General features: G+C 35.7%; 100 protein-coding genes, 4 pseudogenes, 3 riboswitches and 1 other annotated feature. Of the genes and pseudogenes, 25 read left to right on the plus strand and 79 right to left on the minus strand.

Annotated elements, in window-relative coordinates; genetic code table 11:
- From B5D12_RS10150 to B5D12_RS00680, 11 genes are all read right to left on the minus strand, one after another.
- Positions 1–228, minus strand: a 228-nt coding sequence (locus tag B5D12_RS10150) for a hypothetical protein (RefSeq protein WP_159443815.1), incomplete at its 3' end; no start/stop codon positions are given.
- Between the two features lie 179 nt (positions 229–407).
- Positions 408–1,253 (minus strand): patatin-like phospholipase family protein, encoded by an 846-nt coding sequence (locus tag B5D12_RS00635; protein ID WP_078755007.1) that lies wholly within the window; start codon positions 1,251–1,253, stop codon positions 408–410.
- Positions 1,254–1,437: 184 nt separating this feature from the next.
- Complete coding sequence (yghU, locus tag B5D12_RS00640; RefSeq protein WP_078755008.1) at positions 1,438–2,220, minus strand: glutathione-dependent disulfide-bond oxidoreductase; 783 nt, start codon at positions 2,218–2,220, stop codon at positions 1,438–1,440.
- Between the two features lie 87 nt (positions 2,221–2,307).
- A complete protein-coding gene (locus B5D12_RS00645) occupies positions 2,308–2,814 on the minus strand; it encodes a phosphatase PAP2 family protein (protein WP_078755009.1) in 507 nt (168 codons plus the stop codon).
- Between the two features lie 346 nt (positions 2,815–3,160).
- Positions 3,161–3,937 carry a hypothetical protein gene (locus B5D12_RS00650; RefSeq protein ID WP_078755010.1) on the minus strand — a complete coding sequence of 259 codons (777 nt, stop codon included), beginning with the start codon at positions 3,935–3,937 and terminating at the stop codon, positions 3,161–3,163.
- 401 nt (positions 3,938–4,338) lie between these two features.
- Positions 4,339–5,298 carry an aldo/keto reductase gene (locus B5D12_RS00655; protein WP_078755011.1) on the minus strand — a complete coding sequence of 320 codons (960 nt, stop codon included), beginning with the start codon at positions 5,296–5,298 and terminating at the stop codon, positions 4,339–4,341.
- 87 nt (positions 5,299–5,385) lie between these two features.
- Complete coding sequence (locus B5D12_RS00660; protein WP_143412006.1) at positions 5,386–6,186, minus strand: ABC transporter permease; 801 nt, start codon at positions 6,184–6,186, stop codon at positions 5,386–5,388.
- A complete protein-coding gene (locus tag B5D12_RS00665) occupies positions 6,176–6,994 on the minus strand; it encodes an ABC transporter ATP-binding protein (protein WP_078755013.1) in 819 nt (272 codons plus the stop codon). Before B5D12_RS00665 ends, B5D12_RS00660 begins: the two co-directional genes overlap by 11 nt.
- Positions 6,995–7,288: 294 nt before the next feature.
- The gene (locus tag B5D12_RS00670; protein WP_078755014.1) at positions 7,289–7,855 is read right to left on the minus strand and encodes an HD domain-containing protein; all 567 of its coding nucleotides are present in this window, start codon (positions 7,853–7,855) and stop codon (positions 7,289–7,291) included.
- A 181-nt stretch (positions 7,856–8,036) separates the two neighbouring features.
- The gene (locus B5D12_RS00675) at positions 8,037–8,783 is read right to left on the minus strand and encodes a DUF6198 family protein (RefSeq protein ID WP_234982875.1); all 747 of its coding nucleotides are present in this window, start codon (positions 8,781–8,783) and stop codon (positions 8,037–8,039) included.
- 458 nt (positions 8,784–9,241) lie between these two features.
- Positions 9,242–10,591, minus strand: coding sequence for a GntP family permease (locus B5D12_RS00680; protein WP_078755015.1), 1,350 nt, complete (start codon positions 10,589–10,591; stop codon positions 9,242–9,244).
- Between the two features lie 184 nt (positions 10,592–10,775).
- Here B5D12_RS00680 and B5D12_RS00685 point away from each other — a divergent pair, with 184 nt between their 5' ends.
- Positions 10,776–11,714 carry a LysR family transcriptional regulator gene (locus tag B5D12_RS00685; RefSeq protein WP_078755016.1) on the plus strand — a complete coding sequence of 313 codons (939 nt, stop codon included), beginning with the start codon at positions 10,776–10,778 and terminating at the stop codon, positions 11,712–11,714.
- A 460-nt stretch (positions 11,715–12,174) separates the two neighbouring features.
- Here B5D12_RS00685 and B5D12_RS00690 read toward each other — a convergent pair whose 3' ends face one another.
- Both B5D12_RS00690 and tpx read right to left on the minus strand, forming a co-directional pair.
- Positions 12,175–13,074: an alpha/beta hydrolase gene (locus B5D12_RS00690; RefSeq protein ID WP_078755017.1), complete on the minus strand. Its 900-nt coding sequence runs from the start codon at positions 13,072–13,074 to the stop codon at positions 12,175–12,177.
- A 10-nt stretch (positions 13,075–13,084) separates the two neighbouring features.
- A complete protein-coding gene (gene tpx / locus B5D12_RS00695) occupies positions 13,085–13,579 on the minus strand; it encodes a thiol peroxidase (protein ID WP_078755018.1) in 495 nt (164 codons plus the stop codon).
- A 203-nt stretch (positions 13,580–13,782) separates the two neighbouring features.
- Here tpx and B5D12_RS00700 point away from each other — a divergent pair, with 203 nt between their 5' ends.
- Positions 13,783–15,123 (plus strand): MATE family efflux transporter, encoded by a 1,341-nt coding sequence (locus B5D12_RS00700; RefSeq protein ID WP_200802968.1) that lies wholly within the window; start codon positions 13,783–13,785, stop codon positions 15,121–15,123.
- Between the two features lie 115 nt (positions 15,124–15,238).
- Here B5D12_RS00700 and B5D12_RS00705 read toward each other — a convergent pair whose 3' ends face one another.
- The 8 genes from B5D12_RS00705 to B5D12_RS00740 form a co-directional block, all read right to left on the minus strand.
- Complete coding sequence (locus B5D12_RS00705) at positions 15,239–15,994, minus strand: thermonuclease family protein (RefSeq protein ID WP_078755020.1); 756 nt, start codon at positions 15,992–15,994, stop codon at positions 15,239–15,241.
- A gap of 167 nt (positions 15,995–16,161) precedes the next feature.
- On the minus strand, positions 16,162–16,359 hold the full coding sequence (locus tag B5D12_RS00710) for a type II toxin-antitoxin system antitoxin (protein WP_078755021.1): 198 nt from the start codon (positions 16,357–16,359) through the stop codon (positions 16,162–16,164).
- Positions 16,359–17,390, minus strand: a complete 1,032-nt coding sequence (locus B5D12_RS00715; protein WP_446497130.1) for an SPFH domain-containing protein — start codon at positions 17,388–17,390, stop codon at positions 16,359–16,361. The genes B5D12_RS00710 and B5D12_RS00715 overlap by 1 nt, the downstream gene beginning before the upstream one ends.
- Positions 17,391–17,693: 303 nt before the next feature.
- A complete protein-coding gene (locus tag B5D12_RS00720; RefSeq protein WP_078755023.1) occupies positions 17,694–18,413 on the minus strand; it encodes a TMEM164-related integral membrane acyltransferase in 720 nt (239 codons plus the stop codon).
- Positions 18,414–18,594: 181 nt separating this feature from the next.
- Positions 18,595–19,446, minus strand: a complete 852-nt coding sequence (locus B5D12_RS00725) for an aminoglycoside 6-adenylyltransferase (protein ID WP_078755024.1) — start codon at positions 19,444–19,446, stop codon at positions 18,595–18,597.
- Positions 19,447–19,796: 350 nt separating this feature from the next.
- Positions 19,797–20,429: a GyrI-like domain-containing protein gene (locus B5D12_RS00730; RefSeq protein ID WP_078755025.1), complete on the minus strand. Its 633-nt coding sequence runs from the start codon at positions 20,427–20,429 to the stop codon at positions 19,797–19,799.
- Between the two features lie 109 nt (positions 20,430–20,538).
- Complete coding sequence (locus tag B5D12_RS00735) at positions 20,539–21,645, minus strand: lactate oxidase (RefSeq protein WP_078755026.1); 1,107 nt, start codon at positions 21,643–21,645, stop codon at positions 20,539–20,541.
- 199 nt (positions 21,646–21,844) lie between these two features.
- Positions 21,845–22,243 (minus strand): PaaI family thioesterase, encoded by a 399-nt coding sequence (locus B5D12_RS00740; RefSeq protein ID WP_078755027.1) that lies wholly within the window; start codon positions 22,241–22,243, stop codon positions 21,845–21,847.
- Between the two features lie 146 nt (positions 22,244–22,389).
- Between B5D12_RS00740 and B5D12_RS00745 the strand changes: the two genes are divergently transcribed.
- Together B5D12_RS00745 and B5D12_RS00750 are read left to right on the plus strand one after the other, a co-directional pair.
- Entirely contained in the window at positions 22,390–22,974 is a 585-nt protein-coding gene (locus B5D12_RS00745) for an EndoU domain-containing protein (protein WP_078755028.1), read from the plus strand.
- Positions 22,975–22,982: 8 nt separating this feature from the next.
- Entirely contained in the window at positions 22,983–23,291 is a 309-nt protein-coding gene (locus B5D12_RS00750; RefSeq protein WP_078755029.1) for a hypothetical protein, read from the plus strand.
- 55 nt (positions 23,292–23,346) lie between these two features.
- Here the strand turns inward: B5D12_RS00750 and B5D12_RS00755 are convergent, their stop codons facing one another.
- Genes B5D12_RS00755 through B5D12_RS10585 form a run of 3 tightly spaced genes read right to left on the minus strand, consistent with a single transcriptional unit; the run spans position 23,347 to position 24,048 of the window.
- Positions 23,347–23,748 carry an MFS transporter gene (locus B5D12_RS00755; protein ID WP_200802969.1) on the minus strand — a complete coding sequence of 134 codons (402 nt, stop codon included), beginning with the start codon at positions 23,746–23,748 and terminating at the stop codon, positions 23,347–23,349.
- Between the two features lie 4 nt (positions 23,749–23,752).
- Positions 23,753–23,941 (minus strand): MFS transporter, encoded by a 189-nt coding sequence (locus tag B5D12_RS10580; RefSeq protein ID WP_159443816.1) that lies wholly within the window; start codon positions 23,939–23,941, stop codon positions 23,753–23,755.
- A gap of 14 nt (positions 23,942–23,955) precedes the next feature.
- Positions 23,956–24,048: a TetR family transcriptional regulator gene (locus B5D12_RS10585; protein WP_078755032.1), complete on the minus strand. Its 93-nt coding sequence runs from the start codon at positions 24,046–24,048 to the stop codon at positions 23,956–23,958.
- A gap of 338 nt (positions 24,049–24,386) precedes the next feature.
- On the opposite strand from B5D12_RS10585, the gene B5D12_RS00770 reads away from it, so the two are divergent.
- On the plus strand, positions 24,387–24,962 hold the full coding sequence (locus tag B5D12_RS00770) for a chromate transporter (RefSeq protein ID WP_200802970.1): 576 nt from the start codon (positions 24,387–24,389) through the stop codon (positions 24,960–24,962).
- Positions 24,962–25,525, plus strand: a complete 564-nt coding sequence (locus B5D12_RS00775) for a chromate transporter (RefSeq protein WP_078755034.1) — start codon at positions 24,962–24,964, stop codon at positions 25,523–25,525. The genes B5D12_RS00770 and B5D12_RS00775 overlap by 1 nt, the downstream gene beginning before the upstream one ends.
- Positions 25,526–25,766: 241 nt before the next feature.
- On the opposite strand, the gene B5D12_RS10340 is transcribed toward B5D12_RS00775, so the two are convergent.
- The 22 genes and pseudogenes from B5D12_RS10340 to B5D12_RS00880 form a co-directional block, all read right to left on the minus strand.
- Positions 25,767–26,660, minus strand: coding sequence for an IS3 family transposase (locus B5D12_RS10340; protein WP_078755035.1), 894 nt, complete (start codon positions 26,658–26,660; stop codon positions 25,767–25,769).
- Complete coding sequence (locus tag B5D12_RS10345; protein ID WP_078755036.1) at positions 26,657–27,202, minus strand: helix-turn-helix domain-containing protein; 546 nt, start codon at positions 27,200–27,202, stop codon at positions 26,657–26,659. Before B5D12_RS10345 ends, B5D12_RS10340 begins: the two co-directional genes overlap by 4 nt.
- A gap of 128 nt (positions 27,203–27,330) precedes the next feature.
- Positions 27,331–27,915: a DJ-1 family glyoxalase III gene (locus tag B5D12_RS00790; protein WP_078755037.1), complete on the minus strand. Its 585-nt coding sequence runs from the start codon at positions 27,913–27,915 to the stop codon at positions 27,331–27,333.
- A 263-nt stretch (positions 27,916–28,178) separates the two neighbouring features.
- Positions 28,179–28,504, minus strand: a pseudogene (locus tag B5D12_RS00795) (putative quinol monooxygenase).
- Positions 28,505–28,566: 62 nt separating this feature from the next.
- Complete coding sequence (locus B5D12_RS00800) at positions 28,567–29,238, minus strand: SGNH/GDSL hydrolase family protein (protein ID WP_200802971.1); 672 nt, start codon at positions 29,236–29,238, stop codon at positions 28,567–28,569.
- 94 nt (positions 29,239–29,332) lie between these two features.
- On the minus strand, positions 29,333–29,992 hold the full coding sequence (locus tag B5D12_RS00805; protein WP_078755038.1) for an ABC-2 transporter permease: 660 nt from the start codon (positions 29,990–29,992) through the stop codon (positions 29,333–29,335).
- Complete coding sequence (locus B5D12_RS00810; protein ID WP_200802972.1) at positions 29,989–30,837, minus strand: ABC transporter ATP-binding protein; 849 nt, start codon at positions 30,835–30,837, stop codon at positions 29,989–29,991. The genes B5D12_RS00805 and B5D12_RS00810 overlap by 4 nt, the downstream gene beginning before the upstream one ends.
- A gap of 1 nt (position 30,838) precedes the next feature.
- The gene (locus B5D12_RS00815; RefSeq protein ID WP_078755040.1) at positions 30,839–31,213 is read right to left on the minus strand and encodes a GntR family transcriptional regulator; all 375 of its coding nucleotides are present in this window, start codon (positions 31,211–31,213) and stop codon (positions 30,839–30,841) included.
- 103 nt (positions 31,214–31,316) lie between these two features.
- Positions 31,317–31,712: an arsenate reductase/protein-tyrosine-phosphatase family protein gene (locus tag B5D12_RS00820; protein WP_078755041.1), complete on the minus strand. Its 396-nt coding sequence runs from the start codon at positions 31,710–31,712 to the stop codon at positions 31,317–31,319.
- 436 nt (positions 31,713–32,148) lie between these two features.
- Positions 32,149–33,474, minus strand: a complete 1,326-nt coding sequence (mgtE, locus tag B5D12_RS00825; protein WP_078755042.1) for a magnesium transporter — start codon at positions 33,472–33,474, stop codon at positions 32,149–32,151.
- 172 nt (positions 33,475–33,646) lie between these two features.
- Positions 33,647–33,803: riboswitch (M-box (ykoK) riboswitch) on the minus strand.
- Between the two features lie 379 nt (positions 33,804–34,182).
- Positions 34,183–35,529 carry a branched-chain amino acid transport system II carrier protein gene (gene brnQ / locus B5D12_RS00830; RefSeq protein WP_078755043.1) on the minus strand — a complete coding sequence of 449 codons (1,347 nt, stop codon included), beginning with the start codon at positions 35,527–35,529 and terminating at the stop codon, positions 34,183–34,185.
- 56 nt (positions 35,530–35,585) lie between these two features.
- Positions 35,586–35,810 (minus strand) — a binding site (T-box leader).
- A gap of 446 nt (positions 35,811–36,256) precedes the next feature.
- Positions 36,257–38,143 carry a PTS fructose transporter subunit IIABC gene (locus tag B5D12_RS00835; RefSeq protein WP_078755044.1) on the minus strand — a complete coding sequence of 629 codons (1,887 nt, stop codon included), beginning with the start codon at positions 38,141–38,143 and terminating at the stop codon, positions 36,257–36,259.
- Positions 38,144–38,156: 13 nt separating this feature from the next.
- A complete protein-coding gene (pfkB, locus tag B5D12_RS00840; protein WP_078755045.1) occupies positions 38,157–39,062 on the minus strand; it encodes a 1-phosphofructokinase in 906 nt (301 codons plus the stop codon).
- Positions 39,059–39,811 (minus strand): DeoR/GlpR family DNA-binding transcription regulator, encoded by a 753-nt coding sequence (locus B5D12_RS00845; RefSeq protein ID WP_078755046.1) that lies wholly within the window; start codon positions 39,809–39,811, stop codon positions 39,059–39,061. Before B5D12_RS00845 ends, pfkB begins: the two co-directional genes overlap by 4 nt.
- Before the next feature lie 572 nt (positions 39,812–40,383).
- A complete protein-coding gene (locus B5D12_RS00850) occupies positions 40,384–41,604 on the minus strand; it encodes an ATP-binding protein (RefSeq protein WP_078755047.1) in 1,221 nt (406 codons plus the stop codon).
- 153 nt (positions 41,605–41,757) lie between these two features.
- Positions 41,758–42,612 (minus strand): alpha/beta hydrolase family protein, encoded by an 855-nt coding sequence (locus tag B5D12_RS00855; protein ID WP_200802973.1) that lies wholly within the window; start codon positions 42,610–42,612, stop codon positions 41,758–41,760.
- Positions 42,612–42,848, minus strand: coding sequence for a hypothetical protein (locus tag B5D12_RS10225; RefSeq protein WP_200802974.1), 237 nt, complete (start codon positions 42,846–42,848; stop codon positions 42,612–42,614). The genes B5D12_RS00855 and B5D12_RS10225 overlap by 1 nt, the downstream gene beginning before the upstream one ends.
- A gap of 250 nt (positions 42,849–43,098) precedes the next feature.
- On the minus strand, positions 43,099–43,329 hold the full coding sequence (gene mazE, locus B5D12_RS00860; RefSeq protein ID WP_078755048.1) for a type II toxin-antitoxin system PemI/MazE family antitoxin: 231 nt from the start codon (positions 43,327–43,329) through the stop codon (positions 43,099–43,101).
- A 268-nt stretch (positions 43,330–43,597) separates the two neighbouring features.
- Positions 43,598–44,467: a carbohydrate ABC transporter permease gene (locus tag B5D12_RS00865; protein WP_078755049.1), complete on the minus strand. Its 870-nt coding sequence runs from the start codon at positions 44,465–44,467 to the stop codon at positions 43,598–43,600.
- Positions 44,467–45,393, minus strand: a complete 927-nt coding sequence (locus B5D12_RS00870) for a carbohydrate ABC transporter permease (protein WP_078755050.1) — start codon at positions 45,391–45,393, stop codon at positions 44,467–44,469. The genes B5D12_RS00865 and B5D12_RS00870 overlap by 1 nt, the downstream gene beginning before the upstream one ends.
- Before the next feature lie 215 nt (positions 45,394–45,608).
- A complete protein-coding gene (locus B5D12_RS00875; protein ID WP_078755051.1) occupies positions 45,609–46,892 on the minus strand; it encodes an ABC transporter substrate-binding protein in 1,284 nt (427 codons plus the stop codon).
- Positions 46,893–47,720: 828 nt separating this feature from the next.
- Positions 47,721–48,248, minus strand: coding sequence for a GNAT family N-acetyltransferase (locus B5D12_RS00880; RefSeq protein ID WP_078755052.1), 528 nt, complete (start codon positions 48,246–48,248; stop codon positions 47,721–47,723).
- A 244-nt stretch (positions 48,249–48,492) separates the two neighbouring features.
- On the opposite strand from B5D12_RS00880, the gene B5D12_RS00885 reads away from it, so the two are divergent.
- The gene (locus B5D12_RS00885; RefSeq protein ID WP_078755053.1) at positions 48,493–49,779 is read left to right on the plus strand and encodes a DUF4026 domain-containing protein; all 1,287 of its coding nucleotides are present in this window, start codon (positions 48,493–48,495) and stop codon (positions 49,777–49,779) included.
- Positions 49,780–50,209: 430 nt separating this feature from the next.
- On the opposite strand, the gene B5D12_RS00890 is transcribed toward B5D12_RS00885, so the two are convergent.
- From B5D12_RS00890 to B5D12_RS00920, 7 genes are all read right to left on the minus strand, one after another.
- On the minus strand, positions 50,210–51,853 hold the full coding sequence (locus B5D12_RS00890; RefSeq protein WP_078755054.1) for a phosphoenolpyruvate carboxykinase (ATP): 1,644 nt from the start codon (positions 51,851–51,853) through the stop codon (positions 50,210–50,212).
- A gap of 353 nt (positions 51,854–52,206) precedes the next feature.
- Positions 52,207–53,001, minus strand: coding sequence for a nitrilase-related carbon-nitrogen hydrolase (locus B5D12_RS00895; RefSeq protein ID WP_078755055.1), 795 nt, complete (start codon positions 52,999–53,001; stop codon positions 52,207–52,209).
- An 11-nt stretch (positions 53,002–53,012) separates the two neighbouring features.
- A complete protein-coding gene (locus B5D12_RS00900; protein ID WP_327077576.1) occupies positions 53,013–53,918 on the minus strand; it encodes an alpha/beta hydrolase in 906 nt (301 codons plus the stop codon).
- Positions 53,919–53,984: 66 nt separating this feature from the next.
- Positions 53,985–54,572, minus strand: a complete 588-nt coding sequence (locus B5D12_RS00905; protein WP_078755057.1) for a rhomboid family intramembrane serine protease — start codon at positions 54,570–54,572, stop codon at positions 53,985–53,987.
- Between the two features lie 31 nt (positions 54,573–54,603).
- On the minus strand, positions 54,604–54,903 hold the full coding sequence (locus B5D12_RS00910) for a DUF503 family protein (RefSeq protein WP_078755058.1): 300 nt from the start codon (positions 54,901–54,903) through the stop codon (positions 54,604–54,606).
- Between the two features lie 131 nt (positions 54,904–55,034).
- Positions 55,035–55,658, minus strand: coding sequence for a plasmid pRiA4b ORF-3 family protein (locus B5D12_RS00915; protein WP_078755059.1), 624 nt, complete (start codon positions 55,656–55,658; stop codon positions 55,035–55,037).
- Positions 55,659–56,314: 656 nt separating this feature from the next.
- Entirely contained in the window at positions 56,315–57,679 is a 1,365-nt protein-coding gene (locus B5D12_RS00920) for an FAD-dependent oxidoreductase (RefSeq protein ID WP_078755060.1), read from the minus strand.
- Between the two features lie 1,103 nt (positions 57,680–58,782).
- On the opposite strand from B5D12_RS00920, the gene ndk reads away from it, so the two are divergent.
- Together ndk and B5D12_RS00930 are read left to right on the plus strand one after the other, a co-directional pair.
- Entirely contained in the window at positions 58,783–59,184 is a 402-nt protein-coding gene (gene ndk / locus B5D12_RS00925) for a nucleoside-diphosphate kinase (protein WP_078755061.1), read from the plus strand.
- A gap of 169 nt (positions 59,185–59,353) precedes the next feature.
- Positions 59,354–59,451, plus strand: a riboswitch (SAM riboswitch).
- A gap of 71 nt (positions 59,452–59,522) precedes the next feature.
- The gene (locus B5D12_RS00930; protein WP_078755062.1) at positions 59,523–59,840 is read left to right on the plus strand and encodes a hypothetical protein; all 318 of its coding nucleotides are present in this window, start codon (positions 59,523–59,525) and stop codon (positions 59,838–59,840) included.
- Between the two features lie 279 nt (positions 59,841–60,119).
- Here B5D12_RS00930 and B5D12_RS00935 read toward each other — a convergent pair whose 3' ends face one another.
- The 6 genes from B5D12_RS00935 to B5D12_RS00955 form a co-directional block, all read right to left on the minus strand.
- A complete protein-coding gene (locus tag B5D12_RS00935; protein WP_327077574.1) occupies positions 60,120–60,545 on the minus strand; it encodes a GNAT family N-acetyltransferase in 426 nt (141 codons plus the stop codon).
- A 613-nt stretch (positions 60,546–61,158) separates the two neighbouring features.
- Positions 61,159–62,346 carry an ATP-binding protein gene (locus tag B5D12_RS00940; protein WP_078755064.1) on the minus strand — a complete coding sequence of 396 codons (1,188 nt, stop codon included), beginning with the start codon at positions 62,344–62,346 and terminating at the stop codon, positions 61,159–61,161.
- A gap of 530 nt (positions 62,347–62,876) precedes the next feature.
- Positions 62,877–63,050, minus strand: coding sequence for an HIT domain-containing protein (locus B5D12_RS10590; RefSeq protein ID WP_407645200.1), 174 nt, complete (start codon positions 63,048–63,050; stop codon positions 62,877–62,879).
- An 87-nt stretch (positions 63,051–63,137) separates the two neighbouring features.
- On the minus strand, positions 63,138–63,896 hold the full coding sequence (locus tag B5D12_RS00945; RefSeq protein WP_143412007.1) for an ATP-binding cassette domain-containing protein: 759 nt from the start codon (positions 63,894–63,896) through the stop codon (positions 63,138–63,140).
- A gap of 226 nt (positions 63,897–64,122) precedes the next feature.
- Positions 64,123–65,046, minus strand: coding sequence for a cation diffusion facilitator family transporter (locus B5D12_RS00950; RefSeq protein ID WP_078755066.1), 924 nt, complete (start codon positions 65,044–65,046; stop codon positions 64,123–64,125).
- Between the two features lie 23 nt (positions 65,047–65,069).
- Positions 65,070–65,384 (minus strand): ArsR/SmtB family transcription factor, encoded by a 315-nt coding sequence (locus B5D12_RS00955; RefSeq protein ID WP_048728532.1) that lies wholly within the window; start codon positions 65,382–65,384, stop codon positions 65,070–65,072.
- A 358-nt stretch (positions 65,385–65,742) separates the two neighbouring features.
- Between B5D12_RS00955 and B5D12_RS00960 the strand changes: the two genes are divergently transcribed.
- From B5D12_RS00960 to B5D12_RS00975, 6 genes and pseudogenes are all read left to right on the plus strand, one after another.
- Positions 65,743–67,686 (plus strand): heavy metal translocating P-type ATPase, encoded by a 1,944-nt coding sequence (locus B5D12_RS00960; RefSeq protein ID WP_078755067.1) that lies wholly within the window; start codon positions 65,743–65,745, stop codon positions 67,684–67,686.
- Between the two features lie 245 nt (positions 67,687–67,931).
- On the plus strand, positions 67,932–68,486 hold the full coding sequence (locus tag B5D12_RS00965) for a recombinase family protein (protein ID WP_078755068.1): 555 nt from the start codon (positions 67,932–67,934) through the stop codon (positions 68,484–68,486).
- Between the two features lie 45 nt (positions 68,487–68,531).
- Entirely contained in the window at positions 68,532–69,107 is a 576-nt protein-coding gene (locus tag B5D12_RS10350; protein WP_234982876.1) for a helix-turn-helix domain containing protein, read from the plus strand.
- Positions 69,097–69,279, plus strand: a pseudogene (locus tag B5D12_RS10355) (Mu transposase C-terminal domain-containing protein); the annotation flags it as partial. The gene B5D12_RS10350 and the pseudogene B5D12_RS10355, both read left to right, overlap by 11 nt.
- Entirely contained in the window at positions 69,280–69,981 is a 702-nt protein-coding gene (locus tag B5D12_RS10360) for a Mu transposase C-terminal domain-containing protein (protein WP_234982877.1), read from the plus strand.
- Entirely contained in the window at positions 69,974–70,786 is an 813-nt protein-coding gene (locus B5D12_RS00975; RefSeq protein WP_002316690.1) for an AAA family ATPase, read from the plus strand. The genes B5D12_RS10360 and B5D12_RS00975 overlap by 8 nt, the downstream gene beginning before the upstream one ends.
- Before the next feature lie 95 nt (positions 70,787–70,881).
- Here B5D12_RS00975 and B5D12_RS00980 read toward each other — a convergent pair whose 3' ends face one another.
- Entirely contained in the window at positions 70,882–71,166 is a 285-nt protein-coding gene (locus B5D12_RS00980; protein ID WP_143412009.1) for an ABC transporter ATP-binding protein, read from the minus strand.
- Positions 71,167–71,270: 104 nt separating this feature from the next.
- A riboswitch (TPP riboswitch) is annotated at positions 71,271–71,359 on the plus strand.
- Positions 71,360–71,386: 27 nt separating this feature from the next.
- On the opposite strand from B5D12_RS00980, the gene thiT reads away from it, so the two are divergent.
- Positions 71,387–71,965, plus strand: coding sequence for an energy-coupled thiamine transporter ThiT (gene thiT / locus B5D12_RS00985; RefSeq protein ID WP_078755070.1), 579 nt, complete (start codon positions 71,387–71,389; stop codon positions 71,963–71,965).
- Positions 71,966–72,778: 813 nt separating this feature from the next.
- Here thiT and B5D12_RS00990 read toward each other — a convergent pair.
- Positions 72,779–73,711: a dihydroorotate dehydrogenase gene (locus tag B5D12_RS00990; RefSeq protein ID WP_078755071.1), complete on the minus strand. Its 933-nt coding sequence runs from the start codon at positions 73,709–73,711 to the stop codon at positions 72,779–72,781.
- Between the two features lie 1,179 nt (positions 73,712–74,890).
- Here B5D12_RS00990 and B5D12_RS00995 point away from each other — a divergent pair.
- The 4 genes from B5D12_RS00995 to B5D12_RS01015 all read left to right on the plus strand — a co-directional run bounded on the left by B5D12_RS00995 (position 74,891) and on the right by B5D12_RS01015 (position 80,001).
- Entirely contained in the window at positions 74,891–75,367 is a 477-nt protein-coding gene (locus B5D12_RS00995) for a nucleoside deaminase (RefSeq protein ID WP_078755072.1), read from the plus strand.
- Positions 75,368–75,966: 599 nt separating this feature from the next.
- On the plus strand, positions 75,967–77,058 hold the full coding sequence (locus B5D12_RS01005) for a hypothetical protein (RefSeq protein ID WP_078755074.1): 1,092 nt from the start codon (positions 75,967–75,969) through the stop codon (positions 77,056–77,058).
- A 647-nt stretch (positions 77,059–77,705) separates the two neighbouring features.
- On the plus strand, positions 77,706–79,295 hold the full coding sequence (locus tag B5D12_RS01010; protein WP_143412010.1) for a hypothetical protein: 1,590 nt from the start codon (positions 77,706–77,708) through the stop codon (positions 79,293–79,295).
- Entirely contained in the window at positions 79,288–80,001 is a 714-nt protein-coding gene (locus B5D12_RS01015) for a hypothetical protein (protein WP_078755076.1), read from the plus strand. The genes B5D12_RS01010 and B5D12_RS01015 overlap by 8 nt, the downstream gene beginning before the upstream one ends.
- A gap of 64 nt (positions 80,002–80,065) precedes the next feature.
- On the opposite strand, the gene B5D12_RS01020 is transcribed toward B5D12_RS01015, so the two are convergent.
- The 6 genes from B5D12_RS01020 to B5D12_RS01040 form a co-directional block, all read right to left on the minus strand.
- On the minus strand, positions 80,066–80,377 hold the full coding sequence (locus B5D12_RS01020) for a DsrE family protein (RefSeq protein ID WP_078755077.1): 312 nt from the start codon (positions 80,375–80,377) through the stop codon (positions 80,066–80,068).
- Between the two features lie 392 nt (positions 80,378–80,769).
- On the minus strand, positions 80,770–81,450 hold the full coding sequence (locus tag B5D12_RS01025; protein WP_078755078.1) for an RluA family pseudouridine synthase: 681 nt from the start codon (positions 81,448–81,450) through the stop codon (positions 80,770–80,772).
- A 179-nt stretch (positions 81,451–81,629) separates the two neighbouring features.
- Positions 81,630–82,601 (minus strand): ATP-binding protein, encoded by a 972-nt coding sequence (locus tag B5D12_RS01030; RefSeq protein ID WP_234982883.1) that lies wholly within the window; start codon positions 82,599–82,601, stop codon positions 81,630–81,632.
- A gap of 41 nt (positions 82,602–82,642) precedes the next feature.
- A complete protein-coding gene (locus B5D12_RS10365) occupies positions 82,643–83,056 on the minus strand; it encodes an AlbA family DNA-binding domain-containing protein (protein WP_234982878.1) in 414 nt (137 codons plus the stop codon).
- A gap of 447 nt (positions 83,057–83,503) precedes the next feature.
- Positions 83,504–83,953 carry a GNAT family N-acetyltransferase gene (locus B5D12_RS01035; RefSeq protein WP_078755079.1) on the minus strand — a complete coding sequence of 150 codons (450 nt, stop codon included), beginning with the start codon at positions 83,951–83,953 and terminating at the stop codon, positions 83,504–83,506.
- A gap of 167 nt (positions 83,954–84,120) precedes the next feature.
- A complete protein-coding gene (locus B5D12_RS01040) occupies positions 84,121–85,077 on the minus strand; it encodes a glutathione S-transferase family protein (RefSeq protein ID WP_078755080.1) in 957 nt (318 codons plus the stop codon).
- 253 nt (positions 85,078–85,330) lie between these two features.
- On the opposite strand from B5D12_RS01040, the gene B5D12_RS01045 reads away from it, so the two are divergent.
- On the plus strand, positions 85,331–85,663 hold the full coding sequence (locus tag B5D12_RS01045; protein WP_078755081.1) for a hypothetical protein: 333 nt from the start codon (positions 85,331–85,333) through the stop codon (positions 85,661–85,663).
- A 132-nt stretch (positions 85,664–85,795) separates the two neighbouring features.
- On the opposite strand, the gene B5D12_RS01050 is transcribed toward B5D12_RS01045, so the two are convergent.
- The 5 genes from B5D12_RS01050 to B5D12_RS01075 form a co-directional block, all read right to left on the minus strand.
- Positions 85,796–86,674, minus strand: a complete 879-nt coding sequence (locus B5D12_RS01050) for an AraC family transcriptional regulator (protein ID WP_078755082.1) — start codon at positions 86,672–86,674, stop codon at positions 85,796–85,798.
- 539 nt (positions 86,675–87,213) lie between these two features.
- Complete coding sequence (locus B5D12_RS01060) at positions 87,214–87,708, minus strand: phosphoribosylanthranilate isomerase (protein WP_078755084.1); 495 nt, start codon at positions 87,706–87,708, stop codon at positions 87,214–87,216.
- Between the two features lie 307 nt (positions 87,709–88,015).
- Positions 88,016–88,249, minus strand: a complete 234-nt coding sequence (locus B5D12_RS01065) for a heavy-metal-associated domain-containing protein (protein WP_078755085.1) — start codon at positions 88,247–88,249, stop codon at positions 88,016–88,018.
- Positions 88,250–88,338: 89 nt separating this feature from the next.
- On the minus strand, positions 88,339–90,192 hold the full coding sequence (locus tag B5D12_RS01070; protein ID WP_078755086.1) for a heavy metal translocating P-type ATPase: 1,854 nt from the start codon (positions 90,190–90,192) through the stop codon (positions 88,339–88,341).
- 58 nt (positions 90,193–90,250) lie between these two features.
- Complete coding sequence (locus B5D12_RS01075; protein WP_047001639.1) at positions 90,251–90,553, minus strand: hypothetical protein; 303 nt, start codon at positions 90,551–90,553, stop codon at positions 90,251–90,253.
- A 672-nt stretch (positions 90,554–91,225) separates the two neighbouring features.
- Here B5D12_RS01075 and B5D12_RS10595 point away from each other — a divergent pair.
- From B5D12_RS10595 to istB, 3 genes are all read left to right on the plus strand, one after another.
- The gene (locus B5D12_RS10595) at positions 91,226–91,399 is read left to right on the plus strand and encodes a hypothetical protein (protein ID WP_159443817.1); all 174 of its coding nucleotides are present in this window, start codon (positions 91,226–91,228) and stop codon (positions 91,397–91,399) included.
- 209 nt (positions 91,400–91,608) lie between these two features.
- A complete protein-coding gene (locus tag B5D12_RS10600; protein ID WP_143412011.1) occupies positions 91,609–92,070 on the plus strand; it encodes a Mu transposase domain-containing protein in 462 nt (153 codons plus the stop codon).
- Entirely contained in the window at positions 92,063–92,833 is a 771-nt protein-coding gene (gene istB, locus B5D12_RS01085) for an IS21-like element helper ATPase IstB (RefSeq protein ID WP_078755088.1), read from the plus strand. Before B5D12_RS10600 ends, istB begins: the two co-directional genes overlap by 8 nt.
- Before the next feature lie 31 nt (positions 92,834–92,864).
- On the opposite strand, the pseudogene B5D12_RS01090 reads toward istB, so the two are convergent.
- Positions 92,865–93,396: pseudogene (locus tag B5D12_RS01090) on the minus strand (transposase); the annotation flags it as partial.
- Positions 93,397–93,679: 283 nt separating this feature from the next.
- Between B5D12_RS01090 and B5D12_RS01095 the strand changes: the two are divergent.
- A complete protein-coding gene (locus B5D12_RS01095; protein WP_078755089.1) occupies positions 93,680–94,651 on the plus strand; it encodes an NAD-dependent epimerase/dehydratase family protein in 972 nt (323 codons plus the stop codon).
- Positions 94,652–94,944: 293 nt separating this feature from the next.
- Here B5D12_RS01095 and B5D12_RS01100 read toward each other — a convergent pair.
- From B5D12_RS01100 to B5D12_RS01125, 6 genes and pseudogenes are all read right to left on the minus strand, one after another.
- Positions 94,945–95,346, minus strand: a pseudogene (locus tag B5D12_RS01100) (transposase); the annotation flags it as partial.
- 19 nt (positions 95,347–95,365) lie between these two features.
- The gene (locus tag B5D12_RS01105) at positions 95,366–96,343 is read right to left on the minus strand and encodes an IS30 family transposase (RefSeq protein WP_078755091.1); all 978 of its coding nucleotides are present in this window, start codon (positions 96,341–96,343) and stop codon (positions 95,366–95,368) included.
- A 1,012-nt stretch (positions 96,344–97,355) separates the two neighbouring features.
- The gene (locus B5D12_RS01110; RefSeq protein ID WP_078755092.1) at positions 97,356–99,107 is read right to left on the minus strand and encodes a Na/Pi cotransporter family protein; all 1,752 of its coding nucleotides are present in this window, start codon (positions 99,105–99,107) and stop codon (positions 97,356–97,358) included.
- A gap of 37 nt (positions 99,108–99,144) precedes the next feature.
- Positions 99,145–99,855 carry a hypothetical protein gene (locus B5D12_RS01115; protein WP_078755093.1) on the minus strand — a complete coding sequence of 237 codons (711 nt, stop codon included), beginning with the start codon at positions 99,853–99,855 and terminating at the stop codon, positions 99,145–99,147.
- A 4-nt stretch (positions 99,856–99,859) separates the two neighbouring features.
- Positions 99,860–100,504: a HamA C-terminal domain-containing protein gene (locus B5D12_RS01120; protein ID WP_078755094.1), complete on the minus strand. Its 645-nt coding sequence runs from the start codon at positions 100,502–100,504 to the stop codon at positions 99,860–99,862.
- Between the two features lie 802 nt (positions 100,505–101,306).
- Positions 101,307–101,804: UPF0236 family transposase-like protein (locus B5D12_RS01125; protein ID WP_200802976.1), on the minus strand; the 498-nt coding region annotated here is incomplete at its 5' end.

Here is a 101,804-nt window from a genome sequence, read left to right on the forward strand (position 1 = left end):
CACAGCTTCAACAGTTGTATCATTGTCTTCAACGACTTCAGCCTGATTGACTACAGTATCTCCAACTGCTTCAACGACAGTCTCTTCACTGACGGCCTCAACAACGACTTCATCATAATTAGTCGCTTCCTCTGCTTGTACTTGAGCACTTAATGCCATCGTTGCCAAAACAGATGCTGAAACGGCAATCCATTTACCTTTACTTTTCTTTAAAATTTTATTTCCCATTTTATTATTCGTCCCCCAAAATAAACACTAGCAACAAAACGATATACCCCATCATTTTAGCATATTCAAAATATTTATGGTCTTTTACAATGTTACAGTTTCGTGACAAAAGGCAGTGAGCTGTATAAAAAAACAAAGGACTTAGCAACTTTCTCGTCTAAGTCCTTTTGGGTTATAAATTAATTTTTAAATAAATATTGTTTCAACGATTCGCTTTTGGTGGTAGCATCGTTGACTCCTAATTGGTACATCGCTGTTAATGCTTGAGCATTTTTCTCTAACCGTCCAATCCGCATCTTTTTAGAAGGCTGGATTACAAAAACTTTGCCTTCTTCTTCTAAATTATTTACTAACTCTAAACTCTGATTGTAATTCCTTGAGCGTTGTTTCCAAGTGGCCACAAAATTGGGATACCCGCGATAAATCATTTCATATAATCGTGATGAAGTGGTTTCTTTGCGATAGCCCTTTGGTTGCGTTAAAACTACAATCACTTTGTCATATCCCATCGACAAAATCTTCTTAATGGGAATAGAATCAGCAATACCCCCGTCTAAATAAGGCATACCATTAAGTTCAACGATTTGTGAGACTAATGGCATGGCAGATGAGGCACGCAGCACTTCCATTTGGTTTAAAGGATGCGTTATTTTAATATACTCCGCTTTACCAGAATAGAGATTAGTCACTGTCGCATAAAAATCAACACCGGATTGATAGAACGCTTTTTGATCAAAAGGATCCAAACGAAAGGGCACTTCATAATAGGCAAAATCTTTATTCACAATATTGCCAGTCTTTAATAAATTAGACAGCCCCATATATTGAGGGTGATTTAAATATTTTAAATTATAACGAAGAATGCGTCCAATCTGATGAGATGGATAATTAACTCCAAACAAGGCGCCGGCTGAAACAGCCACTATACCATTGACTTTAATCTTTTGGCGCATCATCACATCTAAAACGCCAGCCGTATAGATGCCACGCATCGCACCACCTTCTAATAGTAATCCGACTTTCAATAAATTCTCCCCTCAACCTTTTGGTTATACCTTATTATCTCTATCCATACAATATTTTTTTCTGTCTTAATTCGTCATTTACCAGCACTCACTTTATGTGAAACTGGTATTTAACAGGCGCAATACGTTTATTGGCATTAATCTGCAATATTCTTTGAATCACAGTTCCAGTATTACAATTCGCTTAAATATCCTTATACTCTACTGATAATGCTTTTTGTACGGCAGGTCTAGCTGCTATTCTTTCAGTCCAGTCTTTAACATTTTGATAGCTTTCCATATCTAAAAACTCATACGAACCATCATATAATTTATCTTGTGCTAAGCGTCCATACCATGACCAAATTATCATATCGGCTATGGTATATTCGTCACCGACCATATAAGCTTGTTGTGATAAATGTTGATCTAAGACATCCAATTGACGTTTAGTTTCCATCGTATAACGATTGATTGGATATTCTTGTGCAGTTGGTGCATAGTTATAAAAATGTCCGAAACCGCCACCTACAAAGGGTGCTGCTCCTGTTTGCCAAAATACCCAGTTCAAACATTCGGTTTTTTCCGCACGATTTTTAGGTAAGAAATGCCCGAATTTCTCAGCTAAGTATAATAAAATCGACCCAGATTCAAAAACACGAAGCGGTGTTGGTTCAGAATAATCTACCATGGCAGGAATTTTAGAATTAGGATTAATCTTGACAAAATCACTGCCAAATTGATCGCCTTTTCCAATATCAATTTTGAACAAATCATAATTAGCTTCCTCAATACCTAATGCTTTTAATTCTTCTAGCATAATCGCCACTTTAATTCCATTGGGTGTCCCTAATGAATAGACTTGTAAAGGAGCATCACCTTTAGGAAGTGTTTGTTCAAAACGAGCGCCAGCTGTTGGACGATTACCTGAACGATTGTCATTTTCATCTTCCCATTGCCATACTTTCGGTTTAATATAGTCCGTCATTTTGTTACCTCCATTATTAATTGTTATCTACAGTATAAGTCTTTTAACTTTTCACAACAAATAGAATGCTTTAAGCGCTATGGATTGTTAACCCAAAATAAACATCAAACTACCACATAATACGCCAATTAAGATGCCGACAATGACATCTTTAGGATAATGAACCCCAACTGCCACCCGACAAAAGGCTAATAAAAGGGTTAAAATTAAACAAACCAACCCCAATGATAGTTGCCATTTTAAAATACACATACTGATCATCGTGGCTGAAAATACATGACGACTGGGGAATGACTCTCCAGTCTTGTCTCGCTTAAGTAAAGGTTGAATGGGCCACTCCTCATACGGTCTAGGGGCATTGATTACTTTTCTAAATAGGGACAACAAGACAAAACTAATGCCCGGCACAATCACCATCAGGCCCCACTCACTGATTGGTCTTTTGGTTAAATAAAAATACAATAATAAAGCTGGATAAAGAATATACATAAAGGTCGTAATGGATTGATTTAAAAATAAAACCACTTGTTTTAATAGTGGATGAGTATTAAAAAAGCTGGCTATTCGCTGATAAAATATCAAATAATTATTCATGATGCGCTCCTTATTAAGGTTATTTGCTTCTATTATAACTAATTCTAAACAAGATACGAATAATTTCTAATGTGTAATTAACAAAAATCAATCATCGTCTCCTTATTTAAAACAAATAGTAACGAGTTGTAAATCAATAGAGACTACGATTGACTATGATAATCCCAACCTTTTTTTATATTTACAATAAAAAAGAATGAACAAGAAGTAGAAAATTGAATGATTTCCACTTTTTTTGCCCACCTTCTCTAAGACGTCACTCAACTCATGCACTGACAATAAACGATCAATCAATTGATTGCAGTTATCAACTCTCGGTTGAGCCTTCACAATTTACAGTTTATAATTATTTGGTTATTCTACGAAATGCGCCAATTCTTGGCATTTTAATATCATAATTGAGCCCCATTATCAGATTGGTCGCCCAGATTCCAAAAAAGAATACTAAGATTGGTCCCACACAAGTCGTAATAATTAATACAGCGGTAGAGTCAATCATATTGCCAAGACTTCGTTCAAATTTAGCCATTAAATCGGTCGCTGCGGTAGTCATTTGTTCAAATAGATTTTTATCTTGAGTGGCTTCTTTATTTACCGACTCAGCTTGTTCAAATGTTTGTTCAATTGATGATTGATAATTTTCTTCTATTTTATTTGAAATCCCCACACTAGCTGGGATAATGGTAAAAATCATAATCCCCATTAAGAAAACTCGCATACCTAAGCGTTTCAAACGGTCGCTTTTTATGGCGAGATTGAGAAGCAATGCACCACAAGCTAAGGGGATTAACCATTGCAACGCCACTAAAGGTGTCACCGATAAGAAATATTTTTGCAGCCAAATCCCCGCAAAAACAATTAATAAATAATCGGCAATATCGGCAATGTTTTGTGCGACTGGTCCACCAACATCACCAGGGATTAGCGTAATCGCAGTGGAGGTCGTACCCGCTAAAGCAGTTAGAGCTACTACTGTTTCTTTCTTTTCATCTAAGGTCTCAATCGTCTGTATATTAACATTGGTTACCCAATCGGTATCGGCTGAAAAATAACTGGTAGTACCAATGGCAATGAATAAAATAGCTAATAACAAATTTTTAACATTAAAAATTGATTGATTCATTTTCTCACCTCTTAAATTAGATAATAAGGGGTGGGTAAGAAGTAGAAAATCGGTTGATTTTCGCTTCGTCTGTCCCCCGTACCATTGGGAGTAAACCGATGTATAAATTCGATTGCTTTCCGCTTCATCTGTCCACTCTCCGAAACAATAAAGTAGTCTCACACTAGATATTAAAACGGTGTTTGAGACCACTCAACTTACGTGCTATAAAATAATAAGATGAGAACAAACTCAATTTATCAAGTTTTGCCCACTCTCACTAAGCCCATTTTATCGAACAAAAAAACTCAATACATCAGACTTACGACCTAATTTGCTTGTCTGAAATATTGAGCTTGTTTTTTGATAGTGCAAGCTTTTGACAGTTGCTCATAAAGCACTTCTCTTCCAACAGCAAGTAACTAACGTGCGCCCATAATTTTATGAGGAATATAAGGTTCTTCTAAATATAATAAATCTTCTTCGCTTAATGTTACTTTTAAAGCCCCGACCGCATCGTCAATATGGCTCGTTTTGGTAGTTCCAATAACCGGCGATAACACCCCTCTAGCCCATTGCCAAGCTAAAGCAATCTGTTGCATTTTGACGCCATATTTTTCCGCAATCTCATGAACTCTTTTTACAATTTCATAATCTTGTGCTTCAGTCGAATCATATTTACGAACTGCAGTCGTATCCGTTTTACTTCTTAAAGTATCTGTATGCCAATCTAAACGCGTTAAACGTCCCGCCGCTAAGGGACTATATGGTGTTAATGATACATTAAATTGCTGACAAACCGGAATTAGCTCGCGTTCATCTTCACGATAGATTAAATTATAATGATTTTGCATCGATTGAAAGGGTGCCCAACCATTATCTTTCGCAATGTTTTGTAAATTATGAAATTGATAACCATACATCGCTGACGCACCCAGTGCACGCACTTTACCGTCTACTACTAATTGATTCAAAGCTTCCATCGTTTCTTCCATGGGCGTCTCATAATCGAATCGGTGAATAATATACAAATCTAAGTAGTCCGTGCCTAATCGTTTTAACGTTCCTTCAATTTCACGATTGATGGCTGCTCGTGATAATTTACCTGGATTAAAATAAACTTTAGATGCCAGAATCACGTCATCACGTTTTAAATTACGTTTTACAATATTCCCAACATATTCTTCACTCGTACCCTGGGAGTATCGATTAGCGGTGTCAAAAAAATTAATTCCTTGTTCAAAAGCATGTAACATAATCTTTTCGCTTTCAGGCTCTTCTAACGTCCATTCATGCATCGTACCTGGCTTACCAAAACTCATACAACCTAAACAAATCTTTGAAACTTCAATATCGGTATTGCCTAATTTTCCGTATTCCATATTCACCCTCCATTTTAATCAAATTCTCATAATGATATTATAAAGGATAGTAGAATGTTTCTCCATTAATTTGCGTCAACCTATGGATTAGATATATAAATTCTTCTCTTTAAAAATTTTTACAGCTAGAGTAAATAATAGAAATGCGATAACCAAAGCCACTAACACTAAGATATACGCCATCGGCTCGCCAGCTAATAGTCCTTCACCGTTAAATAAACTAAACACTGTAAAATATTTTAAAAAAACAACTTTGTCGTCAATATTAGAAATCATTTTAAAAACAAACATGACGATAGGAATGGCCATACCAACTGCCAAACTTAAGCGGGCATCGGAAAAATAAGTGGAGGCTAAAAAGCTAATGCTCGCAATTAATACCCACAAGCAATAAAGTCCAAAATTTAGTTTTAATAAGGAAACTAAATCGGCTTCGGTTGGAAACATCACCCGAATTGTTAAATATTGAATCATTGTCACATAAACAAATAATCCAAACAATGAACTTAACAAGACTGTAATTTGTGTCAGTATAACTTTTGTTCGTTTATTATGTCCGGTTAACAACACTACCATTGATCCACGATCAACATAACGTGCCACCAAGACATGAGCGCGATTCAGTATGAAAATCATCGGAAAAATCATTAAAATAAAACCGTACAAATATGAAACTAAAAAGCCTAACAAGCTAGTGCTACCTGCTTTAAATCCGACCGCCGCCATTAAGCCTGGCATTGTTTTAAAAAATTGATCCATCATTTTCATCATGGTCGGATTATACATTCCGATAATAATGGTGACATACATGGTTAAAATTAAGCAAATTCCAATAAATAACCACCGACTAGACTTTAATTCTTTAACAAATAATGTACTATTCATCATCGCCACCTCCATAATAATGTAAGAAGATAGACTCAAGGCTAGCTGTCTTAGACACTTTCACTTGATTCCCTATTTGTTCGCCATGATAGTCCTTTGCAAAAGCTAATGCTTCCGCTTCTGTTGGTAAAGTGACTTGATAAGTACGCATATGCTGCGCTCTTAGGTTTTCAATATTGTCTTTAGCGACAATATGACCGGCACGAATAATCGCAACTTGATGACAAGTTCTTTCTACTTCTTCAAATAAATGACTTGAAATGAGTAGCGTCTTGCCTTTCTTTTGTTCTTGTTGAACTAAGTCGACAAAGCGATTTTGCATCAAGGGATCTAACCCACTGGTTGGTTCATCTAAAATCAATACTTGTGGATCATGCATAAACGCCGATACTAATCCTAGCTTTTGCTTAGTCCCTTTACTCATCTTTTTGATAACTGTTTTAGTATCTAATTCAAAACGATCGATTAATTCTTTTTGTAAGGTCACATTTTTAAGGCCACGATATTTTTGAATGAATTTTAAAAATTCAGTGCCTGTCATTTCATCAAAAAAGGCTATTTCACCTGGAACATATCCTAGATAATCCTGAATCTCATCCGCTTGATACCAGGTATCTTTGCCTAAAATCTGTGTCGTACCACTGTGTGGACGAATATAGCCCAATAAATGACGGATGGTGGTCGTTTTTCCGGCGCCATTTGGTCCTAAAAATCCAAAACTTTCTCCTTCTTTTACCTGAATATCAATATCAAAAATGCCACTTGTCTCACTGAATTTGTGAGTCAAATGATCGATGTCAATCACTTTCATAACAACCCCTCCAATATTGAGTATAAGATAACTCTATTATATAGTGAAAACGGATAACTTTATAGCATAATTTTGCAAGAATATTGATTTACACAAAAAAATTTCAGCAAGCAAAATGCAAAAAATCGGAGGAAATTCTATTCGTTTATACGCCCCCAAGGGTTAATTGAGAACCCACTAAAACAATTAAATAAAATCATAAATAGCACCATGCGCTTGAATAGTTTTTCAATGAAAATTATTGTAATGGGATAGTATCCTATATAATATTCGAATGGCACTTTTCAATGATGCCTATTCTGAACTTTCCTTCAGTTTCTCAACCGTATCCTGATGAATCAGCTCCCTTAAGTGTGTTAAGTATGACGAAAAACTCACTCGGTCATTGGCATAAACCAAATTAAATTCCTTTTCATGTTCAGTCCAAGTAGTTAAATCAGACAAATTATGTTGAATCAAAGCTTCTAAACTATCAATAGCTTTATAAACCTTGGCTTCCAATGTCTCTTTCGCTTCCATTTCATTATAAAGTGCCAACATTTCCGTTTGATACGGTTCCGGAATTGTTGCAATCCATTGATTCAACAACTCTTCTTCAGTTTTGCGATCTTGATCTTTCTTTTCAAATGCCGGAATATCTCCTGTAAAACATTCGCCTAAATCATGAATAATGATCATTACCATCACTTTTTGAAAGTCTACTTCAGGAAACTCATCTCTTAAAAAGAAAGCCATTAACGACATCATCCAAGTATGTTCGGCCACGCTCTCATGTCGTCCCTTAGAGGTATAACAATGGCGCGTCGTATCTTTCAAATGCTCAGCAACTGATAAAATTTCTAAAAACTTTCTTGCATCCATTCTCTCAACTCCTTATGAATTACTTTTATTCTAACATAAAGACGTAATAAAACAGGACACAAATTTGATTCTGTCCAAATGACATACACAGATTACATAAACACGCCACAAAAATTTAGAGCCTTTTTCAAAAAATAAAAAAAGCGTAAAACCACCACAAAGTGATTTTACGCTATACTTTTTATGCTTGTTTAACACGACTTACTTCTACTTTCACCGTTGGAATTTCTACTTCAAATTGACCGATGATAAATGATGAAATAAAGGTCGTTAATAGTGAAATTAAACCATTGACCAGCGGCATATATAAGATAACGGATAAAGTTAACACTAGAATATCTGCTAAAAAGTAGGCTTTTCCTAATGAAATTGAGGTGCGATTGGCCACGATTAAGGCATAACAATCATCGCCACCGGCTACACACCCGCGTGATACTACCAGTCCACAACCAATTCCCAATAATAAACCGCCTAAAATGGCCGCTACCACTGGTAGATGTTCTAATGAAGGTAATACCGGACCGACTGCTTCCACTAAGGAATACATTAGGACATAGATCAATGTTGAAAAAATGGCTTTTTTAAAGAATCCTTCTTTTAACAATAAAATTCCCAAGCCATATAATAAAATATCAATTGGCAAATTAATAATGCCGGGACTCAAATGAGTTAATTTTGATAGGACAATTGATAAGCCAATAACGCCACCTTCGGTAATTTTGGCTGGAATATGAATATTGACAATCGCAAAACACATAATCAAGTTTCCTAGCAAAATCATCCCAATATCACCCCAGGATAATTCTAACCATGCTACTAATCGCTTCAAAGTAAAAGAATATCCACGATGAGCCAGCTTTAAGCTTTGATTTGACAACGCTTGGATCTTGGTAAACAACGACTTATTTTTTCTTACTACTATTTTCATCTTTCCCTCTTTTTGTCTTATGACACAGAGGTTTGCATTTTTGGCCACAAAAAAAGACTGCCCTGGCCGGAATACAAACTCCGTGCTGTACAATCTGATGGTTGTTGATGCTTCTTTTTGTTTGAAAATTCTTTCTTGTAAGAACTCTGATTCATACAATTTCTTCGAATAGATCCCACATCAGGCACCCTTCTACTTCGAAACTGCTGCTATCAGATAAAAACTACCATAACGTACAAGACTCTTTTTTATAGTGAGAATTATGGTAACCACCTGAGAATAGTTTCTCATCGTGATTCTATCATAGCACAATTTTAGCCTAATTGACAAGTTATTTACAAAACATTTACAATACTCGCTTATGGTTTTCATGAAAAAATTGGAAAGGAGGCGAAGTCAAAATCACCAGACCTAGACTGCTATCGTCCTTTCCAATGTAAGAAAAATAAGACCCCCAACTAATATAAGATATTACTTGCTAAAATCATGACGATTAAAGCAACTAAGTGACAGCCCCCTACAATAAATACTTGATGGATAAAACCATCCTTAATGGTGGTACCGGCTAAGTTATTATAAGTGATATTAACCCCTGAATGTGGCATTGAAGTCGTAACAGCAGCCGCTACAACAGCAATTCGGTGTACTAATTCTGGATTTAAACCATTCGCAATATAATCTCCGGCAATACTATTCATGACAATCCCCAATGAACCTGAAGCCGAACCGGTTACCGCACTTAATAATGCCGCTGCCACCGATAGTCCAATTAAGGGACTTCCAGGTATACTAGTAATCGCATGTTGAATAATCGCAAAGGCAGGTGAAGCGGTCAAGACCGATCCAAAGGCAACAGATGATGAAGTCGCAAACGCTGACCCAATAGAACCATTGGCTCCCGCATTTAATAATGACATTTGTTCTTTAATATAAGGTCTAAAAATAATCGATGACATCACAATTGCCACTGTTAAAGCAATTAAAATAATATGGTCTACTTTCGAAAACAACATAATGATAATAATTAAGGTCACTAAGGGTAAAACTGATAATAAAATCGACGGTAATTTCGTTTCATCAATTTGAACTTCTTGCTTACTAGTTAATTCGTCGGCTTGGCGTTCGGCTTCGCCCGCTGAATAGCTATAAAAACCTTCGCCTTTGGCTTTAGATGCTTTTAATTGAAGATATAAGTATAAAACGCCATAAGCTAGGGCTGCCGCTGCCCCAATTAAAGATAAAAGAGGTGCTGCCGTTAAAGTCGTGCCAATAACAGAAGTCGGCACCGCATTTTGCACTGAGGGCGCTCCCGGTAACATCGACATCGTGACGGTCGCCATCCCTAAAAATAGCGGAATCGGCAATAATTTCCAACTCACATCTAATTCTTTAAAAATCGGTTTAGCTAATGGAATTAAAGCAAACATGACGACGTATAAGCTTACCCCTCCATAAGTTAAAATTGCCGCAATTAAAGCAAAGGCCAACATAACATAAAACGAATTATCACGCCCTACCAGTTTCAACACAAAGTTGGCAATAGATAAAGTTGCATTACTCTTTTCAATATATTGAGCTAATACCGCTCCCAATAGGAAGATGGCGAAGTTATTAATTAAAAATCCAGCCAATCCTGTCATATAAGAATGCTCTTTACCAACCATGAATTCGAAAATATTCATTCGACTCGTTAAAATGACAATCAATGTCGCTAAAGGCGCTGCTACTGCGATGTGCATTCCCTTAACCGACATCCAAATAATCGCGATAATTGCAATAAAAATTCCAATAATACCTAATATTTCCATATGCACTTTTCCTCTACTGTTTATTTGTTATCTTTATCATATCAAGTTTTATAACATAAATTAAATAACAGATTGTATACGCTTCCCATAACTAAAATGATATAGTACAATAGATTTGAAGAATATTTCAAATGTTAATATCGTTTTAAAATAACTTATAAGTTATAATAGAGGAGTAGAACCGATGAGTAGTATTACGGATAAAGAATTAATTCAAACCATTATGGAAGCAGGCAATATGACGGCTGCTGCCGATAAATTATTTGTCACCCAACCTTATTTGTCAAAATTATTAAAAGAATCCGAAGATAAAATTGGCACAGCTTTATTTAAACGCAATTATCGGTCGATGAGTATTACTTATGCTGGGCAAGTTTATTTAAATTACTTGAATCAAATCGAACAAATAGAAAAGAAAATGATAGCCGATTTATCATTAGTAGCCCAAGAAAAACATGGCTTAATTCGTGTAGGTGTTAATCACACCTTAGCTTCAGCCCTATTACCAACGGTTTATCAAATTTTTAATCAGTATTTTCCTCATATCAAATTTGAATTTTATGAATTTTCAACTACGCGTCTTAATCAAATGCTTAAAAATCAAACACTTGATATCGTCATTGGTCTAAGCGTTCAAGATGAAAATGACTTTGTCCAGGAAATTTTGTATACGGATCAATTATATTTAGTGGTTTCCAAAAATAGTCCACTCTATGACCCACAATATGATAATCAATTAGTCGAAGAGCCTTTTCCTACTTGTGAGCTAAATAATCTACCGCTGATTTTATTGCCGGAAAAGTTCAGTTTGCGCCGTCAAATTAATGATGTGTACTTTAAAGAGGATATTAATTTAAACCTAATGTACGAAACCAGTAACTTATATACAGCTATTGGCTTAGTGAGAAAAGGCTACGGCAATACTTTAGTCCCTATTACTGGTATGAATACCGTAAGTTTTAATAATTGTAATATCTTTTCTCTGGAGGGCGATTATTTTAAAGTCCAGTTTGTACTTTATTATTTGAGAGACAAACCTATCCCCTCATATACTGAACAATTTATAGAACACTCAAAAGAGATTTTCCGAAAGAAGAGTCAAGAATTCCATTTTCGTGTATAAATTTCAACATAAAAAAGGGAGTGGGCCAGAAGTCGAAAACCGACTGGTTTTCGCTTCGTCTGCCTACTCCACATAGTTGGTAGTCTTTATAATGCCACTTAATCACTACGCTTATAATTACGAGCGCTAACTTAATTGAGCTTTTTTCAAGTTTAGGCCTAACCTTTGAAGACGCAGGTTGGCGCTTATAATTAACATATCATAAGCTAACTGAATTTATCGAGTTAATGCCTACTCTCTCAAACTTAATATTCGTTGCATTTAAGAGAAATCCTGTTCTTATTTTTTCAAGACAGCGGGTCTTATCGCCCTTTGAAGCGACTCGCTCATTTTTTAGCACAGTGAATGATTACGAGCCGAAATAGGCAATATTATTGATACATCCTGCTCTTGCCAATCATCACCTGGAAACCCAGACGCGGTATCCATATCACATACTACTGTTTATCTACCGCACTTTTTAGATTGTTTGTAAAAAGTCCTCGATTAATTTCGTATAGGCTTTGATGCCAATCGTTTGTCTGGAACCGGCATGAGTTGCACGGTCAATGAGGTGAACCACACTTTTGCCATGATTAGCCGCAGCTAAATGCTCACTATGTTCTGGCAAGATAAAAGTATCATTTTTACCGTGAATAAACATGATTGGTACTTCATTTTCTCTTAAAGCATCTACTGCACTGGTAGCTTTCATATCGAAACCTTGTGTTAATTTCATCATAAAATTGACTCCATAAATTAACGGCCCCACTTTATATTGACGGTATAAACTCGCAATCAACTCATATAAATTAGTAAACCCACAATCGGCCACCACAAATTGAATTTTAGGTCGATACGCTAACACATTTAAAGAAATCGAGCTGCCCATCGATTCACCATGTAAGCCTAAATAAATATTATCGCCATAGCGCTGATAGGTATCTTCAATCAATGTCAGTAAATCTTTAGCCTCAAAATTCCCTAACGAAACAGGTGTTTTTTCATTTTCACCATGTCCACGCACATCATAAATAATGACATTAAACCCTTGTGAACGGTATGCATCTAAATACTTTACCGCACCGTAGCGATTCGCTGTATAACCATGAGAAATAATCACATATTTATCCGATGGCACTGCCGCTTTCACTAAGACGACATGTAATGGATAATCTTGATACCCGTTAACCGTATAGGCCGTTTTATCATAATTATCGAAATTCCCCCACAAATGATGTTCCTTTTCCCAAGCCATTTCTTTTTCTAATGATGAGATTTTAGGTTGTGCAATATTTTTTGAAAAATGGAGCGAAATGATGCCATAGGCTATAATGAATAATACTAAAAAGACAATCACAATCCAAAAAAGCCACTCCATAAAATCCTCCTTAAGCTAATTCTTTAGCAGCGTTGATAGCTGCCTCGTAATCAGGATGGCTATTAACATTATCTAAATACTCAACATAAGTAATTTCATTCTGTTCATTAGCTACAATAACCGCACGTGCTAATAAATGCCACTCTTCCATCAAAACACCATACGCATTTCCGAATGATTGATCATAATAATCAGATAATAACAAAGCATTCTCAATGCCTGAAGCACCACACCAACGTTTTTGAGCAAAAGGTAAATCACAAGAAACCGTTAGCACCACTGTATTTTCCATATCAGATAAGGATTGGATAAACTGTCTAGTTTGGGCATCACAAATCCCCGTATCGACCGAAGGCACAATACTTAAAACTTTTTTCTTACCTTCAAAGTCAGCTAGAGATTGCTTTACTAGATCAGGATTTACAAGTGTAAAATCGGGTAACTGTTCTCCTACCTTTAATTGTTTACCGATGATGGTGACGAATTCACCTTTAAATGTTGTCATGTTAAGACCCCTACCTTTATTTCATTTTTCAGTAGCCTTATCATATCACAAAATAAGCTGATTCAATAACGATGTGTTTTGAAAGAAAATAACAAAATTAATTAATCATGTTAAGTTTATAGGCTAAAAGACTAGATAATTATTGCGTAAAGTACTATCATATTACTAGTAGTTTAATAACTGAAAAAAATAGAAAGGATATTATGAAAGATAAAGCCTATTATAAAACAGCCATTTCAATGGCCTGGCCTTCTGTGTTAGAAAGCTTCTTTATTTCATTGGCAGCGATGATCGATACGATGATGGTCGGTGGATTAGGAAGTTTTGCGATTGCAGCAGTCGGCTTAACAACACAACCAAAACTAATTGGATTAACCGTCTTTTTTGCTATAAACATCGCCGTATCATCATTAGTTGCAAGGAGACGCGGACAAGAAGATAAACGCGGGGCCAATGAAGTTTTCTTAACAGCATTATTTTTAACAGTAGTGGCTAGTTTAATCATTACCGCTATTTTCTTATATTTTGCTGATGATATTATGTATTTAACTGGAAGCAATCATGAAACCCACCAACCCTCTGTCAATTATTTACGGATCATTATGGGGGGGATGATCTTTAATGTCATCGCCATGGTGATTAACGCCGCTCAACGCGGAAGTGGCAATACCCGAATTGCCTTCTTTACCAATGTCACCTCATCCATCGTTAATATTATTTTCAACTATTTACTAATTAATGGTAAATTGGGATTCCCCGCTTTAGGGATTGAAGGGGCTGCCATCGCCACCGTATTAGGAACCTTTGTGGCCATGTTGATGAGCATTCGCTCACTCTATAGTCCCGATAGTTTAATCCAAATTAAATATATTTTAAAATATAAAGTCAAAATGCAAATGAAGACTGTTAAAATGATTTTTGGCTTAGGCTCTAATATGGCAGTTGAAAATCTGATGATGCGTATTGGGTTTGTAGCTACTGCGGTCACAGCCGCAAAACTTGGCACAAATGCCTTTGCCATTCACAATGCCGGTATGAATTTACTGAGTCTTGGCTTTTCATTCGGAGATGGGATGCAAGTAGCTGCCGTTGCCTTAGCCGGTAGAGCTTTAGGTCGTCAAGACCATGATGAAGCCATTAAATTCGGTCAAATTTGTCAACGGATTGGTTTAGTCATGTCACTGGTACTATCATTATTTTTATTTACTTTTGGTAAAAATTTAATGGGTCTCTATTTTAATGAAGCCACCCTCATTGATGAAGGGGCTATTATCACCCGCTTTGTCATGATTATTGTGCTATTACAAATCTCCCAACTTGTTTATGGCGGATGCTTAAGGGCAGGAGGCGACGTTCGCTATACCCTTATTGCCGGCATTATATCGGTTACCATTATCCGTACAAGCGTTACACTAATATTAGTTAATATCTTCAATTTGGGTCTTTACGGTATTTGGATTGGGATTTTATCCGATCAATTCTCGCGTTTTATTTTATTACGTCATCGCTTCAAACAAGGTAATTGGACTCGGATTGAAATCTAGTCTATTTATATAACAAAATAAGTATCCTCAAACGTTGAGTCACACCAGATTACAGCTTCGTATTATCTTGGTATAGCTCAAACGAGAGGATACTTTTTATTTAAATACACGATGATTACTGAGGAACCTCGCAACCAACCCCGTCTTTATCACCATCAAATTGGGGACGAAATCCAGGATCGCCCTCCCTAATCGGTGCCTTACCGGCTTGCCAAACTTCCTTACAGTTTCGATAATAAACTTCTTCCGCTTCATTGACAGAATCAGCTGAATGGTTGGCTTGAAGTTCATATTCAGCTTTGTTAATAAACTCTAAATCTCCATCCACCCACACCCTTAAGCCTTCATATTTGGCTTTTTCTTGCGCTTCATAAATGGCTTTGACATATTGACTATTAGGTAAATATTGATGGATGTATCGTGCAATAGCATAACCTTCTCTAATTAGAATTTCTGATAAGAGATGCCCATCAACCCAAACATGCACTAAATCACGTTGATATTTATCCTTTTTGGGACCTTCATATTCAATTTGAATTAATTCAGCTTCTTCAAATATTTGATTGACTCGCTTACGCGCCGCCTTACTATATGGTACGCCTCCTCTAATTTCAGGAGCATCCATTAATAAAAATCTTGCTTTAATACTTGGCTCCGTCGCACGATCCAAAATAAAATCTGCAGTATCCCCATCGTAAACGTTAAAAGATTTAACAGTAAATAATTGATCCGGGCTAGCAGTCGTTTCCGCTAAAGTGTTATAGCCTAAAGCGGCCTCAGTGACTTCTGCTTTAATTACTGGAGGATGAAACATTAGTAGCAGTAACAGTCCTAATAAACAACCGATATAACGATGTTTATCTTGTCTCATATGTCTCTCCTCCAATCCTTCTATTCATCCTATTATAACAAATTTTGCGTCCTTTAACTGATTTATTTTTTGGCTATTATTAAATAAAAAACAATGCACATAAAATATATAAAAATCCTTGAACAACAGACTTGCGTCCATTATTCAAGGATATCCTTTTAAACAGATTACTCGATATCAAGTTCAATGCCTTCATCTAAAGTTTCTGAGACATACTTGCCATCTTTTTTCCGTTGCTTTACACACTCCGTTAGGAGGTATTCAATTTGTCCATTAATTGAACGGAAATCATCTTCCGCCCAAGCCGCTATCTGTTCATAGAGCTTTGCAGAAACTCTAAGCGGGATTTGTTTTTTGGCACCCACTAATAAAGACTACCTGAGTTAACAATTGGTGAAACTTCACTGTTGCCGCATAAGACTACTAGTAAGTTTGACACCATTGCTGCTTTTCTTTCTTCATCCAATTCGACGACATTGTTTTCTTGAAGTTTATCTAAAGCCATTTCGACCATTCCTACCGCACCATCTACAATCATCGCTCGTGCATCAATTAAGGCAGAAGCTTGTTGTCTTTGTAACATCGCGGCTGCGATCTCAGGCGCATAAGATAGATGGGTAATTCGCGCTTCAATAATTTCAAGACCTGCAAATTCAACGCGTCTTTGGATTTCATCTTTAATACGACTTGCTACAACTTCACTTGAGCCACGTAATGAACCATCATCCGGTTCACCGTCTCCAGTCGTATCGATTTCAAAGTTTGGATTCACATCATAAGGGTATTGACGAATAATGTTTCGTAAGGCTGAGTCTGTTTGAAGTGATAAATATTCTTTAAAGTTATCAACATTAAAGACCGCTTTGGCTGTGTCATTCACTTTCCACATGACCGCAATCCCAATTTCCACTGGATTCCCTAAATAATCATTAATTTTTTGCTTGCTATTGTTCAAAGTCATGACTTTTAAGGAAATCTTTTTGTTTCCTAAGTCAACACTAACCCCTTCACTACCCGTCTTCAAAATGGAGCGATTTTCTTCTTTAACGTCGCCACTTTGACTTAATTTGGTATTGGCTGCGGGGTTGAACGATTGAGAGAATGGATTAACAAAGTAAAATCCTTCGCCTTTAAGTGTCCCAATATATTTACCAAATAATGTCAGCACTAATGATTCTTGAGGTTTCAATACTTTTAGCCCCAATAGCATAATCCATCCAAGCGCCCAGTATAAGATACTGATCACTAATAAAGCGATATTCAGCGCATTGCCATCTCCTTTATCAAGAACATTAACATTCACGATAAATAAAACAATCGAAACTAGTAGTAAAGCAAAATACAACCCTAGCACTAAGAAACCTTTATTTTTGCCTTTTAATTGAATTTCTTCAATGTTATCGCTCTGGCTGAGCTTTTTCTCAACTGTATTCATACGCTTTCCTCCCAAATCTATTTGATATCATTATGATATCAATAAAAATCTTCTTTGACAATCCCTAGAAGTTAATATTTGATTAAGAATCTGCCAATTAAGATGAAAGTTTTAAGCTCTTTAAAATCCGAAATGGTATACATGGAATACAAAGAGAGCGATTAGACTGGCACCATGCTTACCTTGGAATTAAGCAAAAAACACCCTGCCGATTATACTCGATAAGGTGTAAGAACAGGAAGTGGATTTTCAAACAGAAATTACTTAAGGTTGATTGATTGACTGATATTGCTTAGAGGTAAACTCACGCTCTGTTAAATATTCACTCAAACTATAATAACAAACCTCCGCCACTGAGAATAATGCAAAAGTCACAATCGCACAAATGGCTAAATACAAACTATCTGGCAATCCATTTAAAAAAGCAAATGGTCGCATCACTAAATAAAAATAATTGCCATTAACCAATGGATTAATAAAATAAACAGTCATCATATAAACCATCATAAAAATAAAAGGTAATTGCTTATCCGATTTTTGAATCCTAAAATCATAGGCTATCATCGCAAAGAATGGCAATAGCAGTGTAATGGTATGATTCACCAAAAAACTCACGCCTAATGGATGAGTAATCCCTTGAACACGGCTCGGATAGAGAAAACTTAATAAAGCAAAAAAACCAGTAAAAGATAAAATCTTAATGACCTGCTTATTTTTAGTCGCTAAATAAATAATCCCTAAAATACTATTGATCCGGCTGATATGTAATGGCATTGACTCCGATAAATCAAATTTAAAGAAAAGTAAGTAAGAACCATATAATATACATTGTTGTATTAAACTAATAATTAAAACAATCAAACTAATTTGATCACGGTATTTGCGCACAAATTTAATATTTGAAAACAGTAAAATCCCTATCACGATGACAATGCCAATATATAATAAGTGGTTTGGACCAAACGGTTGGATAAACTCGGTCATCTTATCCTCCTCTAATCATTCTAGTATAATTTTTCAACTTTATTATAGCAAAAAGGTTGTAACCGCTGCTACAACCTTCTCTCTGATTTACTTAATATTAACATGATTATTACAATCGCAATTGGAAAAACTACGATTTGACTGGTTAATGATGTACTCTGCAGTGAAAAAATTTCGTTATTTAAACGACCGTTTCCAATGTTTGATGATACAGTTTAATCGTTTCATAAAAATTGGGAGCCGGATAATCCATTAATTGGCAGACTTCCTGTAATACCTCTTCAAAAAACACCATCATTTCATTTAAAACGATTTGCGTTTGTTCTAAGCTTTCTAAGCGATAGGTTTGATAAAGCCGTTGTGTTTCATCTGCTGACAATAACTGAGGCAGTCGCTTCATTTGTTTATTTAAATTAATTGGAAAGCCTGCTCTTGCCCCTACTAAATAGCCTAACATTCGCAGTAACTCAGGTCTCAAAATTTGTTCTAATAACCCGTTCGCATATAATAATTCTTTTCTTAGTAGACCTTTTTTAACATAAGTACTGACAAAATAAAATTCATTGGCACAATCCTCAACATGTTGGGCAGAGGGTGCTTGTACCCAAAACATTTCATCAGTTGGTTCTAATGGGGTCTGAAACTGTCCATCTTTGTCAATCAAAATTTGAATTAAGGGATCTTGTTCAAAATAGAGTTGACTATCCGCAATCGGAACTAAAGTCAAATCTATTTTGATACCATCTGGAAATAACATTAAATAAGAAAACCAGCCATTGGGAAAGTCGGGAGGATACAAACTCATCCCTTCAGGTTTTTGCACAAAAATTCTTTCTCCAAATTTTTCTAACCATTTATCAGATGTCAAATAACTCTCAACATCTGTAACTAAAAATGTAATATCATAATCTTGCCATGGGTCTTGTTTTACATTAGGATTCACACGACTACCTTCCAGTGTCATTACTCTAATTCGTTCATCGGCAGTTACAATTTTAGTTAATAGGTCAAAAACTTGGTTTGAATTTCGCATTATATCATGGCTCCTTTATTTTTTGATTTGGTTCATAAAGATAACGACTGATTGGCGATTAAATTTTTATTCAAAAACGAGTATCGATTTTCTTGATGCTGTACAACTAAATTTGTTTAATCAGTTAACTTATTAAATGTCCTTCCAGTAACAACTCCCTTCTCTTATTGAAAGAGTAGACAAAAGCCTAAGACTCCTTCCTTACTTCCATTATACGACTCAAATCCAGTTAGTGTCAAATAAAAGCTCCTTAATATTCAATTCTTTACTCAATATTTACGTGATTTCAATATTCATTCAAGACTTCATTTGTGTGGAATATTAAATTTCATGATGAAAGTTAAAAAATGCTACACTTTACGAATCGGATGTCTAACTAAGGTTTTTAATTTTTCTGGAGCGGTACGTCTGGGGTCACTATAATAGATTTCATGATGGTGACGTTGCTCGCTTAAGTCGAGGACATAACCTTCCGCTTCAGCATACTGATGCATTTTTTCGGCGGTTTCAGGTTCGGTATCATACGGTCCTATGTGAACTGCTTGTACGCACACGCCTTCTTCATAGGTTAATAATTCCACTTTCGAATAATCTTTTTGCTTCTTACTCGTTGCTTCTGTTTTAGCCCAATTCACAATTTCTTCCGTAACAAAATCGGGCATTCGGATTAAGGCATACCATTCAAATAATTCTTTTTTGGTTGCATCATAACCCTTTATATCCGTTTGCCACCAAAATCCCTCTAAAGGTGGCACCACAAAATCCTCATAATTCGGTAGGTCAACACTGCCTTTTTTACTCATTTTGATGGTATAAGCAATGCCATATAATTGCTCAATTGCTTTAGGATATTCGCCTTCCGGATCATTTGGATTACCACTACCCCTTACTGCTAAATATTGCATCTTTGGAATCGTAACAATGGTCGGTTGCTGGTTCGTTTGATAATATGCTTTTTCTACTTTTTTAAAATCAAAAACCATTTGAGCCCCTCCTTTATTAACTCTATTATATAACGCAGCAGAGGGACTTGAGAAGATAAAAAAATCCAGTTTAGAGCCGCACTGAGCTTTTCTAAACTGAATTAAATGATTATCTTAAATCAATTAATTGAGTATTTTTAATATCTTCAATTGTTTGTGTTCCAGCTAATTGCATCACACGTTTTAAATCTCTTTCAAAATATTCAAAAACAGATTGTACCCCTTGCCAACCGCCAAGTGCTAATCCAAATAACACTGGACGACCAATCGCAACGATATCTGCTCCACTAGCTAAGGCTTTAAAGATATGTTCACCACGACGGATACCTGAGTCAAACACAATCGGAACTCGTTTATCGACAACTTTAGCAATCGCTGGTAGCATTTCAAATGATCCAGGTGCACCATCTAATTGACGCCCACCATGAGTAGATACCCAAATACCGTCAGCCCCCGCTTGAATGGCAGCTTCTGCATCTTCAGGTGCTTGAACACCTTTTAAGAAAACAGGTAATCCTGAATATTCTTTGATAAAACGAATGTCATCCATCGTAATTTTTTGTTTAGATTGTCCATAAATATTATTTAATGACATATCTTTCCCTGTACCTGTAAGGTAACGGGCAACAATCGGCATACTAAATGGATAGACGAAATGATTTTTCTCATCACGATGACGATTGCCCCCAACCGTCGCATCAGCCGTTAAAATAATAGCTGTCGCACCGTCTGCTTTCGCTTCATCTAAAATGCTTTTATTTAATTGATCATCTTTAGACATATAAATTTGGAACCAACGAGGTGTGTCTTGTAATCCTTCATCGATTTCCTCAAAAGTTGCTCCTGAATATGCAGAAATCGACATTAAAGAGCCACCAAATTCACGGATCCCTCTTGCAGTACCCGCTTCTTTGGATTGATGTGCTAACCCATGAGCCGCGATTGGTGCCATTATATATGGTACTTTTAATTCATGTTCAAAGATTTTAGTATTAGTCTCTGGAAACTCAACGTTCGCAGCTACTCGTGGTACAATCCCTTTAAAATTAAAAGATTCCACATTACGTCTCAAGGTAAACTCATCACCAGATCCTCCTGCTAGGTAGTCAAAACCACCATGAGGTATGACTTCTTTGGCTAAATCTTCTAGCTCAATAGTGTTAAAAATTCCTAATTTTTTTACATGATCAGGTGCCCCATATTGTCCTTCTGTCATTTTACAAACTTCCTTCCAACTTACATTAAAATATTAACGGCATACCTTATGCCAATAGTAATATTATAACTCTCTTTGAGTAGTAATGTAAGGCTTTTCTAATCTTATAATAAAACTATATAAAAACGCATCAAAACAAAAAAAGCAACGATTTTTCACAATATAATTACGAATCGCCAATCATTGCTTGTTTAAAATATTAATCAATATGGAACATCGTCGCCATCATATCTACCAGTAAGACATCGTCTTGATTACGCACTTCCACTAAATAGATAGAAGTATTGCGCCCTTCTCTACGAGGAATTACTTTAGCTGTTAAAGTATCTCCCACTTTACCCGGCTTATAATAATTTATATTACTATCTAAAGTCACTGAATTTTGTTTAATATAAGCCATTCTAGCACCCGCTGCGACATCACATAATGTAAATAGAAAGCCTCCATGAGCAATTCCTATGGGATTTGTATGTTTTTCTTCCATTTTAACTTGGACATAGACAAAATCATCCTCATCGACTAAGACTTGAGTTACACCAATTAATTTATGAAACTGACCTGAAATTTCAGTCATATCAAATGTTTGTTTAATATTCATTTTTTCACCTATCAATAATATTCGTTTTAGTAATAAATCTATTCTACCTAAATCTTATCAAATAGTAAATAAATTAACGTTTATTATGAGTTATTTGATTTAAAGCTATATACTAAGTATAATAAACTCATTCAAGGAGGATATCTATGAAAAAAATCTTCAAATACTGGCTAATAACCCTAACAACTTTATTACTCGTCGCTTGTGGTAATGACCCTAATATCACAGCGCCAGACAATGATCTTAATCATAACCCTGTTACTACTGAAGAAAGTCAAAAAAATAAACAGACGTCAACACAAACCCAGATAGAATTCACCCCAGAAGAGTTTGATACCGACAATTTAAAAGGGACCAACATTTTCGTAAAAAATGGGCTGGCACATATCTTCTTTGGTTCCATTAATCGTGATGGTAAAGCCACCGGCTATCATTACGAAGGCTTAGCTCCCGATGTTACAATTATAGAAAGCACACGCTCTAAAACAGACCGTCATGGTGTCTACCGTGCTAAAATAACAATTGATGGCGAACCGAAAAAAGCCTATTCTTCATTCTTTCCACAAAAGTGGACGCCACAAGAAGTCGTTGATGCAATCAATGAAGCCTATGAAAATAGTGAACATATAAGTGGTAATATTTTCGAAGGTGAGAGCCAAGGCATCAAGATTCAAATGTATCTCACTGATGATGACAAAATCATTTCCGCATTCCCGATATATGAAAGGTAGGATAAATTATGTACCATTTTGAAAAAAGAAAAGAGAGATACCATGTCGTCTTTGAAGATGATCCTCACTATTCATTAGTTGATCCCTTCCTTCAAGTTGAAGGTGCGAGTTTTGATGATATGATTACGCATACTATCATTGAGTTTCTCGATAACATTCATGATGAAAAAAGCTTTGCAGGTAATGTCTATCAAATAACGCTAAACCAAGACCACACGATTATTGAGGATACACTTGGCGAAATCGAAGAAACCATTCCAACCTCTTTATTTATCCAAATCTATATTCAATGGCTTGAGTACATTTACCCAGAATAAACGATAAACTCCTCACACAAATTGTGCGAGGAGTTTTTTTAATAGTATTAGCTTTCTATCCCTCTAAAATCTGACTCATTTCGAGTGCTTTTTCATCTGTTAAATTGAATTTTCTTACAAACACTCGGTAAGCGGTCAACAAACCAATCATTGGCAATATTGTCATCATTAATCTCAAGCCATTTAAGGTTGAAGTACTTTGTTTAATCATTTCACCAGTTTCACCACTATTTCCCTCTAGTCCAATTAAATCCAAACCGATCCCCGTTAAAAAGACCGCTAAACCACTCGCCGCTTTCACAACAAATGTCTGCATACTAAAAATGACCGACTCATCCCGATGCCCTGTTTTAATCTCTCCATAATCCACCGATAAAGATAAGAAAATAGTGGTTAAAACAGTCAAAATACCATTGCCACTAAAAATCAGAACACCTGGGATTAATAAAATCGGCAATGAGTTATTGTGTCCTAGGAAGCCAGCCATCAGTCAAATAATAATAATCCCCCGATAAGCCATATAAGATGAACGCACTTAACAGGGGCCGGGTTAATAACCAGGGTCTATATTTATCCCATTTGGTATTGGTTTTAGCCACAACTACTCCCATAAATGAATCATTGGCCGCATCAAAAATTCTACCAATCACTAAAATCAGTTCGATTAATTAGGCCAAAAACCATCGTCTACCACTTCATTAAGAATGGCTTTTTTAGAAGGAAAATACTGATAAATCGTCTTTTTAGAAATACGCAATTCACTCTATAATTCATCTAAAGTAAATTTTAAATTTTTCGCTTGAACCAATTGGATTCTATGACGGATAATTTTTTCGACCAACATAAGGACACTCCTTTAATCTTACAATTCGATATGCATAGCGAGCTGTTATTATTAATGTCAATGGAAACTCAAATGGTTTTACTAGTTTGCATTACATCGTTTGGTAGACGTTTACGTTAACCTATAATTCATTCATCTATAAGTAGGTTTTATTTGTTTGTCTGATTAAATAGGATTTCCCTTAATAATTAGTTCCATTTATGATATTTTAGAAGAGTGAACATCATTTGCATAAGAAATGAGGAATTAACTTGAAACCTTTTACTAAACGAGACTATTTTCACTTATTTACCTCTACCTTTAAATTATCAGCCTTTACCTTTGGCGGAGGTTTTGTCATAATCCCTTTGATGCGCAAACGATTCGTTGAAGAATTACACTGGATTGAAGAAGAGGAAATGGTCGACTTAACGGTGATTGCACAATCTTCTCCGGGAGCCATTGCGGTTAATGCTGCTATCTTAGTTGGCTATCGTGTCGGTGGCCTTTTAGGAGCCTTGGTGTCCGTGATTGGAACCGTCCTTCCCCCTTTAATCATTATTTCGATTATTTCAATGTTTTACCAAGCTTTTCGTGATAACCTTTATGTAGGAATTATTATGAGAGGGATGCTAGCAGGAGTAGCCGCCGTCATTATTGACGTGGTTTGGCGCATGGGGCAACAGTTGATGAAAGAAAAACGTTTGTTACCTCTGATTGTGATGGTCTTAACCTTTATCGCTTCAAGATATTTAGGACTCAATATTCTGTTAATCATTGTGATGTGTGCCTTAATCGGAGCAATTGATAGTTGGTATCGTATGCGCAGACAGGATGGTGATATTTGATGATTTTTTTAGAACTTTTTTGGTCATTTTTTCAAATTGGCTTATTTAGTATTGGCGGTGGCTATGCTGCGATGCCACTAATCCAAGATCAGACCGTTGAACTGAATCAATGGCTAACGATGACGCAATTTGCTGATATTATGACGATTGCTGAAATGACACCTGGACCGATTGCGATTAATTCTGCCACCTTTGTCGGTATTCAAGTTGCAGGAATCCCAGGTGCACTTGTGGCCACCTTTGGATGTGTCTTGCCGTCCAGTATCATCGTGATGAGTTTAGCCTATTTATATTATCGCTATCGAGGGTTTTCTTTAGTCAATGGCGCCCTGGCAGGTTTACGACCAGCAGTGATTGCGATGATTGCCTCAGCAGGATTATCATTATTTAACATGGCCATCTTTGGTCAACAACGACTACCAAAAGATAGTTTCAATCTCGATTGGATAGGCTTATTTCTATTTATCACAGCACTGGCACTCTTACGCAAGTACAAAGCGAATCCAATCCATGTAATGATTATGGCTGGAGTGGTGCGTTTAGTGCTCTATTTGATAATGTGATTGTTTAACGCATAAAATCTATGAATTGAAAATAAAAAAAGCCTTAAAGATATAGGTTGGATATAGTGACCCCAAAAAGTTAGACTAAATTTTTATGAAGAGTTACTCCTGTTGGGTAGCTCTTTTTCATTGTGCTTAATTTGTTGCTTCCGACCTTAAGCCACCATCCTCATCAGACATTGAAGCGTGTCAAGAGGAAGAGCGAAGCGGCTCTTGATTCGCTTCGATGGCTGTGAGACACTTAGGCGCTTAAGGAAGTATAATGCTTCTTATATTCCACAGGACTCAGGTACCCAAGCTTTTCCTTAATTCGATCTTCATTGTAGTATCTTATATAGTTGTGGATTGCTTGTTCTAACGCTTCATAACTATGATACACATTCCCGTAATACATTTCTTGCTTCATGATGCCAAAGAAGTTTTCTGCCGGTGCATTATCTAGGCAGTTCCCCTTGCGTGACATACTCTGAAAGATTTTATTATCTTTCAATAATTCCTGATATTCATTCATTTGATAGGCCCAACCTTGATCTGAGTGAAAAGTACGTCGATATTCACAGTTACTTGTTGCCTCGACGGCTTCTTTAAGTGCTGCCTTCATAGATGTTTTGTTTGGTTGAGCTGAAATTTTATAGCTCACAACTTCCATATTGAATAAATCAATAAATGGATCCAAATATAACTTTCTCAGTTGAAGTTGTCCTGAATCATCCGCGTCATAATATCTAAATTCAGTCGTATCGGTGACAATCTTCTGATGAGGAATTGTGCTGGTAAATCTGCGTTTTAAGCGATTAGGTGCGGTTTTTCCAATATCTCCTTTATAGGAGTTGTATTTGCGTGATTTACGAGTAAAGGATGTTACTTGTAACTTCAAGCTCTTCATCAGTCGCTGTACTTTATTTTTGCCGATTTGATGACCACGTCGCCATAATTCAGCACAAACACGACGATAACCATAGTCTTTATGTATCTTGCGAATATCAAGTATTTCATTTTTTAAATCTTTATCTTTGTCCGGCCGATTCACTCTTTTGAGATGATAATGATAAGTAGCCTTAGGGAAATCAAGCACCTTTAAAATAATAGCCAATGTATACGTTGTTTGTTCATGGAGATTACGGATGGCAATCACTGTTTGTTGTCTGGTTGCCGCTTGTCTGCTTCCCGCAATCTCCTCAATTCTTTTAAAAATTTGTTCTCAATATCTAGCTGTGTGATGCGTGCCTCTTGTTCTTCAATAATTTTCTTTAACGCGTCATTTTCGTTCTCCAGAGATACTGAATTTTGTTTAGGTTGATATTTCTTTTGTTTTGACATGGTTGGTGGCCTCCCTAGTGATTTAGATAAGCCATCGATACCCTCTCTCTTGAATGTCCGTAACCAATTGGCGATCAAACTTGGATTATTTATACCAAATTGTTTCCCGACTTCGCGATAGCTTAACGTTGTATTCAAGTATAATTCTATCGCATTTAACTTCATTTCGACAGTATAATGACGCTTAGTCGTTTTTACGTGAAGTCCATTTATGCCAAAATCCTGGTAGTTGTGGATCCATCGTTTAATATCAGATTTGCCTATTTGATATTTCTCTGCAAGTTGTTTGTAGCTTCTAGCTCCTGCTTCATATTCTGCAACAACTTGAAGCTTAATCTCTAAATTATATTTGCTCATAAATTAACCCCCCAAAAGTTAGATTTTTGGTCTAACTTTTGGGGGGCAGCTCAGGATTAGCCAACTTATCTTTAAGGCTTTTATACTGTATCAATGGTTAAAACTATGTTAAACTATTTTACTAGTAATTAAGCTTTAAACCCGTAAAACTCTTCCACTTTATGCTGTTGAATACCTTCTTTTAACTTTTCTACCGCTTCACGGCCTAATAAGGTTTCTACAATTTTAAAAGATTGATAGATGGCGATAGCAGCACCACGACCGGTAATAATATTACCATCTTCTACAACAATGTCATCCTCAACATATGCTTTAGCTGTCGTCAATTCCTCTTTAAAACTAGGGAAACTGGTCACATTTTTACCTTCAATAACCCCAGCTTTTTCTAAAACAATCGGAGCTGCACAAATTGCTGTAACCAATTTTTCTTCTTGATTAAATTGCTGTACAAGCTTAACGACCGCTTCATTATCTCGTAAATTAGTCGCTCCTGGCAATCCTCCTGGTAAATATAAACCTACATAGTCATCTGGATTAATATCAGTTAACAATTTGTCGGCTAAAACAGGAATCTTATGGGAACCCGTTACCTTGAGGTCATCGGTAATCGAGACGGTATCTACTTCAATACCAGCTCTTCTTAAATAGTCAACGGGAGTCAATGCTTCAATTTCTTCAAATCCATCGGCTAAAAACACTAAAAATCTTTTCATTTTGTCCTCCTTATGTTGCCTTATATTGTATTACAGTTTTAATATAACATAATGATAACGCATTATAAAACAATCCGACTATCTGTGGGAGTGGACCAGAAGTAGAAAATTAAATAATTTTCGCTTCGTCTGCCTACCCCCGCACAGTTGGGAGTAGACCTCAAACAAGTCGTTAAGACGCGGTTTGAGACCACTCAACCACTGCACTATTCATTAACGAACAATAATCTCAACTATATTTATCAAGTTTATGCCCAGCCTCACTATTCTCGAATAAATTGACGATCGGCTTCGTTTTCCTCAAGACTGGTAAAACGCTCGACTTTCATTGTTATATCATATTTCTCGCGTAACGCAATAATTTGATTCATCATTGGTGTTGCATGATGAATATCTAGCGCTTCCTGGCTTTCCCATTGATCGACTAATAAGACCGTCTCTGGTTCAGCAACCGAATAAAAATAGTCATACTTAAGATTACCGGCTTCTGCTCTTATCTTTTGTGCAATGCCACTTTGCTCCATCTCTTCGACAAATTTTTTGCATTGTCATTTTTACCTGTGTAATATATATTGATTGTGATAGTCATATATAAACCTCCTATTTTACGACTGGTTCATTCATTATCAAACGATTGATTAGCTAACAACTTTACAGACTTCTTTGTAAATACGGTAATAAATTGCGATAAACAACATCATAAGCCTCTGCATATAAATGAATACCATCTTTTGTGAAATGACGATATAAATTGCCGGTCTCATCAGCCAGTCCAGCGTTAACATTCATAAAGTGGTACCCAAACTCATGAGCTAAATTCTCTGCTATTTGATTGGCTTCAGCAATTTTAGCATTCGTACGCGAGAATCCCTGCCAATACTTCAAGATAGGATGCGTTTCGTCCATTGGATAATAAGCCATAACATAAACTTTCGTTGTCGGGAGTGCCGCTTTAATCTGTCGCAAAATTTCACGATAATTACTTTCCAATGTTACTTGCCACGACAATTGTCCCGCTTGATCTTGGATATCATTGGTTCCAATATTAATGAAGAGTGTTGTTGGTTCTAAGTCTAATGCCATTGTTTCAATATTTTCTAAAAATTGGCTCGTTGTAAAGCCACCAACTCCTCGATTATGGACTTTGATATTTAAACCGTAAATCATTGCTAACTCAACGATTGGAAATTGTTCCATTAAAGAAGAACCTGTAAACAACACCTGCCCTTTGGTTGCTATTTTATTTAAGTACTGATAATTTTTTAGTAAATCTTGTTGGTATTTTACAAACTCATCTAATTGTGTCATGTTTTCTTCAACCATCACTATGCCCCTCTCCCACTAACTCTATTATAATCCTTTTGAAAGCGTGAGCAAACCGAAAAGCCGTCCTAACTAAAGTCAGAACGACTATTATTTAGACTAAATCCTTCTCTTTATACCATTTTATTGCGGTTGTAATGGATACCAGATAGATTGCTAATAACATTGCGATTAGTAACAATATCATTAACATTTTATGATTCATTCCCCAGGTGATTAATTGAAATGTTTGTTCTTTAAAATAACTCGCTAAAAAACCAACTACACCAAACAAAACAAAGGTTAAAGACATCATTAGTTTAGCTTTGGTATAGCCATATTTAAAATAAAACGGATATTGGATACAAACGATTAATTGGCTGATAATTAAATAGATTGGAATCACCACGACGACCATCGACCAGATATTTTCGGTCTGGATAAATTGAGCGAGAACGAACGCTAGAAGGATTGTAGCCAACTGAATAATAATTGCCAGTACTAAATTGGAAACATATCTGCCAATCACAATCTCTTTTTCTTTAAAACCAAATACGCGGTATAAACTATCAATTCCTGTTTTATCACCAACTAAAAACGGGTACGTAGATAGAAGGCTTACAAATAATAAAGCGACACCAAAAATAATCATTAGATTACTCGTTACCATCGAATAAAATACGCCTAACCCAATGAATATTAGCGCATTTTTTAGCGTTAAATAGGGTTTAATCGATAACATGTCAATTTTGATAAATCTTATAATCTTACTCATTTTATCCTCCCATATAACATCATCACACGATCAATGGATGGTATTTGCACGTCAAATAATGAGGCATCCATTTGTTCAAGCCATTCGCTTTCAATCAAGACTTCGGTATTGACAAGGGAATTCTTGCGACCTAAAATGGCTTCACCATTAATTCTCTCAATGTCTCCACTTGAACCTACCAATACACGATATTGTTCCACAAAGTCGTCCTTACTACACGCTTTTAATAACTGACCTTGATCAATATACACAATATAATCGGCAATCATCTCCAAGTCTTGAGTGATATGTGTTGAAAATAAAACCGTATGATTTTCCTCACTCATAAAATCTTGAATTAGCGTAACAAATTCATCACGCATTTGCGGGTCCAAACCACTCGTTGGCTCATCTAAAATTAGAATATCTGCATTATGGGATAAAGCAATGGCTAACATTAACTTGATTTTCATCCCTTTTGATAACTCTTTAACTTTTAAATTTTCATGAATATCAAATTGCTTTAAATAGTTATAATATTTATCCATATCCCATTGCTGGAACCCTAAAGACATCACCTGATTAACCAGCTGCATATCCCAATCCTGTCCTAATAGAGGTTCATCCATTACGATGCCCACATTTTGTAAATAGTCATAATTTTGTGATATCGGTTGACCATTTTCCAAAATTTGACCTTCAAAATGGATTAATGACAACATCGATCGTATTGCGGTTGTTTTACCTGATCCATTACGGCCAATAAAGCCCGTCACATAGCCTTTAGGCACCTCAAAAGATAATTGATTCAACTTAAAATTTTTGAAACTTTTCGTTAAGTCGACTAACCCTATTCTATTGTCCATTTTATTCACCCTCATACATAAATTCGACTAATTCTAAAAATGTTTGTTTTTCAATAGCTAACGATTTTGCTAAAATAATAGCTTCTGATATGTTGTTCTCCATCTCTTTTTGTTTTTCTTCAACTTTTAACTCTTGATTATTTTCAGCAACAAATGTTCCTAGCCCTTGTCTTACCTCAATAAAGCCTTCTTTAGCTAATTCATCGTAAGCCTTTTTTACGGTTAAAATACTGACTTTCAATTCCTTGGATAAGACTCTCACCGATGGTAATTGCTCGCCATCATCCAATTGACCGGTCATGATATTCTCTTTGATAGCATTTTTAATTTGTTCAAATAACGGAATACTACTTCCATTTGAAAGAACGATTTTCAATGATTACCACCTCTTTGTATAACAGTATATAACACCCATTAACAGTTGTCAAATAAATAAAAAAGAGCAGCATCCCTTCAAGAAACACTACCCTTATTTTAAATTAACTCAATTCTTCTTTTAATGCTAATATATTTTTCTCAATTTTAGCGATAATCTCTTTGAAAAATGCATCATCATGGCCTGTTGGGTCTGCTAAATCCCAATCACCATCATATGATTTTCCGATAAAAGGACAACCTACTTCACACCCCATCGAAAATGCTATATCTGGCATTGGTATTTCATCGACAAGCTTAGAATGCTGGGTGGCTTCCATGTCAATATTGTATAATTCTTTCATAATTCTGACAGCATCTTGATTAATTTGCGGTTTGGTTTCAGTCCCTGCTGAATAACTATCGAAAACTTCACTTGCGAAATGCTTTCCTAATGCTTCTGCTATTTGACTGCGACATGAATTATGAACACATATAAACGCTACTTTTTTCTTTTCCATTTTACACCCCTTTATGCCTGTTCACGGTTCATTATATACGCTCGCGAATTGTCTCTGCAAGTAAATCACCTTCGGGTTCAACTAATTATTAGTGAATGGTCTTTAACACGCGTTTACCATTTCTATTTGTTGGAATGCCTTGTTCAATTATAGTTGAATGACTCATAGTTCTAAATAAGATTTCGATTAACGTCGAAACATTCCTCATCAGTTAACCTATAGAAATCATAGTCAAAACGATTTTTTGACGCCTCCTAGATTAGCTAATAAAATTGTTGCAATTTCACATAGCACTCATTTCCATTTAATTCACAGCATCGAAGTTGCCACCCTGTCTTTTAAACAAATTTGCCATAGACCCATTCACTGCTAATCTAATGCTTAATGGCCCTTTAAACACATAAAAAATCGGACTCCTAAAGGAATCCGAGAATTGTTAAATACCTAATAAAAGGCTGGCAATTTCAAAATAAATAATTAAAGCGAAAGTATCAACAACCGTTGTAATCAATGGACCGGCCATGACTACTGGGTCTTGTTTAAAGAATAACCCAATAAATGGCAATACAGCCCCAACCAGTTTAGCCATTACGATAGTACACATTAAGCTAAGTGATACAGTTAAATTAACCATTAAACTAACATGATCCATCATTCCAATTCGAATAATGTTGATGATAGCTAAGCTTAGCCCGACCATCAAGGCAATTCTTAATTCTTTCCAAACAATTTTTAAAATATCGCCACTATCCAATTCACCTAAAGTAAGCGAACGAATAATAACCGTTGTGGCTTGGCCACCAGCATTACCACCACTATCCATTAACATTGGAATATAAGCCGCCAGCACGACACTGGTTGAAATAATATCATCATATCTTTGAATAATGTAACCGGTCATTGTTGCGGTAATCATTAATATGAGTAACCATTTAATCCGTTTTAAAAAATGTGAATAGGCTGACTCTTCTAAATAGCCCTCATCGATATTAGCTACCCCTTGCATTTGGGCGATATCTTCAGAGAATTCTTCTTCAATAACCTCTAAAACGGTCTCAGTTGAAATAACCCCTACTAAGCAACCTTCTTCATCAATAACGGGTAAAACAGACAAGTGATACTTATTCATTAATTTTGCCGCTTCTTCTTGGTCAGCTAATGTATTAATGGAGATGACATCGTGTTTGATTAATTCTGATAATGGTTGATCTTGATATCTTAAGAGATCCGCTACGTTAATAAAGCCCTGTAATTGTTGACTATGATTAACCACCCAAATAACTTGTAAAAATTCTGCATCAAATTGAGCGGTCTTTACTTTTTCAATAATTGTCTCTAACGTATCATTTTCATAACATTTAACTAACTCTACCCCCATAATAGAGCCAACACTTTCTTCTGGATAACCTAACACCTGATTAATTAATGGGCGTCTAGTACCATCTATATGGCGAATTAATCGTTTAACGATATTCGCAGGTACTTCACGCATGGTTTCAGCTAATTCAAATGAATCCAGATGTTGAATGACAGTCTCAAGCTCAGAATCACTTAAATGTTCAATCATTGCTTGTTTATAGTCAGTGCCCAACTCAGCAAAAGCTTCTGATAATTGTTCTTTTTTAATAAGACGACTGATAAATAAAATTTCTTCTGTATCAAGCTCTTCCATATAATGAGCCAAATCTACTTCATGCATTCTATTTAATTTTTCTGTTAGATCAAATAATTCTTTTTTGTTAAGTTCTAAAATTCCTTTCATACCAATACCTCAATTCATCATAAATTCGAGGTTTAGGTGAAGCTATTGATATGATACTATACCTTTGTCCCTGGGGATAATCATCACTCTTCAAATAAACCACTCCTCTATAATAAATTTTGGCGAAAAAAATAGTCTACCTCTATAAAGGCAGACCAAAAAAATACTTAAACAATAAAAAAACTAGTTCAAGCTTTAGCTCTGATAGGCGGTGAAATTACACTAGTCGTAACCTTAGCGATTACAACTGCTAACCAGCGAATAATGTCTCCATTTTTTTGCGGCGGTAACCCATATCCTATCAGTAGCCTCACCTACCTCTACCAAAGTATAACATAGCTAGATATTGTTTTCAACTAAATCTTTCACATAATCTAACACCGTTAAAGCTTATGATTTAAAGGTTTCTCTGAAAACGGTAAGTCGTTTTCAATATCATAAGAACTTTTATAAAGTGTATCACTTTTTCAAACACAAAAGAACCTCTCATTATCATTTGCGAAAAAATCTCTGTCGATTTCATCACGTCAAATAACCGTAGTTCTAAAATAACTCCTGTTCCATTTTTTATATTTAAGAACCATATACAACCAAACAATTTTTCGCATTCAAGCGTGATTTTCAAACCAATTATTGTTCGCATTCACGTGCATTGTTTATAAAAAAATCTAGCCTCAAATACATGAGACTAGATGATAAATAGTATTGTTATTTTTCGGTTAAACCAAAACTTACACGCGCACTAGCAGTTGCAAATAATTTTTCAAGAAGCGTTAACACAACAACCGCTACAGCTGTTGGCACTAACCAAGAAAGTCCATATTCTGCCATTGGGAATGACTCTGATAAATCGGCCAAGTAAGGCAACTTCAAGCCAAATGAAACAAATAATAAATCAACCAGTGGTAAACCAACAGATAAAAATGCTGCTACAACATAGGTTAAACGTGAGTAATGCACCCAATCATGGGTAGCCCCTAATACAATCAATACAAGAGCAACTGGATAGATGACTGTTAATACTGGCACTGAGTAGGCTAATAAGTTATTTAATCCAAAGTTCGCCATGACAAATGAGAAAACGGTCCAAACCACTACCCAAGCATGATAAGATAATTTCTTACCGAACAGAGTATGGAAATATTCACTACCACTCGTAATTAAACCAACACAGGTTGTTAAGCAAGCTAAAGTAAAGATAAAAGCTAATAACACAGCTCCAAACTCACCAAAAACTAATCGCGTTGATTCAGATAAGATAGATGCGCCATTTTCAGCACCGGCAAATTGTGTAGAAGTTACCATTCCAATTGTACTTAACATCGCATAAACTAAAAATAATACACACCCCGCGATAATACCAGCTTTTAAAGTATAGCGTGTGACTTGACTTTTATCGGTAATACCGAAATTTTTAATAGCTAAACTCACCACGAAACCAAAGTTCAACGCAGCCACTGCATCCATGGTGTTATAGCCTTCTAAAAATCCTTGAACGACCGGTGCTTGTTGATAATTACCTACTGGAGCAGCCACTTCCTTCGGTAAGAAAATTACACGTAAAAACATGAGTAAGATTAAACTTAGTAAAGTAGGTGTTAAATACTTTCCTACTCTTTCAACTAATTTAGTTGGTTTTAAACAAATCCACATCGCGACACCAAAGAAGACTGCCGTATACAACAAACGGGCGACTAGCGGATTAAAATCACTAGGTAAATAAGGAGCAATTGCCATTTCAAATGGTACACTCCCCGCTCTAGGAATTCCAAGTCCTGGTCCAATCGATACGTAAATAGCGGTGGTAAAAACTAACGAAAACAATGGACCTACACGATTGGCTAAATTCGATAACCCGTCGGTCTTACCAACAACAATAGCTCCTACTACCGGAAACACCACGGCTGTAATAGCAAAACTTAATAATGCGACTAGTGTCGTCGATCCTGCTTGATTTCCCAATAGTGGTGGGAAAATTAAATTGCCTGCACCAAAAAACAATCCAAATAGCATAATGCTAACTTGTAAAAACTGACTACGGGTTAATTTTTTCATTCTATTTCCTCCTAATTTTTCTTCCTAAAAAATGAAAAAATCCTTTGTCACGAATGACAAAGGACGAAATTATCGCGGTACCACCTTTTTTTCTTAACTAAATAAGCGCTCGAACATCAATCAATGTTGGGTAATGATAACGCCTACCACTGCGTCAACTCTTACTAAGTTTCAGAGTTGCAAAAGAAAAAGGATTTTCAACTCACTTCGATATAAGCTCACACCCACCGCTTACTCTCTGAAATACTCCACAAGTTTACTCGTTTTTTCATGTTTTTAAGATTAAAATTATTTTAATACAATTATAATAGCACTCATTTTAGACAGTGTCAAGTATCGTTTTTTTACTTTCAGGAGAAAACTTTAACAAATCTTTGAATTTGAGTAGTTGCTTGGTTGAAATGATTGATTTTGATTGGTTTTGGAAACTATTCTACCTTCTCCCCTACTTTAATACACTTTTATTTGTGCTCTTGCTACAAATTTTCAGAGACCTAATCAAGACACTGCTTATTTTTTTGGGACCTTTGAGATAGAAACAATCTCTATCATCTACTCCGCTATTAACTAAAAACGCTCGTTAACTTCTAGGGATTGCAACAATGAGAAATTAGCTCATATATGGTATCAACTCTTCTCTTAGTCAAAAAAAACAGAAGCAAAATCATTGCTTCTGTCTTCATTTAGGAGTTGGTATTAATTGAAAACACTAAATTAATTTAACGAATTATTCGTTAATGTTTTTCTTTAAGGTTCCTAAGATAAAGGCACTTGCGACTGCCCCTGCGATGACTGCTACTAAGTACATCACTGGATTTTCAACAACACCAATAACCCAGATACCACCATGTGGCGCACGTAAAGAACAGCCAAATAACATTGATAATAATCCAGCTAAGCCTGAACCGACAGCCATTGAAGGAATTACGCGTAATGGGTCAGCTGCTGCAAAAGGAATCGCCCCTTCAGTAATAAATGACATCCCCATAATAATATTTGTTGGAATGGCTTGACGATCTTTTTCAGTAAATTTATTTTTGAATAATAACATTGCTAATGAAATAGCTAACGGCGGTACCATACCACCAGCCATTACTGCGGCCATTACTGCTGAAGAACCTGACGCTAAAGAAGCTGTACCAAAGACATATGCTGCTTTGTTAACCGGTCCACCCATATCCACTGCCATCATAGCACCTAATAAAGCACCTAATAATAACTTAGATGAATTGCCCATATTATTTAACCCATCTGTAATCATGGTATTTAATTGAGCTAATGGTGGATTTAATAATAATAGCATAATCGCACCAATACCTAAGATTCCAAATACTGGGAAAATTAACATCGGTTTGACCCCGTCCATTGAACGTGGAAGTGGTTCTGTCACTTTACGTAATAATAAGATTAAATACCCCGCAATAAATCCGGCTGCTAAAGCTCCTAAGAAACCAGCACCACCAGTATTAGCTAGGTACCCTCCTACCATCCCGACCATTAAACCTGGACGGTCGGCGATTGACATCCCAATATAACCGGCTAAAACAGGCAACATAAAGCTGAAGGCTGCCCCCCCAATTTGATTAAAGAAAGCTGCTAATGGTGTATTAGAACCAAAGCTTGAAGGATCGATTGTATAATCATCTAGTAAGAAAGCTACCGCGATTAAAATTCCTCCACCAACTACGAATGGTAACATATGCGAAACACCATTCATTAAGTGTTTATAGAATTTTTGACCAACAGTTAGATGGCTATCCTCTTCAGTAGCTGCTGCTGCTTGACCTGTTGCTTGATATACTGGACGTGATTCATCTAAGACACGGTTGATTAATTCTGCTGGTTTATTAATACCATCAGACACTTTGGTATCAACTAAACGTTTACCATTGAAACGTGATTTATCCACTGCCACATCCGCTGCAATAATAACCCCTTTAGCATTAGCAATTTCAGCTGTCGTTAAGGCATTCTCAATTCCGGTTGAACCATGAGTTTCAACTTTGACATTATAACCCATTTCTTTGGCTTTATTGATAATCCCTTCAGCTGCCATATAAGTATGAGCAATACCTGTTGGACATCCTGTAACTGCTACAATATCATAGCCAGTATTCGTTTCTTTGTCTAATACCTCTTGGAAGTCTTCAGGGAACTTTTCGGCTTCTTTTTGATTAATCGTATTTAAAAATGTCGTCTTGTCTGTTGCTTTTAATAATGATTTACGGAAGCTTTCATCCATTAACATGGTTGATAAACGTGATAATACTTTTAAGTGCTCATCGTTTGAATTTTCAGGCACCGCTATCATAAAGAATAAATTAGTAGGTGTGCCATCTAATGATTCATAGTCCGTGCCATTTGGTACTGTCATCGATACTAATTGTGGTTTTGAAACGCCTTTCGACTTCGCATGAGGAATGGCAATCCCTTCACCGATTCCGGTCGTACCAGAACCTTCACGAATTTTTAAATCTTCAATATATTGAGCTTTATCTGTTAAAGCACCGGTCTTTTCCATCAAATCTGCTAAACGATGAATGATTTCATCTTTGGTACCAGCTGCTTGTCCTAAGCTAATACCGACTGGTTGCAATAATTCTGTAATTTTCATATTAAACCCCTTCTTATAATTTATTATATATCGCCATAATTTCATCTTTAGTGCCTAAGTTTTCTGAAAATGCTGTTGCACTACCACAGCTTACACCTAATTTGAACGCTTCAATTGGTGAATATTGATTTTTTAATCCATACATAAAACCAGCCACCATCGAGTCGCCTGACCCTACGGTATCAATCACTTCTCCTTTTGGAGCCGCTAAAAACAGACCTTCCCCTTGACTAGATAAGAAATAAGCACCATCGCCACCCATCGAAATAATAATATTTTTGGCGCCCATTTTTTGTAATTCTTTTGAATAGTGCTCAATTTGTTGCGGATCTTCAATCGTTACACCAAAGAAATCTTCTAGTTCTCGTAAATTGGGCTTTACCAAGGTTGGCCCATAAGGTAATGAGAGTTTTAACGCTTCTCCGGTCGTGTCAACCGCAATGGCCACCTCTTTATCTTTCAATAATTCCATAATTTCTGCATAAAACCCATTGCCTAGTGAATCAGGAATACTTCCTGATAAAAATAAATAATCGCCATTTTTTACGTCTTCTAATTTATTTATTAATTCTTGGCGATCTGCTTCATTGATGGTTAAACCTGGACCATTAATTTCTGTTTCGACATCCGCCTTGATCTTCGTATTAATGCGAGTAAATCCTTCTTTAACTAAAATAAAATCACTTAATATTTTATCCTCATCACGTAACACACGCTCGATTTCTTTACCTGTAAAACCGGCGATATAACCTAAGGCAATACTTCTTTCACCTAAATTTTTCAAAATTTTACTGACATTGATGCCTTTACCACCGGCGCTAACGCTTTCAGCATCCATCCGGTTCGTTTCACCTGCTTCTACTTTTTCCAATCTTACGATGTGGTCTAATGCAGGATTTAAAGTTAAAGTGTAAATCATAGTTCCTCCTCCAAAGTCGTTATAATGGCTTGTTCTGTCCCGTCAATTAATTGGTTAGTAATAATTTTCGCTTCAACATCATGACAAAACGTCACTTGAGATACTTTACCAACTTTACTATCATCCGCTAAAATCATCACTTCCTTGCATCGTTCAATCGCTGCTGTTTTGACCATCGCTTCATTAATATCAGGCGTTGTAAAACCAAACTCTTTATGCAAACCATTCGTTCCAAAAAAACCCACTGTAAAATTAAAGCGCCGTAAATATTCACTAGCTGCAATCCCAATAATCGAATCGGTGCTTAACTTAATCTCTCCTGGTAAAATAAAAACTTTATAATTGCGAGCTGACAAATCACGTGCTATTCCAATTGAATTCGTAACGAAAGTAACATTGGTAGTGTTGATAAAAGAAACCATCGCTTCCACACTAGAACCCGCATCCATATAAACAAAATCATTTTCTTTAATATGTTGTGCGGCTAATTGACCAATTAAAATCTTTTCTTGAATTTTAACGGTCATCTTAGTATCCATTGCATCTTCAGTTGTAACGTAATCCGCAATCACAATCGATTTTGCCCCACCAAAGATTTTCTTAATCTTTTTGGCCTCATCTAATTCATTTAAATCTCGGCGAACGGTCGCCAATGAAATATCTAAAGCTTCAGCTATTTGATCCGTTTTAAGTGTTTTATGTCGATTGATCAGTTCTACTATCTTCGCTAAACGATCATCTTTTAACATTTTGTCACCTCATTCTTGTGTTCATATTATCACGAAAAAACCAATAAGTCAATCGCTTTCAATCATAATAAATCAATTTGGTTCATTTTAAACGAGTTGTATTCGCTTAAACAATCAAAAACAATCACATACAGATGAATTATGATTGTTAAGTATGTGCAAAATACCGTTTTTGGGAAATAAAAAAACCACCCGAAGGTGGTTTGCTTTTTATGATGTAAATAATATAGATGATATGACATACTTTGAACGGGAAAACGTAAGTTCTAAAATTAATTTAACCACTTATATTTTGAATCCTTAGCTTATAATGATTGAAATGTAGCTGCTTGTTACGATTGGGTGAGAGAACAATTTTATCGTTTAGATACATTACTTAATACAAATATCCGGTAAGCTAAATTGATTGACCAAAAATTAATCGCACTGCAATAAAGTCTAGGATTTCCCCCACACCTAATTCGTTAATTCCGTCAAGTGCTATGATATAGTCAAAGCATTACAAAAACATCTCAAGACGTTATTATTGTGGTGACTCAACCATAATAAAAGACATTTAAGATGTATCATCATTATAATTCTTTTATAGAATATACGAGTGTATCTTCTGCTAACAAATAATTTCGCTCCACTTGTGCCAAAATTGTTTTTAGTCCTACTTCGTAACCTTCTGCTTTGTCTAAAATCGACATATGCTTGGTCATTTTTATATTTGGACTTGCTGTATGTTTGATTTCAATAGGATATAGTACTCCAGAATCTTCAATAATTAAGTCAATTTCCTTTTTATCTTTATCGCGATAAAAATAAATTGGATAATGACTACTCCCTTGATTGCTATAAGACTTAATAATTTCGGATACACAATAGTTTTCTAATATTGCTCCTGCAAAAGCGCCATTTTGTAGCGTCTTGGCTGTGGTCCATCTTCCTAAATATGCGACTAAACCAGTATCAAAAAAATACAAAACAGGTGCTTTTGTAACACGCTTTAATTGATTGTTGGAAAAGGTTGGAATAATATATATCATTCCACTTGCTTCCAAGATACCAATCCATGCTTTTACTGTCTTTTGATCCACTCCTACTTCTTGTGCTATATTGGCATAATTCACTTCTTGACTGGTTCTTGCAGCTAAAATTGAAATAAATCGGTTAAAAAGATTTAAATCTTGAATGGCTGTCAATTGTCTAACGTCTCTTTGAATGAAGGTCGTCAAGTAACTCGAGTAATACATTTCCCAATCCATCTCTGGTCTGCGATAAAGTTCTGGTAAAGAACCACGATGAATAATTTCCCATAGTTGTGAGTAATTTAACTCAGAATGCGAATCGTGTATTAACGTCGTAGAGGGAACGAATGCATTGTTTTGACTATGTCCTATAATTTCCTGGGTCGATAGTGGCTTTAATTCCATTATTCCGACCCTACCAGCTAGACTTTCACTGACGTTTTGCATTAATGCAAATGTCTGTGACCCTGTTAAGATAAATTGTCCGACCTCATCCGTTGAATCGACAATCCGCTTTAATTCGGAAAAAATTTCAGGACATAACTGTACTTCGTCAATAATCAATTTACCTGGATGGTTGATGAAAAACAATTTGGGATCACTTGTAGCTAATTGTAACTCATTGATATCGTCGAAGGTTATATATTCATATTCTGCTCCATACAACTCTTTTAATAATGTTGACTTCCCTACTTGACGCGGACCTGTCACTAATGCAATTTTGAATGTTGACACGATTTTTTCTATTACTTTTTCGGCTGTTCGTTTAATATATACCATATTCTCACCTCATGTTAAAAATTACGACCAATCTGGAATTCAATTCCATTTTAGTCGAAAAAACAATTTTTTTCAAGCAAAAACCCGGCCGATCTGGAATCCAATTCCATTTTGGTCGGGTTTTTATCTTTTTTAGCATTTTACACTTTCTAACTACAGAGCCGAATCATAGAACTCTACAAACTTACTCACGACAGACTCATCCAGTGAATAACTCCACTTTTCGCGGTCAAGGTGTGTTAGAACATAGCTTGTTTTCGCTTCATCACGTAAGGCTTCACTTACTACATCAGAATTAAACGAGAATGAGTTGACGTAGGTGTTCATGCCGTCTACAAACTCATTGATATAAGTCTCATCTCTAAATAAGTGATTATGACCTCGGTCTTCATAAAGCACAAATTCAAAACGATTATCTTCACCATATTGTTCGTAAAACGAATCATATCCATAGGCCACCGGTACCAGTTCATCATCTTGGCTTTGCACGATCATAATCTTAGCATCTGTATTTTCAAAACCTTCTAAAGCCGTCTTAGTGGCATAATCTCCAAATTTAATGCGTTCATATAAATTAACAAATGGCATCATCACTTCAATACCATTGCCAGCTTCTTGGCGGCCTACCACTTCAAAAATATCCGAAGATTGATTAAAAGCTGCTACTGTAATGACCGCTTGAACATCAGGTTGAAAATTTAATACATTGCCCACACTATAACCGCCCCAACTGTGGCCAAATAGCATGAGTGGCAAGTCCTTCAACTGGTCTTTAGTTTTACAAAAACGAATCGCATAATCCAAGTCAATGGCTCCTTGTGGGAAACCACCTACACCTTCCCCTTCACTTTCATCAGTTCCGGTCGCATCATAGGTAAATACATAATAACCATTCGACGCAAAATAATCGGCTAAATCCATGTAAGAATTATGTCCACCGTCACCATAGCCATGGGCTAAGACAATGACCCCTTTTTGGTTCGTACCTTTTTGATATAAATACCCCATTAGCTTTTGTTCTTCATTAGAATCAAAGGGCATTTCCGTTCGTTGTAAGCCACCAAATCTTTTACTTCTAACATTAAGGGTGCAAAACTTTCTTGTCGTCCTGAAATATTTTCCTGGTAAATAAAAATGGAAAATGCTGCTAATGCCACCACTAATACCATCATCACTATAGCTAGTCCAATAAGTAACTTTTTCCAGATTGAGCCTTTTTTCGGTGTTTTCGTTTTATTATGCATGTTCATGACCTCTTCTCTTTTGACAAGCAACATCTTTCACTAAACAAACAACATATCAAGCGTCAAACATTTTTTATCTTTAGTTTAAATGGATTTGGCTCTTTTGGCTTCATTATTTTCTCTTTTTATAAAACTTTTTACGGCATGATTGATAAAATCTTGGTATCCTCTGTCAAGCTCAACTTGTTGAAACTTCTTTCGCCACATATTCTATATCCTTTTGATGGAACATAGCTATTTACTTCTAACATTACCATACCTCATTTCCTGAAGTTGGTATACCTGCTAACACTTCCGCTTCATAATAGGCACCATCTTCAGCTACAAAAAATGGATCTTCAACTTTAGGCGTCAAAATAATACTCCCATCTTCCAAATAGGTAACAAAATACTCTTTTTGACTTTGTAAATCTATATTTTCAGCTACAGGTAAAGTTACTACAATTGAATTGCCTTGTATTCTGGTTTTGGCTGTTAACATGTTATCACCTCGCATCTATTATACCAGCACCATCTAGTATAATCGATAAATATAAATGCTATGCAGCAGCTTAAATAACATTATAATAACAAAGTAATTTTCCCTCATACAATTTTCTCTCATCTCCTAAACAGCAGTCGTTCAACTTTTCTTTGGGCCACAAAAACGACCACCCACAGGTAGTCGTTTCAACATTCTATTTTAATGCTTATACTGTTTAATGAAATCCATAACTAATCAGTCTTAGTTGGTTTATAAACGTCACCAGTTACTTAATAGCGCCGTCAACCATTCCTTTAAGGATTTGTTTTTGTGCTAATAAGAAGACAATAATTATCGGAATCATAATCATTAAACTGGAAGATAAAATCATATCCCATTGCTTAGTATAAGATCCCGCAAAGTTGGATAACGCAATCGGTAATGTTTGAATATCGTTTCCTACTCCTAATAATTGAATAGGCAGTAAGTAGTCGTTCCAAATCCAAATACCATTTAAAATGATAATCGTCATGTAGATTGGTTTCATAATCGGCATGACCACATAGAAGAAGGTTTGAAATTTATTTGCACCGTCAATTTCGGCAGCTTCTTCAATTTCCAATGGCACCCCTTTTAAGAATCCATGGAACATAAAGACCGATAATCCCATACCAAAGCCGATATAAGCTAAGATTAATCCTGGGTAGGAACGTAACAATGACACACTAAATAACGGTTGTGTAATATTGACTGAAAGTGTTCTAAACCAAGAAATCAATGGGTACATCACAACTTGGAACGGAATAACCATCGAAGCTACAAATAGATAAAAGATAACATTGGAAGTTTTAGATTTATAACGTACCAAGCCCCATGCAGCTAGTGAACTAAATAATGAAATTAATGTCAAAGACAATACCGTGATAATGACTGAGGATAAAAATGAGCCACGGTAATCAATGGAAGGATTGTTCCAAATTGAAATAAAGTTTTCCCAGATTTTCCCCCAATTTTCTGGTAATGATAAAGGATTAAGTAATATTTCACGTGAGGACTTAGCTGAGTTAATGGTAATAAGCAAAATCGGTGAAATAAATAATACGAACACGAGTAAAGAAAAAACTTCTAATAAGATTTTAGGCCATTTTGCTTTCATTACATTTCAACCTCCTGACGTTTGGTAATAGTCGTTTGCGTTAAACTAATAACTACCAAAATAACGAATAAAATAACGGCTCGTGCTTGTCCTAATGCTAGTTTATTTTCAACCGATGCCGTGTTATAAATATTCATCGTCATAAATTCAGTTGACTTAATGGCTGCTCCATTCCACATCATTGAAGGGCCACCACCTGTTAAGGACACGTTCACATCGAACATTTTGAATGAGTTATTAATGGTTAAGAATAGTGAAACTGTAAAGGCCGGCATAATCATCGGGAATGTAATATGACGTAATTTTTCCCACCAATTAGCCCCATCCAATGATGCTGACTCGTATAATGATTGCGGTACATTTTGTAAACCAGCATAATAAATCATCATGATATAACCGGCATATTGCCAAGTTGACGTCATTACCAATGCCATGACCGCTAATTTAGGATTACCCAAGAATAAATTATTCGCTAACCAGTCAATGCCAATCGTTTTTCCAATATTCGGAAAGACATTATTGTAAATAAATTGCCAAATATACCCTAATACCAGTCCACCAATTAAGTTCGGAATAAAGAAACCAGCACGGTAAACATCACGCGCTTTAACCTTACTGGATACGATCATCGCTAAGGTGAACCCAACAATATTAATGGTAATAATATTAAAAAATGCGAAAATAAAGGTCACCATTACGGAATAACGATAACGAGAATCCGCAAAACTATCAAAGTAGTTTTGTAGTCCTTTTAAATTAGCTTCCGGTTTAATAATACCGCCCCAATCCGTAAATGAATAATAAATCCCCATGAAAAATGGAATAAAAATTACTAAAATTAATGAGATAAAAGCCGGAGCGACTAATAACCAGAAATTCCGTCGTTGACGTTTACTTCTCTTTGCGATATATCCTTTTTCTGCCATAAAATTCCCCTCCTTAAAGAATCAGAGTGGGCTAGAAGTAGAAAATCACATGATTTTCGCTTCACATGCCCACTCCTTCACAGTTGAGTTTGTATAACTAGGTCGTTAAAACCCCTTATTTGACACTACCAAACCACTGTGCTTTGATATCTCGTTGCGAGATTTTGCTAGAAATGTATACTTTCTAACCTGGTAAAAATTTGACTAAATTACAATTATTCACCTAATAAGCTTGGAATTTTAGCAATTTCTTCCGTCATCAATTTAATGAATTCAGCTTTGTCAATATTTCCTTGAGCAAATTGTCCATAGATTGGTCCTAAGTTGTTCATACCAAATCCATCTGGTGTGAAGTAAATTGAGTCAAATGAATAAACTGGTTTTTCATCCGCAACCCATTGTGCTAAGAAAGCAGACATTGGTGCTTCTGGTGATTCGGTTGTTGTTGAGAATGCTGAAATCATATTTGCTTGGTTGACGATATAATCTTGACCTTCAGGTGTTGAAACCATATCATTGAAGAATTTAGTAATAGATTCCATCGCTGCTGATTCTTTATTTACAACATAGTATGAAGGAGCCCCGATAAATAATCCGTCTGCATTGGTATCAGTACCTAAAGTTTGATAAGGGATGAATCCCATCGCAAAGTCAGCTTCTAATTCTTTTAAGTTAGGATCTTTCCAGTTACCTTGGTGTAAGAATGCTGCTTGACCAGATGCAAAAGCAATATCCATGTCTTCTTGAGTACCAACTGTTAACATTTGTTTTTCAGTATGATTAAATAATAATTCAACCCAATCAGCATAGTCTGCCATACGTTGTTCATCGACTTCACCTTTCAAGGTTTGTTCTACAACAGAACGGTCACCATTTTCTAAACCTCCGCCTAAGAATGCGTTAAAGTCGTGGTTACCCATAATCCATGTTTCGCCTTCTTTAGTAGCATTCGCGACAACTGTTGTTAAGCCCAATTCTTCTTTACGGTTTTCTAAGTCTTCCATCGCTGCTTTTAATGATTCAAATGAATCTAAAGTCGCTGGATCAATTCCTGCTTCTTCTAATAAGTCAGCATTGTAAGCTAAACCATACCCTTCAACAGATACTGGGAAGCCATAAACATCATCACCTTGTTTAAACTCAAATTCAGTTTGATCTACCCAATCACCTTCTAGCGGTGTTAAGAAATCAGCCCACATATCATATCCAGCTTGACCTTCAATAACAAACACGTCAGGACCATCTCCAGCAGTGAAGTCTGCTTTTAATTGGTCACCTAATGTACAAGAACCAGAACAAACTTTAATCGTCACATCGACTCCATTTGCTTCTCCCCATGTCTTAGCATAATTCGTTAAGGCTTCTTGTGTTTCACTTTTATTTGAATATAAAGTGAACGCATCGGCACTTGTCGAAGCCGCTGAAACTGATGGGACCGAAAGCATCGTTGCCGCTGCTAAAACTAACCCTGCACGTTTGAAAAATGGAATTTTTACCATATTATTTCCTCCTAGATAAGTAATATTTATCCTCATTATATCATTACAAACGCTTTCGTACAACCGTTTGCAAAGTTAACTACTCATGTGAAAGATTAGTAGGTTGTTTTCAAAAAAACATTGAAATAATAACTTTTATTTGAAAACAACATTTTTTCCACTGATAGAGAGTTTCTAATCTATTTTGTTCTAATAAAGGATGTAGAAAATCAACAACACGTTAATAAGATGCTGGAAAACCTTGATATATCAAGCTTTTTGAAGTGTCTAAGCTTTTTTACCGATTTATTTTTAGAACAGTATGATGATAGTTTGCTTCATATTGAGTAACTATTTTTCGAAAAACGGAACTGGTTCAAAAAAAGATCCTGTTACCGTTAACAGTTTTTTACTTCTTTCAAAAATGAAAAACCAAACTGAATTTTTGTATTTTTTGCCTAGCCTTGACCTAAAGCGTTTGGAGTATTATACAATAGTAAAAAATTAAGATATGTCCCTTTTATCAAAATGGTTCCCTATTTGCGAACATGTATTTTTAATATGACGATATTTTGCAAGCACGTAATAAGATGACAGTCCCTCATTCACAAAGCGAACGTCAGCTTTGAGTCTGGGCAATGATTAAGGAACATTATTCGAATAGATATTACAACATCTTTTGTTATTCGCTGTTCCTTTACAATCTATTTCCAATTAAAACCACCACTCATCTTGTTGAAGGGCAGCAATTTCGCTCTGTCTCCTTCTTGTGAGTGGTGGTGTTTGTTTTTGGCATTAAATCAATGATTAACTTCGTTGGACGTATGCTATCACAACCTTAACTACTTGCTAGCAAACTGGATTTGACTTTTGATAAATATTAATCTTTACTACTCGCGCTTCCGTTTCCGATTGTGGTCGTTCTTCTTGTCTAATGAATTTAAAACCATTTTTCTTAATCACGGAGTTGCTACCAATATTAATGTCTTCAGCTTCAATAAATATTTGCGGATATCCTAATTCAAATAAATAAGCGACGACTGCACCAAAGGCTTCTGTCATGTAACCTTGATTCCAGTATTGCTTTCCCAGTACATAACCCACTACCGGCGAGCCATCCCAAAACTTGACAACATCAATCATGCCCAATAGCTCGTCGGTCGCTTTCGATTCGATACCATAGCGAACGGTCTGTTCATCTTGATAAGCAACTAACCAACTGGTTAAGATTGCTTGAGTGGTCGCAACCGTTTCATGTGGTTCCCACGTTAAAAACTTCGTTACTTCTGGGTCATTTGCCCAGCCATTAAAGATACTTAGCGCATCATCCTCAGTAAGTTTTCGTAAACGTAATCGCTTAGTCTCAAGTTCTTTCATTCGCATCCCCTCCCCTTGTGCCATATTTTTTCTATTATATCATAGCATTGCATTATTTTTATAATGGATTAACTGCCAAATTCCAATTTAAAACCTGATTCTTTCAGTTATGGTATCCTATCTGATTCTCAAATTATACTCCTAAGGCATCCAATCATTCACAACATCACTAAAAGCACTTCTTTCTGTCACAATGATTTAATTTCGGTATAATAAAGATAACACACTACTGGGAGGTTGTACGATGAGCGCACAAAACAAAGCTAAAAATATTGAAATGAAAGAACCACTCTTTCGAGAAAAAAACTCGACAATGACTCTCATTTTAAATCCACATGAGGATATTCAGCTTTCCCACGAGTCATTTGACATTCTCAATCAACTGGAAAATTTTGCGGTCGCTTCCGTTAAAATGCCTGCTGAAACCAACACTCCTTTTGGGACCGTGACTTATCAATATGGTGATGCTTATCGCTTTTTTCTATTTCAATTACATCAAGCAAGCAATCTTTTAGAAGACGTACAGCTCGACGATTTGGATGCACAATATGTACAACAATTACATTCAGCAAAGCAAGCATTAACTATCATTTTGCCCTTCACCCATGAGTTACAGCAGTGTTATCAATTACAACTCAGTATCGCCAATCTGTTAGTTCCGAAGATGATGGGGCTTATTGATGAAAATGCCCAACGATTCTTGTATCGCCAACAGGTCAAAATGATTGCCCAATCTCATTATCTCCCTAATCCGGCGATGCTGTTTTCGATCCAAGCGGTTCAACGATCAGGTAAAATTTGGCTTCATACGCATGGGCTCATTCGCTGTCAGTTAACAGAACTTGAAATCTTGAATGTAACAAAAGACACTTACAATGATTTTTATTATTTAATCAAACATTTAGCGATTCAATTGGTTTACTTACGCTTAGAAAAACCCAATGACCCTGTGGAACAAACACAAATCCTAGGGGCATTCAATCAGCAACACCCGATTGTATCCCATACGATTCCTTGGAATCAAGCCTTAAAATATTATCCTAACCATGCACTCGGTGGTACTGATGACCGACAAATAGACCATCATTCTTTATCTAATTTAATCTTTATTTTACTCATTGATGAGCATGATGAACAACAATTGGTGACGGCGGATAAAGCGAGTCATTTATTCAAACAAGACCCACTTTATACTGTCCCACCATTAGAAATTAAACGCGAAAAGTTGGTGGCTCATGAACAATTTCCACTGTTACTAAAAGCTTTCAATCAGCATAAAGATGAACCTACTTGGGTGCCTTTAGTAAAAATTAGCATTCCATATGGTGAACATAATCTAGAAAATGTTTGGTTTCAGTTAGATGAATTAACCAATGAGATGATTATCGGTAAAGCAACGCACGATGCTCAATATTTACCGGATATCAAAACCGATACCGTCGCAACATTTCCATTAGACCAAATGATTGATTGGATTATTTACACACCAGAAGGTACTATCACTCCAAACGAGGCTTATCGTTTAATATAAATTAAATCGATAATCGTTGGCGAATCCTAAGTTCTTCTTAGCACAAAATAAGAAGAGACGACTCAGGACTCGCCAGCTTTTTCGCTTTCACAAACTTCTATGTTGCAATTTCACAAACGAGTCCGTTTTTCAATGCACTTAGTCTCCACTGATGATGATTCTTTTAAATTGCCAACTTATCATTATGTTTTTTGCGAGTAGGCTGAGCATTTCCCCAACATAATGGGAGTACTAAAAATAAGTGGACACAGGAAGCGAAAAACCTATAATTTTCAACTGATCGCCCGCTCGCCAGATAATTTTTAGTATTGCTCACTCATATTTCTCCATCATTCTAATAACTTCTAAAAAATAAACAAACAGGCAGGACATCGAAAATCATTTGATTTTCAATGCGCCTACCCGCTTTCTATCTAGGTATATAACCACTTTATTTTGCTAATTTTTCCACTAATGCATTTAACGTTTCATAATAGCTTGCTTTTAATGGTTCTTTTTCTACGGTAATTTCTTTAATCCATTGTGCACGGTCATTTAAGCGCTCATGCAATAATTTGCGATAAGCTTCATTATCAAAATCGGGTTCATATCCTTCTATTGGCATATAACTTAACTCTTCTAATGGTCCAAATGGCACAAACTCTGCTCGCTCTTCGACTAAACTTTCAACAATACCCAAGGTAACCGCTGGTGTAATTTTCTTATCCATAAAGAAGCCGGTATTCAAGATATAGCCATGAACTTCTCCTGAATTGAATAATTGTTCAAATGAATCACAGTCCTCTTGTAATGAATAAACTCTAAATGGATTCGCAAACGGCTCAATAACTAGTTTTTCCATATTGGTTCCTGGGACTAAGTTTTCAGCTGTTGAACGTTTGGTAGTTAAAGTTAAGCCAAAGATCATCGCTAATTCAGGACCTTCAATCTTCACTACCGGTGGTAAGGTCTCATCTTTCATTAACCAGAACACACTATTAATCGGCACATCAAATTTATCCACCCGATTCGGTGTTGAGTAACGTGATTTGACAGTACGACCATTATTATTACGAATATCTTCGGTCACTAACACCTTTTCTCCTGCTTCATTCAAGCTAACGCCAACGTTTTGAGCAGTGACAAAATATTTTTGTTCAGGATGTCCATAAGGATAGTCTTGCGTCTTGTCAAAATAAGATGGCTCTAAAGCAATAGAAGAGAAATCATCTAACGAAATAACAAAAGCATCATCATGAAGCACCTTAATCTCATATTTATCTTCGTGTTTTGCATGGGTTAAAGTTGATTTTCCGGTACCAGATAGCCCAAAGAAAGCTGCTACATAGGGTTTATCGCCGGTAATTATTTCTTTCATACCACCATGGCAAGAAACATAACCATGACGACGTGCAATCGCCCAAGCTAAGGTTAAAGTTCCTTTTTTCAACTCTCCAAAATATGGTAACCCTAAAACAATCGCTACATTACATTTTGGATCGAAGTAAACAAAACCATTTGGATGATCAGGATGTGTCCATTTTGGATCGCTATAAATTAAGATATCCGATTCATCTTCATAAACTTTACTGCGTTCATACATTGCGGTCATTTGGTCAGATGCCCAGTGGAAATTTAATAGCCAAGAATATAAGTTGTTAATCTCTTCAGACGGCACCATCAAACGCGCTCTTACCATAAAATCTTCATCTAGTCCGACATAAGCTGTCGTGGTTAAATATTCGCGCTCACGATTGGCATACAACGCATCGCGGACAATCCCTAATAGCTTCTTATCATCCTCACCGGTTCCAGAAAGATGTCTGGCTGCGGCTGTACGTCCCGTTACACGCCCACCATTATCAACCAATACTTTAGCGCCCTTTGGTAAGCCTAAATCTTCGGCATGAGCTACCTCTTGATCTAAAACAATCGTTCCCTTATAAGCAGCCGCTCTTTCATAGGCCTCACTGATTGTTTTTACTTCTTCTACATTATTCCCATAAAAGGCGGTCTCGATGGTTGATCTTAAAGCTGAAAATTGAGGATTATCTTTACCAAGTCTACTAGTTTCATACCGTGAAATTGTTGCCATATCACATTCTCCTTTTCATCTCTATTTATTTTCCTTAGTTACAATGTCACTCATCAACATCAAGAATCGCTTCTATTTAATCAATAATGCTCACTACATTCCTTTCTATATTATTTTCGCTAAAACGTAAAGCGCTTTCTTATGTATAATTATACCAAAGCAACGCAATTTATCAATATTTTTTATGTAAATATTTGATACTTAACAGTTTTTCAAAGTACTTATTACCTTAATTTTAATAGAGCTATCATTCAAGTAGCAATACAGCATAATAACCTACTACGCATCATGAAGGACCCATTTTGAAAGTATGGGTACTTAAAATAAGTAATAGGCTATGACTGTTTTTGTATTTAATATAATTCCGGACGACGGTCACGATAAAAATCAAAACTTGCTTTTACTTCTTCAATCATTTGCGGTCGGATTTCAAAGGTACCAAAAGACTCCTCATCTTTTAACATAAATTGAACATTAGTTAACGGGTCAACAATTTGACTATGACCACCGGTCACACCCGGGGCATCTGATAACTCAGGGGTGAATTGATTCGCACAAATCGTGAAAATTTGGTTTTCTAGTGCGCGGGCTTTTAATAACACTTCTAGATGATGGATAAACGCTTTGGGCCAAGCTGCTGGAATAAATAATAATTGAATCCCATCAAGGGCCAATTTGCGGACCCATTCACCAAAATCCAAATCATAACAGATAATTAAGCCACATTTGATGCCCTCTAATTCAAAGACACACAACTTATCACCCGCGGTCATTGCTTCCGACTCGTCTTGCGGATGATAAAGATGTACCTTATCATAGCTAGTGATGAGATTTCCTTCACGATTGTAGACATGGGCGGTGTTATAGTAACGATTCCCTCTTTGTTCAATAATGGAGCCACCCACAATATTAACTTGGTATTTTATAGCTAATTGTGATAATAGAGCTTTCGTTTTTTCACCATTTAAATCGGCATAATTTTCCGGTTGACAAGTTGCTAGAGGCATATTCCACAATTCTGGTAATAACACCACATCACCGATACCCTGTTTAGAGTGTGCCAATTGCTCGAAAAGTGCTTCAACTGCTTGATAGGGATTCGTGGCAGGCGTTGGATATGCTTGTAGCTGAATTAAACTTATTTTCATTAAATACTCCTTTACTTTTTCTGCTGACAAATAGAATGATAAAATTCGATATAATCTTGAATAACTGTCTCAAACATCGGTTCTAAATAAATCTCAAAATGTGCGCAACCATATTCCTTAATAGTAGCATTAGCTGCTTGTTGGGCCCATTTTAAAGTGGCTGAAGCTGGGGCAATGGTATCTTTTTTACATAGTGCAAAATAAATCGGTGTTGTAACCTCTCGGGCTAACTTTCCTGGAGAATATTTAAGAAACTCTAATAAAGTACGCGCAGGGACTTGATTGATAAAATTAGCCTCACCAATCATTCTACTGGCGCTATCACCATGATCTGATACTGTCATCAATGCTCCTTCGCCTTTATTACCTGCAAGTTTTAACATAACCGGACGATAACCTCTTACCATTGATACGATATCCGCCACTAAATAGGGCATCATTTTAAGTAATGAGAAAAAAGGGACTGCACGAGTAGTCGCCCAAGTATCGGTATAAGGACATTGAGCAATTGTAGCAATAATATCCTGACGCTCAGCTGCTAATTGAATCACGTGACCGCCGCTAAATGACGTGCCAAATAAGTATAATTGCGTTGCGTCAACTCTTGGTTCTCGCTTCACCCACTCAATCGCCTCACGCCAATCAGTCAATTGATGCTGAACATTAATTAATTGACGCCTCTGACCCTCACTCGCCCCAAAATTACGATAATCGAACAAAAAGCAAGCCAGTCCCGCTTGAGCAAAACGTTGGGCATAAACATCCAATCGCATATCACGTAAAGCACCTAAACCATGCGCCATAACAATCACTGGTGCCGGATAGCGTGTTGCCGGTAAATACAACCAGCCACTGCAACGGGTGCCGTCAGAATAAAAATCGATGTCCTCACGGATGTATGAATGTACCAGGATAATGACCTCCTTTAATTATGATTAGAATCCTTAGTTATCATGCTTAAAAAGTGCAACTAACAAAGTCGTTTATCGATGCTTAGCTTGATACAAATTTAATTGGTAGCCTAAATACGCCCCTACTAAGCCACCTATAATATGCGTTAAATTGGAGATGTTATCGGAAGTAAAGATGCCTTGAAGGACTTCCTTACCAATATAAAGCAACGCCACCAAAATAAACGTAATCGGTATTTCCCCTTCTTTTAAACTGGTCATCGATGCGAATAATATAAAGGCAAAGACTACTCCGCTAGCTCCCAGTAACGCCACTTTTGGAAATAGTAAAAAATGAATCACACCCGTTACAAATGCTGTTGACAAGATGACCATTAAAATATTCATCGAACCATACTTATCTTCTAACAATGGTCCAATTACTAAAAACATCATCATATTACTAATTAAATGGTCCCAATTCGCATGACCTAAGACATGCCCAAAAAATCGTAAATAAGTAAAAGGATCCCAGAACGACGAGCGATAAACACTAAATAGTGTACGCGTTAAGGTTCCTCCAAACACCTGATCAAACAACAGAATCATAAAACTAGCAAAAGCAAAAGACAATATGACTGGCGAATTAAATGACAATTTCATTTTTTTAGCATTTTTCATTTGACTGTCGCTCCTTCATCTATTATGGATATTATTCAACAACCAAAATATCCCATATAACATTCTGTAATTCGCATGACTTATCTAAAGTAAAATCATATAAAAAATCTTCAATTCGTTGAGCATATTGCTCGCCTTCTAATTCAGACAGACAAACCAACGCTAGCGATAAATGAAGCTGTTGGTAATCTTCTTGATGTGCCGTTTCTCGCACACTAACTGAAAAACCCTTTTTTAATTGCGAAACTAACGACTGGCGAATACTGCGTTTGTCTTTTAAAGAGTTAGCATAAGGTAACTTTATCGAAATTTCCATAACTAAAACTAACACGCGTCATCCTCCTAGAAATTATCTATCTTCAGTATAGCATCAAACTGATCTTTAAAATAATAAAAACCCTATGAACTTTACAAACTTAATTGTAATACCATAGGATTTAAATTTAACGAATCAAAAATAAATTACCAATTGATTTCCACTTCTGAATCATAAATATGATAAGGTAAAATAACATCACCATTATTTAGCCGATAAAACTTAGCTAATCGCTTATTCACTCGAGGTAGATCATAGTCTTCTAAAATTCTAGGATTCCATTTAACCCACTCTTGATACTCTTTAGAATCAGGGGTTTTTGCCAACTCTCTAATTTCCTCTAAACCTCCAAGGCCGCCACAATCTTCCGATATGTTTTCGCCGCGAAAACTGACCACACTAGGGACCTCCTCTGATGTTATGACCTTTACTTTCATCAAGGTGATTTTAAACTCCCAATTATCGCCGAAATCATAGGTATAATCGAGAGTGTTTAATTCTAACAAATAAGGAAGAACAAGTGTTTTGTCTGCATCCACATAGTTGATTCCCTCATTATAAGAATTAAAATACTCATCACGCATATACTCAAGGTTTATTTCAAAAGGATACGACTTTTTTGTGAAATTAAACAAATGCATATCATATAGGCCAAATGCAATTTGAATAAAATGATGCAACTCAAAAAAAGTGATACGATTCGGTAAGATTATATTACGCCAAATCGGAGGCGACTTTATCTCTTTTAATTGAACTTTAACTTGAAACATTTTTTCAACTCCCTAATCAAATTGTTATTAGAAAAATTACTATTATTCTACTTACAGTATAAAATATCGAACGCACTTTTTCTACTTAGTTCCTCCATAAAAATGCTCTGAGCTATCCCATAGAAAAAGTTTTTAGGTGATGTTTTAATTGAATCTTTCCTTACATTCTAAGTTGCAATTTACGCTCCTGATTTCATATTGAAGTTAGAAAGAATGGAGTACGCTAAGCATCTTCCAATATACGACTTAAAATTATTTTTAAGTAATTAAATGCAACAAAAAAAGTCTCTAAGCTTATAATACTTAAAGACTTTTTACTATTTTAATTCTTATAAAGAATATCATCCAATTCAAATGGGAGTGGACCAAAAGTAGAAAATCAAATGATTTTCGCTTTGTCTGTCCACCCCCGCACAGTTGAGTAGGTCTCAAGCAAGTCATTAAGACGCAGGTTGAGACCACTCAACCACTGCGCTTTTAATGAATAAGCACTAATTCGACTGGATTTTTCAAGCTTGTTCTCAGCTACGTTAAGACGCCATTTGAGACCACTCAACCACTGCGCTTTGAATTAAATAGATATGGCTGAACAGAATTTAAAATGCTTTTGCCCAGCCTCATTTCCACAAGAGAGTGCAGAAATTAATTTGTTTGAATTAGAATAAAATCTTGTCTGCCCCACCAAATTGATTTCCTAATGCTTGATGAGCAAGCACTTGAACATAATGCCATGGACGGTCATAATTTGGTTGATAGAAGAAGTCTACCATTGCTAATTGTTCTAACGTCCATTTAGCATTAATCGCAATCGATAACGCATTGATGGAATCCGCAACATCATGAATAGAGACAAATTGTGAGCCTAAAATCAGATGCGTGTCTTCATCGAAGTAAATCTTCATATGAACAGTTCCTGGTCGACGCATGAAGTCTGGATACACTTTTTCTTCACAATAAGCTGAAGCAATCTTACCATCATAACTATCCGCACTCACATGCCCTAAACCAGTGGTGACAACCGTGTAGTCGAAAACATGTAAAGCAGAAGTCCCTGATACTGGTAACATCTTCACTAATGATTCTTTTCCTAAAGCATGTAAAGCCGCCACAATTCCTTGACGACGAGCATTCGTTGCTAAAGCGATATTGGTTTTCTTTCCAGTAGGTGCATACATAATTTTAGTTGCATCCCCACCGGCATAAATGTCGGTGACAGAAGTACGCATGAATTCATCGATTTCTACAAATCCACGTTCATCGATATCGACGATTCCTTTTAACCATTCGGTATCTGGTTTAACTCCTACCGCAATGACAACGGTATCGGCCTCATATTCTCCTTTATCCGTTACAACGCCGGTTACTTTGCCGTCTTTACCGGTTAATTTCTCAACTTTTTCGTGCCCTTTGAAAGCTAAACCTTTTTCTTTGGCATGATTTTCTAATACAGTCGCTAATTCTGGATCAACATAGGTTGGTAAAATATGATCTAGACCGTCTAATAAAACTGTTTCGATTCCCGCTTCTGTGTAGGCCGTCGCCACTTCGACACCAATATAGCCTGCCCCAATGACGACTGCTTTTTTACTAGATTTCATTCGTTCTTTAACGGTTCCTGCATCTTCACGTCCACGGAAAGTATGAACATTTTCTAAATCATACCCTTCAAATTTTGGAACAGGTGCAAAGCCTCCAGGACTCAGTAAGAGCTTATCATAGCTTTCTTCCTTCTCACCTTCGTTATCCTTAATTTGAATTGTTTTAGCCTCAGGATTAATCCCCACGACTGCTGTTGAGTAATGCATATGAATCCCTTGATCAGCATAAGATTGGTTGGTAGCAAAATGCAATTCGTCTAAAGCTTGAGCAATACTTTGAAGATAAGATTGAGCACCACAAGACATAAAGGACGCGTGGTCACCTGCTTCATATATATGAATCTCTGCACTCGCTTCTTGCTTCAAGATTGTCTGTACCGCTTCAAATCCAAAATGCGATGTTCCAACTACTACGTACTTCATGAAAAATTTCCTCTCGTTTATTATAACCATTCTAAACTGATGATATATTCATCTTAACACTCACCAAAAAAAACTTGCATCTAAAAAGACTTATCAATGAATTTTTTTAGTTGTTAGTACAAAACATTTCTGATGATTGAAATTTCAAAATCTATATTTAATACTTAACAAGTGGGATTGAGATGAAGTAGAAAATAAGATGAGTTTTGCTTTTGATACTCCCGTACCGTTTGGTTTATATCAACTAATCTTAAAATCAACTAGATGCCAGTCAACTATTACACTTATAAAATTATCAGATACTACTAAACGGAATTTTTGAAGTTTTGTCCAACTTCCTTTCGTTTTCCGACCATCCAAAGACATGTCTTTTCACAAAGTTTCATTTTTCAAAATCTGGTAAAATATTTTCATCTGAAAGCTAATTGAACAATGTAAGCATTCCAAACGTACAAAAAGTAATAAACGAGATAAAAATAATGCATTTTTTGTTTTCACAAATTTTCAACTTGTCTCATTTTGAGACACGAAAACAGCCTTTTTTGAGTGTTATTTTCATTTTCATAAATTTTAGAAAAATACTTCGCTAAACTTTATATATTCTTAATAATTAAGCAAAATATGTCTCAAAATGAGACACGGGCTTGTGAATGAAAATAACCACAGTAGAATTATCAGCTAAATTGCTTTTTTAAATTTATTTCACAAACAATCAGCATGATAATGCAAAAAAAGCATCTAAAAATCGAATACTACTTAATGAGGGATTGGTCTTCTAACTCATAGTATTTCATATTGTTAACCGTTGTTTGATTAGGATTGATTTTTTAAAAGATTAAAAATGGGCAGTTAACCAGCGCCTACAAAACAACTTTATTATAAAGCCATTTTTTAAGGTCTTATCACACGAGCTCCACCGTCACGATGTTAAAAGATTTTGTTGCCATCACAAAAATAAAACTATCACTATTCTAAAATATGATAAAAGGATACTTGCGACATAACCTGGTATCCAAAATGAATACGCTAGCACCATATTAGGCGCATTATCATCATTTTCTTGGTATAATGATGATAATAAGGTTTAGGAGAGTGATTAAATCATGAGTCAACAAACATACATCATGTTAAAACCAGATTGCTTGAAGCGCGGCTTGATGGGGGAAGTGATTTCGCGGATTGAAAAGAAAGGCTACCGTATTGTACAAGCCCAATTGATGACCCTTGATACACCAATCATTGCCGAACATTATGCTCATCTGATTGACAAGCCCTTTTATCCTAAGCTTGAACAGTTTATGTTATCAGGACCTGTCTTTGGTATGGTGGTAGAAGGCGAAGAAGTCATTCAAGGCATGAGAGCCATGATGGGACCAACGAATGTCTTTGAAGCAGCACCCGGTACGATTCGCGGAGACTACGCAACCGATGTTACTTATAATCTGATTCATGGATCAGACTCGCCTGAAACAGCTAAAGTAGAAATTAACCGATTTTTCAACTGATGATAAGCGAAGTTCAAACGCAACAATATTCTGTTTTAAGTCGCTATCGAAGTAACTGCGTTCAAGTTTATTATTTATCCAATTTAAAACAACTTTCATATAGCGTAATAAAATAATCATTGAAATATCTCTTAATAAATGATAATATCAATATACAATTAAAAATCACAACTTATCCAGAGCAAGCAGAGGGAATTGGCCCAATGACGCTTCAGCAACCTACCATTGGCAAGGTGCTAAATCCAACTCGAAAGAGATAGATGAGTCGATTCCAGTTATTTGGCACGACGACTCTCGTTGTGCTTTTTTAATTGAATAAATAACTAGGAGTGGTTAGTTTGTTACCAGAAATGAAGAGTAGTTTTGATGAGTTTATTAAAGGAATCAAAAAATTTGGTATTATGCCACATTTAAGATTTCGAAGAAGTCAGAGTGGTGATGTCACTGAACATGATTGGGTATTTCTAGTCAATACGCGCCCACCGCATAATGGGGCTCATATTGGTCGTTGCTGTACCTGTTGTATTGGCAATGGCAGTATCAATGATTACGATCATTTCAAAGAATCTTTCAGCTATGAAGAATACGAAACGATTGTAAACCTGTTATTCGATTATATTTATACTGACTCTCAGTATAAATCCATTCAGTCATAAACCGACTCATTAAGAAAGAGAGTTTAAGGACAACGCTATTGAGCATGCCACTTAGACTCTCTTTTTTGTTTTGAAATATTTTTTGTAGAGACAACGCTACTGTTGTTTAGTCAGATACAATTTCATTATCTTAGGCAATGGCAACCAGTAGAAAATCGATTGAATTTTGCTTCGTTTGCCTAATCTCTATCTACGGTATTACTTGGAAAATCTTCTTTTGTCTAACCTCGAGATGCCCATAAGTTTGGTTATGTTCTATACCAGTTATGCCGTAAAATCTTACGCTTTATACTGCATTAAAAGTTCAAGCTTATTGGTGACTTCATCCATCTCCTGCGAGATAGTCGTTAATCCTTCACGTTTATAAAATTTTACGGCACTCTCATTTTCATGATATACCGTAAGCAGCAATTCCTCACGAAGCTCTTTTGCATAATCTAGTAACTGCTTACCAATGCCTTTAGAACGCATACTTTTATCTACAAAAATCCCCGCAAGGTAATTGTCTTGCAACCCAACGAAGCCCACAATTTTACTTTCATGTTCATAAACATAGATTTCAGCATCTAACAGTTGTTCTTTAACCATTGGTGCATTAGCTATCCAATATTCACGATTTATAAAATGATGTGCCTCAAGATTGCTCTCAAGCCAAATTTGCATCACTTGGTCAAGGTCTTCTATTTTAAACGCTCTAATCATCATCAATTCCTACTTTCTTGGTACTAATTTTCTGGTTTTAGACTGGTACTATGTGTGGATTACAAATAAGCTATTTCGCTACCATCCTCCATATTGTAGACACTTTCTTTGAACTCTAATTGCTTACCTTTCGTTTCCATAAATCGATCATTGCCATAGTCGAAGTGAAGCGTTCGATAGGCTAAACCAGATAAAATCACAACCAACGTAACCAGAATTACTACAACAATTTTCACCCCATTTCATAGTATTTTCCCCTTTGAATACTAACTTTACGTTTTCATCCTATCATTTTACGAATAAGAGATACTTTTTTTACTACGAAAAAAGACCGAAACTTTTTACACAGCCTCCAAAATTATTATCGACTCACATTAACTTTTTATCTATTCACATAAATTGATGGAAAACCAAATAATCAAGCATAATTTCATCTCCCGGTCCCTCATAAAGATTTAATAGAATCGGCCTTTACTTTATAAACATTGTTATTTTACTTGGCTCAATTCTTAACAACAATTCACATTTTTCCATATGCATCAAGCCTTAACTATAGATAAGCAGGCCCCGTTTCTAAGTTTTGGAATTACTCTCATGAATCACTATCTTTATCGCCTTAAAAATCTATTTCTCCATTCAAAAATTTTTCTGCATTTAAATTTATTATACCTTCTTTTGAAAAATCGAGCGTATCTAAGCTTAAAATAATCTTCGGATAGTTATCTTTTAACATTTGTAGCGGTCTAAATTCACGTTCTCTTGTCTTTTCATCCATCAAACTCAAACTTACTTGTATGTATATTATCTCCTCATATTTTTTACAAATAAAGTCTATTTCGTATTCATCTATCTCACCTGTATAAATTTTATAACCTCTTCGAAGAAGTTCTATAAATACAAGATTCTCTAAAAGATGACCATAATCTTTGTTCCCGCCCGCAATTAATGAAGTTCTTAAACCTGGATCAACTCCATAGAATTTATTGTTTCTTGCGAAGAATTTTCTTCCCTTTAAATCATATCTTTCCAACTCATATATTAAATAGGCTTCTTTTAAATATTCTAAGTAAACAGATACCGTTTCTTCTTTTGCATTAATTCCCAACTCAGATTTTATCGTATTAGCTATCTTTCTGACTGAAAACACGGAACCAGAATTTTGAAATATAAAACTCGCTAAAGCTCTTAATAGATGACTATTATTGATTTTATTTCTTAACATGACATCTTTTAATAATACTGAATCTAGTAAATCATTAAGAATGGTGCTTTTAGAATAATTATTTTCAATTCCTACTACTCCAGGAAATCCACCGTAAATCATATAATCTTGCAATGTTAATTTAGAATCCTTTAATTTGGATTTCCTTAACGAAAATGGGTAGACAACAATAGAGACATATCTTCCAGCTAAATAGGTCGCAAGTTCGGATGATAACAACTGAGCATTTGAACCAGTTATTACAATATCTATTTTCTTTTCTAGATGAAGAGAATTTACTGCAACCTCCCATTTATTAACAATTTGAATTTCATCAAATAATAGATAATATTGTAAATCCCTTTTAGTTTTGTCTTTAATATAGTTATGAAGTGCTACACTATCTTGAAGTTCTAAAGTATCTAGATTTTCAAAATTCAAATAAATAATCTGTTCTTCAGTTACTCCATTTTCTAGTAGCCAATCCTTATATTGAAACATAATGGTAGACTTTCCAGACCTTCTAACACCTGTAATGACTTTTATTAAATCTTTATTCTTCCATTCTTTTAACCAGTTAAGTTCTCGTTCTCTGATTATCATTATTTTTCTCCCGTGGTATATTTTTATTTCACAACAATTATATCACCGTAAGGGAGATTATTCAAACACATTTCTAAATTTCATCTCCCCAAAGGAGATATATATGAATTTTTATTAACTTATATCGCTATCAGAGAAGTAGATGATTGTGACATAACCCTCATTTTAAATTTTCTCTCAAACTATTTTATTATCCTAATAGATTCGAGAATTATCGATTGATGAAGTATTATTTTCTAAAAATAAGATCTTTATCGTACAATTTAAAATATTGAAGTGCTCGAAAAAGAAGCTGGAAAAAAACTGAATAGTTTTGGTCCCAACTTATCTTCTAATTAATTAACTGTTCGGTGATTACGTGTCCTTAAGCTACATTCTTCGAATATATTTAAATTCTACTCAATTGCGCCAAGGTAGGCAGACGAAGTTAAAATCTTTGATTATCAATGCTTATTCTTTCTATCTACGGTATTGCCCGTTATTTGCACTTTTTAAATAATTACACTATGTATTAATAATAATCGTCATCGTCATATCTTGGAAAAAACATGCAGATGAAAATGACCAAAGTCACAGTTTGCTCCACCATTTTGCATTATGCCATAACCTGATGCATGGTATACCGTCGTGAAGGCTTTAATCATTCTCCGAGTTACGCTGGTAATTTCTTGCATATAAGCGTCAGGAAGACTTTGGCTTACTATATTTTTGCATTAGATCAACTGATCCAAATCCAGCACTTGGTCATATCGACTAAGATTACTTGAATCTCTGTGCGTAATATTAATCAGTCAAATATCTTCTTGATCAAGCAAATAATCTTCGATTCGATGGAAATTTTCTTTATCCAAGGCTGATAATGATTCATCCAAAATGATAAATTTCTTATTTTGCAAGAGCGCTCGAATGATTATCATACGTTGCTTCTGACCGCCAGAAAGATTTCCTTCTTCAATAATCAACTCATTCCAATCATTAAACCTCTCATCCAAACCAAATTGTTCTAACAATTGTTGAGTCATTTCAATCGGTAATTCCTGATATAAGTGTAAATTATTTAACACTGTATCAGCAAAGATAATCGAATGTTGTGATATTAATCCGATATGGTCTTGAACTTCTTGGTAACTGACTTGCTGATGATCCATATGATTGTATAGAATGGTTCCTTGGTCCGGATCAAGATTTTTTGTAATCAAATAAGCTAGAGTTGATTTTCCTTTACCACTACTACCGACAATCAGATACTTCTTCCCTTGTTCAAATTGATAATTAAAATCTTCAAAAAAATTTTGATGGTTAATCGAATATGCAAGAGTTTGAATATCAATCTGTTGCAACGACTCTATATGAGTAGTTATTGGAGCATCGTCAGCTGCACGTTCACCCTTTGCATCGTACTTTTGTTTAATGTCTTTGACAGAGTTGATGCTTGATAAATTATCCGCAATCAAATTGACCGGCATTTCAAGTTCATTAGACAAAGCAATAATCGAAGCCAGTGCCCCGACGGTAATCGAGCCATTTAAGACTTGTCGATCTCCTATCAATAAGATACAAATCACACACCCATAGAAAAACAAGCCTATCAATACATTAATCAGCGCCGTAAGCTTCACTTCTTTTTGATTAGCTTGATTAACCTGTAAATTGTAATTTTATTTTGCATTAAATTTAAGGGGTGCTTTGCACTAATAAATCGAGTAGGAGACTAGCCATTAATTGACTAGTCTCCTACTCGATTTAAAATAGTCCTTTTTTCAATATATAAATACTTTAACTGCCATAAGCATACCCTTTTTCCAGTTCGTCTTTACTTGTAGTTATTTCTATTGTGATATGATCCTTTACACCCGATGTATGGGCAAGCTCTGCAATTTCTTCTTTGATTTCCCTAGTCTTGTTTATATCGGAAGAGTCTATAAGAACCGTAACGATAAGGGCATTTTCTTCTCCGTCCAGTGACCAAATGTGAAAATGAGAGAGGTCCTTTACAGCAGGAATATTGTTAATGGAGTTCGCCAGGTTCTCTACGTTTACATTTTCCGGCGAACCGTTCAATAAAATTTTCATTGTACTGAAAAATTCAGGTACAGTTTTATAGAGGATATAGAGTGCTATCAAAATCGATAAGATTGGATCCAATCGATAAGCCTCTGTAAAGTTCATTACGATACTCACAACCAAGACCCCAATCCACCCTAATACATCTTCTAGCATATGCAGGTTCAACATGCCTTCGTTTTTAGATGACCCTTTGCTTAGAATCCAAGCCGCATATCCATTCAATCCAATAGCCACGAGTGAAAGCCAAAACATGCCATTGTAATTAACCGGTTGCGGATCAATCAAACGTGGGATACTTCGGTAAATCATAAAAAATGAGCCGCCGATCAGTACTACTCCAGTTATCAACGCCCCTAATAATGAAAAGCGGTTATAACCAAAAGTGAACTGTTCATCTTGCTGCTTTTCTGAGTACCCCTGGAAAAACCAAGCGAATCCAATAGAAATGGAATCTCCTAAATCATGAACGGCGTCGGACATAATTGACACACTATTGAAAAGAGACCCAAAGAAAAATTCAATCATGGAAAAAATAAAGTTGATGAAAAAAGCAATTTTAATATTCTTATTCGGTTGATTTTGGTGCGAGTGATTTTCTTGTTTCTCTGACTTTGAAATTTTAAAAACCTCCATTTAGTTTTATACCTTATTAGCTTTTATTGTTCTTGTTCATTGATATGAGTTAAGACTTGTTCGAGAATACTGAAAACATGAAGATCATCAAGACTGTAAACCATGCTTTTCCCTTCTCTTCTTGCCTTCACTAAACGTGAATCTTTCAATATTTTTAGTTGGTGTGAAATCGCGGACTGTTCCATATCCAATGCAAGCACAATGTTTCCAACACTGAGCTCTTCTTTCTGTAAAAGAAAGAGAATTGACAAGCGTGTAGGGTCACTAATCACTTTGAATACTTTGCTTATTGATTGGATCTTCTCTTTATTGATTGGCGAAGTTGTTGATGTATCCATATGCTCTTATTCCTCTCACATGATTTTCCATTCATATATATAATACCACATGAGTAAAACGATGCTAGTTTTTTGTTTATAGACAAAATTAAGACTTTTGTATCAGCAATAGTAGTCCATTTGAATAAGAAGCATCTTGTCTTGACAAAACTCATACAGTGAGTTAATATGATTTTGTAAACATATGATTTGTTATTCATATGTAAAGCGTACAGATTCCGATTTACATATGGGACAACTGAAAGGAGTCAGAGACAATGGAAATTACATGAATACTTCTCTTCTTTTAGTGGGAATTTGTGTGATTTAATAAGTAAATGAATGGAAATCAAAGGAATTATATAGGAAGGTGATAAAAATGGAAACTATCGAAGAACAACAATCTCAAGAAAAACATAATCACAACCACGACCATGACCATGAACACGGAAAAATGCCAATCGTTTTATACTTTATTGGTTTAGCCTTGGCGGTGATCGCTTTATTTTTGAATGAAGATTATCAGTTAATGCGAAATATTTTATTCTCAATCGCTACAATCAGTGCAGGATATCATGTCATTATTCTTGAAGGCCTTGGAGAAACAATCGAGAACTCCAAAGTTCAAAAAAAGTTCATGCCCAACTCTCACATTTTGATGGGATTAGCGGCCATTGGCGCTTCTTTAATGGGGAATTTTTGGGAAGGTACATTATTGATTCTTATTTTTTCTGGTGCACATTTTTTGGAAGATTATGCAGAAGGAAGAAGTAAACGAGAAATCACGAAATTACTCGAAATGAATCCAACGACTGCCCGGTTAATCCAGCCTGATGGCAGTACAAAAAATGTTGACGTCAGTGAATTAAAAGTGGGAGATCAACTTCAAGTATTGAATGGCGATCAAGTCCCCATTGATGGCGTCATTTTGTCAGGCTCTACGTCCATTGATGAGTCATCTATTAATGGAGAAAGTATCCCAAAAGAGAAGTCCAAAGGAGACGACGTTTTCGGAAGTACAATCAATGGAACAGGTACTTTCACAATGGAAGTCACTAAAGAAAATAAAGATACAGTATTTTCAAAAATTTTACAGTTAGTAAACCAGAACCAAGACAACCAAACAAAAGCTGCGAGTATAATCCAAAAATTTGAACCGAAATACGTTACAGTTGTTTTAATTGCCATTCCGTTATTCATGTTATTGGCTCCTTTTCTCCTAGACTGGACATGGTCACAAAGTATCTATAGAGGATTGGTCCTTTTAGTGGCAGCTTCACCCTGTGCTTTAGCAGCGGCTACTGTATCGGTAACTTTATCGACGACTTCTAACTTGGCCAAAAAAGGCGTCCTTTCAAAAGGTAGTTCTTACCTGTCTCAATTAGCCGATACTCAAGCCATTGCATTTGACAAGACAGGAACCTTGACTAAAGGAAAACCTGAAGTAACCAATTACTATTTTGCTGATTCCGTGAACGAAGAAAACATGATTGATATCGTAGTAGCTCTTGAAAAAGAATCCAATCACCCTTTAGCAGATGCTATTCTAAGAAAGTTTGAGCAAAAAAATAAACTAACTATCGAAGTAGAAAACCAGATCGGCAAAGGATTGACAGGAGATTACAAAGGGAGAAATTATCGTATAGGAAAACCGACTTCGTTTGACGATGTTTCAGATGAATATAGTCGTTTAAATAATGAATGGTCGTCAGAAGGTAAGACGGTCGTATACGTAGCAGTAGATGAGGCTGTTATAGGTCTTATTGCCCTCATGGATGTTCCGAGTGAGCATGCAAAAGAAACCATTGATTATTTCAGAGAACAAGGCATACACACCACATTAATTACTGGTGACTCAGAAATGACGGGTAAAGCAGTCGCTAAACAATTAGGAATAGATGAAGTGATTGCGAATGTCATGCCGGAAGACAAATCCAGAATTATAGACGAACAAAAAGAAAAATACGGTGTAGTTACCATGGTTGGAGACGGAGTGAATGATGCCCCCGCTCTCGTAAACGCAGATGTGGGAATCGCTATGGGAGATGGGACCGATGTGGCAGTAGAGGTATCGGATTTAGTTTTAATGCAAAACGATTTATCCAAATTGGTACAATCTCATAATATATCTACGAAAATGAATCGTGTCATTTGGCAGAATGTTATTTTTTCAATGGCCGTTGTTGCCTTTTTAGTTGTCGTTAGTTTCTTAGGCTTACCGGATATTGCAATCAGTGTCATTATTCATGAAGGAAGTACATTGGTTGTTATTCTGAATGGGCTTCGATTGTTAAGGTCTAATTCTAAGCCTATCAAAAATTAATAACCTGTTTCAAATATTAACTAATTCTCGTTTTCATATGCCTCTGAAGTTTTGGAAACTTTAGAGGCATATTTTTATAAATCAGTTAGTATCAAAAACAATCGATTATGGGACGATTTTAAATAACAACTTTTATAGACTAGAAGAAGGGTTTTTTAGTGCCAAAACTTTGCTCTTTATCTACGTATCTTTACCCACCCTTTATGATACAATTGAGAAAATCAAAATAGAGAAGGAAGAGGATTATGAGTGGGTATATATATGGGTATGCAAGGGTAAGTACACGATCACAAGAATTGTCTCGTCAGTTGGATTTGCTCAATGAACATAACTGCAACGAAATACTGACCGAAAAAATGACGGGAACCAAAGCTAACCGTCCGCAATTAAATCGGCTGAAAGATAAATTGCGTCCAGATGATACAGTTATCGTGGAAAGCTTCTCTCGTTTGGGGCGCAGCACAAAAGATTTAATTGATCTTGTAAATTACTTTGAAGAACATAATGTAAAGTTGATCAGCTTAAAAGAGAATTTTGATACGGTCACTCCCCAAGGGCGACTTATGATGACTGTGTTTCAAGCATTTAGTCAATTTGAACGAGATTTGATTGTTGAACGCACAAAAGAAGGTTTAAAAAGTGCTCGAGTTAGAGGGCGAAAAGGCGGGCGTCCTCCTGTGAACCAACGAGATATTGAACGAGCAATAAAATTGTACAAAAGTGAGGAATATAGTGTGAAAGAAATTGTTGAGATGACAGGAATCAGCAAGTCAACGCTTTATCGTTACTTGGATAAATAAAAATTGACGATTAATTTTATTTAATCGTGGGAAAGAGGTGTTCTCATGAACCAAGAACTTCCTCCATTAACTTCATATTCAGAAGAACTACGACAAAATGCGATGGATAAATATCAAGTGATTGCCCCTTATCTTAAGCATGAAGAAAGTTTGAGTAATATTGCTGAAGAATCAGGGGTTCCAAAAAGAACTTTATACCATTGGGTAAATCAATATCAACAATCAGGGTTGAAAGGATTGATCCGAAGAAAGCGCTCGGATTCAGGAAGCTTTAAAGTAGAAGAAAATGTACAAGAAGAAATTAAAAAGCTTATATTTGAAAACAAAAAAAACACCTTAACTTCTATTCATCGGAAAGTCTGTAAAATTTGTAAAAAGAAAAATTGGGCCCCGCCTAGTTACAATCAAGTATATGCGATTGCTAAAAATCTGTCGCCACAATTAAAGGAACTTGCTCATAAAGGAAAAAAAGAATATCAAAATAATTATGATTTGGTTTATCGTCGTGAGTCTTATTATCCCAATGAAATATGGCAGGCTGACCACACTCCCTTGGATATCCTTGTTTTAAACGAAAAAGGAAAGCCTGAGAGGCCATTGGTTAACAATTATTTTAGATGATTATAGCCGAGCAGTTGCAGGGTATTTCCTTAGTTTTCAAGCTCCTTCTGCTATTCAAACTTCTTTAGTTTTACACCAAGCAATATGGAAAAAAAGCAACTCTGATTGGCAAATATGTGGTATACCTGAAACTTTCTATACCGATCACGGAAGTGATTTCACTTCAAATCATTTGGAGCAAGTCGCAATTGATTTAAAAATCAATCTTATTTTTTCTACGGTAGGTATGCCAAGAGGACGGGGGAAAATAGAACGTTTCTTTTTAACAATTAATCAATTATTTTTGCAAGATTTACCAGGTTACATTGGGAATCAAAATACTTTAAATCTTCTTACGATAAAAGAGCTTGATGAGAAATTAGCGCATTTTATTATATATGACTATCACCATAGAGTGCATGGCACTACAAAACAGGAACCTATAAAGATGTGGAATAATTCAGGATTTCTTCCTCATCAACCAGATAGTCTAGAAAGTTTAGATTTATTGTTATTAAATGTTGGAAAGCCAAGAAAAGTTCATTCTGATGGAATTCACTTCCAAGGTTTAAGATATATTGACACCAATTTAGCAGCTTATGTAGGTGAAACTGTTATCATTCGATATGATCCAAGAGATATTGCTGAGATTCGTGTATTTTACAAAGACCAATATTTATGTACGGCAATTTCTCCTGAAATTTCTGATTACGAAGTCGATTTAAAAGAGATTGTTGCGGCACGTAATAAAGCACGGAAAAACCTTGAAAATCAGCTCCATTCTGGAAATAATATTGCGGAAGAACTTATTTCATCTAAGCAGAAAGAGTTAGATAATCCTGTAAACAAAAAAGATTCTAAGAAGTCAAAAATTAAGAGGTATTACAATGAATAAAACACCCTATTTTATTGAAACAAAAGAATATAAACGCTTTGTAGAATTTTGTCAGGCATGTATCAAATACAAATATATCGGAATTTGTTATGGATTACCCGGAGTTGGGAAAACTTTATCCGCTAAGCAATATTCAAATTGGAATTGGGTCGAAAAACAAATTGATTACAAAAAATCGGAAGAAATCGGAATGAATGCAGATGAAAAAATCCTTGAAGCGAAAACAATATTTTACACCGCTCCAGCCATACGGGCGACTAAAATGACGAATGAAATCGATATGATCGGTGGTAAAATGGGTATGGTTAAAAGTATGTATAGAGTTCTTCAGTTAGGAGCAGAAGAAAAATACTCAACGAATGTGTATGAAGAAATTGATCTCATTATTATTGATGAAATAGATCGATTAAAAGTACAGCATTTAGAACAATTAAGAGATATTTATGACCAAAAAGATGTGGCTATGATCTTTATTGGAATGCCGGGTATAGAAAAGCGATTGGCTCGTTATCCTCAACTCTACTCGAGAATAGGTTTTGCCCATGAATTTGACAGATTGAGTAAAGACGAGATCCACCATATTCTGGAATACAAATGGGAAGAGTTAGGATTATCTGTCCAACTGGAAGATTTTGCTAATTATGAAGCTGTCACTAGTATTATTAAAATTACCAGTGGAAACTTTCGACTTATCCAAAGACTTTTCACCCAAATCGAAAGAATATTAGAAATCAATAACCTTGAAACTATCACGACAGAAGTAGTGGAAGCTGCACGAGATAGTTTAGTCATTGGAGTAAAATAAGTAATAAAAAGGACTATTTCATTTAGCGAAATAGTCTTTTTTTGTTCTATTAGTGCAACATAGCGCTTGAAGTTAGTGCGAAATAAAACCATAATTTACAGATTAACCTCATCATATTTTTCACTCACTTTATCCACAAAAATAATTGATGTTCTAAAGTTTTTAATATCTAAAAGACCTGTTACAAAATCTTTCAAATAAGCATTATAGATGGATTGATTTTTAGAAAGTTGGTTTTTGTTCTTACGTGTTTGATGTTTGCACACCCAAGGAATCAAAATCGGAAAGATCGACACAATAATAATTAATCCCGCTGATAATGGATCTAACGAGAACAACGCCATACAAGCAATAATAAATGTGATAACTCCTTGGTACAAAGAAATAATCGCATCATAATGAAAAGTTGAAAGTAATTGGTTTGTAAATTTAATTTTACTTTTTTCATTATTTTTGTTAGAATCATTATTACAATATAGATTTCAACATAAACAAGGGGTGCCACATTGGCTGAGATTATACCCTTTATTGGATCAAGGTAATGCTTGCGTCAAGATGTTTAACTCCTTTTTTGTGTTGGTTAAGAAAAGGAGTTTTTTTATGTCAAAAATTAAGACACAAACGTTGATTGAGATTACTATCTGTGCCGCTTTAGCACTACTTATTGATTTGATGATTCCTTCGCCATCATGGAGTTTTAAGGTTTCTGTCAAGATGATTCCAATTATTATTCTTGCTCTACGTCGTGGTACATTGGCAGGTTGCTTGGGTGGATTTTTATGGGGATTACTCCAATACATTACCGGTAATGCGTATGTATTAACGTTAGTACAATTTGTAGTTGAATATTTTGTCGCTTTTGCAGTCATTGGTTTCGCTGGTTTCTTTGCACCTTATATGCAAAAAGCATTAAAAGAAGAACCAACAAATCGTGTGAAACAATGGGCGATAGCTTCCATGGCGACAATTGTGGGATCATTAGCTCGTTATATCGTCCACTTTATTGCGGGGGTATCATTCTGGGGGTCTTATGCACCTGAAGGACAAAGTCCATATGTATACTCATTCCTAGTCAATGGGGGAGCGTTTCTATCTGAAACTCTTTGCTGTATTATTGTATTAATTTTCCTAACGCGTTCATTCCAACCTCTCTTACGCGTAAAAACATCAGGTTATTAATCAATTTTTATAACGTTTGGCTAACTCCTGCATCTTTAATCGTTTAATGATATGAATAAGGAATTATAACTTATTTAATAATGAAGACCGTGTGACTTATTTGAGTTGTTTATAGAGAGAGGGGTTAGTGCAACATCTTCGATCACTAAGTAAAGACCCTTCACCGGAATCTTGATGAACCACTATGAGACTTGTATAGAAGCGTAGTTAAGATCGTTATCACGCGTTAAGTGACTGAGGATAATCGGCAGATTATCAAGGTTTGGGTAAAACCACGTGATTAACGTCCCATTGATTGTTACGGCAGTCAATGGGATTTTTATTTTTAAAGTTCTTTGTCAAATGGTGTGGGTCACAGAAATTTTGGTCATTAAACACCGGTGTGTTGAATGGCTAATTTTTTCTAATTTGGCGTTTTTTTGTCTGCAATTCTTTTCTTCGGTTACATTTCCAAGGTTTGGATCATTTCCATATCTTACTTCTTACCAATCTACATCGATAGCTATGCTAATGAATTTACTCTCTAGATATGATATTTCTATTGGTCCAAATGAATTATTTTGTTTGGTTAACATGACTAATTCGGAGAAACAATTATCATCCTTTAAGTGTTCTGCCACACTAAATAAAAAAAGAGATCAACGTTAGCTGACCTCACTTAATTATATATAGATAGTTTTTCCAATTAACTTAATAAGCATGTCCACTATAAACTGAAATTTAGTCTGTTATAATTCCGTCGTGATTGCTCGTCACGGACACTTAAGCCTGTTACCGACCGTCGTGAAATCGAGCGACTGACACTTCAGCCTGTCACCGGCCGTGGTGAAATCGAGCGACTGATACTTCATCTATTAGAGTCTCTAAGCTTTCAATGCCTAATTCATCCATTCGCTGAGGAAGTTGGCTAATAATTTCTGGACAAATCATCGGTTGATTATAATTTTCTGTCCCAATTTGAACGGCTGATGCGCCGGCCATATACATTTCTAGAACATCATCTACGGTCTTTATGCCACCCACTCCAATAATCGGTATCTTAACTGCTCCAGCAACTTGATAAATCATCCTTAAGGCAATGTGTTTTACAGAAGTTCCAGATAAACCACCTGTAACCCCTCCTAAAATGGGTTGTCTACTTTCTAAATTAAAGGCCATAGCCGTTATTGTATTAATCATTGTAATTGCGTCAGCCCCACCTTCTTCTGCTGCTTTTGCAATGCTAACAATATCCGTCACATTAGGCGTCAACTTAACATAGATGGGTAGATGAGTCACTGCTTTACATTGTTGGGTTAACTGTTTAACTACTTGCGGATCCGTGCCAAAAGAAATGCCTCCTTCTTTAATATTTGGACATGAAACATTAAGTTCAATCGCACGGACATTCTCAGCTTGAGAGATTCGTTGACACATCTCGACATAATCTTCTTCTTTGGACCCCGCCACGCTTGCGATTACAGGAACATCATAATTCGCTAAGAATGGTAATTTCTCAGAAAGGACGGTCTTAATCCCCGGATTTTTCAAACCAACAGAGTTTAACACAGCGTCATCACGGTGCACATATTGTGGTACTGGGTTCCCTAATCTTTCTTCAAGCGTTGTACTCTTAATCACAATTGCTCCTAACACACCTAAGTCATAATATTTGGCGAAAGATTCACCATAGCCAAAACAGCCTGAAGCTGGCATAACAGGATTTTTTAAAACGATACCTGGTAATTTTACTTGCAATCGATTCATAGTCTACCTCCTAATAATTAAACTGTGAGTGAATTCCCAACGATTTGTCTATCAACTAAAATCAGCACACACATCCATGGCCTGTATGGCAGTTGACTCAATTAATTTCCCTCTCATTCATAACATTTTTTCATTTTCCCCTCCTATACAAAGAAGACCTCTCCTTCAACGCGGGCATGCGGAAAGAAGAGGTCCTGAAACGGCCACTTTTCATTACATACCTTCCCCGCCTCACAGGACGGTCGTTAAAGGATTGTATTTTTTAGTAATTATACATGAAATATTTCTAATGTAAAGGTTTAATTTATCGTTTTGAATTAATTTAGTAAGGATGTTCATAATAAACTGAAATCGGGTCGGGAAGTATGCGGCGTGATTGCTTGCTACGGAGGATTTGGTAGTTATTGGCCATCACTAACTCGCACGACGGATACTGCTTTACTTTCCTACCACTTTATTGATTTTTAAAGGAGTGTTAAGACAATATATCAATAATTAATGGCGATTTATTTGGAAAAACCTTAATGTTCTCGGCTATCTGTCCGTCATGATTGCTTGCTACGGACAGTTATGGCAGTTGAATTTCCGTCGTTCAACTGCGCGACGGAAATTTTTCTCCTTATCTATCACTCCAAATGGAGTAACGATTCATCGATAGACTCTCCTGTTAGCTCCTCTGTAACTAATAATCCTTCCTTCTCATGGACTGGGAAGCCTATTTAAATACACAGTATAAAACACATACATTTTAATTACATAGAATACGGGAGTGGACAAGAAGTAGAAAATCAAATGATTTTCGCTTCGTCTACCCACCCCCCGCAAAGTTGGGAGTAGATCAGAAGTAGAAAATTGAATAATTTTCGCTTCGTTGGCCTACCCCCGCAAAGTTGAGTAGGTCTCAAGCAAGTCATTAAGACGCAGGTTGAGACCACTCAACCACTGCGCTTTTAATTTAATAACAATAACTTGATTGAGTTTACCAAATTTATCTTTAACCTCATTAAGACGAAGATTGAGACCACTCAACCACTGCGCTTAGAATGAAATAGATATGCCTGAACAGAATTTAAAAAGTTTTTGCCCAACCTCTTAAAATCCATAATTGCACCGGCCTTCAGCAATTCAAGTGACATAATTAAAAACTCTGATAGAATGAGAGAAAAGGAGTGATTTTACATGATAAGTGAAAAAGATTTAGAGTACTTAGAGCGTTGTGTTGCCTTAGCGGAGACGGCACTGAACGAGGGTGATGAGCCTTTTGGTTCGATTCTTGTATCCAAAGAGGGAGAAATTCTCTTTGAAGATTACAACCATGTATCTGGTGGGGATTCTACCCAACACCCAGAATTCGCTATCGCACGCTGGGCGGCTGAGAATTTATCTCCTGAAGACCGTGCTCAGGCAACTGTATATACTTCTGGTGAACATTGCCCCATGTGTTCAGCAGCTCATGCTTGGGTAGGCTTAGGACGTATTGTCTATGCAAGTTCTTCAGTTCAATTACAAGCTTGGCAGAAAGAATTAGGTGTTGAGCCTTCACCAGTTAAGAACTTAGCGATTGAAGATGTCATCCTTGATGCAAACGTTGACGGACCTGCTCCGGAATTAGCTGAACGCGTAAAACAATTGCACGTCAAATTACACCAAAAATAAGACTAGTTAATATTGTATTTTCAAAATATTGTAATTATTAGAAAGTATGTTATACATAGATAAGCTCGATAACAAAGTTGCATTAATTTATGCTGGAACTTCAGGTATTGCTGAAATAACCGCCCTACTATACACTAAAAAAAGAGCTAAAGTAGCCATCGTTGGTCACAATGAGAAACGGCCTAAAGCCATCTTAGATAAAGATAGCCAATCCATTAAAGAGAGTGTTAAGGGAACTCGACCTCTTTGGAATGATTGATAGCTTGTATAATGGAGTATGTTGATACTGAAAGTTCAGAATTAGTGATCACCACATAAATGGGTTACTGAAGAGGAATTAACTGCTTTAGAATCTGATGCAGAAACTGATGAAGAAGAAACAATAAACTCTTCTAATAGTCAAACTAGCTAAGAATCTGAATCAGAAAGCGAAAGCACTGAAAAATAATTAAATTAAATAAACTTTTGGCAGGTCATGATGGGTCTGCCTTTTTTAGATACTGAAATGCTCTGGATTTATTATGAGTATATTATTTCTTGAGAATACGATTGAAGGTTATAATGTAACTGATTATTAAGCATATAAGGAGGTTTAACTCATGAAGTATTTCTTTTGGCTAGTTATGCTAATGTTTATTGCCTTTGTAGTATATATATTTCTTGGGCCGTTGAAGTTTTTTATCGATGTAGGCAACCATGACCCTAATGCTATTGCGAACACAAATTTTTTGAAAGCGATTGAATCTTATGATGGTCAAACTGTGTCTTCTGAAGCCGAGTTGAGAGAGCGTCTATTAGTATTGGATAATTACTTTGACGATGCTACCCCTCCGGACAAAAAAGAAGACTCGGTAACAGAAATCAATACTTCACATATTCAAGCTCTTTTTGGTAAGGCGGACCAGATTATTTCTTTCGATAACATGCCCTTTACTGATATGGTCTATCAATATGATATTGGTCATGATACTCTAAGCTTTCACGAAAAGGAAGAGGCAATTATTGAATATGTTATGGAAGATGTTTCTGATGAGGCTTATGACAAAGAAGAATTAGATACCTTATTCCTATCGGTTGTGGATACTTTCTACCAATCTGACAAAAGCTCAGAAGGCTTATCCATCGAAGACTACCCTCATTATGTTAATCAACTTCCTCCTAGTCGAAAGATTCAGCAAAATGGCTGGAATTTCCCTATAGCTAGAGATAAATTTATTCATTATTTTGATACCGGAGAAACTGACTCTTCCCCTATTAACTACTTGGGATTCATTTTCTGGGAGACCTTTGAAGGCGTACAATTACGTTATATAGAACGGCATTTGGGACGAGAATTGGACACATCTAGCTATCAGTTTGACGACATTCAAGAGAGTTTTAATAACTTCAATGATTTGTTAAGTGAAGATGAGGATAATCCTCCGCTCATACAGTTAATAGAATTAATTGATGCTTTTGGTCCTATCAGACACCTTCGTTATTCCTATAAAATTTCTGTTATTGATGTGTCTTGGGCCTTCCATAACGGGAATGAATGGTATGAACTGACCGCCAAAGTCGAGTTAAATCCATCGGTGGAACTTAGAGCCTTAGACGATTTGACTGAGTTGAAAGTCAGTGAATTAAAATTCAAGCCGATTAAAGACACTGATTATATCATTAATACCCATGCTTTTATTGCCAAGGAGTAAAATGAGGATATAAATTAATTTCAATTAGAGTGAGTGCAATAAGTTATGAAGAATTTGTTGATGGATTATAGTTAAAGTGAAAATCTGGCTCGTCTACTAATAATAAGAGGAATCGCTATTGTGTGAATGGTTACATATCAGCTGCCCAAGGATAATGCGATTGATTTTTGAATTAGTATTAGATGCTGTGAAAGAAATGGAAAAGGTCGAAGGTTGCTATATTTATAGCGTCGGAATTGCTACTGAAGATCATTCAAAAGTCTATATCTATGAAGTTTAGGAAAATCAAGAAATCTACGCAAACTCATTAATAATGGATGTGTTCCGAAATCTGATTACTGAAGCCAAGCCTTTTATCACAGACATGCAATATTATCCAACTTTAACCATTAAAGGTGGAAAAGGTCTAAAATAGACTCAAAAATTCAACATTAATAAAGAGTGGTTTCAATCTTGTGCTTAACTATCCAGTAATAAATCACTCTTTTTTGTATTAACTAATAGAGTGCTATATTAAGACTACAAAATTAAAAAACTTTTAAAACAATTCAACAAAGTCAATTTTTTTAAAAGTATATAATTAGGAAAACGTTTTCTTTTAGTATATGATAATTCTATAGACAAATTAAATTGAAAGGATGATCGCGGTGAAAAAGATAATCAGTTGCTTAATCTTGTTGAGCTTGATAAGACCATTGAGTGTACAGGCACAAACGATGTCATCAATTTTTGATGCCGATCCCTCTTACAATGCTAGACCTTATTCTCATAGCGGCTTAACTAATCGAATCATTGAAGAGATCAAATCAGCCTTCAATATTAATTCGAATGAGGAATTTCTATCAGAATTTCATGCTCATTCTGCGGGTCCTATTGTAATGATTCCTACTAAGAATGATGCTAATCTATCGATTACTGTATGGGATGGCATGGAGGGCGATGAACTGTATATCTATCTACGACTATCCTCCAATAAAGTCATTGATTTTAATACCTTTTTAACATTAATACAATTAATTGAACCTAATATGAATTCAGAAGATTTACAAAGTTTCTATAACCAATGGCAAGCCCAATTGGATGAGAATCACAAAGCTTCAATAAATGGTCATGAATTCCACAGCTATGGATTGAATCATTCGTCTAATCCCAACCAACATGTTAACCAAATTGAGATACGATTCAATTTCCCACTGACAACCTTTGAGGATGAAGAGTTAACTAATTTATCTGGCTCGTTTTATGATACAACAAAAGAATTTCCTAGTATTTACGATCATTCCAATTCAGATGCAACGGTCTATCTCGACCGCATGTATATCAATAACTTGTTATATGAGCTTCAACAAACTTTTGGCTTTGATTTGACGGAAAACCACCTAAGTGCTTGGGGAGGTACCGTTTACTTTTATCCGACTGAATTGGCTGAATTAGGAAGGTTGAATGAGTTCTATCTATTCAGCGGAGAAACTTCTTCATACCAAACCATTGAGCTACGGTTTACGCACGCTTATGAAGAAGATAATCCTGATATTAAAGCGAATCAACTTCTAATGATTAAATCTTACTTCCACCTATTCGCTAAGCTACTGAACCCTTATTTAACTGAGAAAGAGATTAATTCTGCCTTTGACAACTATACCGAAGAAGGTAATACAGAACTTGGTGATATCGTTATTAGGCGCGAAGGTTTCACTGATAATACTATAAGTATGTCACGACGCGTCCGATACAAACTAGAGGATGTTCAGCTAGACTATATCTTAAGTGTACCTGACAACCAAGCCAGCCAAGTCTTAATACCATCAGAGACGATGTATGAAGCAACAGTCCCTCAAATCAACCCCGTTGAGAAAATCTTTGCCCAAACTAACTATGATCATTCAAATATTGGCGAAGTTTTTGGTAGTGATGCTAACTTAAAAAAACATTATGAAGATAAGGTTATTCAAGTACTTAATGCCCTCCCTCACCACAAAGAGGTGTTAGAAATTTCAGGAGACATTTTATTGGACTCTCCTGATAATTGGATGATCGTCGAGCCAAAGAGCGACGAGGATTTTCAATATCAAGTCTATATAGGTGACCTTGATTTTGATATTGATGAGCCTGTTGAGATTCAAGCCTATAATTTGGGAATACAATTAATAGACAGAAAAAACCTCATGTTGATTCCGATAACAATCAAACAAAATGGGCAAACAATCTACAGCTTAGGAGGCGATATGAATGAATAGAAAACTGACTTTCAGTTTATTGGTTGTTGCTGTACTGTCAGTAATTTTTGTCGGGTTTGCGAAAAATCAAACCAATCGTCCTGTTCATAGCAAACTCTCCGATAATATGATTATATATGCCAACGTTCCTCCTAATCGATTTCGTGATAAAATCTCGTCCTTGAACCCAACGACTACCACAGGACCGTGCTTTACGAACTTATCTGAACAGCAACTCATGGAAAAGTCTAAGTTTAATGCAGAACATCTCACTGCCAACGCGATTAATGATGAATACTTAAAATTCCAAGGTGCACGAGTGAATCTCGCTAACGAACAGATTCGCATTGGAACTAGAGACTACAGTTATAAAGAAATGAGTAATCAGGCCGGCACTACTTCTTACACCTTATCAGAGGGCGGAGATGATGTGATAAGCCCTGCTAACTTAACCTTATTAATTCGACAAGCCCAGTCTGAAATCAAAGACCGAAATCAAACTATCTGGTCGGCGACAAGATGGGGACTTGCACTCTTTATCATCATGTCAGTGATTGGATTATTGTTACTATTCAACATCGAATCTATCTCGGAGGTGTTGATAAGTCTAGTCATTAAAGATGCAAGTCCGGGTCCCTTAGTTAAATTATCTGTCGGTGTGAGTGCGTTCATTTTAATTGCAACTAGCTTGTTGGTTTTATTCCAAGCTTATCAAACCATTAGTTAACGATTTGAACAAATAAAAATTCTGAGTCAATCCCAATAAGGAGACCCAGAATTTTTTTACTTATTTATGGACGAATATAAGCATATCCTTCCATTTGTTTCTTAGCGATCTCAACAACACCCGAATCTACCACACGTATGAGTGAGTTTATGCGGTCTTTATTGATCTTTTGTTTATTTAAGGAATTCTGACAAGCCACTATATCTACCTGATTCAAAATCTTATCACTCAATTCATCATTGAGATAATAATTCACCGCATGACCATTCGCAACAATGGATATTTTAGCATCCGCTTCTTCAGCTAAAAAATTATTTACATTCGAAAGAATCATATGCCATCGCTCTTCTTCATTGATATGAAACACTACTTGCATACCTTTGACTCCTTTATTATTTAATGTCATCATTGGGTTGGGCTAAGTTAAAGCCTTTGGCTGTCAACCCATCTCCTTCATGAGTTTATAAATCAACTATCACATGTCCATAAAATAATTGAATATCGAGATGTTGATTGGCTTCCACTGCGAGGACGCCCACTTTATTGTGAAAGCTTTGACTTCTTTAGAATTTTTGAATTTATTTGATTTACTTATGCGTTTTTCCTCTTCTAATTCCCAGTTGTCTAGTTGACTAATTCTTTCTCGAATCTCTCCTGAATTCAACCTTTCATTTAACCAACTTTATTGTTCTAAAAACATAAAAAAATCGTGCAGTGACACGATTCTTTGGAATGCTCGCTTTAAGAATATGTCATGCCCTGGCTTATCTAATGAATACTTTCCCAACAATTCCAAGGAAATTCCTGTTTTGGCAAGGATTGTACTCTCACTTCAGTTTTCTTAGTTGGGTGTTCTAACGAAAGATCCTGTGCCCATAAAGCAATTTGTTGGCCTACTTTGCTGAATTTTTGACCGTATTTCTGGTCACCCCAGATTGGCGTGCCCATCCCTGCTAGTTGGACACGAATTTGATGAGGCCGTCCAGTTTGGAGTTGCACTTCTAGTAAAGACAATTGATCATTACTTTCTAAGACTTTATAAGTAAGAACTGCTTTTTTTCCTTCTTTATAATCAGAAGGAACAATCGACACAATATTTTTTCGCGTATCTTTTAATAAGTAATCAGTTAACTGACCTTGTTCTTTGGAAGGCTTCCCATGAACGACTGCGTAATATTTACGCGTCATCGAATTGCGTCTCACCTGGTCCGATAGTCGTGAAGCAGCTTTAGACGTTTTGGCGAATACCATTGCCCCACCAACCGGCCGGTCCAGTCTATGCACTAGACCTAAGTAGACATTTCCAGGTTTATTATAGCGAACTTTTATATCTTCTTTTAATATCGTTAATAAATCTTTGTCACGACTTTGATCCGATTGCACCGGAATATTAACTGGTTTCTCAACCATGAGTAAATGATTATCTTCGTAAAGAATTGGCACTTGCATGTCAATCTTCTCCCTTTATACATAATATTCCTATGTTACCATGAAAAAGATTCGAAATGTCAGTCAGTTTGAAATTCATTTATGTATTAGATGGAATTTCGCCTTAAAAAGCTGGACTCCGAACTACTCCGAACTTACTCCGAACTTACTCCGAACTTACTCCGAATTTTGATGCCTTATTATGGTTTAATCGTATAATACTGTTTGGGATCTCGTTTAGAATTCCCATGCCAACTTAATACATTTTTATATACTAAACCTCTGAGCAATTTACGAGCAGTCGCATCACTCATTTCAATGATTTCTGAGGCTAATTTCACTGTAATCTGTCCATGACTATACAAATAAGCCAAAATTTTTCGTTCATTTTCATTGAATGTATCCTGATCCAATTTTTTCTCCAAATCATCGACACGATCATCCATGCGTAATTGACGAGAAGCGTAATTATTTTCTAATTTCAATTGCAGAGCATGAGGGTGTGGTTGACTGTACTCAGGTTCATTCAAGTAAAAACCTGCCATTTCATCATAAATACGGTTAACCCCCTCATTCAATTCTCGAACCCATCCAAAACTGACTAAAGCTCTGGCTATTCTAGGGTTTCTAGCATACCTAGTGTAACGCATGTTTTCAAGCGTGACGATATTCGGTAACGATCCTGGGCTAAAAATTTCTAAACGATCATCAAACATACTAATACGAATATAATCTCCTCGAAATGAGTAATCACGGTGAGCAATGGCATTGACAATTCCCTCAAACCATGCAAATTCAGGATATTCAGGAACAATTTTAAATCTACCATCTTCTCCAAGAAACTGAAATTCACGAAGTTGAGCTTTAATTGCTTTCTGAGCTTGGCGAATCAAATGCGGAATAGGCCCTTCAAAGGTTTGATCTTTGACAATATTCATTCGGCTCCCCGTCTCTCGACTGACACCCTCATAACGTAAAAATCGTAAACGCGCTTGAGGGAAATAATAAGTCGGATTCTTACCAAATAATAAAATAGCTGCTGTAGTTAATTGCCTCTTTTGTATAAATCCTCTAGCTTCTAACACTTGCTGCGTGGTTAATTCTTTACAATTAAGATGTTCTTTATATTCAGATAGCAATCCTTCATCTAAATCAGATAAATTAGATTCCATCACTAGATTGTCTTCAAATAATCTTTCCCCTTTAGCATACTCTAGCTGCTGAATTTGAGAATAGTCTGTTTGACACTTTTATCACCTATTCTTAAGTAAACTTCTTCATTACGAGTCTTAATCAATCGGTCCGCTGAAAAATCAACATGGATGAGAAACAAATGGTCAAATTCTCCATTAAGTTCAAGTTTTAATTTTTCATAGTTAACAGAAGGTTGACTGAGAATGCCCTGTTGAATGGCTAGTTGATAATCTTCAATTGTGTATGCCCCTTGATAACTTGTACCTGATATTTCTCCATTATCTTCAATACCTATAGCTAAAGTTCCGCCATCTGCATTCGCAAATGCAATAATATGCTGAAGGATATCTTTAGGTTTGATTCTAGCACTTTTCCGATCAAAGTACTGACCTTCTCTCATAGTCCTTATCTCTTCAATAGCAAAACGTTTCATATTTTCACCTCATTTATCTTATACTAAAACTTACACGATTATTTACTTCCAAACCATTATATCAAAAAGAGAGACACAGAACTATGCGATTCCTATTCTGATGTATAGTTCACTCTCCATTTTAAAAGTTAAAAACGAGACCCTCAGACATCCATTAAACGTCTAATAATCCCGTCCTTATACGTTTTTTTCAGTAAATACCACATACTAAACGGTTCGCTATCTCGAATCATTTTCTTACTTAGTTCTTCATTCTTCGACAGCTATCACACAGTTCTTCGTAATTACTTACTGTGCTGTTTCGTTCCTTGTAAGTAATGCTACCGTCTCTACATGTAATTTTTAGCTTATTGGTCATAAGAAACTAGGCTTAAAAAGATTATTATGTCCACAATTTGAAGTAGTCACATTATTATTTAATTCCAATCAAATAATAATTAGGCTATTTTATCTTTCTAGTCTTTTAGCCATTATGATTTCATTCCACTCTTCTTGCTTTCCAGTCTCAATATATCCTTCAGATTCTAAAAGATGCTTCATAGCCACATTATTCATTACATAATCCGATACAATCTTTTCGTATCCCTCAAGGCTACGGACATATTCTTCAATGCTTCTTAGAGCTTTTCTTCCATATCCTTTAGACTGGAATTGATCTCCTATAACAATTCTCCAAATATAAACAGTCTTTTCTTCGATTTCAGTAATTAGAGACAAAAAGCCGACAACCTTGCCCTGTTCTTCTAAAGCGAATAAGAACACAGTATCATCATCTCGGTAGTAATAACTCTCCGCTAAGGAAAACTGTGGATCTCTTACAAAAGTTTCTTGACTATTTTTAAGTTTCAAGGCGATTACATCATAAATATTTTTCTCTGTAATTTGAGCTAAATTCATTTATTCCTCCCCATTCGAATTATTAATAAATAAGTTCTATTTTCACTACACTATAATCAACGTTTAATTAATAACCTCTATGAAATGATTTCATCTTTAAGATAAAGTCCATATAATTGTGTAAAAAGGAGGAGTCACTATAACGTTCTCCAGGTGATGTTCTATATCTAAATGTCTAAGCTAATTGCAGGTCCTGCTGGAATAATACCGTTCGGGTTGATTGTCGGGTGGCTTCCGTAGTAATGGTGTTGGATGTGGTAGAAATCAACTGTGTCAGAAATACCTGGCATATTGTAGATTTCACGTGTATAACGCCATACATTTTCAAAATCAGTTAAATGTTTAATATTGCACTTGAAGTGACCATAGTAAACATGCTCGAAACGGATTAAAGTCGGGAATAAGCGGATATCAGAAGTAGTAAATTTGTCGCCTAGTAAGAACTTGTTATCAGCTAAAATGCTGTCTAATTTCTCTAAGGCATCGAATACATGACCAACTTCTTCTTCATAAACTGCTTGTTCTGTCGCAAATCCAGCTTTATAAACACCGTTGTTGATGTTGGGATATACATAGTCATCCATTTCTTTAATTTGGTCACGCAATTCTTCTGGATAGTAGTCGCCTTCTTTAGCACCAATTTCATCAAAGGCTGAATTTAACATCAACATAATTTCAGATGATTCGTTGTTGACGATGGTATCTTTTTCCTTGTCATATAAAACAGGAACCGTTACTCGACCAGTGTACTCAGAGTCAGCATATGTATAGACTTGGTATAAAAAATCGGCATTCAAGATTGGATCAGGAATTACACCTTGGTCTGGTGCAAAGGTCCAACCGTTTTCTAACATGATTGGGTTTACGATAGAGATTGAAATCATATCTTCTAAACCTTTTAATTTACGCATCATTAAAGTGCGACTAGCCCATGGACAAGCTAGTGAGACGTATAGATGGTAACGCCCAGCTTCCGCTTTAAAACCACCTTCACCAGTCAGACCTGGTGCACCATCTCTTGTAATCCAATTTCTGAATTGTGAATCTTTACGTACAAAACGACCACCCGTTGATTTTGTATCATACCATTGGTCTTTCCAAACACCGTCTACTAATAATCCCATAATACATCTCCTTTTAGAAATAATAATCAGTTTCAAACTATATACTTCTATTGTAATATAATCGAAGACATATCTCACGTATTAGGGTTTGGTTAGGCTAAAAGACCTATAACTCTTACACGAACTACAGAAAATTAAACAAAGCTAGATGACTCACAATTAAAAGTTAGCTATACTTAACTACGCTAGATAAAAATTTAACCAAACTATATTTGCTATGAATAAGTAATATCGAATAATAAAAGCGCAGTGGTTGAGTGGCCTCAAACTGCGTCTTAATGAGATTGAACATAAATTTGAAATATTCAGTCAAATGAGTGCTTATTCATTAAAAACGCAGTGGTTGAGTGGTCTCAACCTGCGTCTTAATGAGGTTAAAGATAAATTTGGTAAACTCAATCAAGTTATTGTTATTAAATTAAAAGCGCAGTGGTTGAGTGGTCTCAACCTGCGTCTTAACGAGGTTAAAGATAAATTTGGTAAACTCAATCAAGTTATTGTTATTAAATTAAAAGCGCAGTGGTTGAGTGGTCTCAACCTGCGTCTTAATGACTTGCTTGAGACCTACTCAACTGTGCGGGGGTAGGACAACGAAGCGAAAATCATTCGATTTTCTACTTCTGTTCTACTCCCAACTTTGCGGGGGTAGGCCAACGAAGAGATAATTATTCAATTTTCTACTTATTGCCCACTCCCTCAATCATAAAAATCGGTGTAATTAATAGTCTTTTTTCTTTACCGGAATCCAGATTTCGCTTCGATACTTTGGATTTCCAGTGTCTGGACTCTCGTTCCACAAAATTTCTGGGCCTTCAACTAACTCATAACTTGAAGACGGAAACCACTCTGAGTATATTCTACCCCATATATTTTGAAGTGTCTCTGGGAATGGTCCAATCGATTCAAATACTGCCCATGTACAAGCATCAATTTTTAATACATCAAATTCTGCTGTTTCATCACCTGAAGTTGCTACCCCGATGTAATGATCCAACTCGCCCTTTTCTTCCATTCTTCCTTCTGAAAAATTAGTGGAAGCACTAATAATACCCATTGGTTCTACATTTGAGATTGCTTTTAATTGTTTAATAACCTCCGGTGTTAAAAATTCGGTCATTTGTGCAATTTCTTGATTGACACCTTCAAAAATAATTGGGACTCTCTTCTTAAATCCTACTAACTTAAAAGGTCCTTTCTCAACAATACGATAGTTCATTTCGCATCCTCCTTTAATTGATAATTGAAAGGTCATTCTTGGATAAGCTTTTAATTGTGTATTCTCACTCCTTGCCTCAGAAGGGAGAATACCATGCAGGGAATGAAAAGCACGGGAAAATGAATCAGCCGAATTATAGCCATATTTGACGGCTACATCAATTATTCTCAAATCCTTATCTTTCAAATCAATTGCAGCCAATGACAGTCTTCTTCTCCGAATATATTCTGATAAACTTATACCTGCTAAAAAAGAAAACATCCGTTTAAAATGATACTCTGAACAGTAAGCATTTTTAGATACTTCACTATAGTCAATTGCCTCTGTTAAGTGCTCTTCAATATATGCCAATGCATTATTCATACTTCTTAAAGAATCCATTGAACAACCTCCTTACATCATCAATATTATCAAAGAGTGCGTTTTTTTATCCTACAATCTGTGCACAATATAGTCGATTCTGTTTTAAAGACAGTACCAGGTATGCAAACAATTTCGAATTGTGTTCTGTATCTGGTACTACTAATTATATTATAAAGCATCCCTGTCCCTCATACAGTTCAAAATATTCCGAATTTAATGAGTGACAGGGTGGATTGACTAGCTTTAACTCTGAAGTCTCATCCTATAGCTCTTCGGTCTTATAAACATAACACCCTTCATAATGGTAACTTGCGTCGATTCCATTCAAATAAACTTCTCGATCATTGATTTTATTTGTTAAAGCTGCTTTCAAAGGAACCTTAATTTCAACATCTTTTATTGGACTTCTTTCCATTGCTACCCAAAGATGATTTTTATCTACCACTACTATCTTTTTATTTCTATTTAAATCCCTTATGACTTGCTATATATGTTAACTTAAAAGTAAAAGCTCCACTTAAGGTTAGGAAAAATACTTGTCTAACATTAACTCTTAACTACATATGCTTTTTCAAAAATTCAATTTTCTTAAAATCTTTGTTGTTATTATTGTCATTTCTATAAGAATCCTTTGAAGATGCTTGATAGATTTTTAAAAACTGCCTTAGGTTGGGGAGACGAAATGTTATACCCTCTACTTGAATAAGGTCTAGGTCTGATACTCTTATTCCAGCAAAGTCGTATAGGGAATCAATGCTGCCAAACTCTACACTAAGGCCATTTTTTTGAAATTCATGTTCATGAAGGTCTATTAATTCATAGCCTAGGTCTTCCATGACTTTGGATATTGTACCCCAATTATAAATTCTAAGCTGGTCAGGAGCCTCCCATCCTCTTGGATCACCTGGAACATGAATGTCTATATCTGATGGCTCCCAAGAAGTTTTTGAAATAAACTCTAAACCCAAGGACCCCATTAAAGTTGGCACAATTCCAACATTGTTTAAATGTACACAAATTATTTTAAATTCATTAAATAGGTCTTTTTTCATTGGTCCTCCATGATAATGTACTGCTTTGGCATTTTATTGCTTCTGTTTCATATTATTATGATAAAAATCTAAATACTCCTTGTCAGCAACACCACATTCCATAGGTTTTGAGATGAGTGGATAGCTGTCAAAGGACAATTTCCATTTTTCCTTTTTTACTGAATTCTCTTTCTGAGAATATGTCCACTGTACGCTTTCGTGTGTGGGAGGATATCAACGACATTATAACTTGGTAACCGTGTCCTTTACCGTAGATGACATTAACCAGCATCTGATATCATTAAAGCCAAACTTATTCCCTCTTATTTTATAAAGCTTTTACTTGAGATTTTTTAACTTCATATCCTAATTTATCGATGGCATTTTCAATATCTTTTATAGATACTTTTTCATCATCATATTCCACTTTTACTTTACTTGAATTAAATAGCACCTTTAAGTTATTTTTGTCTACTCCATCTAATGATTTAACTCCATTTTCTATTTTTTGCATACATGATGGACATGTTAATGTTTCTAACTGAATTGTTGCTTTTTGCATTTTTCATCTCTCCTTTAGTTTATGTTAATTGTATTATATACTATTAATATCTATAATAAATTGATTTACATCAAGAATTTTATTTATTTCTATTTTCTTAATTTATAGCGAAGAAGTCTCATACCATTTAAAATAACTACTAATATACTTGCTTCATGTACTAACATACCGATTGACATGTTCATCCATTCACTAAAGAATACGCTGGCAAGAAGGACTAATACAACCCCTACTGCAATAATAATATTTTGAAGCATGTTATTAGCGGTTGCTTTTGTTAAACCTAATGCATGTGGCAAGCGGCTGAAATCTGAATTCATTAAAACAACATCTGAAGTTTCGATTGCTACATCTGTTCCACTTCCCATAGCAATTCCAATTTGTGCTAGAGCTAATGAAGGACTATCATTTACTCCATCTCCCACAAATGCCACAATTTGACCTTTTTCTTGTAACTCTTTAATATATGTTGCTTTATCTTCTGGCAACATATGTCCATGAGCTTCTGTAAGTCCTAGTTCACGTGCTACTAAATCAACTGTTCCTTGGTTATCACCAGAAAGAACTACTAGATTTTTAACACCAAGTTTTTTCAACTTTTTAAGATCGTCTTTTACACCCGGGCGAATTTGATCACGGATACCCATCAATGCCTTTAATTCACCATCAATTGATGTTAAAACAAGTGAATTTCCATTTTTCTCAAATCTGGCAATATCTGCACGAGCTTTTTCACTTAAAAGAATATTTTCTTGCTCCATTAGTGCCACATTACCGACTGCAACTTTATGACCTTCTACATGGGCTACAATTCCTCCACCTTTTACAACATCTGTTTTTTCAACTGTATATAATTTTATATCTCCAATATATTCTACAACTGCTTTTGCTAATGGATGATCTGATTCCTTTTCAACACTTGCTAGATACCCTAATACTTCATTTACATTATCTGTATAAATTTCTTTATCAGCTACTTTGGGATTTCCTATTGTTAATGTACCTGTTTTGTCAAATACAATGGTATCTAGTCTGCTAAAATCACTAATAACCTCGCTACCTTTTAGAAGGACTCCATGACGTGCTCCATTGCCAATCCCCGCGACGTTTGAAACCGGTACACCGATTACCAATGCTCCTGGACATCCTAAAACTAATATTGTAATTGCAAGTTCAATATCCCTTGAAAATATCCATACAATAAAAGAGAGAACTAAAACAGCTGGTGTGTAGTATTTAGAAAATCTATCAATGAAACGTTCTGCTTCTGATTTTGAATCCTGTGCTTCTTCAACCAACTCAATGATTTTACCAAAAGTAGTATCCTCACCTACACGATCAGCAGTGATTTGAATAGTTCCATTTTCTAAAATTGTTCCTGCATATACCCTCGAACCTTCCTTTTTACTTACAGGAACCGCTTCTCCGGTAATACTTGCTTCATTAATATGCCCTTCTCCTGTTAACACTGTACCGTCAACTGGGATTTTTGCACCCGTTTTAACAAGCAAAATATCTCCTACATCAACTTCATCTATTTCTACTTCTTCAAACTCACCATTTTCCACTTGTTTTAAGGCACTTTCTGGTGCTATTTGAGTTAATTCTTTAATGGCAGAACGTGTTTTATTAAGTGTCCTTTGTTCTAGATAAGCTCCAAATAGAAATAAAAATGTAACAATTGCTGATTCTTCGTAGTTTCTAACTATAAAGGCTCCGATAACTGCAATGGTAACTAAAACATCAATACTAACTACTTTGACTTTTAATGCTTGATACGCTTGAATCGCAATAGGTGAAACTCCCAAAATTGAAGCAATTACTAATGCCCAAATGGCTATTTGTTCGTTTTCGAAGCCTAATTTACTGACAAATGCAATTATTATTAAAATTGCACTTACTATTGTAATATGGTTTTTTCTTCCTAATATAAATTTTTGCATATTCATACTCCTCCCTATTAGATTATTTATATCTTTTCATTACTTTGTTTATTTTCTTTTATGCTTCATATGCTTTATCTAATTCTGCTAACATGTTATAGACTGCTTCATAACTTTCACATACATCACCTGGAACTGTATAATTATCTGTGATTTCACGTAATTTTACAAACTCCTCTTTTAAGTCCGGCTTTTCTACTCCCGCATCTTTTGCTTTCTTTGCAAGTTCATCATATACTTTACGAACCTGGTAGAATTCTGGATGGTTTCCTCCATGAACTTTTGCAACAACTGGAACATATTGTGCCAATGTTTTTAAATGAGTTTCCTTTACTTGATTAAAATTTAATTGTCTTGACATATTTTTTCCTTCTTTCTTGTTTTATTTTTTTATCTTGACTATATAATAATATAGATTGAAAGAAATTAAATTGATCTAAATCAAGTTTAGTCTTTTTTAAATGTTTTAATAATTTTACTTTGTTATATCACATCTATACCAACAACAATCCACCTAAATGTATATGTTAACTTAAAAGTGAGCCACTATATTAATTGAAAACTGAGCCACTATATTAATTGAAAACTAAGCCACTTTTGATAGAAAATAACCCTATTGAATAATAAATAGGGGGAATATCAGGAGTGATTGCATTGAAAGAAGAACAAACGATTATAAATCTCTACCTCGATGGGCTAAGCAAAAAAAATTGCTTTACTTACGAAGAAATCTAGGAATACCGTTGATAAATATATCAAGGAATATGAAAGAAGCAAGTATGAAGATGTTCGTGATCTTCCTATTGCAGAAGATATCGTAAAACCACCAACTTATAAAAAAAGAGTCGGTAGACGCAGAGTATTATCAGAATCAATTGAAGTGATGTTACATGATTTTATTAAAGAAAATGAGTGGAAAAAGAATCACGGCATGGCTAAACAACAAATGAAGATTGTAGACATGCATGAGTAGCTGCTCGAGCGTGGCTATTCTATTAGTTAGACGACCGTTAGAAACTTCATTAACGATGAGATGACAAAAACAAAAGAAGTATTTATCCGACGCCATGCAGAACCAGGATATGAGGTTGAATTTGATTGGGGAGAGATAAAATTATTTATCGATGACAAGCTAAAAACATTTTCTTTGGCTGCATTTACTTTGGCGCACAGTAATTACCGTTTCGCTAGAATTTATCAATCATAATCCCAAATTTGTGTGTTAGACGTTCACACAAAATTTATTAGACACATCGGCTTTATCCCTTCGGTCTTTACCTACGATAATATGAGAACGGTTGTTAAAAACTTTATTGGAACAGAGAAAACCATTACAGACAGCATGATTCATTTATCTAATGACTATCAATTTAAAATTCGTTTATGTGAACCACAAAAGGAAATGAAAAAGGACATGTGGAACGTAGTGTGGAGTTTATACGTCGTAAGGCATTTGCCTCAACTTATCGCTTTTCCAGTTTAGAAGAGGCTGAAACTCATCTCAATAATGAATTAGAGAAACTCAATCAACGCTTGCATCACGAACACAAGGCTTCTCACCTGAAATTGATGCAAACAGAAAAAGAAAGGATTGGTCCTACCATGATCGCTCCTTTCGATGTTTCTGAACTATTGGAATGTCGAGTAGATAAATACAGTACGGTTGTCATTAAGCAGAATCATTACTCTGTACCAGAAGGTCATATTGGAAAATATATCATCGTAAAACTAAGTGCCGATCAGGTTAAGCTGTTTATTGGCGGAGAAATGATCGCAACACATAAACGTAATTGGAGTGTCCATCAGTGGGAAAGCAATTTGAAAGCTTATGCGAATCTGTTTCATCAAGCAGATAAGGAGGTCATTCACTATGGATAAGAAAGAACGATTAATTGAGTTATGTAGAGAATTACGATTACCCAGTATTCGGAAAATGGTACAAGAAGAAGGAACATTTCGTAATCCAACCGAAGCCTTTATGGTTCTTCTTCAAGTCTTAGAACAGGAAAAGGATGACTGCTTTATCCGGTCAAAACAAAATCGAATACGTATCGCTAATTTTCCACAAAAGAAATTGTTAGAAGAGTTAGATATAGATGCCTTACCAGAACAAGCACAGCAAAAGTTACCTCATCTAAAAACGTTAGATTTTATTAAAGAGGGACAAAATGTAATCTTAACTGGTTCGCCAGGTACTGGAAAATCACATATAGCGATAGGATTAGGAATGGAAGCTTGTTTGGCGGGCTATCGCGTCTTTTTTGCGACAGTCCCTTCCCTCATCAATCAGTTGAAAGAGTACCGCTCAGAAAGAACCTTACGGTCATTCGAATTAAAATTTGAAAATTACGATCTCGTCATTATTGATGAACTTGGATATATTTCTTTCGACAAAGAAGGGGCTGAATTATTATTTTCACATCTATCTTTGCGAGCGGGAAGAAAATCTACAATTATCACGAGTAATTTGTCGTTTTTAAAATGGCAGGAAATATTTCATGATCCAGTCCTAACAGCTGCCTTAACCGACCGTTTGACTCATAAATCACATGTTATAAATATGGTCGGTCCTTCTTATAGAATGAAAGAAACAGAACAATGGATAAAAGATAATTCAAAGATGACAGTGGCTCAATTTTAAATTGCGAAATGGCTCAATTTTAAATTGCGAAATACACTGTGGCCTTACTAAGCTTAATCCCTTCACGAGCTAAGAATATGATCATTCCACGATGACTTACAATGCCGCCTGTTGAATGAAAGATGTCCTTTATTCTATCTTTAACCAATTTCTTGCTTTGATAGTAATCACATTTGGTATTTTTGAGATAGTTTTAGTAACCATTGGCATAAACATCACACCGTTTCAATAACCAACGCAAGCCACAGTGGTGCTTATACTGATCAATAAATTTATAGATTACTTGCCTGTTTCCTTCGCAAAGAATGCTGCCGCCTTTTTTAAAAAGTCATTTTCCTTTTCGGCTTCAGTGAGTTTTTGCTTGAGTTTCCGATTCTCTTCCATTAACTCTAGTTCACTCATTGCTTCAGGTGTTGCTTGGTATTCTTTGCGTTAATTACGAATCCAATTATTAATGGATGCGGTTGATACACCATATTCAGTGGCAAGGCTTGTAATGTACGTCCATCTTGGATATTAGCTGTGACAATTCTCTTTGTCATTTCTGTACTGTAACGTTTCATTTGGTTTCTCGTGTTTCTTTCACTGTACTGTATTATACACAGGTGTTACCCATTCACTATACCATTACAGTCTTGGCGTTTTGATGTAATGGGATTTATGATAAATATCAACTAGTAATTAAAGTGGAATCTAAGTAGTCTCAAGTTTACTAATTCACAAAAGTTTCCCTAGGTTTGGTAGAAATTTGAAAATCTTTATGGATAAAATTAACTATTTCTCAAAACCATCACAATATTTGTGATATAATATATAGGTAGAGATAAATATGGAGGAGCGAATAAAATGAAAAAAGTATTTATTTTAGGTGGTACTGGTTTCTTAGGTTACTATACTACTAAAGAGTTATTAAGCAGAGGGTATCAGGTTAAGACAATGGCTTTGCCACCGATGCCAACTGATGATTTATTTCCTAAGGAAGTCGAGTGTTCATTGGGCAATATTAATGAACTGAGTGATGCTGAAATTGTAGCACTATTGAGTGATTGCTATGGATTTATTTATGCTGCTGGGGCTGATGAGCGTGTGATTCCTGAGAGTCCAGCTGTTAAGTTCTTTTATGAGGCCAATGTGTTGCCAACACAACGTATTGCGCGTTTAGCTAAAGAAGCGGGTGTTAAGAAGTTTGTGGTATTTGGTTCGTATTTTGCGGAGTTTGCGGAAAGATTACCTGAATATGAATTGAGAAAACAAGCATACCCCAATATGCGTTTATTACAGGAGCAAGTTGCTTTTGCTGAGGGTGAAGGGGCTATGGATGTTACATCTCTTAGACTTCCTTATATCTTTGGTACAATGCCAGGTAGACTTCCACTTTGGAAGATGTTTGTGGACCAAGTTAGAGGCAAGGAAGTATTCCCTGCACTTAAAGGTGGTACAGCGGTGGTTACAGTTGAACAAGTGGCTGAGGCTGCGGTTGGAGCTATGGAAAATGGTGTTCACCGTGGTACCTATGCCATCTGTGCATACAATATGAAATTCAAAGATTTCTATCAAATGATGGTCGATGCTTTGGGTCAAACTGAGACTACGCAAGTTCCGGTTGTTGAGTATGAACAAATGTTACCAACATACCAAGCTATTGATGCACATGCTAAGGCTGAAGGAAAGGAACACGGTATGCATATGGTTGTAAGTGCTAAGTTGCAAACTGAGGACTTATTCTTGGATCCTAAGGATACGATGCCTGTATTAGGTATTAAGGAACACGATGTTGAGGCCTCTATTAAAGAATCCTTGAAACTGTGTGTTCAATAATTAGTTGAAACTAAAAGAGATTTACATTACGTGTAAATCTCTTTTTTTATGAACATGGTTAGTGTTATATCGTATTTTCATGCCTATAATTATAATTAATCAGGTGAGGATGAAGCGAAAATATAAAGAAGTCAAGTCCATAATATTGTGTAAAATTAACTAGCACATAATTTATTCCATTTTTGCCTTAGTTACTGAATAATTGCTGTCAAGGTTCTGTCAAGGGGAAAGCAAAGCGACCCTTGACAGGTTCTTAGAAGCAATTATAATGTTTAGGGGCAAAAATGGAAGGATTACATTTGAATATATGTTCTATCTGCTGTCAGCCACTCTTCGTCTTGATCGATTAACATCGCTCCAATTAAACGATAAGCTGATTCAACATTAGGAAATATTCGAATGACTCTTTCCCGTCTTCTAATCTCCTCGTTTAACCGTTCGAGACAATTGGTGCTTTTTAGTCTAGAATGGATAACCGATTCATTAAGATAAGTAAAGGCGTCTTCAAATCCGTCATCAAGAATGGTTAAGCTGGCTTGATACTTCTTTTCTCCTTCATATTTTTTAAAGAGTTCATTTTTAACAACACGTGCAATCCTGATATCCTGAATACGAAACAGTGCCTTGATGTCTTCTTTAAATTCTTTGGTATCCTTTTTCGGTGTTTTGGCTAAGATGTTTCTTAAGAAGTGAACGGCAAATTTCAAGTTTAAATTAGCCAGCGTTCATCATCTCAAATGGTGATTTGTAGTTGAATATTCTTTTCGGATAATGATTAATCCAGTTTTCGATTTTCTTTACTTCTAATTCTGTTACATCTGTTGTTCCTTTAGGTAAAAACCGTCTTATTAGTCGATTATGGTTTTCGTTTGTTCCATGTTCATAGGAACAATAAGGATGGGCATAATAAATATGCTCATAAGGAAAGACTTCATGCAGTCTAAAAAATTCAACACCATTATCCGCAGTAATTGATTTAATCGCATATTCATTGAGTATATCTAATAAAGCATTATTGACGGATGCCGCCTGTTTATTCGGAATCAATCGAATAATTTGATGGCGTGTCCGACGATCGGTTAGTACGAGTAAACATTTATTGGTCTTGCGTGTTAGAATCACGGTGTCAATTTCATAATGACCGTACTCACCCCGCTGATTAATGACTTCCGGACGCATTTCGATGGATTGACCTTTTACTCTAAATTGTGAGGTGGTATTCTTACGTTTTTTCTTTGATTTACGTGGATAAAGTAGGTCATTCGATGTTAAGCCTAAATGTCCGTTATGAATCCAATAGTAAATCGTTGAAACAGGAACGCTGACAAGATTAGAATGAACGATCATTTCTGGTGAATATTTCATTTCGGTCAGAAAATGAACGAGTGTTTCTTTGGTTTCCTTATAAAGTGACACTTTACGTCCACACTTGTCGCGCTGATTTAAATACTGAGAATGAGCATACTCAGCAGAATACATCTTTTTGAAGCGACCTTTTCTCACTTGTTGCAGCACAACCCCTCTTTTGATTTCATTATGAATCGTTTGAGGGGCTTTATCTAGAAGACGGGCAATTTCACGATTAGACTTACCACTACGGTGCCAACGCTCAATATTATGACGATCGTCCAAGGTTAAATGTTTATTTCGGGTCTTGCTTTCTGCTGAAAATGAATTATAATGATGATACATCTTAAAACGTCCTTTATTATGGTTTAGTCACTACAATAATAACGTTTTGAGATGTTTTTTTCTATACTTTTTTGTATACCGTAGCACTTGACTGAATCGTCGAATCGGGTGCGGGATCACTCCCCGACCTTCCGCACTACGCTTAAATTTTCGGTCGAGTCATTTAGCTTACCCGATTCTCCAATTAAGTAAAGTGCTACTGTTGTATTGAAAGCCATAAAATAGTTCCCCTCCCAACCGCAACTAGCAGCTTTATTTTCAATCATAAAAAATGGGGAGGATTCACAATTTAAGTGGCTAATTTAATTTTAGAACTTTCAATGTAATTACAATTCACATTTAACTTTCGAACAATAAAGACTTGATGCGCATTATTATCAAGTCTTTATTTATGTCATTTAATCATTATTATCGTAACACTATGCATCACTTGAAATATAAAAAATTCTATTTCAAATTTGCTAAATGGTTATCTCTTTTGCCAAACTGTTGAAACGTATTAACAAAACTGCACACCGTTTTTCTACTCCTAAATTCTGGTACAATCAATCTATAACTAAAAACACACCTTAAATTAATCAATTGTCTAAAAAAAATAACCCTTGAAAACAGCCTAAACAAGAAATTTCCAAGGGTTTCAAATCTTATATTCTCTTCAGCAGACAGACCGTCTCCACGTGCCTTGAGAGTACAATAATGATGTCGTAAGTAGGTATCATTCTAAAATCCTACCATATATTCTGCAAGTCCAATAAATATATAAATAATTCATCAGCAAATCAAACCTTAGATAAGTATCTGTTTGGTTAACTGTTAAATAGAAATTTTCTCTCTGAATAAATAGTATAGCTGCTAATTTAAACTTTAAAGTTTTCACTGTTAAATGATACTTTTTATAGATTAAATATTCATTTCATAAAACTTGTTTTTAATTATTAATTCATAAACAGTGACTAAATTTTGTTTTATACTATAATATCTATCTCAATCCCAGACTTGAATTCGGAATTTTTTACTTTTTCATATTAGATTCTAGAGAAGACTTACGTTCTGCATTTTCCTTCTTTTTCTTTTCCCTTTCAATAGCTTGCAATGCTTCTGTTTTACTTCCGGTGGTAGATCGAATCGAGAAAGCAACGTTCACAATATGATCTGATATTCTTTGCAATGAAAACAGAACGGAATAAATGCTTTTTGATAGCTCAACAGGGTACATTCCAGAATTTAGGCGTACCACATGTTCATTACGTGTAGAGGATATCCCTTTTTTAATTTCCTTGTGAAGGTTTGAAATTTTTCTAAAGTTTTCAGTTCTACGATTTGTAAACGCATCAAATCCTAAGTCAAACATTTCGGATATGTGTCCGTAGATTAGGTTAAGCTCATCTTTGGTCTGATCTAAAAACTTCAAATTATTTTCCTTCATATATTTGGTTTCCTTTACCAGAAGTATCGCATAATCGCCCAGTCGTTCAATATCATTTGTTACATGATGCAATCCGCCGATCAATTTTTCGTCATCAGCAAATTTAGTGACTGATGAAATTTTTATAAAAAAGCTTGTAAGCTTATTTGTTAAGAAATCAATACGATATTCAACATCGGCAATCTTTTTGCTTTCACTCATATCTTCGTTAATCAATGAGGCAAAAGAACGATCAATGTTCTCCTTTGCGAGAATCGCCATATCGTGCAATTCCTTTAATGCTTGTTCAACGGCAATCGCTGGTGTTTGCAAGAAACGTTCATCAATATATGACAATTCTTCCAGCTGCTGTTGCTTATCTTTCACTAAATTTACCACTAAATTAACTAATGGGTCGATAAATACGAGTAACACTAAGGTGTAAAGAGTATTATAAATCAAGTTAAATGTTGCAAGACTAAACTGGGGATTTCCGGGGAATAGACTTTCAAACATGTTGCTAATGGGCACTCTGAAAAGAATCAGAATAATTGTAAAAGCTACTGCACCAATTACGCTGGTAATCAGATGGAATAATGCGATACGTTTCCCATTAGCGTTCGTGGACAGGGAGGCCATAATACCATCAGTACAGGTTCCTATATTTGCTCCCATCACTAAGAAAAACGATTGATCTATATTTTGAATAACTCCTGTAGCCAAGAAAGCTATAAAAACGCCAGTTGCTGCCGTAGATGACTGTATGATGCCTGCAAAGAGAATCCCTAATATCACAAGCAAGATTGGATTTTGCATGATTTCATATTGGAATACTTTAGAGAGTTGAATGCTCAGCGTGGAATCTGCTCCACCGATTGCAGTTTCCATCACTTCCATCCCGATAAACAGCATTCCAAATCCAATTAAAAATGGCGCAATTTTATTAAGTCTTTCGTTATTAGTGGAAAAAATGATCATGACACCGACAAACGTAACCGCTGCAAAAACAGAGCTGATGCTAAAGCCACCTTTGCTGATGCCTGAAAGGGCAAATATAAATGCTGTAAGAGTGGTACCTACTTTTGCACCTAAGATAAAACCTGAGCCTTGTTTAACTGTTACAATATCCGCATGAGCAAGTCCGACTGTCATGATCGAAGAGGCTGAAGAAGATTGAACAAGTACGGTAGCCCCGATTCCGATTAGGTAATTAAAGACTCTGTTTTTGTTGATTTTTTTGAAAAGATTTCGTATTCCTGATCCTGCGCTTCGTTCCAAGCCAGAGCTCATCTGCTTCATGCCGAACATAAATACACCGACTCCACCTAACATAAGCAGTAAATTCATTAAAATTTCCATTATATTTCTCCTAAGTTTTATTATTTATTTCTTCATCTTATATAACAAACAGCATGTCTCCAGATGCACTGACAACACGATAATTTGTTTCTTTTAGCTTTTCTTGAAGACTTCCAATTATTTCACTTCTGACTTCGTTTAGCAAAGCTTTAGTGGGTACAAGAATAGCGTAATTCTTGGTTGGACCATTTTCTATTTGTTGTTGTTTAATATATGTTTGTACGACAAATGATTTTCCCATAGAAGTAGGTCCAGAATAGCTAAAGTACTTATAATTTAATCCATCATACACATCCTTCTGATCATGAAAAAAATAACTGCCCTCTTCACCTGGTGTTTGTAACCTGGATTTATCATACTCAAAATACAAACCATCAAACACATTAGAAGCTTGAAATCCCTCAATATAAGTGGATTTCAAGCAACGATAATTACCAACTGTCGAAAGAACAGAACCGAGGTAATACTTTACTGCTGAATCCTCTGGATAAACAATACTTAACAAAATCACGAGTTCCTGACCCCACAAGCGATGTTCATCACGTTTATCTGGAAGGGGGGATTTTGCTAACAAATCTGCAAATCTTAATGCATCTTTTATATTTATTTCTTTTTGCTGTTTTCTTAGCTTAAACAGATTGATTGAATAATCATAAAGCAATGATTCGTATATTTCTTTCAAATAATCATTCTTGTCAATATCTCTATACAGTGCTTCGGCAAGAGTCTGATTTCTTGGTGTTTGCATCCTCCTACCTCCCATCAAGCATTTCCGATATGATACTGTTTTTCTCTAATGGAGCATCATTAAAGGGCACAACGTAAAAATAAAAATTATACCCACTCATACCCTTATCAAAAATTTTCTGTTCAATATACGGCTTTAGAGCAAAAATATCTCTCTTCATCTGTTCTTTGACTGCAATACGATACTTGTTATTATTAGTTTCTGTGTAGCCTAACGAAAGTGTATAACCAAGGAAAACACCAAAGGCCATATCTGGTTTTGCTACACTAGCTTTATTAGGTATCAGAAGATTAACCATATAATTTGTTGTATCAGAATCATAGATACTTCCATGTGTGGTGTTCTCCACCATCTTTAATTCAGTGTCACTGTTACTTTCAATCTCAATAATCTTATCGAATGCACGGTCAATCGCTATGGCTAAATCTCCATGAACATCTGATGCTCCAAAGACAAGCTGATGGAATAGCTGGCCATTATCATTTATAGCAAGTAGGTGAACCCCATCACTTTTACTTTCGATGTTTCTACCCAGATCATTTATTTCGATTTTGCTCATTATTTTAGGTGCATTTAGCTCTTGTTCCATAAATACATAAAGGAGCATTTCTCCTAGGACCGTTTCTGCAGAGGCTCCATAAGCTTGCATAAATTTAATTAAACCTTGTGAACCTATAGCATAACTTTTCTTTGAAGTAATAAGTCTGTTTGTTTTCGCTCTAAAAAGACATAGTTTCCTATGTTATCCACAAGATATTCATTTAGCGCCCTAAACTTAAACTTGCAATTATTAGCGTCAACACCGTATATATGTACATTGGACGGATTAGATAAACCAAATATATTTATAGAGGACACTTTTTCAAATACCCGGTCAAAAGTAGGGTCATGTAAAGTCTTATGTAAGGGGATTTGAGATTCAGCTTTTGCACTTTCAAAATAAATCTGCTCATCAGATAGGTCAAAAGACTCAACAAACTTTTTATCGATCTCCTTTATTCCAGCTTGACAATCTTGGTTCTTTACTTCAATTATTGCATAGTAAAATACCTAAATCAGTTTTATTCATCTTCTTGTCGATCAATAGTTCCACAGTTTGTCATACGAGCGAGCCATAATTCGACCTCCTTTTTTTCGAGACGATTCGTTTTATTATATCACTCTCTCTCCCTTTTTTTCAATATTCCGTTGAGTTATGATAGTGTCAAATTATTGTTGGTTTTCCTCTACCATACTTTTTACTAATTCTCTGAACCCCATTTCATGGATTCCATATTTTAACCACTATCCTTGATAACGATCTTCCATCGGCAAGGTACGATCTGTAAGTCTTTAGGGAGAGGCCCAATCCAGTCTCGCTAGACGCCAGTACCATGCCGCTGCTCGCTATCAAGCATTCACCTCATTGCCTCTAGCTGTCATTATGAAGACAGGCCTCACTCTATTCGTTTTCAATAATCAGCGATTGTCCCAAAAGCCTGGCGACTTCGTGTGTTATTGGAATAGTGTAAGATAGCGACTTTACCACTCCAATCATACTGACGAGCGTATTTCCGCCCCAAACGGCCATCTAATTTCTCTACTCTTCTTTCTCTTTCTTTTGTTTTAATTTGATTTGTTACCCAAGTTTTTAAATCGCTACCATTTAAGTCATAAGCACGTGCTTTAGCGATGCTTTCTGCTCCTGTTGTACTCCATCCTAGCGGTCGCGAACTTAAACGAGCACTTAACCAATGGCTGACGTGACCTTCGGCACTACAACCGATATATTGAGGGTCCCTTTGTCTTTGGATAGAATCCCAATTGCCTATTAGATAGCGACGAACCTTTTGAAGCGTTTGTTTCGAAGAGTCGGGTAACGACGGATCGTTGAGTCGCACTTTGAAATAGTCCTGAAGATAGCCTTTTTCACCTGTATAAAGCCAACGATGTAAAGTGGCGTATAAATG

This window comes from Globicatella sulfidifaciens DSM 15739 (assembly GCF_900167405.1).
In the GTDB taxonomy this organism is placed as follows: domain Bacteria; phylum Bacillota; class Bacilli; order Lactobacillales; family Aerococcaceae; genus Globicatella; species Globicatella sulfidifaciens.

Coding starts and splice junctions, on each gene's coding strand:
- B5D12_RS01050 (WP_078755082.1), bottom strand. CDS start 86,674: ATGGATTCTTTAAGAAGTATGAATAATGCATTGGCATATATTGAAGAG.
- B5D12_RS00885 (WP_078755053.1), top strand. CDS start 48,493: ATGAGCGCACAAAACAAAGCTAAAAATATTGAAATGAAAGAACCACTC.
- B5D12_RS00880 (WP_078755052.1), bottom strand. CDS start 48,248: ATGAAAGAACTTGAGACTAAGCGATTACGTTTACGAAAACTTACTGAG.
- B5D12_RS00675 (WP_234982875.1), bottom strand. CDS start 8,783: ATGAAAATAGTAGTAAGAAAAAATAAGTCGTTGTTTACCAAGATCCAA.
- B5D12_RS01025 (WP_078755078.1), bottom strand. CDS start 81,450: ATGCAAGTGCCAATTCTTTACGAAGATAATCATTTACTCATGGTTGAG.
- B5D12_RS00745 (WP_078755028.1), top strand. CDS start 22,390: ATGAAAAAAATCTTCAAATACTGGCTAATAACCCTAACAACTTTATTA.
- thiT (WP_078755070.1), top strand. CDS start 71,387: ATGTCAAAAATTAAGACACAAACGTTGATTGAGATTACTATCTGTGCC.
- B5D12_RS00875 (WP_078755051.1), bottom strand. CDS start 46,892: ATGGTAAAAATTCCATTTTTCAAACGTGCAGGGTTAGTTTTAGCAGCG.
- B5D12_RS10595 (WP_159443817.1), top strand. CDS start 91,226: ATGACAAAAACAAAAGAAGTATTTATCCGACGCCATGCAGAACCAGGA.
- B5D12_RS00955 (WP_048728532.1), bottom strand. CDS start 65,384: ATGGATACATCAACAACTTCGCCAATCAATAAAGAGAAGATCCAATCA.
- B5D12_RS10345 (WP_078755036.1), bottom strand. CDS start 27,202: ATGAGCAAATATAATTTAGAGATTAAGCTTCAAGTTGTTGCAGAATAT.
- B5D12_RS00920 (WP_078755060.1), bottom strand. CDS start 57,679: ATGAAGTACGTAGTAGTTGGAACATCGCATTTTGGATTTGAAGCGGTA.
- B5D12_RS00850 (WP_078755047.1), bottom strand. CDS start 41,604: ATGGTATATATTAAACGAACAGCCGAAAAAGTAATAGAAAAAATCGTG.
- B5D12_RS00700 (WP_200802968.1), top strand. CDS start 13,783: ATGAAAGATAAAGCCTATTATAAAACAGCCATTTCAATGGCCTGGCCT.
- B5D12_RS00775 (WP_078755034.1), top strand. CDS start 24,962: ATGATTTTTTTAGAACTTTTTTGGTCATTTTTTCAAATTGGCTTATTT.
- B5D12_RS00690 (WP_078755017.1), bottom strand. CDS start 13,074: ATGGAGTGGCTTTTTTGGATTGTGATTGTCTTTTTAGTATTATTCATT.
- B5D12_RS01020 (WP_078755077.1), bottom strand. CDS start 80,377: ATGCAAGTAGTGTTTCATATCAATGAAGAAGAGCGATGGCATATGATT.
- B5D12_RS00685 (WP_078755016.1), top strand. CDS start 10,776: ATGAGTAGTATTACGGATAAAGAATTAATTCAAACCATTATGGAAGCA.
- pfkB (WP_078755045.1), bottom strand. CDS start 39,062: ATGATTTACACTTTAACTTTAAATCCTGCATTAGACCACATCGTAAGA.
- B5D12_RS00890 (WP_078755054.1), bottom strand. CDS start 51,853: ATGGCAACAATTTCACGGTATGAAACTAGTAGACTTGGTAAAGATAAT.
- B5D12_RS01015 (WP_078755076.1), top strand. CDS start 79,288: ATGAATAGAAAACTGACTTTCAGTTTATTGGTTGTTGCTGTACTGTCA.
- B5D12_RS00905 (WP_078755057.1), bottom strand. CDS start 54,572: ATGAAAAATGCTAAAAAAATGAAATTGTCATTTAATTCGCCAGTCATA.
- B5D12_RS01095 (WP_078755089.1), top strand. CDS start 93,680: ATGAAAAAAGTATTTATTTTAGGTGGTACTGGTTTCTTAGGTTACTAT.
- B5D12_RS00845 (WP_078755046.1), bottom strand. CDS start 39,811: ATGTTAAAAGATGATCGTTTAGCGAAGATAGTAGAACTGATCAATCGA.
- B5D12_RS00810 (WP_200802972.1), bottom strand. CDS start 30,837: ATGGACAATAGAATAGGGTTAGTCGACTTAACGAAAAGTTTCAAAAAT.
- B5D12_RS00740 (WP_078755027.1), bottom strand. CDS start 22,243: ATGAATATTAAACAAACATTTGATATGACTGAAATTTCAGGTCAGTTT.
- mgtE (WP_078755042.1), bottom strand. CDS start 33,474: ATGAAAGGAATTTTAGAACTTAACAAAAAAGAATTATTTGATCTAACA.
- B5D12_RS01070 (WP_078755086.1), bottom strand. CDS start 90,192: ATGCAAAAATTTATATTAGGAAGAAAAAACCATATTACAATAGTAAGT.
- B5D12_RS01040 (WP_078755080.1), bottom strand. CDS start 85,077: ATGGGATTATTAGTAGACGGTGTTTGGAAAGACCAATGGTATGATACA.
- B5D12_RS01065 (WP_078755085.1), bottom strand. CDS start 88,249: ATGCAAAAAGCAACAATTCAGTTAGAAACATTAACATGTCCATCATGT.
- istB (WP_078755088.1), top strand. CDS start 92,063: ATGGATAAGAAAGAACGATTAATTGAGTTATGTAGAGAATTACGATTA.
- B5D12_RS01060 (WP_078755084.1), bottom strand. CDS start 87,708: ATGAAAAAAGACCTATTTAATGAATTTAAAATAATTTGTGTACATTTA.
- B5D12_RS00655 (WP_078755011.1), bottom strand. CDS start 5,298: ATGGAATACGGAAAATTAGGCAATACCGATATTGAAGTTTCAAAGATT.
- B5D12_RS00735 (WP_078755026.1), bottom strand. CDS start 21,645: ATGACAGAAGGACAATATGGGGCACCTGATCATGTAAAAAAATTAGGA.
- B5D12_RS00995 (WP_078755072.1), top strand. CDS start 74,891: ATGATAAGTGAAAAAGATTTAGAGTACTTAGAGCGTTGTGTTGCCTTA.
- B5D12_RS00720 (WP_078755023.1), bottom strand. CDS start 18,413: ATGACCGAGTTTATCCAACCGTTTGGTCCAAACCACTTATTATATATT.
- B5D12_RS00800 (WP_200802971.1), bottom strand. CDS start 29,238: ATGGTTGAAGAAAACATGACACAATTAGATGAGTTTGTAAAATACCAA.
- B5D12_RS00865 (WP_078755049.1), bottom strand. CDS start 44,467: ATGAAAGCAAAATGGCCTAAAATCTTATTAGAAGTTTTTTCTTTACTC.
- brnQ (WP_078755043.1), bottom strand. CDS start 35,529: ATGAAAAAATTAACCCGTAGTCAGTTTTTACAAGTTAGCATTATGCTA.
- B5D12_RS10350 (WP_234982876.1), top strand. CDS start 68,532: ATGAACCAAGAACTTCCTCCATTAACTTCATATTCAGAAGAACTACGA.
- B5D12_RS00820 (WP_078755041.1), bottom strand. CDS start 31,712: ATGGAAAAGAAAAAAGTAGCGTTTATATGTGTTCATAATTCATGTCGC.
- B5D12_RS00680 (WP_078755015.1), bottom strand. CDS start 10,591: ATGGAAATATTAGGTATTATTGGAATTTTTATTGCAATTATCGCGATT.
- B5D12_RS00960 (WP_078755067.1), top strand. CDS start 65,743: ATGGAAACTATCGAAGAACAACAATCTCAAGAAAAACATAATCACAAC.
- B5D12_RS01120 (WP_078755094.1), bottom strand. CDS start 100,504: ATGCAAGCTTATGGAGCCTCTGCAGAAACGGTCCTAGGAGAAATGCTC.
- B5D12_RS00805 (WP_078755038.1), bottom strand. CDS start 29,992: ATGAGTAAGATTATAAGATTTATCAAAATTGACATGTTATCGATTAAA.
- B5D12_RS00645 (WP_078755009.1), bottom strand. CDS start 2,814: ATGAATAATTATTTGATATTTTATCAGCGAATAGCCAGCTTTTTTAAT.
- B5D12_RS00940 (WP_078755064.1), bottom strand. CDS start 62,346: ATGATAATCAGAGAACGAGAACTTAACTGGTTAAAAGAATGGAAGAAT.
- B5D12_RS00725 (WP_078755024.1), bottom strand. CDS start 19,446: ATGCGAAATTCAAACCAAGTTTTTGACCTATTAACTAAAATTGTAACT.
- tpx (WP_078755018.1), bottom strand. CDS start 13,579: ATGACAACATTTAAAGGTGAATTCGTCACCATCATCGGTAAACAATTA.
- B5D12_RS00870 (WP_078755050.1), bottom strand. CDS start 45,393: ATGGCAGAAAAAGGATATATCGCAAAGAGAAGTAAACGTCAACGACGG.
- B5D12_RS00705 (WP_078755020.1), bottom strand. CDS start 15,994: ATGAGACAAGATAAACATCGTTATATCGGTTGTTTATTAGGACTGTTA.
- B5D12_RS00965 (WP_078755068.1), top strand. CDS start 67,932: ATGAGTGGGTATATATATGGGTATGCAAGGGTAAGTACACGATCACAA.
- B5D12_RS00915 (WP_078755059.1), bottom strand. CDS start 55,658: ATGTTTCAAGTTAAAGTTCAATTAAAAGAGATAAAGTCGCCTCCGATT.
- B5D12_RS00895 (WP_078755055.1), bottom strand. CDS start 53,001: ATGAAAATAAGTTTAATTCAGCTACAAGCATATCCAACGCCTGCCACG.
- B5D12_RS00950 (WP_078755066.1), bottom strand. CDS start 65,046: ATGGAGGTTTTTAAAATTTCAAAGTCAGAGAAACAAGAAAATCACTCG.
- B5D12_RS01105 (WP_078755091.1), bottom strand. CDS start 96,343: ATGTATCATCATTATAATTCATTTTCAGCAGAAAGCAAGACCCGAAAT.
- B5D12_RS01030 (WP_234982883.1), bottom strand. CDS start 82,601: ATGGAATCTAATTTATCTGATTTAGATGAAGGATTGCTATCTGAATAT.
- mazE (WP_078755048.1), bottom strand. CDS start 43,329: ATGTTAACAGCCAAAACCAGAATACAAGGCAATTCAATTGTAGTAACT.
- B5D12_RS01115 (WP_078755093.1), bottom strand. CDS start 99,855: ATGCAAACACCAAGAAATCAGACTCTTGCCGAAGCACTGTATAGAGAT.
- B5D12_RS00855 (WP_200802973.1), bottom strand. CDS start 42,612: ATGGGGTATTTATATCAAAAAGGTACGAACCAAAAAGGGGTCATTGTC.
- B5D12_RS00730 (WP_078755025.1), bottom strand. CDS start 20,429: ATGGTTTTTGATTTTAAAAAAGTAGAAAAAGCATATTATCAAACGAAC.
- B5D12_RS10365 (WP_234982878.1), bottom strand. CDS start 83,056: ATGAAACGTTTTGCTATTGAAGAGATAAGGACTATGAGAGAAGGTCAG.
- B5D12_RS00665 (WP_078755013.1), bottom strand. CDS start 6,994: ATGAAAGTGATTGACATCGATCATTTGACTCACAAATTCAGTGAGACA.
- B5D12_RS00790 (WP_078755037.1), bottom strand. CDS start 27,915: ATGAAAAGATTTTTAGTGTTTTTAGCCGATGGATTTGAAGAAATTGAA.
- B5D12_RS00660 (WP_143412006.1), bottom strand. CDS start 6,186: ATGATGAATAGTACATTATTTGTTAAAGAATTAAAGTCTAGTCGGTGG.
- B5D12_RS00750 (WP_078755029.1), top strand. CDS start 22,983: ATGTACCATTTTGAAAAAAGAAAAGAGAGATACCATGTCGTCTTTGAA.
- B5D12_RS00670 (WP_078755014.1), bottom strand. CDS start 7,855: ATGGATGCAAGAAAGTTTTTAGAAATTTTATCAGTTGCTGAGCATTTG.
- B5D12_RS10225 (WP_200802974.1), bottom strand. CDS start 42,848: ATGCATAATAAAACGAAAACACCGAAAAAAGGCTCAATCTGGAAAAAG.
- B5D12_RS00650 (WP_078755010.1), bottom strand. CDS start 3,937: ATGAATCAATCAATTTTTAATGTTAAAAATTTGTTATTAGCTATTTTA.
- ndk (WP_078755061.1), top strand. CDS start 58,783: ATGAGTCAACAAACATACATCATGTTAAAACCAGATTGCTTGAAGCGC.
- B5D12_RS00975 (WP_002316690.1), top strand. CDS start 69,974: ATGAATAAAACACCCTATTTTATTGAAACAAAAGAATATAAACGCTTT.
- B5D12_RS01075 (WP_047001639.1), bottom strand. CDS start 90,553: ATGTCAAGACAATTAAATTTTAATCAAGTAAAGGAAACTCATTTAAAA.
- B5D12_RS00835 (WP_078755044.1), bottom strand. CDS start 38,143: ATGAAAATTACAGAATTATTGCAACCAGTCGGTATTAGCTTAGGACAA.
- yghU (WP_078755008.1), bottom strand. CDS start 2,220: ATGACGGACTATATTAAACCGAAAGTATGGCAATGGGAAGATGAAAAT.
- B5D12_RS00990 (WP_078755071.1), bottom strand. CDS start 73,711: ATGAATCGATTGCAAGTAAAATTACCAGGTATCGTTTTAAAAAATCCT.
- B5D12_RS01110 (WP_078755092.1), bottom strand. CDS start 99,107: ATGGAAATTTTAATGAATTTACTGCTTATGTTAGGTGGAGTCGGTGTA.
- B5D12_RS01005 (WP_078755074.1), top strand. CDS start 75,967: ATGAAGTATTTCTTTTGGCTAGTTATGCTAATGTTTATTGCCTTTGTA.
- B5D12_RS00935 (WP_327077574.1), bottom strand. CDS start 60,545: ATGATGATTAGAGCGTTTAAAATAGAAGACCTTGACCAAGTGATGCAA.
- B5D12_RS01035 (WP_078755079.1), bottom strand. CDS start 83,953: ATGAATTTAGCTCAAATTACAGAGAAAAATATTTATGATGTAATCGCC.